Source organism: Cupriavidus basilensis OR16, assembly GCF_000243095.1.
GTDB lineage: Bacteria > Pseudomonadota > Gammaproteobacteria > Burkholderiales > Burkholderiaceae > Cupriavidus > Cupriavidus basilensis_D.
Map to the genome: position 1 here is coordinate 1 of NZ_AHJE01000048.1, position 115,343 is coordinate 115,343.

89 protein-coding genes, 1 tRNA gene and 19 pseudogenes (1 of these 109 running past the window's edge) are annotated in these 115,343 nt (G+C 65.4%); 60 read left to right on the forward strand and 49 right to left on the reverse strand.

What is annotated here, in order from left to right; all coding sequences use genetic code 11:
* Nucleotides 1-85: 85 nt before the first annotated feature.
* The 3 pseudogenes from OR16_RS18010 to otsB form a co-directional block, all read right to left on the reverse strand.
* Nucleotides 86-1,452: pseudogene (locus OR16_RS18010) on the reverse strand (alpha,alpha-trehalose-phosphate synthase (UDP-forming)).
* 34 nt (nt 1,453-1,486) lie between these two features.
* Nucleotides 1,487-3,243: pseudogene (locus OR16_RS18015) on the reverse strand (glycoside hydrolase family 15 protein).
* A 92-nt stretch (nt 3,244-3,335) separates the two neighbouring features.
* Nucleotides 3,336-3,907, reverse strand: a pseudogene (gene otsB / locus OR16_RS40475) (trehalose-phosphatase).
* Between the two features lie 252 nt (nt 3,908-4,159).
* Here otsB and ilvA point away from each other — a divergent pair.
* Together ilvA and queF are read left to right on the forward strand one after the other, a co-directional pair.
* The gene (gene ilvA / locus OR16_RS18025) at nt 4,160-5,686 is read left to right on the forward strand and encodes a threonine ammonia-lyase, biosynthetic (protein ID WP_006159377.1); all 1,527 of its coding nucleotides are present in this window, start codon (nt 4,160-4,162) and stop codon (nt 5,684-5,686) included.
* Between the two features lie 15 nt (nt 5,687-5,701).
* On the forward strand, nt 5,702-6,535 hold the full coding sequence (gene queF / locus OR16_RS18030) for an NADPH-dependent 7-cyano-7-deazaguanine reductase QueF (protein WP_006159378.1): 834 nt from the start codon (nt 5,702-5,704) through the stop codon (nt 6,533-6,535).
* Between the two features lie 78 nt (nt 6,536-6,613).
* On the opposite strand, the pseudogene OR16_RS47735 reads toward queF, so the two are convergent.
* Nucleotides 6,614-7,968, reverse strand: a pseudogene (locus tag OR16_RS47735) (carbohydrate porin).
* A 208-nt stretch (nt 7,969-8,176) separates the two neighbouring features.
* On the opposite strand from OR16_RS47735, the gene OR16_RS18040 reads away from it, so the two are divergent.
* The 5 genes and pseudogenes from OR16_RS18040 (at nt 8,177) to OR16_RS18060 (ending at nt 13,614) form a co-directional block, all read left to right on the forward strand.
* The gene (locus OR16_RS18040) at nt 8,177-8,881 is read left to right on the forward strand and encodes a TetR/AcrR family transcriptional regulator (RefSeq protein ID WP_043420253.1); all 705 of its coding nucleotides are present in this window, start codon (nt 8,177-8,179) and stop codon (nt 8,879-8,881) included.
* A gap of 27 nt (nt 8,882-8,908) precedes the next feature.
* Nucleotides 8,909-9,908 (forward strand): annotated as a pseudogene (locus OR16_RS18045) (HlyD family secretion protein).
* Nucleotides 9,905-10,918 carry an ABC transporter ATP-binding protein gene (locus tag OR16_RS18050; RefSeq protein WP_006159381.1) on the forward strand — a complete coding sequence of 338 codons (1,014 nt, stop codon included), beginning with the start codon at nt 9,905-9,907 and terminating at the stop codon, nt 10,916-10,918. The pseudogene OR16_RS18045 and the gene OR16_RS18050 overlap by 4 nt, the downstream one beginning before the upstream one ends.
* On the forward strand, nt 10,915-12,093 hold the full coding sequence (locus OR16_RS18055) for an ABC transporter permease (RefSeq protein ID WP_006159382.1): 1,179 nt from the start codon (nt 10,915-10,917) through the stop codon (nt 12,091-12,093). Before OR16_RS18050 ends, OR16_RS18055 begins: the two co-directional genes overlap by 4 nt.
* A 10-nt stretch (nt 12,094-12,103) precedes the next feature.
* Nucleotides 12,104-13,614: pseudogene (locus OR16_RS18060) on the forward strand (efflux transporter outer membrane subunit).
* Nucleotides 13,615-13,663: 49 nt separating this feature from the next.
* Here OR16_RS18060 and OR16_RS18065 read toward each other — a convergent pair.
* From OR16_RS18065 to OR16_RS18115, 12 genes and pseudogenes are all read right to left on the reverse strand, one after another.
* Nucleotides 13,664-14,857 (reverse strand): pyridoxal phosphate-dependent aminotransferase, encoded by a 1,194-nt coding sequence (locus OR16_RS18065; protein ID WP_006159383.1) that lies wholly within the window; start codon nt 14,855-14,857, stop codon nt 13,664-13,666.
* A gap of 51 nt (nt 14,858-14,908) precedes the next feature.
* Nucleotides 14,909-15,226 (reverse strand): hypothetical protein, encoded by a 318-nt coding sequence (locus OR16_RS18070; RefSeq protein ID WP_006159384.1) that lies wholly within the window; start codon nt 15,224-15,226, stop codon nt 14,909-14,911.
* 175 nt (nt 15,227-15,401) lie between these two features.
* Nucleotides 15,402-21,304: pseudogene (gene uvrA, locus OR16_RS18075) on the reverse strand (excinuclease ABC subunit UvrA).
* Between the two features lie 445 nt (nt 21,305-21,749).
* Nucleotides 21,750-22,382 (reverse strand): response regulator transcription factor, encoded by a 633-nt coding sequence (locus OR16_RS18080; RefSeq protein WP_237717110.1) that lies wholly within the window; start codon nt 22,380-22,382, stop codon nt 21,750-21,752.
* A 14-nt stretch (nt 22,383-22,396) separates the two neighbouring features.
* A complete protein-coding gene (locus OR16_RS18085; RefSeq protein ID WP_158001371.1) occupies nt 22,397-23,365 on the reverse strand; it encodes a fimbrial protein in 969 nt (322 codons plus the stop codon).
* Nucleotides 23,366-23,672: 307 nt separating this feature from the next.
* Nucleotides 23,673-26,678 carry a GLUG motif-containing protein gene (locus OR16_RS18090; RefSeq protein ID WP_006159387.1) on the reverse strand — a complete coding sequence of 1,002 codons (3,006 nt, stop codon included), beginning with the start codon at nt 26,676-26,678 and terminating at the stop codon, nt 23,673-23,675.
* A gap of 66 nt (nt 26,679-26,744) precedes the next feature.
* Complete coding sequence (locus OR16_RS18095; RefSeq protein WP_237717111.1) at nt 26,745-28,442, reverse strand: ShlB/FhaC/HecB family hemolysin secretion/activation protein; 1,698 nt, start codon at nt 28,440-28,442, stop codon at nt 26,745-26,747.
* 40 nt (nt 28,443-28,482) lie between these two features.
* Nucleotides 28,483-28,932, reverse strand: a complete 450-nt coding sequence (locus OR16_RS18100; RefSeq protein WP_043420255.1) for a fimbrial biogenesis chaperone — start codon at nt 28,930-28,932, stop codon at nt 28,483-28,485.
* A gap of 129 nt (nt 28,933-29,061) precedes the next feature.
* A complete protein-coding gene (locus OR16_RS47315; RefSeq protein WP_272942856.1) occupies nt 29,062-29,811 on the reverse strand; it encodes a fimbria/pilus outer membrane usher protein in 750 nt (249 codons plus the stop codon).
* 95 nt (nt 29,812-29,906) lie between these two features.
* Nucleotides 29,907-31,895: pseudogene (locus OR16_RS18105) on the reverse strand (fimbria/pilus outer membrane usher protein); the annotation flags it as partial.
* Between the two features lie 59 nt (nt 31,896-31,954).
* A complete protein-coding gene (locus OR16_RS18110; RefSeq protein ID WP_006159390.1) occupies nt 31,955-32,740 on the reverse strand; it encodes a fimbrial biogenesis chaperone in 786 nt (261 codons plus the stop codon).
* Between the two features lie 12 nt (nt 32,741-32,752).
* Nucleotides 32,753-33,337: a fimbrial protein gene (locus OR16_RS18115; protein ID WP_006159391.1), complete on the reverse strand. Its 585-nt coding sequence runs from the start codon at nt 33,335-33,337 to the stop codon at nt 32,753-32,755.
* A 452-nt stretch (nt 33,338-33,789) separates the two neighbouring features.
* Between OR16_RS18115 and OR16_RS18120 the strand changes: the two genes are divergently transcribed.
* Nucleotides 33,790-34,014: a hypothetical protein gene (locus tag OR16_RS18120; protein ID WP_006159392.1), complete on the forward strand. Its 225-nt coding sequence runs from the start codon at nt 33,790-33,792 to the stop codon at nt 34,012-34,014.
* A 51-nt stretch (nt 34,015-34,065) separates the two neighbouring features.
* On the opposite strand, the gene OR16_RS18125 is transcribed toward OR16_RS18120, so the two are convergent.
* The gene (locus OR16_RS18125) at nt 34,066-35,415 is read right to left on the reverse strand and encodes a cytochrome-c peroxidase (RefSeq protein WP_006159393.1); all 1,350 of its coding nucleotides are present in this window, start codon (nt 35,413-35,415) and stop codon (nt 34,066-34,068) included.
* 227 nt (nt 35,416-35,642) lie between these two features.
* Between OR16_RS18125 and acpA the strand changes: the two genes are divergently transcribed.
* On the forward strand, nt 35,643-37,739 hold the full coding sequence (gene acpA / locus OR16_RS18130) for an acid phosphatase (RefSeq protein ID WP_043420260.1): 2,097 nt from the start codon (nt 35,643-35,645) through the stop codon (nt 37,737-37,739).
* Nucleotides 37,740-37,912: 173 nt separating this feature from the next.
* Here the strand turns inward: acpA and OR16_RS18135 are convergent, their stop codons facing one another.
* Complete coding sequence (locus tag OR16_RS18135) at nt 37,913-38,665, reverse strand: GntR family transcriptional regulator (protein WP_006159395.1); 753 nt, start codon at nt 38,663-38,665, stop codon at nt 37,913-37,915.
* 160 nt (nt 38,666-38,825) lie between these two features.
* Between OR16_RS18135 and OR16_RS18140 the strand changes: the two genes are divergently transcribed.
* From OR16_RS18140 to OR16_RS18160, 5 genes and pseudogenes are all read left to right on the forward strand, one after another.
* A complete protein-coding gene (locus OR16_RS18140; RefSeq protein WP_006159396.1) occupies nt 38,826-39,107 on the forward strand; it encodes a UxaA family hydrolase in 282 nt (93 codons plus the stop codon).
* 47 nt (nt 39,108-39,154) lie between these two features.
* The gene (locus tag OR16_RS18145; RefSeq protein WP_006159397.1) at nt 39,155-40,330 is read left to right on the forward strand and encodes a UxaA family hydrolase; all 1,176 of its coding nucleotides are present in this window, start codon (nt 39,155-39,157) and stop codon (nt 40,328-40,330) included.
* Nucleotides 40,330-41,297, forward strand: a pseudogene (locus OR16_RS18150) (hydroxyacid dehydrogenase). The gene OR16_RS18145 and the pseudogene OR16_RS18150 overlap by 1 nt, the downstream one beginning before the upstream one ends.
* Nucleotides 41,294-42,298: an Ldh family oxidoreductase gene (locus OR16_RS18155; RefSeq protein WP_006159398.1), complete on the forward strand. Its 1,005-nt coding sequence runs from the start codon at nt 41,294-41,296 to the stop codon at nt 42,296-42,298. The pseudogene OR16_RS18150 and the gene OR16_RS18155 overlap by 4 nt, the downstream one beginning before the upstream one ends.
* A gap of 56 nt (nt 42,299-42,354) precedes the next feature.
* Nucleotides 42,355-43,338, forward strand: coding sequence for a Bug family tripartite tricarboxylate transporter substrate binding protein (locus OR16_RS18160; RefSeq protein WP_006159399.1), 984 nt, complete (start codon nt 42,355-42,357; stop codon nt 43,336-43,338).
* A 49-nt stretch (nt 43,339-43,387) separates the two neighbouring features.
* On the opposite strand, the gene OR16_RS18165 is transcribed toward OR16_RS18160, so the two are convergent.
* Nucleotides 43,388-44,305, reverse strand: a complete 918-nt coding sequence (locus OR16_RS18165) for a LysR family transcriptional regulator (RefSeq protein ID WP_006159400.1) — start codon at nt 44,303-44,305, stop codon at nt 43,388-43,390.
* A gap of 183 nt (nt 44,306-44,488) precedes the next feature.
* On the opposite strand from OR16_RS18165, the gene OR16_RS18170 reads away from it, so the two are divergent.
* The 9 genes from OR16_RS18170 to OR16_RS18210 all read left to right on the forward strand — a co-directional run bounded on the left by OR16_RS18170 (nt 44,489) and on the right by OR16_RS18210 (nt 52,868).
* Nucleotides 44,489-45,202, forward strand: coding sequence for a succinate dehydrogenase/fumarate reductase iron-sulfur subunit (locus tag OR16_RS18170; RefSeq protein WP_006159401.1), 714 nt, complete (start codon nt 44,489-44,491; stop codon nt 45,200-45,202).
* Nucleotides 45,199-45,552 carry a fumarate reductase gene (locus tag OR16_RS18175; RefSeq protein WP_006159402.1) on the forward strand — a complete coding sequence of 118 codons (354 nt, stop codon included), beginning with the start codon at nt 45,199-45,201 and terminating at the stop codon, nt 45,550-45,552. The genes OR16_RS18170 and OR16_RS18175 overlap by 4 nt, the downstream gene beginning before the upstream one ends.
* On the forward strand, nt 45,549-45,902 hold the full coding sequence (sdhC, locus tag OR16_RS18180; protein WP_192816436.1) for a succinate dehydrogenase, cytochrome b556 subunit: 354 nt from the start codon (nt 45,549-45,551) through the stop codon (nt 45,900-45,902). Before OR16_RS18175 ends, sdhC begins: the two co-directional genes overlap by 4 nt.
* Before the next feature lie 65 nt (nt 45,903-45,967).
* Complete coding sequence (locus OR16_RS18185; protein ID WP_006159404.1) at nt 45,968-46,963, forward strand: Bug family tripartite tricarboxylate transporter substrate binding protein; 996 nt, start codon at nt 45,968-45,970, stop codon at nt 46,961-46,963.
* A 41-nt stretch (nt 46,964-47,004) separates the two neighbouring features.
* On the forward strand, nt 47,005-47,880 hold the full coding sequence (locus tag OR16_RS18190; RefSeq protein WP_006159405.1) for a fumarate hydratase: 876 nt from the start codon (nt 47,005-47,007) through the stop codon (nt 47,878-47,880).
* A gap of 2 nt (nt 47,881-47,882) precedes the next feature.
* Complete coding sequence (locus tag OR16_RS18195) at nt 47,883-48,497, forward strand: fumarate hydratase C-terminal domain-containing protein (protein ID WP_006159406.1); 615 nt, start codon at nt 47,883-47,885, stop codon at nt 48,495-48,497.
* On the forward strand, nt 48,494-50,221 hold the full coding sequence (locus OR16_RS18200) for an L-aspartate oxidase (protein ID WP_006159407.1): 1,728 nt from the start codon (nt 48,494-48,496) through the stop codon (nt 50,219-50,221). The genes OR16_RS18195 and OR16_RS18200 overlap by 4 nt, the downstream gene beginning before the upstream one ends.
* Nucleotides 50,222-50,247: 26 nt before the next feature.
* Entirely contained in the window at nt 50,248-51,234 is a 987-nt protein-coding gene (locus OR16_RS18205) for a Bug family tripartite tricarboxylate transporter substrate binding protein (protein ID WP_006159408.1), read from the forward strand.
* Nucleotides 51,235-51,242: 8 nt separating this feature from the next.
* Nucleotides 51,243-52,868, forward strand: coding sequence for a thiamine pyrophosphate-binding protein (locus OR16_RS18210; RefSeq protein ID WP_006159409.1), 1,626 nt, complete (start codon nt 51,243-51,245; stop codon nt 52,866-52,868).
* Between the two features lie 20 nt (nt 52,869-52,888).
* Here OR16_RS18210 and OR16_RS18215 read toward each other — a convergent pair whose 3' ends face one another.
* The 3 genes from OR16_RS18215 to OR16_RS18225 all read right to left on the reverse strand — a co-directional run bounded on the left by OR16_RS18215 (nt 52,889) and on the right by OR16_RS18225 (nt 55,978).
* Nucleotides 52,889-53,659 (reverse strand): sulfite exporter TauE/SafE family protein, encoded by a 771-nt coding sequence (locus OR16_RS18215; RefSeq protein WP_006159410.1) that lies wholly within the window; start codon nt 53,657-53,659, stop codon nt 52,889-52,891.
* Nucleotides 53,660-53,842: 183 nt separating this feature from the next.
* The gene (locus OR16_RS18220; protein ID WP_063709598.1) at nt 53,843-55,540 is read right to left on the reverse strand and encodes an adenylate/guanylate cyclase domain-containing protein; all 1,698 of its coding nucleotides are present in this window, start codon (nt 55,538-55,540) and stop codon (nt 53,843-53,845) included.
* A 210-nt stretch (nt 55,541-55,750) separates the two neighbouring features.
* Complete coding sequence (locus tag OR16_RS18225; RefSeq protein WP_006159412.1) at nt 55,751-55,978, reverse strand: hypothetical protein; 228 nt, start codon at nt 55,976-55,978, stop codon at nt 55,751-55,753.
* Between the two features lie 339 nt (nt 55,979-56,317).
* Between OR16_RS18225 and OR16_RS18230 the strand changes: the two genes are divergently transcribed.
* Nucleotides 56,318-56,662, forward strand: coding sequence for a DUF4148 domain-containing protein (locus OR16_RS18230; protein WP_050983015.1), 345 nt, complete (start codon nt 56,318-56,320; stop codon nt 56,660-56,662).
* A gap of 297 nt (nt 56,663-56,959) precedes the next feature.
* Here the strand turns inward: OR16_RS18230 and OR16_RS18235 are convergent, their stop codons facing one another.
* Complete coding sequence (locus tag OR16_RS18235; RefSeq protein ID WP_006159414.1) at nt 56,960-57,697, reverse strand: hypothetical protein; 738 nt, start codon at nt 57,695-57,697, stop codon at nt 56,960-56,962.
* A gap of 384 nt (nt 57,698-58,081) precedes the next feature.
* Between OR16_RS18235 and OR16_RS18240 the strand changes: the two genes are divergently transcribed.
* The 5 genes from OR16_RS18240 to OR16_RS18260 all read left to right on the forward strand — a co-directional run bounded on the left by OR16_RS18240 (nt 58,082) and on the right by OR16_RS18260 (nt 61,965).
* Entirely contained in the window at nt 58,082-58,621 is a 540-nt protein-coding gene (locus tag OR16_RS18240; RefSeq protein WP_006159415.1) for a sigma-70 family RNA polymerase sigma factor, read from the forward strand.
* Nucleotides 58,621-59,406, forward strand: a complete 786-nt coding sequence (locus OR16_RS18245; protein ID WP_006159416.1) for an anti-sigma factor family protein — start codon at nt 58,621-58,623, stop codon at nt 59,404-59,406. The genes OR16_RS18240 and OR16_RS18245 overlap by 1 nt, the downstream gene beginning before the upstream one ends.
* 139 nt (nt 59,407-59,545) lie before the next feature.
* A complete protein-coding gene (locus OR16_RS18250; RefSeq protein ID WP_006159417.1) occupies nt 59,546-60,490 on the forward strand; it encodes a metallophosphoesterase family protein in 945 nt (314 codons plus the stop codon).
* A 36-nt stretch (nt 60,491-60,526) separates the two neighbouring features.
* On the forward strand, nt 60,527-60,874 hold the full coding sequence (locus tag OR16_RS18255) for a cupredoxin domain-containing protein (RefSeq protein ID WP_043420265.1): 348 nt from the start codon (nt 60,527-60,529) through the stop codon (nt 60,872-60,874).
* Nucleotides 60,875-61,143: 269 nt separating this feature from the next.
* Nucleotides 61,144-61,965, forward strand: coding sequence for an acetolactate synthase large subunit (locus tag OR16_RS18260; protein ID WP_272942857.1), 822 nt, complete (start codon nt 61,144-61,146; stop codon nt 61,963-61,965).
* A gap of 248 nt (nt 61,966-62,213) precedes the next feature.
* On the opposite strand, the gene OR16_RS18265 is transcribed toward OR16_RS18260, so the two are convergent.
* Both OR16_RS18265 and OR16_RS18270 read right to left on the reverse strand, forming a co-directional pair.
* Nucleotides 62,214-62,795 carry a single-stranded DNA-binding protein gene (locus OR16_RS18265; RefSeq protein WP_006159421.1) on the reverse strand — a complete coding sequence of 194 codons (582 nt, stop codon included), beginning with the start codon at nt 62,793-62,795 and terminating at the stop codon, nt 62,214-62,216.
* Nucleotides 62,796-62,985: 190 nt separating this feature from the next.
* Nucleotides 62,986-63,851 (reverse strand): annotated as a pseudogene (locus OR16_RS18270) (MFS transporter).
* A 372-nt stretch (nt 63,852-64,223) separates the two neighbouring features.
* On the opposite strand from OR16_RS18270, the pseudogene uvrA (OR16_RS18275) reads away from it, so the two are divergent.
* From uvrA (OR16_RS18275) to OR16_RS18285, 3 genes and pseudogenes are all read left to right on the forward strand, one after another.
* Nucleotides 64,224-67,104 (forward strand): annotated as a pseudogene (uvrA, locus tag OR16_RS18275) (excinuclease ABC subunit UvrA).
* Nucleotides 67,105-67,109: 5 nt separating this feature from the next.
* A complete protein-coding gene (locus OR16_RS18280; protein WP_043420267.1) occupies nt 67,110-67,457 on the forward strand; it encodes a hypothetical protein in 348 nt (115 codons plus the stop codon).
* Between the two features lie 111 nt (nt 67,458-67,568).
* Nucleotides 67,569-68,054 carry an adenosine-specific kinase gene (locus OR16_RS18285; RefSeq protein WP_006159423.1) on the forward strand — a complete coding sequence of 162 codons (486 nt, stop codon included), beginning with the start codon at nt 67,569-67,571 and terminating at the stop codon, nt 68,052-68,054.
* 6 nt (nt 68,055-68,060) lie between these two features.
* Here the strand turns inward: OR16_RS18285 and OR16_RS18290 are convergent, their stop codons facing one another.
* Together OR16_RS18290 and OR16_RS18295 are read right to left on the reverse strand one after the other, a co-directional pair.
* On the reverse strand, nt 68,061-69,746 hold the full coding sequence (locus OR16_RS18290) for a Na/Pi cotransporter family protein (protein WP_043420270.1): 1,686 nt from the start codon (nt 69,744-69,746) through the stop codon (nt 68,061-68,063).
* Between the two features lie 315 nt (nt 69,747-70,061).
* Nucleotides 70,062-70,634 (reverse strand): adenine phosphoribosyltransferase, encoded by a 573-nt coding sequence (locus OR16_RS18295; RefSeq protein WP_006159425.1) that lies wholly within the window; start codon nt 70,632-70,634, stop codon nt 70,062-70,064.
* Between the two features lie 161 nt (nt 70,635-70,795).
* Here OR16_RS18295 and OR16_RS18300 point away from each other — a divergent pair, with 161 nt between their 5' ends.
* On the forward strand, nt 70,796-71,374 hold the full coding sequence (locus OR16_RS18300) for a DJ-1/PfpI family protein (RefSeq protein WP_006159426.1): 579 nt from the start codon (nt 70,796-70,798) through the stop codon (nt 71,372-71,374).
* A gap of 68 nt (nt 71,375-71,442) precedes the next feature.
* On the forward strand, nt 71,443-71,823 hold the full coding sequence (locus OR16_RS18305; RefSeq protein ID WP_006159427.1) for a ribbon-helix-helix domain-containing protein: 381 nt from the start codon (nt 71,443-71,445) through the stop codon (nt 71,821-71,823).
* Between the two features lie 30 nt (nt 71,824-71,853).
* Here OR16_RS18305 and OR16_RS18310 read toward each other — a convergent pair.
* A pseudogene (locus OR16_RS18310) lies at nt 71,854-73,774 on the reverse strand (cation:proton antiporter).
* A gap of 149 nt (nt 73,775-73,923) precedes the next feature.
* Here OR16_RS18310 and OR16_RS18315 point away from each other — a divergent pair.
* The 11 genes from OR16_RS18315 to OR16_RS18365 all read left to right on the forward strand — a co-directional run bounded on the left by OR16_RS18315 (nt 73,924) and on the right by OR16_RS18365 (nt 83,144).
* Nucleotides 73,924-74,907, forward strand: a complete 984-nt coding sequence (locus tag OR16_RS18315) for a KpsF/GutQ family sugar-phosphate isomerase (protein WP_006159430.1) — start codon at nt 73,924-73,926, stop codon at nt 74,905-74,907.
* 15 nt (nt 74,908-74,922) lie between these two features.
* Nucleotides 74,923-75,549, forward strand: a complete 627-nt coding sequence (gene lptC, locus OR16_RS18320; RefSeq protein ID WP_043420296.1) for an LPS export ABC transporter periplasmic protein LptC — start codon at nt 74,923-74,925, stop codon at nt 75,547-75,549.
* Between the two features lie 54 nt (nt 75,550-75,603).
* Nucleotides 75,604-76,248, forward strand: coding sequence for a lipopolysaccharide transport periplasmic protein LptA (lptA, locus tag OR16_RS18325; protein ID WP_006159432.1), 645 nt, complete (start codon nt 75,604-75,606; stop codon nt 76,246-76,248).
* 46 nt (nt 76,249-76,294) lie between these two features.
* Complete coding sequence (gene lptB, locus OR16_RS18330) at nt 76,295-76,984, forward strand: LPS export ABC transporter ATP-binding protein (RefSeq protein ID WP_006159433.1); 690 nt, start codon at nt 76,295-76,297, stop codon at nt 76,982-76,984.
* Between the two features lie 136 nt (nt 76,985-77,120).
* On the forward strand, nt 77,121-78,596 hold the full coding sequence (locus OR16_RS18335) for an RNA polymerase factor sigma-54 (protein WP_006159434.1): 1,476 nt from the start codon (nt 77,121-77,123) through the stop codon (nt 78,594-78,596).
* Between the two features lie 49 nt (nt 78,597-78,645).
* Entirely contained in the window at nt 78,646-78,996 is a 351-nt protein-coding gene (gene hpf, locus OR16_RS18340) for a ribosome hibernation-promoting factor, HPF/YfiA family (protein ID WP_006159435.1), read from the forward strand.
* Between the two features lie 380 nt (nt 78,997-79,376).
* The gene (gene ptsN, locus OR16_RS18345) at nt 79,377-79,832 is read left to right on the forward strand and encodes a PTS IIA-like nitrogen regulatory protein PtsN (RefSeq protein WP_006159436.1); all 456 of its coding nucleotides are present in this window, start codon (nt 79,377-79,379) and stop codon (nt 79,830-79,832) included.
* Nucleotides 79,833-79,867: 35 nt separating this feature from the next.
* Complete coding sequence (gene hprK / locus OR16_RS18350; RefSeq protein WP_006159437.1) at nt 79,868-80,839, forward strand: HPr(Ser) kinase/phosphatase; 972 nt, start codon at nt 79,868-79,870, stop codon at nt 80,837-80,839.
* 177 nt (nt 80,840-81,016) lie between these two features.
* On the forward strand, nt 81,017-81,364 hold the full coding sequence (locus tag OR16_RS18355) for a PsiF family protein (RefSeq protein ID WP_006159438.1): 348 nt from the start codon (nt 81,017-81,019) through the stop codon (nt 81,362-81,364).
* Between the two features lie 117 nt (nt 81,365-81,481).
* Nucleotides 81,482-82,399 carry an RNase adapter RapZ gene (rapZ, locus tag OR16_RS18360; RefSeq protein ID WP_006159439.1) on the forward strand — a complete coding sequence of 306 codons (918 nt, stop codon included), beginning with the start codon at nt 81,482-81,484 and terminating at the stop codon, nt 82,397-82,399.
* A 67-nt stretch (nt 82,400-82,466) separates the two neighbouring features.
* Nucleotides 82,467-83,144 carry an LON peptidase substrate-binding domain-containing protein gene (locus OR16_RS18365; RefSeq protein ID WP_006159440.1) on the forward strand — a complete coding sequence of 226 codons (678 nt, stop codon included), beginning with the start codon at nt 82,467-82,469 and terminating at the stop codon, nt 83,142-83,144.
* Between the two features lie 35 nt (nt 83,145-83,179).
* Here the strand turns inward: OR16_RS18365 and OR16_RS18370 are convergent, their stop codons facing one another.
* From OR16_RS18370 to mutM, 3 genes and pseudogenes are all read right to left on the reverse strand, one after another.
* Complete coding sequence (locus OR16_RS18370) at nt 83,180-84,211, reverse strand: A/G-specific adenine glycosylase (protein ID WP_043420273.1); 1,032 nt, start codon at nt 84,209-84,211, stop codon at nt 83,180-83,182.
* Nucleotides 84,212-84,325: 114 nt separating this feature from the next.
* A pseudogene (locus OR16_RS18375) lies at nt 84,326-86,262 on the reverse strand (dynamin family protein).
* Between the two features lie 276 nt (nt 86,263-86,538).
* Nucleotides 86,539-87,420 carry a bifunctional DNA-formamidopyrimidine glycosylase/DNA-(apurinic or apyrimidinic site) lyase gene (gene mutM, locus OR16_RS18380; protein ID WP_006159442.1) on the reverse strand — a complete coding sequence of 294 codons (882 nt, stop codon included), beginning with the start codon at nt 87,418-87,420 and terminating at the stop codon, nt 86,539-86,541.
* 141 nt (nt 87,421-87,561) lie between these two features.
* On the opposite strand from mutM, the pseudogene OR16_RS18385 reads away from it, so the two are divergent.
* From OR16_RS18385 to pth, 7 genes and pseudogenes are all read left to right on the forward strand, one after another.
* Nucleotides 87,562-89,240 (forward strand): annotated as a pseudogene (locus tag OR16_RS18385) (tetratricopeptide repeat protein).
* Nucleotides 89,241-89,349: 109 nt separating this feature from the next.
* Nucleotides 89,350-89,970 (forward strand): lipoprotein insertase outer membrane protein LolB, encoded by a 621-nt coding sequence (gene lolB, locus OR16_RS18390; protein WP_006159443.1) that lies wholly within the window; start codon nt 89,350-89,352, stop codon nt 89,968-89,970.
* The gene (ispE, locus tag OR16_RS18395) at nt 89,967-90,845 is read left to right on the forward strand and encodes a 4-(cytidine 5'-diphospho)-2-C-methyl-D-erythritol kinase (RefSeq protein ID WP_006159444.1); all 879 of its coding nucleotides are present in this window, start codon (nt 89,967-89,969) and stop codon (nt 90,843-90,845) included. The genes lolB and ispE overlap by 4 nt, the downstream gene beginning before the upstream one ends.
* Nucleotides 90,846-90,905: 60 nt before the next feature.
* Nucleotides 90,906-90,982: transfer RNA gene (locus OR16_RS18400), tRNA-Gln, on the forward strand.
* A 103-nt stretch (nt 90,983-91,085) separates the two neighbouring features.
* Nucleotides 91,086-92,039: a ribose-phosphate pyrophosphokinase gene (locus tag OR16_RS18405; protein ID WP_006159445.1), complete on the forward strand. Its 954-nt coding sequence runs from the start codon at nt 91,086-91,088 to the stop codon at nt 92,037-92,039.
* A 120-nt stretch (nt 92,040-92,159) separates the two neighbouring features.
* A complete protein-coding gene (locus OR16_RS18410) occupies nt 92,160-92,756 on the forward strand; it encodes a 50S ribosomal protein L25/general stress protein Ctc (protein WP_006159446.1) in 597 nt (198 codons plus the stop codon).
* A 159-nt stretch (nt 92,757-92,915) separates the two neighbouring features.
* Nucleotides 92,916-93,505, forward strand: a pseudogene (gene pth / locus OR16_RS18415) (aminoacyl-tRNA hydrolase).
* 144 nt (nt 93,506-93,649) lie between these two features.
* Here the strand turns inward: pth and OR16_RS18420 are convergent.
* From OR16_RS18420 to OR16_RS18440, 5 genes are all read right to left on the reverse strand, one after another.
* Nucleotides 93,650-93,910: a YfhL family 4Fe-4S dicluster ferredoxin gene (locus OR16_RS18420; protein ID WP_006159447.1), complete on the reverse strand. Its 261-nt coding sequence runs from the start codon at nt 93,908-93,910 to the stop codon at nt 93,650-93,652.
* Between the two features lie 69 nt (nt 93,911-93,979).
* On the reverse strand, nt 93,980-94,468 hold the full coding sequence (coaD, locus tag OR16_RS18425; protein ID WP_006159448.1) for a pantetheine-phosphate adenylyltransferase: 489 nt from the start codon (nt 94,466-94,468) through the stop codon (nt 93,980-93,982).
* A gap of 216 nt (nt 94,469-94,684) precedes the next feature.
* Nucleotides 94,685-95,314 (reverse strand): 16S rRNA (guanine(966)-N(2))-methyltransferase RsmD, encoded by a 630-nt coding sequence (gene rsmD / locus OR16_RS18430; RefSeq protein WP_192816437.1) that lies wholly within the window; start codon nt 95,312-95,314, stop codon nt 94,685-94,687.
* Between the two features lie 78 nt (nt 95,315-95,392).
* Nucleotides 95,393-96,772 carry a M16 family metallopeptidase gene (locus OR16_RS18435; protein ID WP_043420275.1) on the reverse strand — a complete coding sequence of 460 codons (1,380 nt, stop codon included), beginning with the start codon at nt 96,770-96,772 and terminating at the stop codon, nt 95,393-95,395.
* A 24-nt stretch (nt 96,773-96,796) separates the two neighbouring features.
* Nucleotides 96,797-98,320, reverse strand: a complete 1,524-nt coding sequence (locus OR16_RS18440; RefSeq protein WP_043420277.1) for a M16 family metallopeptidase — start codon at nt 98,318-98,320, stop codon at nt 96,797-96,799.
* A 60-nt stretch (nt 98,321-98,380) separates the two neighbouring features.
* Between OR16_RS18440 and ftsY the strand changes: the two genes are divergently transcribed.
* Nucleotides 98,381-99,472: a signal recognition particle-docking protein FtsY gene (ftsY, locus tag OR16_RS18445; RefSeq protein ID WP_006159452.1), complete on the forward strand. Its 1,092-nt coding sequence runs from the start codon at nt 98,381-98,383 to the stop codon at nt 99,470-99,472.
* A 126-nt stretch (nt 99,473-99,598) separates the two neighbouring features.
* Here the strand turns inward: ftsY and OR16_RS18450 are convergent.
* A pseudogene (locus OR16_RS18450) lies at nt 99,599-100,073 on the reverse strand (glutathione S-transferase C-terminal domain-containing protein).
* On the reverse strand, nt 99,955-100,650 hold the full coding sequence (locus OR16_RS18455; protein WP_006159453.1) for a fumarylacetoacetate hydrolase family protein: 696 nt from the start codon (nt 100,648-100,650) through the stop codon (nt 99,955-99,957). Before OR16_RS18455 ends, OR16_RS18450 begins: the two are co-directional and overlap by 119 nt.
* Before the next feature lie 208 nt (nt 100,651-100,858).
* On the opposite strand from OR16_RS18455, the gene OR16_RS18460 reads away from it, so the two are divergent.
* The 5 genes and pseudogenes from OR16_RS18460 to ybiB all read left to right on the forward strand — a co-directional run bounded on the left by OR16_RS18460 (nt 100,859) and on the right by ybiB (nt 105,396).
* Nucleotides 100,859-101,512 (forward strand): ANTAR domain-containing response regulator, encoded by a 654-nt coding sequence (locus tag OR16_RS18460; protein ID WP_043420279.1) that lies wholly within the window; start codon nt 100,859-100,861, stop codon nt 101,510-101,512.
* A 380-nt stretch (nt 101,513-101,892) separates the two neighbouring features.
* A complete protein-coding gene (locus OR16_RS18465; protein WP_006159455.1) occupies nt 101,893-103,209 on the forward strand; it encodes a CmpA/NrtA family ABC transporter substrate-binding protein in 1,317 nt (438 codons plus the stop codon).
* Nucleotides 103,116-103,385, forward strand: a pseudogene (locus OR16_RS18470) (ABC transporter permease); the annotation flags it as partial. The gene OR16_RS18465 and the pseudogene OR16_RS18470, both read left to right, overlap by 94 nt.
* Nucleotides 103,386-103,467: 82 nt before the next feature.
* Entirely contained in the window at nt 103,468-104,271 is an 804-nt protein-coding gene (locus tag OR16_RS18475) for an ABC transporter ATP-binding protein (protein WP_006159457.1), read from the forward strand.
* A 105-nt stretch (nt 104,272-104,376) separates the two neighbouring features.
* Nucleotides 104,377-105,396, forward strand: coding sequence for a DNA-binding protein YbiB (gene ybiB / locus OR16_RS18480; RefSeq protein ID WP_006159458.1), 1,020 nt, complete (start codon nt 104,377-104,379; stop codon nt 105,394-105,396).
* A 27-nt stretch (nt 105,397-105,423) separates the two neighbouring features.
* Here ybiB and OR16_RS18485 read toward each other — a convergent pair.
* Nucleotides 105,424-106,181, reverse strand: a pseudogene (locus tag OR16_RS18485) (pirin family protein).
* Nucleotides 106,182-106,571: 390 nt separating this feature from the next.
* Here OR16_RS18485 and rpoH point away from each other — a divergent pair.
* Entirely contained in the window at nt 106,572-107,468 is an 897-nt protein-coding gene (gene rpoH / locus OR16_RS18490) for an RNA polymerase sigma factor RpoH (protein WP_006159460.1), read from the forward strand.
* Nucleotides 107,469-107,570: 102 nt separating this feature from the next.
* On the opposite strand, the gene OR16_RS18495 is transcribed toward rpoH, so the two are convergent.
* The 5 genes and pseudogenes from OR16_RS18495 to OR16_RS18515 form a co-directional block, all read right to left on the reverse strand.
* Nucleotides 107,571-108,197: an SCO family protein gene (locus OR16_RS18495; protein ID WP_006159461.1), complete on the reverse strand. Its 627-nt coding sequence runs from the start codon at nt 108,195-108,197 to the stop codon at nt 107,571-107,573.
* Nucleotides 108,198-108,352: 155 nt separating this feature from the next.
* On the reverse strand, nt 108,353-109,288 hold the full coding sequence (locus OR16_RS18500; RefSeq protein WP_043343375.1) for a heme o synthase: 936 nt from the start codon (nt 109,286-109,288) through the stop codon (nt 108,353-108,355).
* Nucleotides 109,285-110,388, reverse strand: a complete 1,104-nt coding sequence (locus OR16_RS18505; protein ID WP_006159463.1) for a COX15/CtaA family protein — start codon at nt 110,386-110,388, stop codon at nt 109,285-109,287. The genes OR16_RS18500 and OR16_RS18505 overlap by 4 nt, the downstream gene beginning before the upstream one ends.
* Before the next feature lie 7 nt (nt 110,389-110,395).
* Entirely contained in the window at nt 110,396-111,052 is a 657-nt protein-coding gene (locus tag OR16_RS18510; protein WP_006159464.1) for an SCO family protein, read from the reverse strand.
* A 107-nt stretch (nt 111,053-111,159) separates the two neighbouring features.
* A pseudogene (locus OR16_RS18515) lies at nt 111,160-111,952 on the reverse strand (SURF1 family protein).
* A gap of 36 nt (nt 111,953-111,988) precedes the next feature.
* Here OR16_RS18515 and OR16_RS18520 point away from each other — a divergent pair.
* Complete coding sequence (locus tag OR16_RS18520) at nt 111,989-112,198, forward strand: twin transmembrane helix small protein (RefSeq protein ID WP_006159466.1); 210 nt, start codon at nt 111,989-111,991, stop codon at nt 112,196-112,198.
* A 78-nt stretch (nt 112,199-112,276) separates the two neighbouring features.
* Here the strand turns inward: OR16_RS18520 and OR16_RS18525 are convergent, their stop codons facing one another.
* From OR16_RS18525 to ctaD, 5 genes are all read right to left on the reverse strand, one after another.
* Nucleotides 112,277-113,137, reverse strand: a complete 861-nt coding sequence (locus OR16_RS18525) for a cytochrome c oxidase subunit 3 (RefSeq protein ID WP_006159467.1) — start codon at nt 113,135-113,137, stop codon at nt 112,277-112,279.
* A 136-nt stretch (nt 113,138-113,273) separates the two neighbouring features.
* Nucleotides 113,274-113,486, reverse strand: a complete 213-nt coding sequence (locus tag OR16_RS18530) for a DUF2970 domain-containing protein (protein ID WP_006159468.1) — start codon at nt 113,484-113,486, stop codon at nt 113,274-113,276.
* 34 nt (nt 113,487-113,520) lie between these two features.
* Entirely contained in the window at nt 113,521-114,135 is a 615-nt protein-coding gene (locus OR16_RS18535) for a cytochrome c oxidase assembly protein (RefSeq protein WP_006159469.1), read from the reverse strand.
* Between the two features lie 17 nt (nt 114,136-114,152).
* A complete protein-coding gene (locus OR16_RS44105) occupies nt 114,153-114,284 on the reverse strand; it encodes a cytochrome oxidase small assembly protein (protein WP_006159470.1) in 132 nt (43 codons plus the stop codon).
* A 96-nt stretch (nt 114,285-114,380) separates the two neighbouring features.
* Nucleotides 114,381-115,343 carry the 3' portion of a cytochrome c oxidase subunit I gene (gene ctaD / locus OR16_RS18540; RefSeq protein WP_006159471.1) on the reverse strand. The gene runs 642 nt beyond the window's last position, so the window shows 963 of its 1,605 coding nt (coding positions 643-1,605); its start codon lies off the right edge, out of view; the stop codon is at nt 114,381-114,383.

Consider the following 115,343-nt stretch of genomic DNA (forward strand, 5'->3'; position numbering starts at 1 on the left):
GGGATGTCGTATGGCTCTTGGGTGCAAAAACCAACACCGCAGCAAACACCCCCTACCCCCCCTACCCCCCTTACCCCCCTCCCCCTTACCCCCCATCCGTCTCAGCCAACGTCCTCAAATACTCCCGCCTCCACCAATGCACATCCTGCGCCCGAATCCTCTCCAGCAACTTCTGGTGCCGAGACTGCCGCTCAGCCAGCGGCATATGCAAGGCCTGCTGAATCGCCTGCGCAGTGGCATTGATATCGTAGGGATTCACCAACAGCGCCTCGCGCAACTGCTCGGCGGCGCCAGCAAACCGCGATAGCACCAGCACCCCCGGGTCATCCGGATCCTGCGCGGCAACAAACTCCTTCGCTACCAGGTTCATCCCATCGCGCAACGGCGTCACCAGCGCCACACGGCAGGCACGGCAAAGGCCCGGCAGGCGGCGCCGCGCGGTGGTGCGATGGATGTAGCGCACCGGCATCCAGTCAAGCTCGCCATACTCCCCGTTGATCGCCCCGGACAACCCTTCGAGCTCGCGCCGCAGATCCGCATAGGCGTCCACCGTTTCGCGCGATGGCGCGGCGATCTGGATCAGCGTGGCGCTGCGGCGGTTCTCGGGATACTGCGCCATCAGCGTGCGGACCGCCTTGAACGCGTAGACTCGATGCCAAGCAGGAGACGGCGGCTCGAGTACTGGCCGCGCATCATCTCGTACGTCTCGCGCGATTCCTCGCACTGGCCCAGCGCGGCAAACTCGTCGACGTCGATGCCGATCGGAAATGCCTGCGCGCGCACGGTGCGGTGAAAGGCGCGGAAGCGATACTCGCCCATGGGTTCGGCCTGCGCTTCGCTCTGCACGTAGCGGGAGAAATGCTCGAGGTCGAGCTGGCTCTGGAAGCCGACCAGGTCATAGGCGAACAGCGCCCGCATCAGCCATTCGTGCTGCGGGATGGCGGCCAGGATCAGCGGTGGAGGCAGCGGGATATGCAGGAAGAATCCCATGCGCTGGCCGCAGCCCATGGCGCGCAGTTCCGAGGCCAGCGGGATCAGGTGGTAGTCGTGGATCCAGAGCACATCGTCCGGGCGCAGCAGCGGCGCGAGCTTGCGCGCAAAGAGCTGGTTGACGCGGCGATAGATGTTGAGATAGCCGGAGTCGAAATCCGCCAGGTCGATGCGATAGTGGAACACCGGCCAGAGCACGCCATTGCTGTAGCCCTGGTAGTAGGCGTCGTGGTCCTCGCGGCACAGATCGACCGTGGCCAGCGTGACATTGCCGGCTTGCTGGATATGCAGCTCGCCCTCGCCCGGCGTGCCGCCCTGCGCGGCTTCCACGATCTTGCCGCTCCAGCCGAACCACATGCCGCCGGTCGCCTTGAGCGCTTCGCCCAGTGCCACGGCGAGACCGCCCGCGGCAACGTTGCGCGGATCGGCGACGCGGTTGGATACCGCTACTAGTCTGCCCATACATTCCTTTGCGAAAGGCCTGCCCCGCGCGCCCTCAAATCACGGAATCCCACGGTGCGGACAGGCGCACGGCGCCATTGATCAGGCCCACCATCGAGTAGGTCTGCGGAAAATTGCCCCACATCTCGCCGGTCACGGGGTGCGTGTCCTCGGACAGCAAGCCGAGCGGGTTGCGCGCCGCCAGCATGGCCTCGAAAATTTCGCGCGCTTGCTCGGTGCGCCCGACGCGGGCCAGTGCGTCGATGCGCCAGAAGGTGCAGATATTGAATGCCGTCTCGGGCTTGCCGAAATCGTCGGGCGCCTCGTAGCGGCGCATGTACGGCCCGTCGCACAGCGAGGCTTCCATGGCCTTGAGCGTGGACATGAAGCGCTCGTCGCGCGGCGCGATAAAGCCGACTTCGGCCATCAGCAGCACGCTGGCATCGAGCTCGCGCCCGCGAAGCTTTCGGCGAACGCCTGGCGCTCCTCGCTCCAGGACTCGCGCACGATGCGCTCCTTCATGCCGTCGGCATGCTGGCGCCAGTAATCCGCCCGGTCCGGCAACTGCAACGCGTCGCCGATCTTGGCGAGGCGGTCGCATGCCGCCCAGCTCATCAGTGCCGACGAGGTGTGCACCCGCGCTCGCGTGCGCAACTCCCACATGCCGGCATCGGGCGTGCCGAACACGCGCACTGCCTGTTCGCCAACGGTTTCCAGCACGTGGTATTCCGCCGCCCCGCCTCGGTGCAGCAGGCGATGGTCATGGAAGGCTTGGGCCGCGCCCAGCACCACGTTGCCGTAGACATCATGCTGGAAGTGCTCCTGCGCCTGGTTGCCCACGCGCACCGGGCCCATGCCGCGGTAGCCGGACAGGTGATCGAGCACGCTCTCAGGCAACTCGAGCTCAAGCCCGATGCCGTACAAAGGCTGGATATGGCCATGCTTGGATTGCATCACCACGTTGGACAGCCAGCGCAGGTAGTCCTCCATGGTGCCAACCTCGGACAAGCTGTTGAGCGCGCGGATCACGAAGAACGCGTCGCGCAGCCAGCAAAAGCGGTAATCCCAGTTGCGCCCGCTGCCGGGCGCCTCGGGAATGCTGGTGGTCATGGCCGCGACGATGGCGCCCGTCTCTTCATACAGCGACAGCTTGAGCGTGATGGCGGCGCGGATCACCGCGTCCTGCCACTCGCGCGGCACCGCGAGGCGGCGGCTCCACATTTTCCAGTAAGCCGTGGTTTCCTGTTCGAAGCCGCGTGCGATTTCCTCCACGCCGCCCTGCAGGGTTTCGTCAGGCCCGAGGATGAAATTGAGATCGCGCGTGAGCAGGAAAGGCGTCTGTGACAGCACATAGGTCAGCGGCGCGTCGGTGGTCATGCGCAGCGTGGTGCCGTCGCCGATATAGCGCACGTGGCTGCTGCCGCGCGTGATCTCGGGCTTGATGCGCCCCCAGTCAAAACGCGGCGCCACCGTCACGCGCACGCGCGGCGCGCCTTGTATCGGGCGAATCCGGCGGATCAGGGTGGTGGGCCGGAAGTAACGCCCGAGCCGGAAGAACCGCGGCGCGAAATCGGTGATCTCAAGGCAGTTGCCGTGCTGGTCGGTCAGCCGGGTGCGCAGCACGGCCGTATTGGGCTCGTACCATTGATGCGCTTCCTGGAAGTCCTCGATCTCGATGGCAAAGTGGCCGGCGTTCTCGCCCGGATCGAGCAAGGCATTGAAGACCGGGTCGCCGTCAAAGCGCGGCAGGCAGCACCACACGATGCGCCCGCGCCCGTCGACCAGCGCCGAGATCGCGCAGTTGCCGATCATGCCCAGCGATAGCGAAGGGTCGGCGTGGCGGCCGGCACCTCCGGCGCGCGCCGGAATATCCTCGTTGGATGGGTTGCTCACGCGAATCCCCCTCAGAACGTCGTTGTGGATGCAGCTCCGGATGCCTGCGTGCCCTGCGCGGCGGCCATGATTTCAAGCGCCCTGGCGGAGCGATGCAGCCAGCAGCGCAGCGCGGCCGGGCCGGTCACGCTGACGCCGGGCACGCCGCTGGCGAGCTCGGCCGCGAAGTTGCGCACCATGCCTTCGAGGTGGGGAACGGCGCGGTAGTGCACCGCCACCGCGACTGACTTGCGCTCAAGCTGCAAGCCGGGATGCGCACCGACCAGGACTTCCAGCGCGGGAGCAGCAGCGGCACGCCGGGGTCGGGCTGGCGCAGCCGATGGCCGCCCGCGTCACGCAGCTCCGCGCCATGCACGCCAGCGCAAGGCAATTGCAGCGGCTGCAGGAAATGATCCAGCTCGGCGATCGGCCGGCCGGACACCAGGGCTAGCGCGCCGCCCAGGTGCCGATGCAGGGCGCGCAGCGTCCCCACCAGTTCCGGTTCGACCTGCACGAGGTCAGGACGCGGCGCAAGGTCGGCCAGCGTACCGTCGAAATCCAGGAACAGTGCGGTGTTCGGTTCGATTAGAGGTAGGGAAGGCATTGCGTTACACCGTATCACGAGTGTTCCGGCAGCGTCCACCGGGCTTCGTCCTACAAGGTGCGCAAACACCCCTGCGGCGCGCCAAGCGCGATACCTGCGCCGCTGCGGTGCCCCGGCGAGAGCCATTGCCAAGTGCCCCCAGGTGAACTTGCCGGCTCTTGGCACTGGCTCGCGCCGGGGTGCAGGCATCGCCGCACCCCGCCATCCATTATCATTACCGGTTTCCGCCAATCCTCGCCACGGCAGTCCACGATGACCCGCAAACCCGATTACCTGAGAAAGATCCTGACCGCCAAGGTGTACGACGTGGCCCAGGAGACCGATCTCACCTACGCAAACCTGCTCTCCGCGCGCACCGGCAACAAGGTGTGGTTCAAGCGCGAGGACACCCAGCCGGTGTTCTCGTTCAAGCTGCGCGGCGCGTACAACAAGATGGCCTCGCTGTCGCCGGAGGAGCTCAAGCGCGGCGTGATCGCCGCCTCGGCCGGCAATCACGCGCAGGGCGTGGCGTTGTCGGCGGCGCGGCTCAAGTGCAAGGCGCTGATCGCGATGCCGGTCACCACCCCGCAGGTGAAGATCGACGCGGTGCGCGAGCGCGGCGGCGAGTGGGTGGAAATCGTGCTGCACGGCGACTCCTACAGCGATGCCTACAACCATGCCGCGGTGCTGGAGAAGAAGCACAAGCTGACCTTCATCCACCCCTTCGACGACCCCGAAGTCATCGCCGGCCAGGGCACCATCGCCATGGAAATCCTGCGCCAGCACCCGGGCCCGCTGCATGCGGTGTTCGTGGCGATCGGCGGCGGCGGCCTGATCTCCGGCATCGCGTCGTACATCAAGGCCGTGCGCCCGGAGATCAAGGTGATCGGCGTGCAGACCGTGGACTCCGACGCGATGAAGCGATCGGTGGACGCAGGCAAGCGCGTGGAACTCAAGGAAGTGGGCCTGTTCTCGGACGGCACCGCCGTGAAACTGGTCGGCAAGGAAACCTTCCGCATCACGCGCGAACTGGTCGACGAGATCATCCTGGTGGACACCGACGCCATCTGCGCCGGGCTCAAGGACGTGTTCCAGGACACCCGCAGCATCCTGGAGCCGGCCGGCGCGATGGCCGTGGCCGGCCTCAAGCTCTATGCCGAGCGCGAGAAGCTCAAGGGCCAGCACCTGGTGGCCATCGCGTGCGGCGCCAACATGAACTTCGACCGCCTGCGCTTTGTCGCCGAGCGCGCCGAGGTGGGCGAGGCGCGCGAGGCGATCTTCGCGGTCAGCATCCCCGAGGAGCGCGGCAGCTTCAAGCGCTTTTGCGAGCAGCTCGGCACGCGCAACGTGACCGAGTTCAACTACCGCATCGCCGACAACAGCATGGCGCACATCTTCGTCGGCGTGCAGATCGCGAGCCGCGCGGACAACGAGAAGATCGCCGCCGGTTTCCGCCGCCATGGCTTCGATACGCTGGACCTGTCCAATGATGAGCTGGCCAAGCAGCATATCCGCTACATGGTGGGTGGCCATTCGGCGCTGGCGCATGACGAGCTGCTGTACCGCTTCGAGTTTCCCGAGCGCCCTGGCGCGCTGATGCGCTTCCTGTCGAGCATGAGCCCGAACTGGAACATCAGCCTGTTCCACTACCGCAACCAGGGCGGCGACACCTCCAACATCCTGGTCGGCATCCAGGTGCCCAAGAACGAGAAACGGGCCTTCCGCGCCTTCCTCGCCACGCTGGGCTATACACACTGGGAAGAGACCGAAAACCCCGTGTACAAGCTGTTCCTGTCCTGATCACCCGAGGCAACCATGAGCCTTCCCGAACATTCGCCGCTAGGCAAACCCTCGGCCTACAAGACCGAGTACGATCCGACGTTGCTGTTTCCGATCCCGCGCCAGCCCAAGCGCACGGAGATCGGCCTGGCGGAAGGCCGCGCGCTGCCGTTTTTTGGCGTGGACATCTGGAACGCGTACGAGCTGTCGTGGCTGAACATGAAGGGCAAGCCGCAGGTGGCGCTGGCCAGCTTCATCATTCCGGCCGACACGCCCAACATCGTCGAGTCCAAGTCGTTCAAGCTCTACCTGAATGCGTTCAACCAGAGCAAGATCGCCTCGCCAGAAGCGTTGCAGCAGTTGCTGCACCACGACCTGTCCGAGGCCACCGGCGGCACGGTGCAGGTGCGCCTGGTGACCGAGGCCGATCTCGGCACGCAGAAGATGGCCGAGCTGGACGGCGTGCAGCTGGACCGGCTCGACATCGAGACCGACATCTACGAGCCGGCGCCGCACTTGCTGCATGCCGCCCAGGACGAATCGCCGGTGGAAGAAACGCTGGTCTCGCACCTGCTCAAGTCCAACTGCCTGGTGACCGGCCAGCCGGACTGGGGCAGTGTGCAGATCCGCTACGTGGGCGCGCCGATCAACCAGGAAGGGCTGCTCAAGTACCTGATCTCGTTCCGCAACCACAACGAATTCCATGAGCAATGCGTGGAGCGGATCTTCACCGACGTGATGCGCCAGTGCAAGCCGGTGAAGCTGGCGGTCTATGCCCGCTACACGCGGCGCGGCGGGCTGGATATCAATCCGTTCCGCACCAACTTCAACACCCCGTGGCCGGATAACCGGCGCAACGCACGGCAGTGAGCCACGCGAACGCGTGATGCCAATAAAAACCCCGGCGCGCATGCCGGGGTTTTTACTTGCGCCGTGATCCCGGCCTGCTCAAAATTCCGCGTGGAAGCGTACGCCGTAGAACTTCGCCGGGCCGCGATCGCGGTTGTAGCCTGGATTGCGGATGTACTGGAAGTCCGGGCTGATGCTCAGGTACTTGACCGGCTGGAAGCTGTAGAACACTTCCACGATCTGCTCGGGCCCATACCTGAGCGCGCCGTCGCCGAGGAAGGCGCCCTGCCCGCCCGCGGCCAGGTAGGCCTGGTGGCGCGAACCAAGCATATTCACCGACATCGCCAGGCCCACCACGTCGCGCGGCCGGCCCCAGGCATTGCCGTTGAGCACGCCGCCGGCGTATTGGCGCGCGCGAACACGCCGAGCGATTCGTTGACCCGCTGCATCAGCGACAAGCCGGCGCCAATCTTGGCGTGCTCCTCGCGCACATTGGCCACGTCCGGCGTGGCGCCGGTGGCGGCGCCGAGCTGCAGCGCATCGCTGAACGCGCCCATGCGCGCCTTGTTGCGCCAGAGCAGCAGGCGCGCCACGCCGGGCTGGCCGGCCAGGTTGTAGCGCTTCTCGAACTCGAGGATGTCGCCATAGTGCTCGAACATCCGCGTATCGAGCTCCAGCCCGTTGGATTCCACCGGCTGCAGGAAGTGGCCAAGGCGCACCGACCACATATCGCCGATGTACTCGAGCGCCGCGCCCCAGTTGTAGCCGCGCGCATCGGCCGGGTAGTCGAAGGAGCCGTGTGCCATGAACGACCAGTTCATGAACTGGGTACGCGGGTCGGAGCCGAACTCGTTCTGGTCGAACACATCCAGCACGCCGAAATTGCCGGCGGTCAGCACCACGCGGCGCTTGTCCACGCTGCCGGCCAGCTGGTTGAAATCCGCGTCCACCTGTTCGCTGCCGCCGCCCAGCCCCCAGGTCTGGCGGACAAACGCGCGCGCCCGGTAGAACACCGGATTGGTGCTCGAGACCTTGGCCAGTTCACCGTTGCTCGGCCCGCCCAGGCCGTGCAGTTCGGAGAACGGCACGCCCTGGGTCACCTCCGGGTTGAAGTGAAACTCCGCGCCGCGCCACAGGCGCACCCCAAGATCGAGCGTGGTGCTGAACGAGTAGCTCTTGGCGCGGTCCGCCGTCAGGCTGTTGGCGCCTGAGTAGGCCGCGCCGAAGGACGGCTTGCGCTGCCAGATATAGGTGGTCTGGCCGTGAAAGGCGTAGTCCTCGGGGGCATCGGCCTGCGCTGGCGCGCCGCTGCCGGCCCCGGCCTGTTCCTGCGCCAGCGCGGGCATGGCCGCCAAACCGGCAAGGCCGGCCAGCGACATAGCCACACCCGCCAGGCGAGAGGCAAAAGACGGGCGTGGCCGCGCTGGGGCGGCGGGGAAGCGACAAAGCAGCATGAAGAATCCGGGGAACAGCAGCAGGCGCACTAAGGGTCAAGTCCGGCTGCTAGGCGGACGAAGCATAGCCAAGGGTTTATGACATGTCTACCTTGCATTGCTGCGGCGCAACATTACACGCGGGCTAGCGACCGTCACTTTACGTTGTAACCAGCCTTGAATTAATTAATTCACAAATTAATATTATCTGGAGAACGAGGAGTCCTCCATGCCGCCAGCCGCTGACCATCCGCCCCCCGGCCGCCGTCCGGGCCGGCCTGCCGCCGGGGATGGGGGTAGTGCGGGCCAGCGCGAGCAATTGCTGGACGCCGCCACCGAGCTGTTCGCCCAGCGCGGCGTTGCCGCCACGCCGATCAAGACCATCGCCACCCACGCTGGCGTCACGCCGGCGCTCGTGCACTACTACTTCCGCGATCGCGACCAATTGCTTGACGCGGTGGTCGACGAGCGCCTGCAGCCGTTGGTGGAACAGGTGTTCGCGCCGGCCTCGGCCGACGGCGCGGACCCGGCCGCCATGCTGGTTGGCGTGGCCGGGCGACTGATTCGCACCGCCGCCGCCACGCCCTGGTTCCCCGGTCTATGGATCCGCGAGATCGTCGGCGCCGACGGCCAGCTGCACCAGCGTGTGCTGCACCGGATCGCGCTGCAACGGGCCGGACTGGTGATCGCCCCGCTGGCAGCCGCGCGCGCGCGCGGCGAGATCAACCCCGGGCTGGAACCCGCGCTGCTGATGGTGTCGCTGATTGGCCTGACGCTGCTGCCGCTGGCCACCGCCCATATCTGGCGCCGGCTGCCCGGCGCCGGCGCGATCGACAGCGAGGCGCTGGTGCGCCACGTGAGCGCGCTGCTGGCGCACGGCCTGGGCGTACCGCCGGAATTGCAGCCGGTGCCCGCCGCGCCGCCGTCTGCCTGAACCCTGCCTGCCCGCCACGGAGCCCGCATGCCTCGCCACTCTCAGCCTGATTCAATCCGCCCTGTCCTGAACCTGAGTACGGGCTGGCCGTCGGCCGTCCTGATCGGCGCGGCGCTGCTATCCGCGTGCGGCGAGCAAGCGCCCCGCTCCTGGCAAGGCTATGTGGAAGGTGAATTTGTCAGCGTGGCCTCGCCTTTTTGCCGGCCGGCTGGACCAGATCTCCGTCCAGCGCGGCCAGCAGGTGGCAAGCGGCGCGCCGCTGTTCGCACTGGAGGCCGACGATGAGCGCGCCGCCCGCCAGCAGGCGGCGGAACAGGTGCGTGCTGCCGAGTCCCAGCTGGCCGACCTGCAGACCGGCAAGCGCGTGCCGGAAGTCGACGTGAGCCGCGCCCAGCTGGCGCAGGCGCAAGCCGCCTCGGTGCGCAGCGCCGCGCAACACAAGCGCGACGAAGCCCAGTACGCCATCGGCGGGATCGCGCTGGCGCAACTGGAAGAGAGCCGCGCCACCGCCGCCTCCGACGCCGCCCGTGTGCGCGAACTGCAGCGCGATATCGACGTGGCCCGGCTGCCGGGACGCACCGCGCAGCGGGCCGCCCAGCAAGCCCAGGTGGCCGCCGCGCGCGCCGCGCTGGCGCAGGCCGAGTGGAAGCTGTCACGCAAGACCGTGGGCGCGACACAGGCCGGTCTCGTCTACGACACGCCCTTCCGCCTTGGCGACTGGGTCCCGGCCGGCAGCCCGGTGGTGCGGCTGCTGCCGCCGGGCAACGTCAAGGTGCGTTTCTACGTCCCGGAGAGCGAGCTCGGCACCTTCAAGAACGGCGAGTCCATGCGCGTGCGCTGCGACGGCTGCGCCGTGCCCATCGCGGCCGCGGTCACCTACATCTCCAGCCAGGCCGAGTACACGCCGCCGGTGATCTACAGCAATGAAACGCGCCGCAAGCTGGTGTTCCTGGTGGAAGCCCGGCCTGCGCCGGCCGATGCGCCGAAGCTCCATCCGGGCCAGCCGGTCGAGGTGGCAAGGCCATGAGCGCGACCATCGCCCTCCACGACGGCGCGCCTGGCAATGCCAGCGCCCTGGCCATCGACGTGCACGGCATCAACAAGCACTACGGTGACAAGCACGTCGTCAACAACCTGACGATGCAAGTCGCGCGCGGTGAGATCTTCGGTTTCCTCGGCCCCAACGGCAGCGGCAAGACCACCTCCATCCGCATGATGTGCGGGCTGCTGACGCCGGACTCCGGCACCGGCACCTGCCTGGGCTACGACATCCTGCGCGAGACCGCCGAGATCAAGCGGCGTGTGGGCTATATGACGCAGAAGTTCTCCTACTGGGACGATCTATCCATCCGCGAGAACCTGGATTTCGTGGCGCGCGTGTACGGCATGCCGCACCGGCGCGAGGTGGTGGACCGGGCGCTCGAAGACCTGGGCCTGGCGAGCCGCGCGCAGCAACTGGCCGGCGCGCTCTCGGGCGGCTGGAAGCAGCGCCTGGCGCTGGCCGCCTGCCTGCTGCACGAGCCCGAACTGTTGCTGCTTGATGAGCCCACTGCCGGGGTCGACCCGAAGGCGCGCCGCGATTTCTGGGAGCAACTGCACCAGCTAGCCGCGCGCGGCATCTCGGTGCTGGTCAGCACGCACTACATGGATGAAGCGGAGCGTTGCCACAAGCTCGCCTATATCGCCTACGGCAAACTGCTGGCGCAAGGCACGGCAAGCGAAGTGGTGGCCAGCCAGAAGCTTGCCACCTGGAGCGTGCAGGGCGAGCAGCTCTCCGCGTTATCGGATCAGCTCAAGGGCGCGCCGGGCGTGGAGCAGACCGTGGTGTTCGGCAGCGCCCTGCACGTCACCGGGCACGATGCGCCCGCGCTGGAAGCCACGCTGCGCCGCATTGCCGGCCCGCCGTACCGGATCGAGCCGATCGAGACCAGCCTGGAAGACGTCTTCATCCACATGATGAGTGGCGCCGAGGACAATATGCGCGCTGGCGAGCAAAAGCAAAAACACCGGAAGGACGGCAAGGAGGCCCGGGCATGACTGGCAATGCGGGCGAACCGGCCAAGGCCGCCAACGGCGCACGCTTGCCGCTTTCACTGCAGCGCTGGTGGAGCATCGTGCTCAAGGAGTTCCTGCAACTGCGCCGGGACCGTGTCACGTTTGGCATGATCGTCGGCCTGCCCATCGTGCAGCTGATGCTGTTCGGCTTTGCCATCAACACCGATCCGCGCCAGCTCACCACCGTGGTCATCGCCGCGGACCAGAGCGAGTTCACCCGCTCGTTCGTGGCCGGCATGCAGGCGACCACCTACTTCAACGTGGTCGGCACCCTGCCCGACGAAGCCGCCGGGCGCGAGGCGCTGATGAAGGGGCAGGCGCAGTTCGTGCTGAGCATCCCGCCCGACTTCACCAGCCGGCTGCTGCGCGGCGAACGCCCGGCGCTGCTGGTCGAGGCCGATGCCACCGACCCATCCGCCACCGGCTCGGCCATCGCAGCGCTGGCGCAGCTGCCGTTCTCGGTCGCGGACAAGGACTTGCAGGGGGCACTGGCTCATCTGGCGGGCGGCAAGCCGCCGTTCGATGTGCAGGTGCAGCGTCTCTACAATCCGGAGGGGCTCACGCAGTACAACATCATTCCCGGGCTGATGGGGGTGATCCTGACCATGACGATGGTCATGATGACGGGGCTGGCGATGACGCGCGAGCGCGAGCGCGGCACCATGGAAAACCTGCTTGCCACGCCGGTCAGGCCGCTGGAGGTGATCAGCGGCAAGATCGTCCCCTACATCTTCATCGGCCTGATCCAGGCCACCATCATCCTGCTGGCCGCGCGCTGGGTCTTCGCCGTGCCCTTTGTCGGCTCGGTGGTGGCGGTCTACCTGGCGGCGCTGCTGTTCATCGCTGCCAACCTGACCGTGGGCATCACGCTGTCGTCGCTTGCGCAAAACCAGTTGCAGGCGGTGCAGCTGACGTTCTTCTACTTCCTGCCGAACCTGCTGCTGTCCGGCTTCATGTTTCCCTTCCAGGGCATGCCGCGCTGGGCGCAGGCGATCGGCAACGTGCTGCCGATGACCTACTTCAACCGCCTGATACGCGGCATCCTGCTCAAAGGCAACAGCTGGACCGAGCTATGGCCGAACGTGTGGCCGATGGCGCTGTTCACGGTAATCGTCATGACCATTGCAGTGCGCTTCTATCGCCGCACGCTGGATTGAGGAGCCTGCCATGCAAGCCTCGCCACACGGCAAATCCACCTCCCGCACGGTCCTCCCCGTACTGGCGGCAGCCATGCTTTCGGCCTGCGCGGTGGGCCCGGACTTCACGGCGCCGGCCGCGCCCGCCGCATCGTCCTATACCGCCGGAACGCAGCCAACGCGCACCAGCGCCGCCAACGCACCGCACGGCCAGGCGCAAATGCTGGAGAGCGGCGCCGACGTGCCGGCGCAATGGTGGGCGCTGTTCCGCAGCCCGGCGCTGGACCGCACCATCCGCGCGGCGCTGGATGCGAGCCGACGCTGGCACAGGCACGGGCCCGCATCGAGCAGGCGCGCCAGGAGCTGGTGGCCACCACCGGCGCGCGCCTCACCACCGGCGCGCGCCTGCTGCCGCGCCTGGACGCCAAGCTGAACACCACGCGCGAGCAAGTCGATTTCAACTCGCTCGGCATCACCGCCTTCCCGAGCCCGGGGCCGTTCACGCTGTATGGCGCCAGCGTGGAAATCTCCTACACGCTCGACTTGTTCGGCGGCCAGCGCCGCGAACTGGAAGGCCTGCGCGCGGCGGTGGACTACCAACGTTTCGAGCTGGAAGCCGCGCGCCTGACGCTGGCCGGCAACGTGGCTACGGCCGCCATCCGCGAGGCTGGCTTGCGCGCGCAGATTGCCGACACCGAGGCCATCGTGGCGGCGCAGCAGCGCCAGCTCGCCATCACTGAGCAACGCTTGCGCGCCGGCGGCGTGGCGCAGGTGGACGCGCGGCGCCAGCGCAATGAACTGGCGCAGAGCCAGGCCTTGCTGCCGGGCCTGGCGCAGCAGCTTGCGGCCACGCGGCATCAGCTTGCCGTGTATCTGGGACAGGCGCCGGCGAGCGCCGAACTGCCCGAGTTCCGGCTGGAAGATCTCACCTTGCCCGCCACGCTTCCGGTAAGCCTGCCTTCCGCCATGGCAAGACGGCGCCCGGATATCCGCGCGGCTGAGGCGCTGCTGCACCAGGCGTCGGCCAATATCGGCATGGCCACCGCGCAGCTCTATCCGCAGCTCACGCTGTCCGGCAGCGTCGGCACGCAAGCGCTCTCCGCGCGCGATCTGTTTGGCAGCCTCAACGTGTGGTCGCTGGCCGCGGGGCTGGTGCAGCCGGTGTTCCGGGGCGGCGAGCTGGTGGCGCGCAAGCGCGCGGCGCAAGCGGCCTATGAGCAATCGCTCGCGGCCTATCAGCAGACGGTGCTGCAGGGCCTGCGTGAAGTCGCGGATTCGCTGCGCGCGCTGGAGGCCGATGCCAACACCTTGCAGGCGCGCGCCGACAGTACGAAGCAGGCCGCCGATACGCTGTCGATCGTGTCAGGCCAGTATCGTCTCGGCGGCGTCAGCCAGCTTGCGGTGCTCGATGCCGAGCGGCAGTACCGGCAGGCTGCGCTCTCGCTGTCGCAGGCTACCGCCAGCCGCTTTACCGATTCCGCGGCGCTGCTGCAGGCGCTGGGGGGCGGCTGGTGGCAGGCCGAGGCGGCCGCTGCGCAATGAACCAGTGAACCAATGAACGCTGGGCGCGCAAGGGCGCACGGCGCGGCGCTCAGCGCCCCAGAAAACCACGCAACCGCCGCACGCCTTCATCCAGCCTCGCCGGATCACACGCATAACACCACCGCACAAAGCCCTCCCCCTCATCCCCGAACGCGCTCCCGGGCGCCAGCCCGAGCCGTGCCTCGCGCACCAGCTGCTTGCACAACGCCAGGCTGTCGCTGGCGCCGGCCAGCCGGAAGAACACATACATGGCGCCCTCTGGCGCATGCACATCCACGCCCGGTACCGCGGCCAACGCACCAACCAGGTGATCGCGCGCCGCGCGCAGCCTGCCGACCAGTTCACGGGTAAAGGCCTCGCCCTCTCGCACCGCCACAATGCCTGCTTCCTGCACGAAGGACGGCGCGCACGACGTGTTGTACTCAACCAGCTTGCCCAGGTCGTCCGTGAGCGCCGCGGGCAGCACCATCCAGCCCAGCCGCCAGCCGGTCATCAGCCAGGCCTTGGAAAACGAGTTGACACAGATCACCCGCTCGTCGCGGCTGGCGATATCCAGGAACGACGGCGCGATGGCGCCATCGCCTTCACCGTAATACAGCCGCTCGTACACTTCATCGGCAATGATCCAGATGCCAAGGCGCCGGCAGTGCGCGAGCACCGCTTGCTGGTCCGCGCGCGACATCACCCAGCCGGTAGGGTTGTTCGGCGAGTTGATCATCAGCAAGCGCGTATCCGGCGTCAGCGCGGCCAGCAGCTTGTCGAGATCCAGCGTCCAGCCGTGCGCGCCGTAATCGAGCGAGACGGTTTCCACCTCGGCGCCCAGGATTTTGGGGATTTCCACCAGGTTGGGCCACAGCGGCGTGACGGCAACGGCGCGGTCGCCGGGCCCGGCCACCAGTTGGGCGGCCAGCATCAGCGCGTTGACGCCGGCGCTGGTCACCACCACGTTGTCCGCAGCGGTGGCGCCATGCAGCGCACTGACGTAGTCGGCCAGCGCGCTGCGCAGCGGGGCGATGCCAAGGTTGTGCGTGTAGAAGGTGGCGCCGCCGGCCAGCGCCCGGCTGGCGGCGTCGCGGATGAAGACAGGCGTGACCTGGTCGGACTCGCCGAACCAGAAGGGCAGTACGTCGGGCAGGCCGATGCCGGCATTGGCCACCTCGCGGATGCGCGATGCGCGCAGGTGATGGACGGTGGCGCGGGCTGCGGCCGGGACGGACGCTATGCCGGACGGACTGGTGGACATCTGAGCTCCTTGCGGTTGTAAGGGTCGGCGCGCCGGGGCAACCTGCGGCGGCTACCGCCCGGGATCGTCCTGCTGCTGCCAGCCGGGTTTCATCCGCAGGCCGAAGCTGCTGCGTGGCTGCACATCGCGCTCGGGGCGCAGAGCGTATTGGTCGTGGTTGACCTGCGCCCCCGTGCCAGCTTGCTCGGCATCCCGGGATGCTGGCGTCGGCGCAGGGCCGGCGCGCGTGCCGGCCTTGGCGGGTGCGCGCACGCCATTGGCATCCGATGCGGCGGCGGACGCCGCCAGCACGGTGGGGCTGGCCAAGGCGAGCCATAGCGCCGCCAGGCTGGTGAAGATGGAGATCGAGAAAAGAGGTTTTGCTATCACGCTGTCATGCGGCGGCTACGCATGGCCCGCCCGGCCGCCACCTCTGCGGCGCACGGCTGGACCGGCGGCGGCCACCAGTGGCTGAATCCGTTATTGTGTCAGCTACCGGGGCCGCCGGGTGAAAACGGCCTGCAGCCTCGCTTTGCGGGAGGGTGGCGAGGCTGCCGCGCCGGCTTTACTGCGCCGCCGCCAGCCGGCGCTTGCCGTCGCTGCCGTCCTCCGTGGCGGCCGTGCCAGTGGCCTTGCCGCGCGCCAGCACCGGCGCCAGCGCCGCGCCGGTGTGGCTGGCCCGCACCCGAACCAGCCCCTCGGGGCAGCCCCTCGGGGTCGTTGCGGCAACGATGCCGCCGCCCGCCACGCCGCCTTCCGGGCCCAGGTCGAGGATCCAGTCGGCCTCGGCGATCACGTCGAGATCGTGCTCGATCACCACCACGCTATGGCCGCCATCCGCCAGCCGGTGCAGCACGCGTATCAGCTTGGCCACGTCGGCCATGTGCAGGCCCACCGTAGGCTCATCCAGCACGTACAGCGTGTGCGGCGCCTGCTGCCCACGGCGGGTGATGTCGTCCCGCACCTTGGACAGCTCGGTCACCAGCTTGATGCGTTGCGCCTCGCCCCCGGACAGCGTGGGCGACGGCTGGCCCAGCGTCAGGTAGCCCAGGCCCACGTCCTTCATCAGTTGCAACGGGTGCGCGATATTGGACATGGCGGAGAAGAACGCCACCGCCTCGTCGATCTCCATCGTCAGCACGTCGCCGATATTCTTGCCGCGCCAGGTGACCGCCAGCGTTTCCGGGTTGAAGCGCTGGCCATGGCAGACATCGCAATGCACCTTCACGTCCGGCAGGAAGCTCATGCCGATGGTGCGCACACCCTGGCCCTCGCAGGCCGGGCAGCGCCCGTCGCCGGTGTTGAAGGAAAAGCGCGAGGCGGAATAGCCGCGCGCCTTGGCCTCCAGCGTCTGCGCGAACAGCTTGCGGATGGTGTCCCACACGCCGATATACGTGGCCGGGCAGGAGCGCGGCGTCTTGCCGATCGGGGTCTGGTCGACCTCGAGCACGCGGTCGATGCTCTCATAGCCGGTGATGGACTCGCAGCCCTGCCAGTTGTGCGTGACCTCCAGCTTGCGGCGCGGCTCGGCGCGTGCCGTGGCCTGCGAGCGCGCGGGCGCCTCGCTGCCGGCCGCCTTGCGCGCGCGCCGTGTGGCCGGCGACGACATCACCGAGCGGCCCACCGCGTCGAGCAGGTTGGCCATCAGCACATCGCGCGCCAGCGTGGACTTGCCGGAGCCGCTGACGCCCGTGATGGCGACCAGCCGCGCCAGCGGAATGCTGGCGGTGACGTTGCGCAGGTTGTGCAGCTTGGCGCCATGCACGGTCAGCCAGCGCTCGGGCACGGCCTCGCCGTCCTTGCCCGCCGGCGTCACCGCGCGGCGCGGCTGCAGCGGATGCAGGATCGGCCGGGCCAGGAACTGGCCTGTCAGCGAGTCCGGGCTGGCCGACAGCGCGGCCACACCGCCCTGCGCCACCAGCGTGCCGCCGCGCTTGCCGGCGCCGGGGCCGATGTCGATGATGTGGTCGGCGCGGCGGATGGTGTCTTCGTCGTGCTCCACCACCACCAGCGTGTTGCCCTTCTCGCCGAGCTTGCGCAGCGCGTCGAGCAGGATCTGGTTGTCGCGCGGATGCAAGCCGATGGTGGGCTCGTCGAGCACGTAGCACACGCCCTGCAGGTTGCTGCCAAGCTGCGCCGCCAGGCGGATGCGCTGCGCCTCGCCGCCAGACAGGCTGGGCGCGGCGCGGTCCAGGCTGAGGTAGCCCAGGCCGACCTCTTCCAGGAACTGCAGGCGGCTGCGGATCTCGCTCACCACATCGCGCGCGATCTCGGCTTCGCGCCCGGCCAGGTGCAGGCCCTGCACCCAGCGGTGCGTATCGGAGACCGTCCATTGCGCCACTTCCACGATGGGGTGCGCGTCGAACGTCACCGCGCGCGCCACCGGGTTCAGCCGCGTGCCGCCACAATCCGCGCACGGCGTATCGGCCACGTCATCGGGCTCTTGCTGCTCGGAGGGCAGCGTCTGCTCGCGCCCGCGATTGTCGTCGGCCATCACGGTGTCGTCGTAGACGGCGCGCTGCTCCCGCGTGAGGGTCAGGCCGGTGCCGACGCAACTGGTGCACCAGCCGTGCTTGCTGTTGTAGGAGAACAGGCGCGGGTCCAGTTCCGGATAGCTGGTGCTGCACACCGGGCAGGCGCGCTTGGTCGAGAACACAGTGGTGCTGCCGACGCGGGCGGTGCCGCCGTTGCCCATCGCGTGCTGCAGGCCATCGAGCGGCGCCAGCAGGTGCATCACGCCCTTGCCGGCTTCCAGCGCCTGGCCCAGCATTGCGCGCAGCGCGGCTTCGTTGTCCGCGGACACGATGATGTCGCCGACCGGCAGCTCGATGGTGTGCTCGCGGAAACGGTCCAGGCGCGGCCACGGGTCCACCGGCAGGAATTCACCATCCACGCGCAGATGCGTATTGCCGCGCGCCTTGGCCCATTTGGCCAGGTCGGTATAGACCCCCTTGCGGTTGACCACCAGCGGCGCCAGCAGGCCAACATGCTGGCCCTTGTAGTCGCGCAGCAACTGCGCGGCGATGGACTCGGGGCTTTGCGAGGTGACCGGGGTGCCATCGTGGATGCAATGCTGGATGCCCAGCTTCACATACATCAGCCGCAGGAAGTGCCAGACCTCGGAGGTGGTCGCCACCGTGCTCTTGCGGCCGCCGCGCGACAGGCGCTGCTCGATGGCCACGGTGGGCGGAATACCGTACACCGCATCCACCTCCGGCCGCCCGGCGGGCTGCACGATGGAGCGCGCATAGGCGTTGAGCGATTCGAGGTAGCGGCGCTGCCCTTCATGGAACAGGATGTCGAAGGCGAGCGTGGATTTGCCCGAGCCCGACACGCCAGTGACCACATTGAATTTGCCGTGCGGGATATCGACGTTGAGCGCCTTGAGGTTGTGCTCGTGCGCGTTGACGATGCGCACCACGTCCTCGCCCTCGATGGCGCGGCGCGCGCGCGCCGCGCGCAAGGCGGCCTGCAGCGGCACGCCAGCATCTTCGGCCACGAAGGCATGGCCCACGGCGCGGTCGTACTGCAGCAGCGCCTTGCCGGTATGCGAGTCCGCGCAGCGCTTGACGTCTTCCGGCGTGCCCACGCACAGCACTTCACCGCCGGCGTCGCCGCCCTCGGGGCCGAGGTCGATGATCCAGTCGGCTGCGCGCACCACGTCGAGGTTGTGCTCGATCACGATCAGCGAATGCCCACCGTCCAGCAGCTTGCCGAAGGCGCGCATCAGCTTGGCGATGTCATCGAAGTGCAAGCCGGTGGTGGGCTCGTCGAACATGAACAGCTTGCACTCGTATGGCATCGGCTTGACGCGCACATTGCTGGCCTGCGCGGTCTCGGCCAGGTAGCCGGCCAGCTTCAGGCGCTGCGCCTCGCCGCCCGACAGGGTCGGCACCGGCTGGCCCAGCTTCACATATTCCAGGCCCACGTCGACGATCGGCTGCAGCACGCGCAGCACCGCCGCATCGCCGGCAAAGTACGCCACGGCCTCGCTGACGGTGAGTTCCAGCACATCGGCCACGCTGAACGCGCGCGGCGGCTGGCCCGGCAATGCGCGCTCGATCTTCACTTCGAGGATTTCGGCGCGGTAGCGCCGGCCATCGCAATCCGGGCAGCGCAGGTAGACGTCGGAGAGGAACTGCATCTCGACGTGCTCGAAGCCCGAGCCGCCGCAGGTGGGGCAGCGCCCATCGCCGGAGTTGAAGCTGAACATGCCCGCGGTATAGCTGCGCTGCAGCGCCATCGGCGCCTTGGCGAACAGCTTGCGGATCTCGTCGAAGGCACCGACATAGCTGGCCGGGTTGGAGCGCGCGGTCTTGCCGATGGGCGACTGGTCGACAAACACCACATCGGCCACCTGTTGCGCGCCGGTGAGGCTGCGAAAAGTACCGGGCGCATCCGTGGACTTGCCGAACTGGCGCGCCATGGCGGGATACAGCACGTCCTGCAGCAAGGTGGATTTACCCGAGCCGGAGACACCGGTCACGCACACCAGGCGCTGCAGCGGAATTTCCACGGTGACATCGCGCAGGTTGTGTTCGGTGGCACCCTCCAGCACGATGCGTGGCGTGGCGGCGTCGACCGCGCGCGGCTGCCAGCGGGAGAGATCGGTCACCTGGCGATGGCCGGCGAGATACTCGCCGGTGAGCGTGCCCGAACCGCGGATATCGGCTGGCGTGCCGTCGAAGATGATGTTGCCGCCGCGCTCGCCCGGGCCGGGCCCATGTCGATGAGCCGGTCGGCCGCCAGCATCACCGAAGGATCGTGCTCCACCACCACCAGCGTGTTGCCGGCATCGCGCAGCCGATGCATGGCCTCGACGATGCGGTTCAGGTCACGCGGGTGCAGGCCGATGCTGGGCTCATCCAGCACGAACAGCGTCTTGACCAGCGAAGTGCCAAGCGCCGTGGTCAGGTTGATGCGCTGCACCTCGCCGCCGGACAGCGTGCGGCTCTGGCGGTCCAGCGTGAGGTAGCCAAGACCCACATCGCACAGGTATTTCAGGCGCGTGCGCACTTCGGCCAGCAATAGCTTGAGCGCGTCGTCGAGCATCAGGCTCGGCAGCGTGAGCTCGTCGAAGAACTTGCGGATGCGCTCGATCGGCATCAGCATCAGGTCGTGCACGGTCAGGCCGGGCAGCGCCTCGAGCTGCGTGCGGTCCCAGTCCACGCCGCGCGGCAGGAAGCGCTTTTCGGGCGCGCACACGGCATCGGCACCGGGCTTGCTGCCCAGGCGCCACTGCAGCGCCTCGGTCTTCAGCCGCGCGCCGCCGCAGGTCTCGCACGGCGTATAGCTGCGGTACTTCGACAACAGCACGCGGATATGCATCTTGTACGCCTTCGACTCCAGGTAGTCGAAGAAGCGCTTGACGCCGTACCAGTGCGTATTCCACTTGCCGTTCCAGTCCGGCGAGCCGTCGATGACCCAGGCGCGCTCGGCCGGGGTGAGGCTCGACCAGGCCACGTCGCGCGGGATGCCCGCCTTGGCGGCGTAGCGCATCAGGTCGTCCTGGCATTCCTTCCAGGCCGGCGTCTGCATCGGCTTGATGGCGCCGCCGCGCAGCGTCTTGCGCTCATCCGGGATCACCAGGCCGAGGTCGACACCGATCACGCGGCCGAAGCCGCGGCAGGTCTCGCAGGCGCCGTAGGCGGAGTTGAAGGAAAACAGCGCGGGCTGTGGATCGGCGTAGCGGATATCGCTTTCCGGGCTGTGCAGGCCGGTGGAGAAGCGCCACACCTGCGGCTGCGCGCCGTCGTCCGCCGCATTGAGGACATAGACGTTGACCCGGCCGGCGCCGCGCTTGAGCGAGGCCTCGATGGCTTCCAGCGCCCGCACCTTCTCCGTATTGCCCAGGCGGAAGCGATCGGCCACCACGTCCAGCACCTTGCGCGGCCCGGTGGGCGACGCCACCACGCGCTGCGCCTGCACCCGCGTGTAGCCGCTGACCGACAGCCATTGCTCGATCTCGGCCTCGGTGGTGGCTTCGGGCAGCTCCACCGGGAAGGTGACGACCAGGCGTGGATCGCCGTTCGCGGCACGTGCCTGCAGCTCCGCGTAGATGGTCTCCGGCGAGTCGTGCCGCACGGGCTGCGCGGTCTGCCGGTCGAACAGTTCGGCAGCGCGCGCGTACAGCAGCTTCAGGTGATCGTTGAGCTCCGTCATGGTGCCGACCGTGGAGCGCGAGCTGCGCACCGGGTTGGTCTGGTCGATGGCGATGGCCGGCGGCACGCCGTCCACCCGGTCCACCTGCGGCCGGTCCATGCGGTCCAGGAACTGGCGCGCGTAGGCGCTGAAGGTCTCGACATAGCGCCGCTGCCCTTCGGCGTAGAGCGTATCGAACACCAGGCTCGACTTGCCCGAGCCCGACGGCCCGGTCACCACGGTCATTTCGCCAGTGTGCAGGTCGAGGTCGAGATTCTTGAGATTGTGCTGACGGGCTCCGCGGATACGGATGACACCGGATGACATGGGATGCGTCCTTTTGATGCGGGTGGCTGGCGGAATACTTGCGAGCGGGGTGCGACATGCGGGCGGCGCGAGGCCGGGCGCAGATGCCAGCCAGACAATCCCGTCGCGCCTACTTGGCGCTGCGCCGGGTACTGCCTCCAGCACCGCGCGCCTCAAAGGCATGGCGAAAAGCCGCCGCAAATCGCGGCATGGGTACGGTCAGGCCGCTATCGTATCCTGAAGCGCGGCGGCGTGCCGCGCGGCGACGTGTGGCGCCAGCATCTCCTGACAGTACGGTGTCAGGAGGAAATGGGGACACATGACGGAAATCATAGCCCCCGTGCGGCTCGCAAGGCCGCCGCGGGGCGCGATTTCAGAAGGTGCCGAAGCGGCGCGAGCCGTGCGCTTCCTGCTCGGCCAGCCTGGAAATGGAGAACGCGTGCGAAGCGATGTCAGGGTGGCGGCTTCATCCCGATTGATCGTGCCAACTCCCCGCGTACTTGAACAACTCGACATCACGCTTGAAGCCCAGTTTTCTCATTGCGCTGAGCTTCTGCGTGCTGATCGTTTGCACGCTCCGGTTCCACTTCCGGGCGATCTCGGTAATCGTCAAGCCGGAACCGAGCAGGCGTACGATTTCAGCCTCACGCGGGCTAAGCACCTTGCCCATGCCTCCGGCAGTCAGTATCGGGCCCAACAGGATGTCCTTGATCGAAGGGGATATATAGACCTGCCGCTGGTAGGCGGCATTGACCGCCTGGGAGATGTGCTCGAGCGGATCGGATTTGCTCAGCACGCAGTTGAACCCGGACTGCACCAGTGCTCCTATCAGCTTCGAGTTCTCCAGCATGGTGCAGATCACGAAGCGCAGGGCGGGGCGTTCGATACCGTCACCATATTTGCCGTCTGGCATGACGTAGTCGGATACCAGTACATCGCATGGGAAACGATCGAGCTCCACAACTAGCTCTGTCGAATTCTCCACCCGCGCGAGCAGTTCGAAGCTTCCTGTTTTCATCAGAGTACATTCGATCCCCAGCAGCATCGCGGGGTGATCATCTGCGACGACCACGCGAATACGTGGTGGTTTCGACATCATGGATCTCCTAGGTTTCACATCTGCCCTGAGTGCCATGCAAGGGCGGCATCGTGCGTTGACTGACCGCGCCCTGCCCCCCCGGTTGACGCGTAGACTTCGGTCTGGCCTTTGAGCATGATGATGCCTAATCCTCGCGCACCACCTGGAGCGAGATTCAACACCGTCGGGTCCGCCTGGCTCGCGACCGACTTGTATTTGTCGGTGAAGGTAATTTCAGGCTTGGCCGCGGCGGCACACTGGCTCAAACTTATGGCGAATGACCTTGCCGGAGAAGTTGAGTTCACTGAAGGAAAATCCTGGACGCCATATTTTCCAAGGGGTACACGAACAGTTTTGTATGCCTCTACCAGGCATTTGTTGGGGATGGGCACAACGCCGCCGCCGCCCCCCAGATTGAGCGCCTCCATCCCCGACAGTGCGAGCCGCTTCCGGCAGATTCCAGTAGGCGTCGTGGGTAGGCTCCCCACATTGATCCTGTCGTTGCCTAGCGATGAAATCAGGCCCTTGAGCATATCAATCGCATAGATCTGCAGCGTGGCGCTCCCCGCAACGCGAGTTACCGTTTGCTCGCCGCTTGGCAGTTGGTTGGGCGGAACGGCCAGTACCAGTTCCTGAATGAAGTTCATGGCGGTTGAGTCGATCGCTGGATCGGTCACCCGACGATCCAGTGCAACGGGACTCTCGCTCAGCGGCACTGCACGTGCCGCACCGTCCCTGGCATCGAGTATCACCCGGTAGCGGATCCCCTCCACATCCGTCGGGACAGCAGCGGGGTCCATTGTCCAGGGATAGCCAACACCTAGCCAACTCGCGGCAAGGATCAGTTCATGGGGAACAAGGCTAGGAGCAGGACGCACGCCGTACTTGACCGTTATCGGAGTGGAGCTGCGGAAAAGAACCGCGCCGGGGAGCGTTGCGCTGGTCAACGGCTCGACGGGCTGCCAGCCGGCCCCCGCTGCGCCATCCATGATCTGGCAGTTCATGGCCATTTCGTCTCTAGCCCATGTTGCTGAGCTACTACCCGCCCCCAACAGCGCCGCAATTGCCGACACCATGAGCGCGCGATGCCGCCGTCTGATATGTAATGACAGAGAGTGAATCGAGCTCACCATGCCGTTCTCCTAAGGGGTGTGATGCCGCCTACAGGCTTGTTCGGGAGGCCGCATGCAGGGCTGTGCCTGAAACGCAGGCACGGGGTCCGGCACCGCCGGACCCCGTGCACAGGCAACTGGCCGGGAGCACAAGGGCTGTGCAGACCCTGCCGCCCCCGGCCAGCGCTGGATAACGCGTTTAGCGAACCGCTCCGTAGTTCGCACCGACCGCCTGAACCAGGGCGGCTTCACCCATGGCAATGTTGCCGTTCATCGCGCCGTAGTTGGTCCCGACCAGGCCGCCGTAGGTTTGGGCATAGTAAACATTGGGCAAATAGGCGATCTTGCCGTTCGCGGTCGAGTTGCTCAGGGTTCCCATGTTGAGGCCTACCAGGCCACCCAGGCTTGCGTAGCTATCGCCACTGACCTGCCCAGCCGCCGACACATGCGCGATCTGCCCGTGGTTCTCACCCGCCAGGCCACCAACGCGGCTGCGGCTCCCCCCCCGCACGTTGCCCGTGCTCTCGCTCGCCATCACGCTGCCATAGTTGTTGCCCACCAATCCACCCGCGCTGCTGCCGTGGGCGCCAGTGACAGCGCCACTCGCGCGGCCGCCGGATACCGAGCCGGCATTGAATCCGACCAGCCCGCCGGCGACGCTATCGTTGCCGCCGGTGACGTTACCTCCAGCCACCCCGTGCATGACGCTGCCCTCGTACAGGTTGCTGCCGATCAAGCCGCCAACATGGCTTTTGGCACCACCGATAACATGCCCCGTAGCCTCACCTGTATCCACGCGGCTAAAGCTGTTGGAGCCAACCAGACCGCCGATGCTCGCGGCAGAGTAGTCGCTGACGCTCCCGGTGGCCTTCACCTCCGTCAGGCTACCGCCGCCCCTGTTCGATCCAACCAAACCTCCGATCGCCGCGCTGCCGTAGCCCGAGACGATGCTGCTGGATTCCGACTCGCTGACGGTACCGTTGACATTGAGGCCGACCAACCCGCCGACGAGATTGGCGTTTCTACCCTGTACGCGACCGCTTGAAGAGGCTCGCGTGATATCTCCATCGGCGTTGTAGCCGACCAGTCCACCAATATTGACGTTAGCCGCGCTTGTGCTCGTGGAGCCCTCGCTCCTGGCATCGGCAATCATGCCGCCGCGATTGGATCCGACCAGCCCTCCGACGCCGCCAGGCTCGTTGCCACCCATGCCGCCGTAGACATCGGCACGCGATACGCTGTGGCTGATGTCGGCAGATCCGGATACATTCTCACCGACCAGCCCGCCGACGGACACGGAGCTGTTTGAACCCCGCACAGTGCCGTGGGAGGATGAACCGTCGACGCGCCCCAGGTTTCTGCCGACCAGTCCGCCTATGACGTTCGGCTGCGACGAGGATGCGGTGACATTGACCCTGTTCGTGCTGACATTGCGTATGGTGCCGCTGTTGACGCCCACCAATGCGCCGATGGCCCCGGGAGGGGCTCGATAACCGTTGTCATAGATGTTCATGTTGGTCAGCTTCAAGTTGCTGATGCTGCCAGCCGAAGCGGCAAACAACCCCACGTTCGCGCCCTGGCCCGCGACTGTTGCGCCGTTGAGAGCGTTGCCCAGGCCGTCGAACGTGCCGGTGAAAACACCGGCGGGACCGCCAATGGCTTGCAGGCGTGCATAGTTAATGCTGTTGCCCAGGACGTACAGGCCATGGAGGTTCGAATCGATAGCTTGCAGTTGCGCCGCATTCTGGATCACGTTGTAGAAGTCGCCGTTCGAACTGAAGCTGACGCCGGCGCCCGTGAGGGTGACGGAGCCCTTCTCGCCGACAGTATGCCCCGCACCGGAATCTATCGCCAGGCTGCTGGCAGCGCCGCTGATGGTCACCTTGTCGTTGATCCGCACTTCATTGGCTGCACCCAGTGTCAGCCCCGCCTTGAGGCCGGTGGCGGTGATTGGCCCGTTCACATCCAGGTCCGCGGCGGACGACAGCGCCAACCGGTTGCCGGAGGTCCAGGCGACTGGCCCGTCGAGGGACACATCTCCCGCTGTGCTCTTCAGTTCGATGTTGGTCGTCGCCAGGTTCCGCGTAACGGTATCCGTATGGATCGTGCCGCCAGTCGTTGCAGCCGTCTTGCTGATGGAGACGTTGGAAGCGCTCACCTTCCAGGTGCCATTCACGCCGTTGTTGGCGCGCGTGTCGACCTGGGTCGCCAGATTCACTTCCACATTGGCACCCTTGACATCCACCACGCCTGCGTTGCCCGGCACGGCCAGCGCGGTGGCGGTAAGCCTGCCGCCCACGAGCGTCTTGCCTTCGGTGCCGCCGTCCAGCGTGATCGTTCCCGCGTTCCAGCGCAGGCTGTTGGCCTCAATCACGCCCTGGTTGTTCACCACCGTGCGCAGCATCGCATCGCTCGCCCTGGCGGTCATCAGCACCTGCCCGCCATCGGCCTTGAGCAGCCCGCCGTTGCGCGCCAACGCATTGGCCGTTGCGCCGGTCACCTCCAGATTGAGCAGGTTGCTGCCATCGAAGTTCACTGTGAACGTGTCGCCCGCCGCCAGCGCGACGCGCCCCATCTTCGCCTGGATGACACCATCATTGTGTACCTGCGCCCCAAGCAGCGCGATGCTGCCCCCGTCTGCCGCCGTGATGGTGCCACGGTTCATCACCGTCCTGTCACCCTGTCCCGAGAAACGATAGTCGCCCGCAATGAATTGCTTGTCGCTGAGGTCCTTGGTCGAGGCCACCAGCCCCCCGACATTGACCTGCGCCGACTTGCCGAACAGTACCCCGTTGGGGTTGACCAGGAAGACCCTGCCATTCGCGTCGATCTTTCCGTTGATCTCGCTGACCTTTGTGCCGATCACGCGGTTAAGGGCAATCGAGCCGCTGGTGGGCTGGTTGAAGGTGATGCGCTGGCCCGGGTCTGAACTGAAATCATTCCAGTTGACAATCAGCTTGTCGGAATGCTGATTGATGGACATCTGCCCCGCGGGAAGATTGGCCTGGATGTCGCCAGATCCAGAGACGATGTTCCCTCCCGTCGGCAAGGCAAAGGCGGGAGAAAGGCCACCACCCAGGCCCAGCAGCACGACGGCGGCCGCCAGCCGGCCGCCACCGGACTTGCCCCGGCGACGGGCTCCCTCGGGCGCCACGTTCCAGCGCTCTTGCGCTGCGTTCCAGATCAATGCATAGCATCTATTCATGATTTCTCCTATCGGTGATGAAAAGGCCTGCAACACCTCGGCAGGCACACGCTTCCGGCAAGCTGGCTAGAAGTACTGTGTCGCGTGCAACCAGATTCGCGGGTCCCGCTTTGGGACGTCGTTGACCTCGCGCGCGCCCAATGGCCACGCTGCGGTCACGCTCATTTGCTGGTTCCTATCGGTCCAGTTTGCCCCCACGCCCGAAGCGCCGAGCCGGACCTTGTTGCTCCCCGAAACCCACGGGTGCTTGTTCGCACTGATGACCCCATTGTCGATAAACGCGCTGATCGTCCAATGCGGAGCCAGTGCATAGCGCAGCTCGGCACTGGCCACCCAGCCCTGGTCGCCGCTGCCGGCACCGAGCGCGTACGCACGTACGCCGTAGGGACCGCCCAGGCCAAGTTTTTCCGAACTGTCGAGGTTGCCCGATGCCCATTGCGCATTCGCTTGGGCAAGGAGTTGAAGGCGCCCGGGCAAGCGCTGCAAGCGTCCACCGCTGAAGTTGAACTTGCTGAAGCGACCCGAGGTACGCGCCGTACGCGCGTCCAGCATTCCGTCGAACGCATTGCCAAAGCGCAGCTGCCCGCTGCCATAGCCCAGGTAGAAGTAGCTTCGGCCGCCCCCAAGAAAATCGTCATCGCGGCTGCCATCGAGCGATAGCGTCCACAGTTCGACCCGTTTCCCCGCACTCACCTTGTAGAGATCGATGTCGTCACGCAAGCGCTTGTCCTCATACTGGAACTGGGCGTTCAGGTTGAACGTGCGACTGCGTATCAGCGGCTGGGTCGCGAAAACGCTGCGCACGCTGGCTGTGCCGTGCGCCTCAAGCACCTCGAAGTCCTTTCCCAGGTGATAGCTCATGGAGGAGTAGCCAACGCCCAGCTGGGTGGATTGGGTGCCGACCCGCACCTGGTAGGCCGCTCTGTAGTAGTGCTGGCGCCCATTGCTGCCCAGTAGCCGCAGGTCCAGCCGATCCCCCAGACGCAATGGGCTGTTGACATTGACGTTGCCCGTCAGCCTGTACTCACCGGTGTAGAAACTGCCATAGTTGTCGGCCTCGACGCTGCCATTGAGCAACGGTGCGGATTCGGTCTCGACCACTAGCGCGGTCGATCCGGACTGCTCGCCGGGACGAAGCGTACCCTTCGCGGTTATGCCCGGCACATCGCTGATCAACAACAAGGTGCGCTCGAGATCCGGACCGTAAATCGGCTCGCCCGGCTTCAGGTTGCGCAATGGCTGCTGGAGGACGCCATCACGTGTGCGAGACCGGTTCTCCAGGATGATGCGATCGTATCGGCCCTCCTGCACGCTGATGTGCACGCGCCCGTCTTCAATCTCCTGTGGCGGTAGGAAGGCGCGCGCGAGCACGTAGCCATGCGTGCGGTAGTAGTCCGTCACGCGTTCAGCGGCGGCACGCAGCTCCGCCAGCGTGAGTGGCTTGCCCTTCAGGTCGTCCAGCAACCGCAGCAACTCCCCTTCCGGAAAGACTTCGTTTCCGTCGATGTAGAAGGCGCTCACCGCGAGTCGCGCGGCGTGCGCATCGGCAGGCGGCGCGGACTGCGGCTGGCGCTGCGGCAGATCCAGCTCCGGTGCCGCCGCTGGCGGCTGGGCTGGTCGAATCGACTCGATGTCGCGGATGGACCGTCCGGCATTGGGCACCTGCGTTGGGGCGGCCATCACCGACAGCGGGAACACCAGCATGGTCAGGCAGGCAGTGACCGTACGGATCGCTGATGCAAGTGCAATGGCGTTGGGGCGCACGTGTGCGCCGGGGCAGAACTTCGAATCACGCATCTCGTACCTACGGTTGTATGCGGGAAGTGCCGCTGATCGCTTCGCCGTTGTCGCCAACCGCCGTGTAGTGGACCATCGTGCCATCGGCCAGGTCGCTGGCTTGCGCAGGCAGCGGCATGCGCGCGTGCCCGAACGGCGCTACCGTCACGCTGTCCTGAGCGAGCGCATGATTGGGAAGGCGCAGGTCCACGGCGGTCAGGGTGATGAAGTAAGGCGTGCCGTTGCTAGCCTCGAGGAAGCCCCCTGGAACGTCCGCTGTGCCGCGCCTCACGCGCCAGGCCAGTTGCGCGACGGCCTGCCTGGCGTTGCCCGCCAGCGTCGAGGGACGAAACAGCACCTTCATGCGCAAGCGATACGTGAGCTTGAGCAAGTCGCCGCCATCCGGTGGTTTGGGCGGAACCTCGAGAAAGTTGATCCAGAAGAGGCTTTCCCGGTCGGCCGCCAGCATCGCCGACATTGCCCACGCGGATAGTGAGCGATGTATTTCCAGCGGGGTAGATGAATCGCGTACCCGCTATGGACAGTGCCGCCTGCGCGCCGGTGGGAGCCAGCATGAGCAACAGCGCGAGCAATACCGGACGTGCGATCACCATGCCGTTTGCCCCAAGGAGAGGTTCGGCGCCGCGGCGCTCGGCGTCAGTGGTCGGCAGGGGTGCTTCAGTACAAGGAAACTCTTGCGAGCATGCTCCGGCCCGGAGGGCAGCGAATAGTCAATCAGGCATTGCTGGCCCGGCTTTGCGCCCCACTCGACGCGGATCACGCCTCTCTCTTCTTCCGTCCGGATCAACAGGCGACTGCCCTGGCCAACCGCGCCGATGGGGGCTCCTGTCTTTACGTCGATCACGGTGGCAGCGAACGGAAGAGGATCGCCGTTACTCATGCTGCTGTCGATCAGGATTGGCAGCGCCTTGCGTGTGGGATATTCAAGCCAGACCACGGCGCCCGCGCGCGGCGCGACGCTGCGGGAACTGTACTGCAACTCCACATCATCCGGCATGCCCACGGGGTCGATATCGACGTTGTTAAGCTGGTACGGCGTGAGGCTGGTCACAAGCGCATAGCCACGCCCGTCGACGCTGGCCGATGCATAGCCGACTTGCGCGCCTGGTGCGTTTGGCACGTGGATCACTCCGACGGTCTCGCCCAAGGTCTGACCCAGTGTCACCCCACCTTCGTGCAGCACCATGCCGCCCGACGCGCTGAGCGAACCCTGCCGGAACCCTGGCCCCTGGGACACGCTGGCGCTAACTGCCGCCCGAGGCAGCATGTAGCTAAGGCTGGCGCTCTTGGAGATGATGCGGCTCTCACCGTCGCGCGACAGCGAAGCGGAGTACATGCCGCTGTTACGGGCGCCGAAGGCTCCGGATACGCCTCCGTGTTTACCTGCGTCCCGGCCTGCCCATCGCGAGTGGCGAACATATTGACAACGGGCGCGCCACGGGTTTCCGCCCCCAGTGGAATACTCAGGCTGACGCTGATCACCGTGCTTCGGCCAGCATTGCCACTCCCTCCCCAGGCATCGCCATACTGGGTGTGCACCCGCTGGGCGTTGACGCTGTAGGAAATGCCCCGCCACCGGTTTCCATAACCCAATGAAAAGCTCAACGTGCCGCCGGATCGATTCCAGTACTGGAGCGAGGAACCCGTAAGGTATAGGTTGCCGCCGTCGCGGCCGAGTTGCTGGCTGATGTTGGCGTCCAGCCGGCTGCGTAAGGGGGAGAACGACTCGGCCAAACCGCCTTGCCCGGCACGATCGCGGATCGAAACGGCGTCGCTCAGGCCAAGGTAGCCCCTGGTGGAGTAGCGATAGGCAAGTACGGAAAAATTGGTACCCTGTTCGGGCAAGTTCTTGCTATAGGAAAGGCGGTAACTCGATCCCCGCTGGATATTCCCTTGGGGCATCCGTGTGCGAGCCACGGTGGCGTCGGCAGCGAAGCCGCCCACGACCGTATTGATTGCGGTTCCCACGAGGCCGGATAGATAGTCACCAGTCAGCGAAACGCCGCCATAAGCAGTGATATCGTTGCTAATCCCGCGCTGAAGGACGCCCTGCAGCACATACTGCCCATGGCGGACGCCGGGGCCGTCCAGCTGGCCTGCCGCCAGGCTGTAACGCGTGGTACCCGGCCGCAGGAGCCGCACGGTGGTGGCGAATGGCACGGTGAACGTGTGCACCTGCCCGTTGGACTCCGTCACGCTGACATGCAGGTCACCCCCGTAGCTTGCCGCCTGCAGATCATCAATGGCAAATGCCCCTGGCGCGACGGTCGTCTCGTAGATCAGGTAGCCGCGCTGGTGGACGGAGACCTTGGCATTGGAGTTCGCCACGCCGCGCACCACCGGGGAGTAATAGCGATAGGCGTCAGGCAGCATCCGGCCGTCGCTGGAGAGTTGTGCGCCACGGAAAGAAACGGAATCGAAGAACTCCCCGCCGGTTGAGCTTTCCCCAACCAACAACTGCGACATCAAACTCGGTATATCGGTCTGAACGTAGGTATTGCCGCGCTGATACTCAGCCCCGGCGCTGGGCGACCAGGTGGCCGTTCCGTTATGCCGAAGCCTGATGCGGCCGACGTTCACGCCCATCCTCAAGCCGGCGTAGCCATTGGTATGGCTCCGGCCCTCGTTCTGGCTGCTGAACAGGTTGGCGTTGTAGTTGATCAGGCCGGCAGCGATACCGCTGTCCCAATTGGCAGGATCGACGTAGGACTTCGAGGAGCCAGCGCGCAAGAAATATTTGGGCACCGAGATAAACATCTTTTGCTCCGCGACGTCGACCTTGACCTCCGCGCCAGGGACATAGTGCTTTAGCGGCTCGCAGACGAAACCCTCCGGCATCGGATTCGAGCCCTTGTTGTCCTGTCCGCGCGCGCTCTTGTCCAGATCGATCCCGATGCGCACGAGCAAGCTGCGCTCAAAGCAGGGCACCGCGTCGGCATCGGCATCATCTGCCGGCGCGCGGAATTCGATCTCCTCGATGCCACGCCACTGGCCATTCACCAGAAGGTCGAACCTGTACTTGCCCGGTAGCGGCAAATTTCCACGCTCGAACCGACTGAGATCGATGGTCATGCCCGCGCCGCCCTGGATCATCATTTCGGCATCGAAGATGAGCGGCCCGCTTTGGGCCCGCGTGGATTTTCCGGCGCCGGCTGCGGGATTGGCGGACGCACCGGCAGACTTCGACTCGGCTGGAACAAGGCCATCCTGGCGCGCATTCTCTGCGTGTGCCCCGTCCACAACCGACCTGGCGGACGCCGGGTTCGACACGATTGATGACCCGACCAGACCCGCAAAAAGCGTTCCGATCAGAGGGTGGGTTGTTGCGCCGATTCGCGCCCAAAGATAGCCGCCAGCCAGGGAAGACGGCAGAAACTGGCCCGTATTCCGCTTATCGCGGGCAAAATTCGCCCACCGCATGATGAAGCCCCCAAAGATACTATCGGAATAAATGAATGGCCGCGAAGTGAATCGGGCATTTACTTGGCCAGCACTTTTTCAATCACCCTTCGACCACCGTAGTCATTTATGATCTCGTAGCGAACCGCCGCTGGTTTTTTCTTTTCGAGAATGCCACCAGCCACAGCGAATGTCTCGCGGCCAAACGGCGCCACCATGCCATTTCCGGCAGAGATAAACTTACCGTCCACCTTGATTTCAACATCACCAAACGAAACGTAATAAGGTGTGGGATTAATGACCTCGAGCAGGTTATTCGCCCCACCCCCGGTCGCATTGCCCGCATCAATGGAAGAAACATCTTGCCTTGACGCTATTTCCCACGTGAGCTTGTCTGGCGCCGAGTCGGCGTCACCGCCCAGATTTTTAGGCCGGAAGAATATTTTGATGCGCGTCCGATAGGAGAGCTGCAATACGTTCTCCTCATCTTTCGGGCGGGCCGGCACTTCAACGACGTTCAACCAGAATACGGATTCCCGGTCGGTCGGTAGCGGCTCCTGCATATAGACGATACGCAGGACTGCGCCATTATCGGGATCGACTCGGCCAACGGCCGGAGAAACTGTAAAGGGAACCTTCACCTGCTCGGGCGTTAGTTCCAGCCGGCCGTCATCGATCCAGCTCTGCATGAGCACGGGCAATGAGCCTGTGTTCCTGATCTGCACCGAGGCTTCGCGCGCCGCGGCGGGATAGATTACCCGCGTCCCCTGAATGATGAGGCCGGCCCATGCCGGGCCGGCGGACAACGCCAAGGCCATGGCGCCGGCGAAGAAAACAGAACGAGCGCTACGCATCGCCGACACCATGCCTGCGCCGACTTACTGGTAGGCCAGGATGTAGCGGATGTAGGAAACACCGGCGCCAGCCTTAACGGTCGCCTTGGTTTGGATGTAGCGAGCGCGGTAGAACAGTTGGGCGGTATTACCCGCGATGGTCGCCTGCTGCGGCGCACTTTCGGCCTGGCCGAGCTGGATCTTCGCCTTATTGTCTACGTCACCATCAGTACCGGTGCCCTTATAGTTGTTGGAGACTTCGATCTGCACACCATCGGCAGCCGAGGAACCAATCAGGACGAGATTGCCGGTCGATTGATCGATGTTGCCATTACCATTCGGGTCGAAGGCGATGGAGACCTTCTTGCCGTTGGCGCATTGCGGACCGGAGAGATTCAGCGCAAATTCCGCATAATCGCTGCCCTTGTTCACGGCGGTGAACTTGCTCAAGGGAATTCCGCTACCCAGATTGACATAGGTCACGTTGTTTTCGCCGGGTGCGTTGCCATTGATAAGGCAAGTGGCATCGCTGATGCTGCCCTCAAACTGGATCTTGCCGTCAGCGGCTTGCGAGACTGCGGGCAGGCACGACGCCAGCGCGAGCAGGGATGCAATAGCAGTGCGCTTCATTTTATGGTCCTTTTCCTTTTCATATAAATTGGAAGCCTTTGACACGATGCCGATGCACGGTCAGTGTCTCGGGCACTCTGGCAATCCTTTACCGCCCCATATCGAAGAGCCCGCGCCGTAGGTAGCGTGGCTAAGAAGGAGGCCGGGTTTCGCTGTCACCTGCGAACGAATACTGTAGCCGTCCTCCCCCGTAATTTATTTAGTAAAACTACGAAAATATTATAGTAAAACATCGAAAATCAAATATACCGCCAATAAAATCCAGGGACGAAGGATAGCGGCAACCACAAAAAGCGATTGAAAATCTGCTCACGCACGAAGAATCAAAGACCTATATTCATCGACCAACCGAATAGCGCGACGACGATCAATTCGATCGAAATATATAAATCCAGAATTACCGGATACCGTGCCTGGCAGGCGTGTTGTGAGCCGCCTTGAAGAAGCGGAAGATGATGGTCGTCGCGCAGGCATGGAACAGCCGGCCCGGGAGCCAGCAGATCAACCGGCTCGAAGGCGAGCCGTCGACCCGTCTGCGGCAAAAGGGACGGCGAGCGGGGTCCATCTCGAAGACAAGGACCAGGTTGGTCCTGGATACCTGGATACCTGGAACCGGCCCGTTCTTCCGCCGCCTCGGGATTCAGGCAACGCCGGGCATCGTGCTCATCAATGAATAGGCACTGACAGCACACGGACAGCCGCTTGGGCCAGGATTCCCGCCAGGATCCTCAATGGGTTGCAGGAATGCGGTAGCCGTCGTTGAGGGTCTTCAGGAAGGCGATGACGTCGCGGATCTCCGCCTCGGACAGGGCTGGCTTGCTGCCGGGCACGCCGCCGAACGGGGGTTCCATGTTGACGTTGCCACGATACCGCGCTGGCAGGTCGTCGAACTTGTCGATGCTGCCTTCGGCCTTGCGCGGATACCACTTGCCGGGATTGCTGTCCCGCTGCACGTAGAAGCGCAGCACCTCTTCGAGCGAATGAAAGGCGCCGTTGTGGAAGAAGGTCTTGCGTTGCGCCACGTTGCGCAGCCCAGGGGTGCGGAACAGGCCACAGTACTCGGGCCGGTCCTTCAGGTCGGTGCGATCCGGCCCACACAGGCCCATGTCGAAGAAAGCCGGATCGGCATTGACCGCCAGCTTGCGGTTGCGCGGCACGCCCAGGGCGATGAAGCCGAAGTCGCTGAAGGCGGGAAACACGCCGTCGGCGCTGATCGCGCTCGGGTGGCAGGCCGCGCAGTTGCCCTTGGCGGGGTCGTTGAACAGGCGCAGGCCGCGCGCTTCCTGCTCGCTCAGCTTGACCCTGCGCCGCAGGAACGCATCGTACTTGCTGCTGTAGGGATAGAACTCGGATGGGGTTTCCTGGAACACCTCCAACACCATCAGCGCGGCCTGGAAGGCCACCGCGTCACGCTCCAGGATATCGGCGCCGAATACCTCGCGAAAGGTCTGCGCGTGCTTGCCGGCGCGTAGCCGGGCGGCCACGGCGGCGGCATCCGCGTTGGCCATCTCATGGGCCGACAGCAACGGGATGCCAGCCTGCTCGTGGGTGGAGGAAGCCCGCCCGTCCCAGTTGTGGCCGCCGGTGGGGCCCTGGTCTTCGCTGTCGTTGCCGTCGTTCTCGTGGAAATGTTCGGAGAACGGCGGCACGTTCTGCACATAGCGCAGCGACGGCGCCGCGCGCGCGCCGGTGCGCAGCATGTCGCGCCCGCCCAGCTGCACCGAGAGATCGTTGGCCGGACCGTAGGCGTGTTCCGGGCTGTGGCAGCTTGCGCACGAGAGCCGGCCGGACGCCGACAACGCGGGATCGAAGAACAGCGCCTTGCCAAGCGCGGCCATGGCCGGCACCTTGGGGCGGCGCGTCGCCATCATGGTATAGAACGCATCGGCGTAGGCAGGGCGCGCGGGCGCCGCGGCCTGGCTGGCAGCCGGCGCGGAGGCGGGGACCGGGGCAGCAGCCGCTTGCTGGCCGGACTTGCCGCAGCCCGCCAAGGTCAGCGCGAATGCCAGCAGCAAAGCGCCGGAGACAAAGCGCGGGATTGGGGAAGGAACTGGCGGCAGGACGGAGCGCAGCGGCATCTGTGCGGCGGAGTGAATTGGCGCGGGCGGGATGGGTGCGGCAGCCCACGCACAGGAGATTCGGGAACGGGCAGCCACGCTAGCACGCGTGCATGACAGCGGCGTGTCAGTGCGGCCGGATGTCTTTTTCCCGTCCCCCGCGCCATCATCAATCTGACATGGAGCAGCGCGAAAATCGTGTGGCTGTCCCAAAAAAACCGCCTTACACAAAACAAACAGGAAAATCCATGCGCCGAGCCTTCAGACTCTATCCTCTTGCAGCGGTGGCCGCCGCTGCCGTGGCCGCCTGCGGCGGCAGCGACGGGAGCACGCCCGCAGCCGTCACCACCTCGGGCGTGGTGACCGGCAGCTATTTCGAGCATGCCAAGGTCTGCATCGATGCCAACAACAATGGCAAGTGCGAGAGCACCGAGACCAGCACCTACACCGACAAGGGCGGCGCCTTTACGCTTACCGGCCAGGGTGCGATCGCCGCCGAGATCGGCAGCGATGCCTTCCGCAACGATGACACCGGCGGCCACGCGGCCGTGACCCGCCCGCTGGTGTTCCGCGCACCGGCCGGCGCCAACGGCGTGCTCAGCGCCATCACCACCGAACTGGTCGCGCTCATGGAGTCCAACGGCGGCGACCTCACCGCGGCCAAGGCACGCCTGGCCGCCCGTATCGGCGTGACGGCGGACAAGCTGCTGGCCGACCACAACAAGGAAACCGACAAGGCCATCAAGGCGACCTTGCAGGCGGAGATCGACCAGACCATTGACCTGATCGCGGACTCGGTCGCCGGCGGCGGCGACATCGCCCGGGCCCTGCGCGACGGCGTCGCCAAGCGCGTCGCCCTCGACAACATCAAGACCGTGGTGGTGATCTACGCCGAGAACCGCGGCTTCGACAATCTCTACGGGCTGTTCCCGGGCGCCAACGGCGTGCCCGGCGTGAACCCCACCTCGACCGGCACCGTCGAGCCGCAGAAGGACTTCGACGGCTCCGTGCTGCCGGTGCTGCCGCCGACCTGGGGCGGGCTCTGGGCCAACAAGCCGTTCCAGATCGACACGCCGCTCGCGTCCGGCGGTATCAACGGCAGCAACGTGGAGATTTCGCAGTCCGTCATCACGCGCGACCTGGTGCATCGTTTCTATAACGACCAGATGCAGATCAACGGCGGCAAGAACGACAAGTACGCCGCGTTCTCGGACGCCGGCGGCCTGACGATGGGCTATTACGACGGCAGCAAGATGGCGATGTGGCAACTCGCCAACCAGTACGTGCTGGCCGACAACTTCTACATGGGTGCCTTTGGCGGCTCGTTCCTGAATCACCAATACCTGATCTGCGCCTGCGCGCCGCAGTACCCGAACGCCGACGCGGCCACGTCGCCGGCCAAGAACTCGATCTCGGCGATCGATCTCGACGCCAATGGCAACTTCGTCCGCCTGACCCCCGGCACCGGCAATCCCGCCTCGGTCCTCACCGGCAAGGCCGTGTACCAGAACGACAGCACGCTGACGCCCGCGGATAAGAGCGGCATGTTCTACGCCGTCAACACCATGCAGCCGGACTACCAGCCGAGCGGCAACAAGCCCGCCGCCACCGATACCACGAGCCTCTACGCCGACCCCACCAAGGCGACCACGCTGCCGCCGCAGACCCAGACCACCATCGGCGACCTGCTGAACGCGCGCGGCGTGAGCTGGGCCTGGTACGCCGGTGCCTGGGCCAAGGCCACGCAGGACCCGACCGCCATCTACAACAACACGGTGCCCAACTTCCAGCCGCACCACCAGCCGTTCAACTACTACGCCAACTTCGACCCGGTCAACCAGGCCGCCAACCGCAGCGCGCACCTGAAGGACTTCGACAGCCAGTTCCTGCAGGACGCCGCCGCCGGCAACCTGCCCGCGGTCGCCTTCTACAAGCCGCAGGGCAACCTGAACCAGCACCCCGGCTATGCCAACGTGAGCGACGGCGACACCCATATCGCCAGCGTGATCGCGCAGCTGCAGAAGAGCCCGCAGTGGAAGAACATGCTGATCCTCGTCACCTACGACGAGAACGGCGGCTTCTACGACCACGCGCAAGTGCCCACCGGCGACCGCTGGGGCCCTGGCACGCGCATCCCGGCGATCCTGGTGTCGCCGTATGTGAAGAAGGGCTTTGTCGACCACACGCAATACGACACGGCCTCGGCGCTGCGCTTCATCACCCGCCGCTTTGTCCTGCCGACCCTGCCGGGCCTGCAGCAACGCGATGCCGCCCTGCTTGCGAACAAGGGCAAGGCCATGGGTGATTTGACCAACGCGCTGGACTTCACGGCCATGCCGCACTGAGCGCGGAAGAAGACCTGGGGCCTTGGCCGAAGCCGGTGGATAGGCCCAGGCCGTCTGCGATGGCAAAGGCTGTCGCTCCCTCTCCCACCCACAAGCAGGAGAGGGAGCAAAACGCCTTTGAAGGTGACTCCGAGGTTAAACAGTTACAGCCATACCGCGCGGCGTACCGCCGATCAGCTCTCTTCCTTCGGCATCTGCGACACGATGAACTCGTGCTCCGCCGTGTTCAACGTCGACACCCGCCACTCCACCGGCTGCCGGTGGTAGGAAAACGCCACGCGGTGAATGCGCATCAGCGGCGCGCCCGGCTCCACGCCGAGCAATGCCTGCTCCCGCTCCGTAGCCAGCACCGAGCGCAACCGCTCCTCGGTCTGGATCACGTTGACGCCAAACGCTTCCTGGTAGAAGTTGTACAAGGTATTGGGCCGGCCGCGTAACTGCGCCTCAGTGAGCCCGGCAAACAGCCGCTCCGGCAGCACGATGTCGTCGATCATCACCGGCCGCTCATCCAGCGACAGCACGTTGGTCAGCGCAAACGCGCGCGCGCCGGCCTCCAGCCCAAGCAGCGTGCACACGCTCTTGTCGGCCTTGATCTTGCGGAACGACTCCAGCTCCACGGTCGGGTAGCGGCGATGGCCGTCGAGGTGGGCCACCTTGAAGAAGCGGAAGAAATGATCGTCGCGCCGGTGCGTGGCCACGAAGGTGCCCCGCCCCTGGTGCCGGATCAGCAGGTTTTCCGCCACCAGTTCGTCGATGGCCTTGCGCAGCGTGCCGATCGACACGCCGAAGCGTTCGACCAATTTCTTCTCCGACGGTATCGCCTCGCCGGGTTTCCATTCGCCATCGGCCAGCGCCTGCAATGCATGCCGTTTCACGTCCTTGTAGAGGACGCCGCCGGGCGGAGGGATATCTCGTAGGTTGCTCATGGCTTGGTGCTTTCTCTGGATAGTTGGAATGTACCAGAGATTAACTCATACAACTCATACATATGACATAGTTGACATGAAGGAATTCAGAACCTATCCTTTGTTCCATCGGTTGCCGCTCGCCGCATGCTGCGCCGTAACAAAAACCCAAGGAGGAGCAATGATTCACGTAGTGCTGCACGATGCAAAAGACACGGTCGCCGTAGCGGTGGTCGAGGGGATCGAGGCCGGGACCGAGCTGAACGCCTGGATCATGGACGAGGACAAGGTCATCACGGTGGTAGCCAAGCAGCCCATTCCGATTGGCCACAAGGTCGCGCTGCGCGACATGGAAGTGGGCCAGACCGTCTTCAAGTACGGCATCGACATCGGCAAGGTGGTTGCGCCCATCACGGCCGGCGACCACGCCCACGTCCACAACATCAAGACCAAACGCTGGTAAGCCGCGCCGCGCCCCGTCCCCCAACACCACATACCGAGAAAACATCCATGTCCGTCATCGACAACCAGACCACCTTCCGGGGCTATCGCCGCGACAACGGCCGCGTCGGCGTGCGCAACCACGTCATCATCCTGCCGCTGGACGACCTCTCCAACGCCGCTGCCGAAGCCGTTGCCGTCGCCATCAAGGGCACCATGGCGATTCCGCACCCGTACGGCCGCCTGCAGTTCGGCCCCGACCTCGACCTGCACTTCCGCACCCTGATCGGCGCGGGCAGCAACCCCAACGTGGCGGCCGTGGTGGTGATCGGCATCGAGGATGGCTGGACCAAGAAGGTGGTGGACGGCATTGCCAAGACCGGCAAGCCGGTGGTGGGCTTTGGCATTGAAGGCCACGGCGACCACGACACCATCATGCGCGCCTCCAAGGCCGCCAAGGAATTCGTGCAGTACGCCACCGGCCTGCACCGCGTGGAATGCCCGATCAGCGACCTGTGGATCTCGACAAAGTGCGGCGAATCCGATACTACCTCCGGCTGCGGCGCCAACCCGACCGTGGGCAACGCTTTCGACAAGCTGCATCCGCTGGGCACCACGCTGGTATTCGGCGAGACCTCGGAGCTCACCGGCGGCGAACATATCGTGGCCGCGCGCTGCGCCAACGACAAGGTGCGCCAGGACTTCATGAAGATGTTCAACCGCTACCAGGGCATGATCGACCGCTGGAAGACCACCGACCTGTCCGAATCGCAGCCGACCAAGGGCAATATCGCCGGCGGCCTGACCACGATCGAAGAGAAAGCGCTCGGCAATATCCAGAAGATCGGCAAGAAATGCACCGTGGACGGCGTGCTGGACAAGGCCGAAGAGCCGACCGGCCCCGGCCTGTGGTTCATGGACTCGTCCTCGGCCGCGGCGGAAATGGTCACGCTATGCGCGGCGTCGGGCTATGTCGTGCACTTGTTCCCGACCGGGCAGGGCAACGTCATTGGCAACCCGATCGTGCCGGTCATCAAGCTGTGCGCCAATCCGCGCACCGTGCGCCTGATGAGCGAGCATATGGACGTGGACTGCTCGGGCCTGCTGCAGCGCGAGCAGACGCTGGACCAGACCGGCGACAAGCTGCTCGAATGCATGATGGCCACCATCAACGGCCGCTGGACCGCCGCGGAAGCGCTGGGCCACCGCGAGTTCGTGCTCACGCGCATCCACGAGTCCGCCTGATGAAACAGGTCTGCATCAGCGAGTTCATGGACGCCGATGCCGTGGCGGCGCTGGACGCTTGCGTGCGGCTGCGCTACGAACCGGCCTGGGTCGACCAGCGCGGGACCCTGCTTGGCGCGCTGGCGCAAACCGATGCGCTGATCGTGCGCAACCGCACCCGGGTCGATGCCGAACTGCTCGACGCAGCGCCCGCGCTGCGGGTGGTCGGCCGGCTTGGGGTGGGACTGGACGGGTGGTCGGCCGGCTTGGGGTGGGACTGGACAATATCGACGTCAAGTCCTGCGAGGCGCGCGGCATCCGCGTGATTCCGGCCACCGGCGCCAACGCGCGCTCGGTGGCCGAGTACGTGGTCACGATGGCGCTGATGCTGTTGCGCGGCGCCTATCTGAGCCATGCCGGCATGGTGGCCGGAAAGTGGCCGCGCGCGCGCCTGTCGGAGGGGCATGAGGCACTAGGCAAGACGCTCGGCCTGATTGGCTTTGGCGATATCGGGCGGCTGACCGCGCGGCTTGCGCAGGCGCTGGGCATGCAGGTAACAGCGCACGATCCGGCACTGCCTGACAATCATCCGGTGTGGCGCGAAACCGGCGTGACGCCGATGACGCTGGAGGCACTGCTGGCCGGCGCGGATGCCGTGAGCCTGCATGTGCCGCTGGTGCCGGCTACGCGCCATCTCATCAACGCGGAGCGCCTGCGCGGCATGAAGCGCGGCGCGGTCCTCGTCAACACCGCGCGTGGCGGCGTGGTCGACGAGGCTGCGCTGGCGGCGGCGCTGCGCGAGGGAGCGCTGGCGGGCGCGGCGCTCGATGTCTTCGAAGCCGAACCGCTGGGGGCCGGCGGTATCCTGGCGGACGCGCCGAACCTGGTGCTGACGCCGCATATCGCCGGCGTCAGTTTCGAGGCCAACGCGCGCGTTTCCATGATGATTGCAGACGCAGTCAAAAACGCACTGGGAGTGCATGCATGACCGCCTACCGGGCAGACGAACTGGAACAACTTGCCGCGAGCGCCCTGCGCAGCGCGGGCGCGAGTGCGGCGCAGGCAGGCCCCACCGCCCGCGCGCTGGTGCAGGCCGACCTCGCCGGGCTGCCGTCGCACGGCGTCTCGCGCGTGCCCATGTATGTGGCGCACCTGCGCCACCAGCGCGTGAACGGGAACGCCCAGCCCACGGTGGCGCGACAGACGCCCGGCACCACGCTGATCGACGCGCAATCCGGCTTCGCCTTTCCCGCCTGTGCGCAAGCGGTCTCGGCCGCCATCGACAGCGCGCGCGAATGCGGCATTGGCGCCGGCGTGGTGACTAACAGCCATCACTTCGGGGCAGCGGCGCTGCATCTGGACCCAGTGGCGCAAGCCGGCATGATCGGCATCGCCATGGGTAATTCGCCGGCGGCCATGCCGGCCTGGGGCGGCCGCACGCCGCTGTTCGGCACCAATCCGATCGCTGCCGTGTTTCCTCGCAAGGATGCCGACCCGCTGGTCATCGACCTGTCGCTCTCGGAAGTGGCGCGCGGCAAGATCATGGTCGCCGCCAAGCAAGGCAAGCCGATCCCGCTGGGCTGGGCGCTCGATGCCGAAGGCAAGCCCACCACCGATGCGCAGGCCGCGCTGCGCGGCTCGATGCTGCCCGCGGGCGGCGTCAAGGGCGCGATGCTCGCCTTGCTGGTGGAGACGCTGATCGTGTCGCTGGCCGGCGCCCACTTTGGCGCGGAAGCCGATTCCTTCTTCGAAGACGCCGGCAACCAGCCACGTATCGGCCAGCTGTTCCTGGCGTTCAATCTGCGCGGCTTCGCAGGCGATGCCGCATACCACGCCCGCCTCGAGGCCCTGATCGCCGCCATGCTTTCGGACAGCGGCACCCGCCTGCCCGGCGCACGACGTATCGACGCGCAGGCCAAAGCCCGGGAGCACGGCATCGAGATCCCCGAAGCACTGGAAAAGGAGTTGCGCACGCTAGCTCAAGCCTGACCGCACCGCATCCACGGCGCCCGCCAGAAGGCGCCGGTCCCACCAAAGGAGACACCATGCACTGCACCTTCCTCCGGCGCATCGCCGGCCCGTCGCTGCTGTTGCTCACGCTGCTCGCCGGACCGGCCGCAGCCAGCAGTACACCTGCAGCCTTCCCGGCCAAGCCGGTCCGCTATGTCGTTCCGTTTGCCGCCGGAGGCCTCACCGATATCTCGGCACGGCAGGTTGGCCAGTACCTGGCCGAGGAATGGAAGCAGCCGGTAGTGGTGGAGAACAAGCCCGGCGGCAATGCGAATATCGGTGCGGAGCAGGTGGCCCGTGCCGGCGCGGACGGCTACACGTGGCTGGCGGTGACGCTGGCGCACTCGTCCAACGTGACACTGTTTCCCCGCCTGCCATTCAATATGCAGAAGGATCTGGTGCCGGTGGCGCGCATCGCCTCGTCACCGATGATGGTGGTAGTGCCGGCCAGTTCGCCGATCAAGTCGCTGAAGGATCTGGCGGAAGCGGCGCGCAAGGGCCGCCTGACCGCCGGGTCCAGCGGCAACGGCACGCCGCCGCACCTGGCGCTGGCGCTGTTCGAGCGGATCACCAAGACCACCATCACCCACGTGCCCTACAAGGGCGGCACGCCGTCCATGACCGACCTGATCGGCGGCCAGATCGATGTGGTGTTCTCCAACTTCCCTGAATCGCTGCAGAACGTCAAAGGTGGCAAGCTGCGCGCCTTGGCGGTGACGACGCGCGAGCGCCATCCGCTGATGCCGGATGTGCCGACGGTGGCCGAAGCCGGCTTTCCCGATCTCATCGTGGAGAACTGGACGGGCCTGATGATGCCCGCCGGCACGCCGCAAGCCGTGATCGACAAGGTCGGCAACTCGGTGACCAGCATGCTGGAGGTGAAGGGCGTGCGCGAGCGCATCATCGCCAGCGGCTTCACGCCGGCACCGATGGCAAGCGCCGCGTTCACTACCTACTTCAATGGCGAAGTGGCGCGCTGGGCCAAGCTGATCAAGGAACAGGACATCCACGCCGACTGAGAGAGGCGGCGCTGCCGCCTTGGTCCCTCGGTCGTCAAGGGGCTGCACGCTAATCGCGTGCGGCCTCCGGCTGCCTGCCGCCGCGAATCGCACCGCTTTGCCGGAAGTATCCCTTGATGACATCCGTAAATGCCAGGCGCGCATGCGTCGAGCGTTCGAGCAAGCCCACCCGGCGCCGCACGTCGACACCGTCGAGCGGCACCAGGCGCAACAGGCTATCGCCCTCCCAGGTGACGTTGGCCAGTTGCGGCACGATCGATATGCCGAACCCCTGCCGCACCAGTTCGATGATCGCCTCGTTCGAATTCAGCTGCATGCTCTCGTTCACGGTCACGCCGCACTGGTCCAGCACCTGCTGCACCAGGTTGCCGGTCCAGGTGCCCGGCTCGAAGCGGATGAACGGCGCTTCGGCCAGCATCTCGCGGCTATCGTCGGGCAGGAAGAAGTGCGGATGGCGCGGCACGATCAGCACCATCGGCTCGGTATATAGCTCGGTCCACACCAGGTTGCGCGGCAGCGGGCGCGGCGAGCGCGTGACCACCGCGGCATCCAGTTCGCCGTGTTCCACCTTGAGCGCGAAATCGGCCGAGAGGCCGGCGAATAGCCGCACGTCCAGGCGCGGATGCTCCTGCTTGATCGCCCACAAGGCATCGGCGAACGCGCCCATCAGCACCGACACCAGAGCACCGATCGCCACCGTTCCGCAGAGACCATCCTCCTGTCCGGAAGCCAGTGCTTCATATCGCTGCACCAGCGCTTCGAGTTCCGGCACCAGCGCGCGGCCGGCGGGATTGAGAATCGCCGCGCGCGCATTGCGGTCGAACAGCTGGCAGTTCAGGTCTTCCTCCAGCGCACGGATCTGTAATCCGACCGCGGCGGGCGTCAGGCCGATCTGCTTGCCCGCCGCCGCGAACGTCCCGCACCGGGCCACGGCCAGAAAGGTCTTGAGGGTGCGGATGGAAGACATTGCGGCTCCGGGATGGCGGTGCGGGGAAAACGGCGGTGCAGAGAAAGAATTCCTTTATCTGGACAAGAGAATTACTAGCTTTTTGCTCGCCGTGCAATCCGGAACAATACGAGCGGACCGCCCGCATCGACAAGCGCCGCGGACAGCTCGGCGGCGCACCAAAACCCTCCCCCAATCGACCCCATGACTACTCTCAACGTTCGTGTTTGGCGCGGCAATGAAGACGGCGAATTCGTCTCCTACCAGGTGCCGCGCAACGCCAGCCAGACGGTACTCGACGTGGTGACCTACATCCAGCGCCACCTCGAACCGGACCTCGGCTACCGCTTCGCCTGCCGCGTCGGCATGTGCGGCTCATGCGCCATGACCGTCAACGGCAAGGCGCGCTGGAGTTGCCGCACGCACGTCGCCAAGGTCGTGCAGGGCGACGCGCTGGAAATCGCCCCGCTGTCGAACCTGCCTGTCATCAAGGACCTCGCCACCGACATGACGGCCTTCTTCGACAAATGGGCCGCCGCCAAGGGGCAGTTCAAGGGCGCTGCCACGCGCCACGATGCATTCGCCAGCGTCGAGCCCGCCTCCCCCGCGCGCAAGGCCGCGGATGCCGGTATCGAGTGCATCGGCTGCGGCGTCTGCTACGCCTCTTGCGATGTGGTCGGCTGGCGCCCCGATTATCTCGGCCCGGCCGCGATAAACCGCGCGTGGACGCTGGTCAACGATGTGCGCGACGTGATGGGCACCGAGCGCCTGCGCGCCGTTGCCGGCGACGCCGGCTGCCACAGCTGCCATACGCAGGGCTCCTGCACCGAGCGTTGCCCCAAGCAGCTGGCGCCGACGGCGGGCATCGCCGGACTCAAGCGCATTGTCGCCAAGGCCGCCATCAAGGGGGAGCTATGAACAAAGCCATTTCGGTCGGCACCCAGGCCAGGCTGTGGTACTGGCAGCGCATCAGCGCCATGGTCCTGGCGCTGTGCGTGGTGGGACATCTCATCGTCATCATGGTCGCCGTGCGCGGCGGACTCTCCGGCGCCGAGGTGCTGGCACGCACGCGTGGCAACTGGGCCTTCGGTGTCTTCTACGCCTGCTTCGTGCTGGCCTGCACGGTGCATGTGCCGATCGGCCTGATGCGGGTAGCAGAGGAATGGCTGGCATGGCGTGCGCGCAGCGCGGTGACTGCGGCATGGCTGTTTGCCGCCGTGCTGGGATTGGCCGGACTGCGCGCCGTCTACGCGGTGGTGATGCCATGAAGAGAAACGACATGCGCGCGCGCAACCATGCCGCCTATTGGGCCTTCCTGATCCACAGGCTTTCCGGCCTCGCGCTGGCGCTGTTCCTGCCAGTGCACTTCTGGGCGCTCGGCCATGCCATCCGGGGCGAGGCAGCGCTCGACGGCTTCCTGAAACTCACCGACAACCCGCTGTTCAAGACAGGTGAGTGGGGGCTGGTGATCCTGCTCTCGCTGCACATGATGGGCGGCGTGCGGCTCTTGCTGATCGAGTTCCGGCCGTGGACGGGCCTGCGCAAGGACTGGGTCGCGTTCAGTCTCGGTGCCGGACTGTGCACCGGGCTGGCCTTCATGCTCTCGCTGTTTTCGTAGGCTCGCAACGATGAGCGCCGCCGGCTGAAGCGGCGCCATTCCCACAACACCAAAGGAGACCACCCATGACGCTTTCCCCGAAGTCTTTGAGCCGCCGGCGCTGCCTTGCGCTCTGCCTTGGCGCAGCCGCGGTGCTTGCGGCCGGCAGCGCGCAGGCGGATGCATGGCCGACTCGCCCGGTCACGATGATCGTGCCGTTCGCCGCGGGCGGCAGCACGGATGTGCTCGGCCGCGTGATCGGGCAGAAGCTGAGCGAGATGTGGAAGCAGACCGTGGTGGTCGAGAACCGTCTGGGCGCGGGCGGTGCCGTGGGCGCGCAGGTCACCGCGAAGGCGGCGGCCGACGGCTATACGATGATGCTGGCCTCGGGCAGCATGTTCACCGTCAACCCGTTCATCTACCAGCGGCTGCCCTACAGCGCCAAGGACTTCACCTTTATCACCAACGTGGCCAGCGGCCCGATGCTGGTGGTCGTCAACCCCGGTGTGCCGGCCAAGAACCTGAAGGAACTGATCAGCCTGGCGAAGTCCCAGCCGGGCAAGCTCAACTTCGGCTCCGCGGGCACCGGCAGCCAGGTGCACATGGCGGGCGAGGCCTTCGCCGATGCCGCCGGCATCGACATCGCGCACGTGCCTTACAAGGGCGAATCGCTGGCCTACAACGACCTGATGGCGGGCCAGCTGCAGCTGATGGTGGGCAACATCGCGGCGGCCTCGCAGTTCGTGAAGGGCGGCAAGCTACGCGCGCTCGCGGTCACCGGCACCGAGCGCTCGCCCATGCTGCCCGACGTGCCAACCGTGGCTGAGGCCGGCCTCACGGGCATGGAGAGCGTGACCGGCTGGTTCGGCTTCGTGATGCCGGCTGGCACGCCACCGGCGATCGTCAGCAAGGTGCAACAGGACACGGTCAAGGTGCTGGCGGATCCCGATACCCAGGCACGGCTGCTAGCACAGGGCATGAAGCCGGTCGGCAACACGCCGCAGCAACTGAGCGCGGCCATCGCCACGGAATCGCAGCGATGGGAAAAGATCGTCAAGAACCGCAACCTGACGGCCAACTGAGCGCCAGCCAGACACATCCAAGCCGAGCATCGAGGACAGGCATGAACATTGATCTCTCCCTACTGGAAGACGCGGCCAGGGAACTGTATATCCGCGCGCTGAAGATACTACCGCCCGACGTCAAGGACGGCATCGCGCAACTGCAGGAGAACGAAACCTCCGCCACCGCGCGCAGCGTCCTGGCCACCATGAGCAAGAACATCCGCATCGCGGAGGAGACCGACAACCTGCTGTGCCAGGACACCGGCGTGCCGATCTACAACATGACGATCGGCACCGGCATCGCGGTCGACGGGCATGCGTTCAAGCAGGCCATCCGGCGCGGCTGCGAGCGCGCCACGCGCGAGCACCCGCTGCGTTCTTCCGTGGTGCATCCGCTGACCCGCAAGAACAACCACAGCTCCTGCGGCATCGAGGTGCCGGTGATCCATATCGACTTCGACGACACGCCGGGGCGCATGACGCTGGAGATGGTGCCCAAGGGCAGCGGCTCGGAGAACAACTCCTTTCTCAAGATGGCGATCCCCGCCGAAGGCATGGATGCCGTCAAGACCTTCGTCATCGACAGCGTGATCGCCGCCGGCGGCAAGACCTGCCCGCCGACCATCGTCGGCGTGGGCCTGGGCGGCACATCGGACCTGTGCGTGGCGTTGGCCAAGCGCGCTGCAACTCGCGCGCTCGGCACGCGATGCACGGACCCGGATGGCGCCGCGCTCGAAGCGGAACTGTCGCGGGCCGTGAACCAGCTCGGTGTCGGCCCGCAGGGCCTGGGCGGCGATGCGACCGCCTTCGCGGTGCATATCGAGCTGGCCTCAACGCATATCACGATGAACCCCATTGCCGTCAACATGCAGTGCCATTCCGCGCGGCGCGCTTGTGCCACCTTCACCGCTGACGGCATCAGCTACGGATTCTGACCATGGCGCACTTCGAGCTCTCCACGCCCGTGACGGAGGCACAGATCCGTCAACTGCGCGTCAACGACACGGTGACCTTGCAGCGTACGCTGTTCGGCATCCGCGACGCCACCCAGATCCATATGTTCGACCGCGGCCGCACGACGCGCCTGGATCTCCGCGGCCACGCGGTCATCCATACCGCGCCCAATGTACGCAGGGTGCCGGCCAGCCCCGAGCATCCCGCCGGCTACCAGCCGATCTGCATCGGCACCACCACCTCCGACCGCATGGAGCGCTTCACCCGGCCGCTGATGACGCGCAACGGCGTACGCATGATCGTCGGCAAGGGCGGCATGCGCGAAAGCTCGCTCGATGCATTCCGCGAGTTGGGCGGCGTGTACCTGGCAATCATCGGCGGCACGGCGGCGCTGGAGACCACGTGGATAGAACAGATCGAGGATGTCGATCTCGACGACCTCAATCCCGAATCGCTGTGGCGCTTTCGCATCCGCGATTTCGGCCCGCTGCTGGTGGCCATGGACAGCCACGGCAACAGTCTCTACACCGCCGTCAAACAGAACACCGCCGACCAGCGCGCCGCCGTGCTGGCCAGCCTGGGAGTGGCAAAGCCATGAAGACCATCAAGCGACTGCAGACCGACGTGCTGATCCTCGGCTCCGGCGGCGCGGGCCTGTTCGCCGCGCTGCACGCGCACCAGCAAGCGCCGGAGTTGTCGATCACCGTGGCCGTGAAGGGCTTGCTGGGCAAATGCGGCTGCACGCGCATGGTCCAGGGCGGCTACAACGTGGCGCTGGCGCAGGGCGACTCCGTCGAGCGCCACTTCATGGACACCGTGGAAGGCAGCAAGTGGCTGTCCGACCAGGACCTGGCGTGGACGCTGGTCACCAAGGCCGTCGAGCGCATCCACGAACTCGAGAACGAACTGGGTTGCTTCTTCGACCGCAACCCGGACGGCACGGTCCATCAGAAGGCATTCGCCGGGCAGACCTTCGACCGCACCGTGCACAAGGGCGACCTGACCGGCATCGAGATCATCAACCGCCTGGCCGAGCAGGTCTGGAGCCGCGGCATCAACCGGCTGGAAGAACACCGTGCCGTCGAGCTGATCAAGACGACAGACGGCAAGTCGCTATCCGGCGTGCTGATGATCGACATGCGCAGCGGCGAATTCGTGTTCGTGCAGGCCAAGGCCGTGCTGCTGGCCACGGGCGGCGGGCCGACCATGTACAAGTTCCACACGCCCTCGGGCGACAAGAGCTGCGACGGCCTGGCGATGGCGCTGCGCGCCGGCCTGCCCCTGCGCGATATGGAGATGGTGCAGTTCCACCCCACCGGACTGCTGGCGGGCAAGGACACGCGCATGACCGGCACCGTGCTGGAAGAAGGCTTGCGCGGCGCCGGCGGCCACCTGCTCAATGGCGACAAGGAACGCTTCATGCACAACTACGATCCGCGCGGCGAACGCGCCACGCGCGACATCGTGTCGCGCGGCATCTATGCCGAGATGCGCGCGGGCCGGACTTCACCCAACGGCGGCGTGTATATCCAAATGGGGCACCTCGGGCCCGACAAGGTGCGCAAGCAGTTCAAGGGCATGGTCGAGCGCTGCGGCGACTGCGGCTTCGACCTCGCCGGCGATCTCGTCGAGGTAGTGCCCACCGCGCACTACATGATGGGCGGCGTGCAGTTCCGCCCCGACTGCAGCACGGAGCTGCACGGCCTGTTTGCCGCCGGCGAAGACACCGGCGGCGTGCATGGCGCGAACCGCCTGGGTGGCAACGGCGTCGCCAACTCAACCGTGTTCGGCGGCATCGCCGGCGACAGCATGGCTGCCTGGACGCGGCGCAACAACACGCTGCGCGCGCCCGACGAAGCCGCGATCGCAGCCGCTATCGGCGCCATGGAAGCGCCATTCGGCAAGCCCGCTGGCAGCCTGGAGCCGATCCGCGAGGCGCTGTTCGACTGCATGTGGGATGACGTCGGCATCATGCGCACGCGCGACGGCTTGCTGCGGGCTCGTCAACGCCTCGCGGAACTGGAACAGGCGCTCAAGGCAACCGGCGTCGCCGACGGCCATCGCGCGTTCAACGTCACGTGGCACGACTGGATGAACCTAGGCAGCCTGATCGGCGTAAGCCAGGTCATCGTGGAAGCCGCCCTGTCCCGCGAGGATTCGCGCGGTGCGCATTTCCGCGAGGATTTCCCGGCCACCGGCGACCTGCCCGGGTCCAGCTTCACCGTGGTGCGCCAGCGCGACGGCATGCTGCAGCTGACCCGCTCTCCCGTGCAATTTACCCGCGTGGCTCCGGGGCAGACGATCCTGGAGGAGGCGGCCTGATGTAGTGCGTAGTTGGAGGAGACTCAATGAACAAGAAGAAGACACTGCGCGCGGCGGCGCTCGCCGCCATGCTGCTCTGCGTTGGCAGCCTTGCATCGGCCGAAAGCGCCCCTGCGCGGCCGATTACCGTTGTGGTGCCTTACAGCGCGGGCGGAGATGCGGACCTCTCGGCGCGCAACCTCTCCGCCGGGGTAAGGAACGTGAACGGCGAAACCCTGGTGGTCGTCAACAAGGCCGGGGCCGGCGGCGCCATTGGCTCGCAGTTCGTGCGCGACGCGAAGCCGAACGGGCAGACGCTGCTGCTCGGCCGCGTCGGCGCGCAGGCGATCCTGCCGGCGCTGCAGCCCGACCTGGGCTACAAGTGGAATGACTTCACGCTGCTCGGGCTGCTGGAGTTGAACCCTGTGGTCTGCGTGGTCAGGACGGCAGCCGCCTACAAGACGCTGGACGACCTGCTCGCCGCCATCCGCAGGCAGCCCGGCAAGCTGAACTACAGCACCTCCGGCCCCGGCACAGTGCTGAACCTGACCACCCAGGCCTTGTTGCAATCGGCGCGGCTCGACAAACTGGCCGTGGTACAGGTCGCCTACAAGGGCGGCGGAGAAGCTACCGCGGCGGTACTCTCCAGCGAGGTCGATTTCACCTGCAATAACCTGACCGCATTGATCGGTAACATCAAGGGCGGGAAACTGCGCGCGCTGGTGACCACCTCGCCGCAGCGCCTGCCGGACCTGCCCGACGTGCCGACCGCAAGCGAGACCGGCCATCCCCGGCTAGAAGCGCTCAACGGCTGGAGCGCGCTGTATGGCCCACCTGGCATGGACCCGAGCCTGGTGGAAAAATGGGCGACGGTGCTGCCGAAGGTCGCGAGCGATCCGCAGTGGAAGACCGGGGTCCTGACCATTGCCTCGATCCCCATGGTCATGTCGCCATCCGAGACGCACAAGTTTGTCGAAGCCCAGGTGACGATGTACGAGCAACTGGGCAAGTCCCTCAACATCCAGCTCAAATAGGAACTCCAATGGCGAAGTCCCATCGCGGCGCCGATGCGCTGGCAGGCACGCTGGCCAAGGCCGGCGTCAGGCGCATATTCACCTTGTCGGGCAATCACATCATGCCGGTTTTCGATGCCTGCCTGGACGCGGAAATCGCATTGATCCACACGCGGCATGAAGCCGCCACCGTGCACATGGCCGATGCGTGGTCGCGTCTCACGGGAGAAGTCGGCGTGGCGATGGTCACCGGCGGGCCCGGTCACGCCAACGCGATATCCGCGCTCTACACCGCGCAAATGTCGGAGGCGCCGCTGGTGCTGCTGTCGGGCCATGCGCCGAACAGCCAGCGCGGCTTGGGGGCCTTCCAGGAAATGCGGCAAGCCGAAATGGCCGCACCAGTCACCAAGGCGTCGTGGGCCAGCGCCAGCGCTGACACCGTTGCTGCCGATATCGCGCTGGCCATGCGCATCGCGCAATCCGGGCGGCCCGGCCCGGTGCACTTGAGCCTGCCCACCGATGCATTGGAGAATGCCGTGACCCGCGCTGGCGAGCCTGCCTCGATCGCTACGCCTCAGGAAGCGCCTGTGTTCGATGCGCGGACCGCGTCCGAGGTGCTGGCGGCACTGGCAGCGGCAAGGCGCCCGCTGATCCTTGCCGGCCCCACCTGGCTCACCGCAAGCGGGCGCAGCCGCACCGCGGAGCTGGAAGCGCGCACCGGCATTCCCGTCGTCGGCATGGAAAGCCCACGTGGCAATAACGATCCGAGCCTTGGCGCATTCGGGCAGATGCTGGCGCAGGCCGACTGCATCTTGCTGCTGGGCAAGCGCCTCGACTTCACGCTGAAGTTCGGACGGCCCCCTTCCTTCGCGGCCGACTGCAACTTCCTGCAGATCGATGCGGACGATGCCGAGCTGGAACGCAGCCGCCGTGCGGCTGGCGCCCGCTTGCTGCTCGCGCGGCGCGCGGATGTCGGCAGCGCCATCGCGCAGCTGATCGCCTGCGCGGCCGGCCGGGAGCAGCATTACGCATGGCTTGAAGATGTGAAGGCTGCCATCCGCTATCGTCCCGAAGCATGGAAGACCGCATCGTCGCGGGGCGCGCTGCACCCGGTCCAGGTCTGTAGCCCCCTGCAGCCGATCCTGGACAGTCATCCGGAGGCGGTGCTGGTCTCCGACGGTGGCGAATTCGGGCAGTGGGCGCAAGCCTGCCTGCAAGCGCCGCACCGCGTCATCAACGGGCCGGCGGGCGCCATCGGCAGCGCCCTGCCAATGGCGCTGGCGGCGCGCGTGGCCAAGCCGGACGCGCCGGTCGTCGCCATGATGGGCGACGGCACCACGGGCTTTCATATCGCCGAGTTCGACACGGCAGTCCGCTACGGCCTGCCCTTCGTCGCCGTGGTCGGCAACGACGCGCGCTGGAACGCGGAGTACCAGATCCAGCTCAACAGCTACGGCAAGGACAGGCTGGTGGGATGCGAACTGCTGCCCACGCGATACGACCAGGTCTGCGCGGCATTCGGCGGACACGGTGAATTCGTGCAGGCGCCGGAGCAGTTGTTGCCTGCCGTGCAGCGCGCCATTGCATCGGGCCGGCCGGCCTGCGTCAATGTGCAAATGGAAGGGGTGCCCGCGCCGGTCGTGGCACGCAAGTGAAAAGCGCGGCGCGCCAGGCCCTATCCCAGCGCGCTGCGATAAACCAGGCCGAAGCCGGCAGCGATCAGGATGGCCCATACGACGCGGATGACCTTGGCCGGCGCGATACGCCGGTGCAGCCAGCCGCCCATGAAGTAGCCGGCGATGGCGCACGGCATCAGCATCGCCGCCAGCGTGAAGATCGCGGCATTGGCATAGAGTCCCGCTACCGCGAAAAGGATCAGCCGGCCGAACGCCGTCAGCACGATCAGCGTGCTGGTAGTGGCCCGCAACTGCGCGGCGTCGCGCAACCGTCCTGCCAGGTAGATTGTGTACAGCGGGCCGCCGGTACCGAACATCGCGGTCAGCATGCCCCCTACTACGCCGAATGGCACCGACAGCCGCGGATCCAGCTCGCTGAAGCCGCGCTTGAACAGCAGGTTCCACGCGGGATACAGCAGCACGAACAAACCGAGCAACAGCAGCAGCGGACGCTCGGGCGCGAACATCAGCAGCGCCAGGCCCGAGATCATGCCCACCAGCACGCTCGGCATCAGCCTGCGCAACTCGCCCACATGCACTTGGCTACGGCTGCGCATGCCCAGCAGGGTTCCCGCGACAAGATCGAAGAACAGGATCATCGGCACCGCGGTGCGCAGCGGAACGATCTGCGTGAGCAGCGGCATCGCCATGATGGAAGAGCCGAAGCCGGTGAGCCCGAAGATCGTATAGGCCCACAGCACGATCGGCACCAGGCAGGCGAGTTCCAGGGGAGTCAGCTGGGTCTGCGACAGGAGGGATTCGATCAGCAAAATAGGCGGGCAAGGAGCGATGCGGGGGCAGTCCCATGATAGGAGGCAACTCCTTGCCGAGTCAACCAGCTCATCTATATGATTTGACGAGAACGGCTACAGCCACGAGATGGCTATCGCCCCTGCCGCTCGCAGATCAGCGCTTGACATCGGCGGTCGGTGAGCGTGGCGCAGAGCGCGCAGTCAGGCCCGAGGCATCTGCGCCGCCTTGGACAGCACGCGGACGGGCACCGGGTCATCGTGGCCTCGCAAGCGCGCGGCAAGCTGCGGCAGGCCTGCGGCCGAAACGCCGGCATGCTGGAAGACCTGTTCCGAGACGATCGCCTCGCAAGCGATTTCTTTTGTCAACTGCTCAAGTCTCGAGGCCACGTTCAACGGGTCGCCAATCGCCGTGAACGTGACATGCTCGCGGAAACCAATCTCGCCCATGACGGCCCGGCCGCAATGCAATCCAATGCCAAAGCGGATTGGCGTCTGCAACTGCTGCTTGAGCACGGCGTTGAGTTCGTCAATATTGGCTGCGACCAGCGGCACTGCGCTGAGCGCCTGACGACAGGCCACGGCGGGCTCGCTGTGCAAGCCAAAGATCGCGAGCACCGCGTCCCCCAGGAACTGGTTTGGCAGACCGCCCGCCTGGACCACCGCGGCGCAGACCGCACTCAGGAAGCGACTGACCATGAAGATGCTGTCGAACGGTAGTTGTGCCGCCGCGAGCTTTGTGGAATCCCGCATATCCACGAACATGAACGCCGCGAAGCGCTCTTGCGGCATGACGTCCCGCTGGCGCCGCTGCAGGAAGGCCGTGGAGGCGGCAGGAGGCACCAGTGGCCACACGGAGAGCGCATGGGTCGGCCGCAACTGGCAGGCGAGGCGCACTGTCCGCGAATCCGCTCCCAGCCGCTCCAGAACGCGCCGCTCCGCCTCGGCCGGCGCGGGCAGCGGCACGGCGCTTAGCACGCGCACCCGGCACAACGTACAGCGGGCGCGGCCACCGCAGGTGCTGGCATGGGGAACGCCGGCCATGCGGCTAGCCTCCAGCACCGAAAACCCGAGCGGCGCGAGTACCTTTCGCCCGTCCGGATACATGATGCAGAGCCGCCCGACCCGGCGCTCCCGCACCGTGCGCACCAGCCGCGCTGCGAGCACCAGCAGCAGCGCACCCCCATCGAAGAGCAAGAAATCGTTGCGCAGTCCGGCCAGCCAGAGATTCTGCAAATCGGTTCCGATGATCGCCGGGCGGGTCGCCGCGGCGCGCCAGACGGGATCCTGCGCGAGCGCGATCACTTCGCGCCCGCCTTGCAAGAAGCCTAGCAGCGCAAGCACCGGAAGCAGCACGGCAACGCTCAGCAGCACGCTCCGCCACGCACCAAACCATGGTTTCAAGCGCAACCAGTACCAGATGCCGTAACAGCCATGCAGCCAGGCAACCACCAGGAGCATCAGTTGCACACGGCCAAAGAACGGCGAAGCGATCCAGAACGAGTACAGCAACTGCGCGTAACCCTTGTTCAGGCCAAACTCGGCAAAGGCAATCCGCGTATTCGCAACATGGTTGGCTAGCAGTGGCGGTATGCACAAGCCGAGGACGAGCTGCGCCACCTCGCCCGGCGTCCAATGCAACGAGCGCCGTTCGTACAGCGCCCACAGACCCAGGAAGAAATGCGTCACCAGCGCGCTGTACAGCACGGCCGTTCCAAGCGATCCCTGCCAGATGAACTTCTGCACAAGCAGGCCGCGCTCCAGCCAGGCGAGCGAGATATTCCCCAGCGAGTGATTCAGGAGGTGCGTACCCACGTAGGTAAACAGCACCAGCCCGGTGGTCAGGCGAACCGACCGCACACCCGCCGGCCGCAACCTTTGAAGATAGGGAAAGTGTGACATGCGCTACCCTCCACGCATCCCGATGCGTCAGCGCTTGCCACCAAGCGCTGACACTGCCGAGCGCACGCTAGGTTAGCATCACTGCCAATGGGCAGGGCACGCGCCTGAGGGCCTTGGCAATTCCCGGGCTCTGGCGCGATACGGGCGGGCCGCAGCCCCGCCCTTTCTCTTTTTATTTTCATTTATGCCGCCTGCGGTACTGGCAGCGTCTTAGCCGTGCGCGCCGTCGGTGAACGGATCGCGCCGATCCGTGATTTTCGCGCCGTCGGAATAAACGTCGAACCTGCCTGCTTTCGCGCCATCCGTGTAGGGATCGCGCGGCCCGTTGATATGGGTTTTACTGTCTGAGGTTGCGGCATCGGTGGGGATGTTGGATGCATGGGCCAGGGCTGCGAACGAAGCCAATGCCGCGACAGCGGCCGAAATCAGGATTTTCATGACGATCTCCAAATACAGTAGGGATAGCTTCCAAAGCGCATCGCCGTGAAGGCTACGCCTGGGCACGCAACTCGCTTCCGGTTTCCGGGATATTGATCAATCCCGAGAACTGGTTCGCCGTGCATTTGTAGAACCGCGCGGCCACCCGTTTTATTCCCGCTCAAGCTGTTGACGCGGCCGCCGGGCAAGGGAGATTCCAGTGCCCTGGCATGCTTTTTTTCTGCCAAAGAAATCGGGGAATAAGGAGACCGGCTCCGCGGTTAACCCATGCAGAGCGTCATGCCGCGCAGTCGAGTCGATCGCGGGCTTCTCTCGCTCGAAGAACCAAGGAGTATCGACATGAAATCGCATTCGCTGAATCGGCTTTTCGTCCTGCCCATGCGCGGCTCACTCATCGTGAGCGCTGCGTTGATGGCAACCTCGGCTTGTGTATACGCACAAACGTCGCCCGAACCCGGCACGCATCCAGTCACTCGCGCAGAAGTGCGGCATGAACTCGAGGAATTGGAGTCGGTCGGTTACAACCCTTCCCAAGGCGACAATGGTGACTACCCCGCCGACATTCAAGCGGCGGAACAAAGGCTGGAAGCCAAACATCAAGCGCAGAGGAATGCGCTAGTGAGTGGAAGCCAGGCAGCACAGACCGGTGAAGACCAGACCGCACGGACGAAGCCCATGCCTTGATCGCGCGCGCAGGTCGCACACGGTTTCTCGAAAGAGGATACGGCTGGCAGGGCAATTGAACGGCTTTTTTTCGTACCAATCCAGAGCGGATGGGATCAACGGCTTTTTTTCGTACCAATCCAGAGCGGATGGGATCATGAATCGCGACCAGTTCAAATTTTGGAATGCCGTTGGCATCATTGCCATCGGCCTTCTCTTTTACTACCTCTTGATCAACTAATGTCCGCTGCGGCCAATTTTAGGGTGGAAATAGCACCTGTCTTTCGGCTGTATGCGCGTTATCTTTAACGCTGTAAATCAGGCATTGAGCGATGCTTTTTGCGACCTTCGACGCGCAAGCCGATTGCGCAACTGGCCGGCCACGAACGCGCTGGTGATCAGCAGCAGGTAGAGGATGACGAGATTGTGACGCCACGCATCGAGAGCGATCTGATGCGCGGCCAGTTTCGGATCGGGCGCCGGGAGGACAGCTCGGCTCGCCATGACGGCCCGGGTCATCCGGACAAGGCCGGCCGCCGATGCCAGTGGCAGGAGCACGAGCAAAGCGAGCAGTGCAGGCTTCGCGCGGCGCACCATCGCGTGATGGCGCAGGCGGATCCACAGCCCCAGGCAACCGTGTACCCAGCCCGGAGCGAGCAATGCAACCTGCAAGCCTTGCGTGCCGCTCGTGATCAGCAGGATAACGACTCGCTCATAGTTCGGTTCGAAGCCATAGAGAGAGGTGGCGAGCCGGGTCGCGACCGCATGGCGGATAAGTAGCAAAGGCAGGCTGAGTCCCGCCCAAAGGCGGATCCATTCGGTGGCCGGCAGCGTCCAGTGGTGGCGCCCGTAGACTGTGCGCAGCGCCAGCGCAAAATGCAGGGAGGCCGACCCGTACAGCAGGATCGTTCCGGGCACGCTATGCCAGAGCCGCAGAGCCAGCACGAGACCGCGCCCGGCAAGATCCAGCGACCAGATCCCGAGCGCATGATTGGCCAGGTGGAGAAAGAGGTAGATCAGCAGCACAACGCCCGATCCGAGCTGCAAGCGGCGCATGGTTTGTTGCACTTTCGCCCCCTTTGATACGCAATGTGGAGAGAACTTCTTGCACAGCGGCTGCCGAGCCGCAATTCCGGCAATCGGACGCAGCCCGCCTTCTTGAACTGCAATGAGTAGACGCCGTTGCGTCGCCGGATATTCCCGCTCATGCACGCAGTCATCCGCTGGCGACGCGCGGGCGGATCGCCGGTGGTGCGGGTGCGGCTGCCCGGGAAGAGGATGGACATAAGCGGCGCACAGATCACGCGAGCGGCGCTTGCCATGCCAAATCGACATGGGATCCGATTCAGGCGACGATTCCGGGAATAAAAATGGCAAGCCGGCAGTCCTGTTGTTAACGCACTGCCGGTCACGGATTGCGGTTACAGCGGAAACTTCACAATGGCCGATCCAGACACCGCGCAGCGCTTCGAGATGCTTGTATTGCCGCATATGAACTCGGCCTTCAATGTTGCGCGATGGCTGACGCATAACGACCAGGATGCCCAGGACGTGGTGCAGGAGGCATACCTGCGCGCGTTCCGGTTTTTTGGCGGATTCCGCGGAGAGGATGCCCGTGCATGGCTATTGAGCATTGTGCGCAACACCTTCTACACCTGGCATCAGCAAAACCGGGGGCATGCCGCGGAAACCATGATGTTCGAGGAAGACATGCATAGCCTTGAGACCAGTGCCGCTGACCATGACGACAGTCCTGAAGCGATGCTCATACGCAGCCAGAGCCAGAAGCGGGTGCACAAGGCGTTGCAGGGCTTGCGGCTGGAGTACCGGGAGGTTGTCGTGCTGCGGGAGCTGGAAGACTTGTCGTACAAGGAAATCGCCACCATCGTGGGCATCCCGATCGGCACGGTGATGTCTCGCCTGGGCCGAGGCCGCCAGCACCTCGCGGCGTTGCTCGCCCCGACGGATCAGGAGGCGTGATGGATCACCAACAAGCGTTCGAATTACTGCCGGGCTATCTCGACCAGGAGTTGAGCCTGTCTGAAGCGCTCGAATTCGAGCGCCATCTTGCTGACTGCAGGCAGTGCCAGCAGGTCTATGCACAACACCGCCAGGTGAGTGCGCAGCTGCGGCAGGCGGATTTGCGTGTAGAGGCGCCGCAGGAACTGGTGAAACGCATCAAGGCAGCGCTGCCGGTGCGCCGCCCGCTCTGGCAGCGGCTGGGTGAGCGATTCGGTCGGTGGAGCGGCGGTGGGTCGCTGCCCTGGGCGCCAGCTGGCGCGATGTTGATGAGTGTGGTTGCGCTGACCTGGAGCGTAGGGCTGTACCTCTCGGTGCCATCGAGCGAGACGCGCCTGACCCAGGAACTGGTGGATAACCATATTCGCTCGTTGCAGGTCAATCACCTCTCCGATGTGATTTCAACCGACCGGCATACGGTCAAGCCATGGTTTGACGGCAAGGTGGACTTTGCGCCGCCTGTGGTCGATCTTGTGCAGCAGGGGTATCCGCTGGTCGGCGGGCGGCTGGATTACCTGAACGGGCGGCCGGTCGCCGTGATGATCTATCGCTACAAGCTGCATCCGATCAATCTTTATGTGTGGCCGGGCAACGACGCGGGCACCACGCCTCGCATATACGCGCAGCAGGGCTATCACCTCGCCCACTGGAGTGCCGCAGGCATGAATTACTGGGCGATCACCGATGCCGGCGAAGCTGAACTGAACGGCTTCGTCACGGACCTGCGCGCGCATCCCGCTTCCTAGCCTGCGCGGCGCGGTGCCCACGGTGGAATAAAACAGTGGAATAAAACGGATGGCCCGGCGGTCTTCTCCGTGAACCCAATCGGGAGGCCCGCCGGATGGTCCGGCGACCTGCCTCTCGAACCTGTCTCGTGAGGGCAATATGTCGTCAAATCATCCATCCAATCCGTCGCGCCGCGGCGCGTTGAAGTGTCTCGCTTTCGGTGGCGCGGGCACCGTCTTTGTCCTGGCCGGCGGCGTTCTCGCGCCGGTGGAACTGGCCCTTGCCGCCGCAGGGAAGGGGCAGACGGTTGCCGCCGGCATCCCGCTTTTCCTGCAGATCAGCGACACGCATATTGGCTTCAACAAGGAAGCCAACCCCGACGTCGCGGGGACGCTCAAGCAGACCATTGACTTCGTCAATGCCATGCCGGTCAAGCCAGCGCTGACGATCCACACGGGCGACATTACGCATCTTTCCAAGGCGGAAGAGTTCGACCACGCGGCCCAATTGATGTCGGGGCTGAATATCACCGAGTTGCATACCGTACCCGGCGAGCATGATGTGACCGATGGGCCTGGGACGGAATACTTCAAGCGTTTCGGTCAGGCCTCCGGCAACAAGGGCTACTACAGCTTCGACCACAGCGGCGTCCACTTTATCGGCCTGGTCAACGTGATGCATTTCAAGCCGAACGGCTTGGGGGGCTTGGGCGACGACCAGCTCGCCTGGCTGAAAGCCGATCTGAGCGGCCGCTCGTCCAGCACGCCGATCGTCGTCTTCGCGCACATGCCGATGTGGACGATCTATCAACCGTGGGGATGGGGCACCGGCGATGCCGGCGAGGCGATGGGCTACCTGAAGCGCTTCGGTTCGGTCACTGTCTTGAACGGGCATATCCACCAGATCGTCTCGAAGGTGGAAGGCAATATCACCTTCCACACAGCGCGCTCGACCGCCTATCCGCAACCGACGGCCGGCGATGGGCCCGGGCCCATGCCGCTGACGGTACCGGGCGATCAGCTTCCCAGGATGCTCGGCGTGACCAGCATCAAGATCATGCGCCACCCGCTCCAGGCGACGCTTGCCGACACGACGCTCGCCTGACTTGCCAGACACGGCTCACCCACCAGGACCCAAATCATGCTAACGACAATACTTCGCCGCGCCCTCGTCGTCCCCCTCGCGCTCGGGATGCTCATGGCGGCATCGGTTTCCGGGTTCTCCGTCGCGCAAGCGCAGGAGAACAATGTCGTCGTTGTGAAGAATTTCATGTTCTCGCCGATGTCGCTCACGATCAAAGCCGGCTCGACCGTGACCTGGAAAAATCTCGACGGCGAACCGCACACGATTGTCAACGATGCCGGCCTGTTCCGCTCCAGCGCGCTCGATCAGAACGACACCTACAAATTCAAGTTCGACAAACCGGGGGTTTACAAGATCTTCTGCGGTATCCACCCGAATATGATGGCGACAATCACCGTCCAGTAGGTACTCGCTCCAGGAGCTAGCGCCGCCGGCAGTCAGGAAACCGGTCGGAACCCAGGGTTACAGGACGGGGCAGTCGCGAAGTTGACCGCGGCCCCCGGCCGCGCGCCACGCTGACCATCTCACTTGCCGGCATCGCGCTCCAGCGCGGCGGGAAGCTCAGCCTTCAAGAGCTCCATCCACGCCCGCGTCTTCGCTTCGAGGAATTTTCTCGATGGCATCAGGAGATAGACGCCAATTTCCGGTGAGCGCCACTCTACGGTGCGGAAAATCTGTTGCGCTCACTGGTTGCAAGCGGCGTGGACGTCTGCTTTGGCAATCCCGGCACGTCGGAGATGCATTTCGTCGCAGCGCTGGATTCGGTTGAAGGAATGCGACCGGTCCTCGGCCTGTTCGAAGGTGTCGTAACCGGCGCAGCCGACGGCTACGGGAGAATGGCGGGCAAGCCCGCCTGTACCCTGCTGCATCTGGGCCCCGGGCTGGCCAACGGCCTGGCCAACCTGCATAACGCCCGGCGGGCATCGAGCCCCGTCGTGACCATCGTTGGCGGCCATGCAACGTCACATTCCCGGTACGAATCGCCGCTGACTTCCGATATCAAGGGCTTCGCCCGGCCGGTGTCGCACTGGACTCACTCGTCGACCAGCGCGTTGACGGTCGGTGCCGACGCGGCGCGCGCGGTACAAGCGTCAATGGAGGCGCCGGAGCAGATTGCGACGCTGATCCTGCCTGCGGACACAGCGTGGGGCAAGGCCGATACCGTGGCGGCACCTTTGCCTGTGCCGGTACCTGCGCGCGTCGGCGACGGCACGATCGAGCACATCGCAGCACTCGTCCAGCACGGCGTGAAGACCGCCATCTTGCTGAGAGGCAATGCCTTGCGCGAAGAAGGCCTGCGGGCCGCAGGACGAATCGCGGCAAAGACCGGCGCACGACTGCTTTGCGACACGTTCGCTCCCCGCTTGCAGCGCGGTGCCGAGCGCGTGCCGGTTGAACGCCTGCCTTACTTTGCCGAGCAGGTCGGCCGGCAACCGCGCGATGCTCAAGCCTTCCATGACAGACCTGAAGACTCTGGAACCGTCGAAGTAAGTTAGGCGGGCAAGACGTTCGCCACGCTCCAGGCGAACCTCGCGAACTGAGAAGGCATTCACTCCATCCCCCATCTTGTGGCGAAGGGCATTCTTTACTGCCCACCAAGATCCGGCAGCGATGGAGAGCGAACAAAAAAAGGCCCTGCAAAAAAAAAAGGCCCTGCAAATTCCCGCCTAACCTATTGATTAGACAAAAATTTCAGGGCCTTTCATTTCGGGGTCTTTCCTTACAGGTTTAGGCTAAGTTCCGGTCAGAACGGAATATCGTCGTCCATGTCTTCAAAGCCATTCGACGGAGCCTGCTGCTGGCGGCGGGCACCGCCACCACCTTGCTGGCCACCGGCAGCCTGGCCGCCACCACTGCGCGCACCGCCGCCGTAGCCGCTACCACCGCCACCACCGCCCGACGATTCGCCGCCAGCGCCATAGCAATCGCCGCCACCGCCACCGCCACCGCCCATATCGTCGCCACCGCCACCACCACCGCCGCCCATGCCTTGGCGCGAGCCCAGCATCTGCATTTGCTCAGCCACGATTTCGGTGCTGTATTTTTCCGCGCCGGACTGGTCGGTCCACTTGCGGGTGCGGATGCGGCCTTCGATATAGACCTGCGAGCCCTTGCGCAGGTACTGGCCGGCGATCTCGGCCAGCTTGCCGAAGAAGGCGATGCGGTGCCACTCGGTGGCTTCCTTCATCTCGCCGCTGGTCTTGTCCTTGTAGCGATCGGTGGTCGCCAGGCGGATGTTGCTCACGGCGTCGCCGCTGGGCAGGTAGCGGGTTTCCGGATCCGCGCCCAGGTTGCCGACGAGGATGACTTTGTTGATCGATGCCATGTGAATGTTCTCCCAGGGCCACGCCCTCTGCTGCAAGCGGCGTGGCGATGCCTTGACTGATGCGTAAACGAATAACGCGCCCCCGGCCAAGAAGTCGGGCGCGCGGTCATGCTAGTGCCTAACTACGGCAAAAAGCTATACGAAGTGATGCGGGCAGCCCTTGAGGACCAATGACCGCGGGCTGCCAGCTTCAGGCAGCGACGGCCGGGGCACTGCTTTTCCGGGCCGGCGGCGACTTCATGTTCCAGGCGATTATAAGCCAGAGCAGGAGCACCACGGCGCAGCCGATGAAGACCGCGCTGCGGCCTTCGTGCTTGAGCAGCCAGCCGCCCACCGCGCCACCCAGGAACAGGCCCATCGCCTGCGTCGTGTTGTAGATGCCAAGCGCAGCCCCGCGCGCGGCGGCGGCGTAACGCGACACCAGCGAGGGCTGCATGGCTTCCAGCACGTTGAAGGCCACGAAGAACAGCAGCAGCACGCCCACGATGCCCCACAGGCCGTGCACGGCGGCAAACAGCAGCTGCACCGCGGTCATGAGACCGACCGCGCCGAGCGGATGCTGCCGCCCACCATGGCCATGGCCTTGGTGCGATGCTGCTCGCGGGTCAGGTCGGCGATGCAGGCGGTGATGGCGGCGGAGATCGCGCCCATGCCCTGCAGCGAGCGGCCGACGATAATGCCGGACAGCGTGTCGGAGTTCGCCGCCACCAGCCCGCCTGCGACGAACAGCAGCAGGCCAGCCACCATCACCGGCTTGCGCCCGATGCGGTCGGACAGCCAGCCGAGCGGAATGTGCAGGAAGGCTTGCATCAGGCCGTAGATGCCCATGGCCAGGCCAACGCGCTGGGCGTCGTGCCCGTCGGGCAGGCCATGCGCGTATTCGGCGAACACAGGCAGGATCAGGAACAAGCCCAGCATGCGCAGCGCAAAAATACTGGCGAGCGAGATGCTGGCCCGCACTTCCATGCCGGTCATGCGGTCGCGCCCGGCAGCGGGCTGAGCCTTGGAATCGTCGGCCTTGGCCGCATCTTGGGAGGAGCTATGGATCGACGACATTGCGATCGTGGGGAATTTCTATGACGGATTGCCGGGTCGTGCACCGCGCACGCACCGCATCACCCCAATGCTGACGGGGCGGCGACAACTTCTATCCATGGCCGGAGCGGAAGTTGCAGCGCTTCTGCCACCGTTGCTGCAGGGCGCAGTCAATTGGCCCAAGCAACCCCCGGAAACCGAAGTTCGGTATATTAACAGGTTTGCTCCGCTGCGCTTTCGGGTCCGGATCGGACACCGCGAGCCCCGGCGCGGGCTGGCAAAGCCTGGCCTGAAGCCGGCTGCAGCCCTGCTGGCATGCTTTTTTCTTGAAATTCCGTGAGACCCGGCCTGTCGACCCGACCGGCGGCCCTGCCTGGCGAAGACAATCGGTATATGGAAGAAATTAGAATCCGTGGTGCCCGTACCCACAACCTGAAGAACATCAATCTCGATCTGCCGCGCAACAAGCTGATCGTGATTACCGGGCTGTCCGGGTCGGGCAAGTCCTCGCTCGCCTTCGACACCCTGTACGCGGAAGGCCAGCGCCGCTACGTGGAGTCGCTGTCGGCCTACGCGCGCCAGTTCCTGCAACTGATGGAAAAACCGGACGTCGACCTGATCGAAGGGCTATCGCCCGCGATCGCCATCGAACAGAAGGCAACCAGCCACAACCCGCGCTCGACGGTTGGCACCGTCACCGAGATCCATGACTACCTGCGGCTGCTGTTCGCGCGCGCCGGCACGCCTTACTGCCCCGACCACAACCTGGCACTGCAGGCGCAAAGCGTCTCGCAGATGGTCGACGCCGCGCTGGCGCTGCCGGAAGACACCAAGCTGATGATCCTGGCGCCGGTGGTGGCCAACCGCAAGGGCGAACACTCCGACCTGTTCGACACCATGCAGGCGCAGGGTTTCGTGCGCTTTCGCATCCGCTCGGGCGGCGGCACCACGCATGAGGCGCCGGCGGTGGTCTACGAGGTGGACGCGCTGCCCAAGCTGAAGAAGACCGAGAAGCATTCCATCGAGGTGGTGGTGGATCGCGTCAAGGTGCGCCCGGACATCAAGCAACGGCTGGCGGAATCGTTCGAGACCGCGCTGCGCCTGGCCGACGGCCGCGCCATCGCGCTGGAGATCGACTCCAACCAGGAGCACGGGTTCAGCTCCAAGTTTGCCTGCCCGATCTGCTCGTACTCGCTGCAGGAGCTGGAGCCGCGGCTGTTCTCGTTCAACAACCCGATGGGTGCCTGCCCGAGCTGCGACGGCCTGGGCCAGATCACCTTCTTCGACCCCAAGCGGGTGGTGGCCTTCCCCAACCTGTCGCTGGCCTCGGGCGCCATCAAGGGCTGGGACCGCCGCAACCAGTTTTACTTCCAGATGCTGCAGAGCCTGGCGGCCTACTACGACTTCGAGCTCGATACGGCTTTCGAGGACCTGCCGGCCGAGGTGCAGGAAGTCGTGCTGCACGGCTCGGGCGACGTGGAGATCCCGTTCACCTACATGAACGAGCGCGGCCGCACCACGGTGCGCGAGCATGCCTTCGAGGGCATCATCCCCAACCTGGAGCGCCGCTACCGCGAGACCGACTCCATCGCGGTGCGCGAGGAGCTCGCCAAGTACCAGAACAACCAGGCCTGCCCCGCCTGCCACGGCACCCGCCTGCGCACCGAGGCGCGCCACGTCAAGCTGGGCGAGAACGACCAGGCGCGCGCCATCTTCGAGATCAACGGCTGGCCGCTGCGCGACGCGCTCACCTATTTCCTCACGTTGGACATGCACGGCGCCAAGCGCGAGATCGCCGACAAGATCGTCAAGGAAATCAGCGCGCGCCTGAACTTCCTCAACAACGTGGGGCTGGATTACCTGTCGCTCGAGCGCAGCGCCGACACGCTGTCGGGCGGCGAGGCGCAGCGCATCCGGCTGGCATCGCAGATCGGCTCCGGCCTGACGGGCGTGATGTACGTGCTGGACGAACCTTCCATCGGCCTGCACCAGCGCGACAATGACCGCCTGATCGGCACGCTCAAGCACCTGCGCGACATCGGCAACTCCGTGCTGGTGGTGGAGCACGATGAAGACATGATCCGTGCCTGCGACTACGTGGTCGACATCGGCCCGGGCGCCGGCGTGCACGGTGGCATGATCGTGGCGGAAGGCACGCCGCAGCAGATCGAGCAGTCGGCCAATTCGCTCACCGGGCAGTACATGTCCGGCGCGCGCCGCATCGAGGTGCCGAAAGAGCGCGCCGCGCCCGACCAGGAAAAGCTGCTGCGCATCATCAACGCCACCGGCAACAACCTGCGCAACGTCAGCGCCGAGATCCCGGTGGGCCTGCTCACCTGCGTGACCGGCGTGTCCGGCTCGGGCAAGTCGACGCTGATCAACGACACCCTCTACCACGCGGTGGCGCGCCACCTGTACGGCTCCACGGCGGAGCCGGCCGCGCATGACCGCATCGACGGGCTGGAGCATTTCGACAAGGTCATCAACGTCGACCAGAGCCCGATCGGCCGCACTCCGCGCTCCAATCCCGCCACGTACACCGGCCTGTTCACGCCGATCCGCGAGCTGTTCGCGGGCGTGCCCTCGGCCAAGGAGCGTGGCTACGATCCGGGCCGCTTCTCGTTCAACGTCAAGGGCGGGCGCTGCGAGGCCTGCCAGGGCGATGGCGTGATCAAGGTCGAGATGCACTTCCTGCCGGACGTGTACGTGCCATGCGACGTCTGCCACGGCAAGCGCTACAACCGCGAAACGCTGGAGGTGCTCTACAAGGGCAAGAACATCCACGAAGTGCTCGACATGACGGTGGAGCACGCGCACGAGTTCTTCCTGGCGGTGCCAGTCGTGCGGCGCAAGCTCAAGACGCTGCTGGACGTGGGCCTTGGCTACATCCGGCTGGGGCAGTCCGCCACCACGCTCTCGGGCGGCGAGGCGCAGCGCGTCAAGCTGTCGCTGGAGCTGTCCAAGCGCGACACCGGCCGCACGCTCTACATCCTGGACGAGCCCACCACGGGCCTGCACTTCCACGATATCGAACTGCTGCTCAAGGTCATCCACAAGCTGCGCGACCAGGGCAATACCGTGGTGATCATCGAGCACAACCTGGACGTGATCAAGACCGCAGACTGGCTGCTCGACATGGGCCCGGAGGGCGGTGCGGGCGGAGGGCGGTGCGGGCGGTGGCCAGGTGATCGCCAAGGGCACGCCCGAAACGGTGGCCGCAAGCCGCGCGAGCTTCACCGGCAAGTACCTGGCGCCGCTGCTCGAGCGCCGCTGACCACGATGCGCACGCCTGCCCGCCTCATCCTGTGCGCCTGGCAATGCGCACTGCTGCTCGGCAGCGCAGCCGTTGCCGGCCCGGCTGCGGCGCAGGCCACCGTCACGCCGGTCGACCTGGCCGCGCCGGCAGCGCGCGCGATCGATGAACCTGCCGCGCCGGCGGCATCCGCCCCGCCCGCGCTGGCCGCCCGGGAGGCCAGCGCCGCCAGCGCGACCCAGGTACCAGCCAAGGCGAGTGGCGCCGTGTCCGGCAATCTGGCGCTGACGCTGGGCGGCGCGGCCGTGCTTGTGGCCATCGCCGCGATGCTGCAGCGCGCGCGCCGCAGACGCCGCCCGCCTGGCTCAAAGTAGGCGCGCGCGGCGCCTTGCATTCGACCTTGCCCGGCCTACCATAGACTGCGAAAGGCCGCGCCTCTTGAAGCCCTTCCCGGGGCTGGCACCGGCCAACGCAGGAGCACGGCCATGGAGCTCACCGTAGTGCCGATCGCCAAGCCCGAGGCGACCAACTTCATTTTCGGGCAATCCCACTTTATCAAGACCGTGGACGACATCCACGAGGCGCTGGCCAGCGCGGTGCCCGGCATCCGCTTTGGGCTGGCGTTCTGCGAGGCCTCGGGCAAGCGCCTGGTACGCTGGTCCGGCACGGACGAGGCGATGATCGACCTGGCCTGCCAGAACGCGCTGGCAATCGGCGCCGGCCACAGCTTCCTGCTGTTCCTTGGCGACGGCTTTTATCCGGTCAATGTGCTCGCGACCGTGCGCGCGGTGCCGGAAGTATGCCGGATCTATTGCGCCACGGCGAACCCGACCGAGGTGGTGGTGGCGCAGACCGCGCAGGGGCGCGCGGTGCTTGGCGTGGTGGATGGCGCGTCGCCGCTCGGGCTGGAAACCGAGGCCGACATTGCCTGGCGGCGAAACCTGCTGCGGGAGATCGGCTACAAGCTGTAGCCGTCCTTAATGCGCCTGCGCTGACGGCACCGCCCTGGCCGGGGGCTCGCCATCGTCTTCCTTCATGCGGCTGCGGTTAAGCACGCCAGCGTCTTCCAGCACCGGGTAGGCGGTGGCGCAGAACAAAGAGTTCAGGCGCTTGAGATCGCTGATCACATCGAGGTGCAGCGAACTGGTCTCGATGCTCTCGGTGGTCTGCACGGCGATGCGTTGCAGGTGGGTGCGCGCGTACTGGCGCTCCATCTCGCGGAAGGTCGCCTTCTCCGCCATCAGTTGCTGCGCGCTTTTCAGGTCGCCGGAGAGGAACACCGACAGCCCGAGCCGCAGGTTGGCCACCACGCGCGCGTGCATCTGCGAGATTTCCTGCATGCCCGCTTCCGAGAAGGCCAGGTTATGGGCGATCTTTTTCTCGCGCGCGTCCTGCAGGATGCGCTCGATGATGTCGCCGGCGTGCTCGAGATTGATGGTAAGCGAGATGATTTCCGTCCAGCGCCGGCCGTCGCGCTCATCCAGCGCCTCCAGGCTGATCCGGGTCAGGTAAAGCTTGATCGCGGTGTAGAGATCATCCACCTCGTCGTCGATGCGGCAGGTGGCGGTGGCGAGCTTGGCATCGTTGGTGCGCAGCACGCGCAGCATGTTGTCCAGCATCTGCTCGATGCGGTCGCCAATGCGCAGCACCTCGCGCGCGGCATTGGACAGCGCCAGCGCCGGCGTGGGCAGCGCGGCGGGATCGAGGTGGCGCGGGGTGACCTGGCTGTCGCCGGTATTGCGCCCGGGCAGCACCGCCTCGCACAGGCGCGCCAGCGGACCGGTGGCACCCAGCAGCAGCAGCGCCAGCGCGACATTGAAGAGCAGGTGGAAATTCACGACCAGCCGCTGCGGATCGGCATCGACCAGCGCCAGCAGGCGCTCGGCCTGTCCCAGCAAGGGCAACGCGATCACGCAGCCAAGCAGGCGCGAGAGCAGGTTGCCCAGGGTGACGCGCTTGCCGGGCTGGTTGTTGCCCGAGGTGGTCAGCAGCGCGGAGATGCCCGAGCCCAGGTTGGCGCCCAGCACCAGCGCCATCGCCACATGCAGCGACACCACCCCGGCCGAAGCCAGCGCGCCGCAGAACAGCACCACCGCCAGGCTGGAATAGCACAGGATGGTCAGGAAGGCGCCAATCAACATGTCCAGCGTGGGGTCGCCGGTGAGCGTGCCGAACAGCACCTTGACGCCGGCCGCCTCCACCACCGGACGGGTGGCAACGGAGATCAACTCCAGCGCCAGCGTGATCAGCCCCAGGCCAATCAGCACGCGGCCCACATGGCCAGGCTTGTTGCCCTTCCAGGACAGATGCAGGATCACGCCAACGAAGATCAGCAGCGGCGAGAGCCAGGACAGGTCCAGCGAGAACACCTGCACCATGACGGCGGTGCCGACGTTGGCGCCCAGCATGATGGCCAGTGCCGGGGCCACGGCAATCAGGCCTTGGCTGACGAAGGAGCTGACGATGACGGCGGTCGCGTTGCTGCTCTGGACCAGGCCGGTCACGCCGAGGCCGGCGGCAAAGGCCGTGAACCGGTTGGAAATGCTGGACGAGAGCACGTGGCGCAGGTTGGCGCCGTACACGCGCAGGATGCCGACCTTGACGATGTTGGTGCCCCACACGAGCAGCGCCACGCCGGAAAGCAAATGAAGTAGTACGCCCATGCTGCGCCCTTATGCCCTGATGTGACCGGTGCCTCCATGACAAAAAGCAAGCGTTCGCCCGGCCATCGTATCGTTGTCAATGGGGCATTATGCGCTTGCCGGCATGCGCGGGCAACGCTATGTCCACGCTGCGGGATTGGCCGCAAACCCAATGCGCAAGCCGCTCGCGCCGGACGCAGCGAGTGCCGCGGGGCGAGGCCGGGCGGCCAATGCCGGGCGCGCCGTAATTGGCATATTATTACAATTAGAGGCGTTTTGTTGCATATGTGGTGACGGCATGGCGATGCCGCCACGGAGATCGGCCGTCAGTGCCCGTCAATGCCCGTCAAAGCGGCAAACCGTGAACAGCGGCAGGCCGCTGTCCAGCAGGTGGCGCGAGCCGCCGAGCTCGGGCAGGTCGACGATGGCCGCGCCTTCCACCACGGTGGCGCCCAGGCGCTCAAGCAGTTTGCGGCCAGCCATCATGGTGCCGCCGGTGGCGATCAGGTCGTCCACCAGCAACACGCGCTCACCTGGCTTGCAGGCATCGGCGTGGATCTCCACCGTGGCGCTGCCGTACTCCAGCTCATATTCCTCGGCCACGGTCTGGAACGGCAGCTTGCCCTTCTTGCGGATCGGCACGAAGCCCAGGTTCAGCTCGTAAGCCAGGATGGCGCCGAGGATGAAGCCGCGCGCGTCGATGCCGGCCACCACGTCGAGCTTGGCATCCATATAGCGATGCACAAAGACGTCGATCAGCACGCGCAGGGACTTGGGATCCTGCAGCAACGGCGTGATGTCGCGAAACATCACGCCGGGCTGCGGCCAGTCCGGCACGGTGCGGATGCGTTCGCGCAGGTAGTGGGAAACGTCGCCAAGGGCGGACGACTGGATAGTGGTGTTGGACATGGGGACTCGTTCGGACAGCCCGCCAAATTGGCAGGCTGGATGCGGTAATGGGTTACCACCCGGGCTGCCGCAAACGGCAACACAATGGGCAACGCCTGGACGGCTCGCACGCGTTGCGGCGCGGCTCGCCCGGGACAACCGTAACCATACAGGAGACAGCGATGGCGAAAAAGATCTTGATGCTGGTCGGCGACTACGCCGAAGACTATGAAACCATGGTGCCCTTCCAGGCACTCCAGATGGTGGGCCACACGGTCCATGCGGTGTGTCCGGACAAGGCGGCCGGCGCCAGCTGTCCCACCGCCATCCATGATTTCGAAGGCGACCAGACCTATAGCGAAAAGCGTGGCCACAACTTCGCACTGAACGCGAGCTTCGCCGACGTGGATCCGGCGGCCTACGACGGGCTGGTCATCCCGGGCGGGCGCGCCCCCGAATACCTGCGCCTGAACGAGCGGGTGCTGGAGATCGTGCGGCACTTTGCCAGCACCAACAAGCCGATCGCGGCGGTCTGCCACGGCGCCCAGCTGCTGGCCGCGGCCGGCGTGCTGGAAGGCCGGACCTGCTCGGCCTATCCGGCCTGCGCGCCGGAAGTACGCCTGGCGGGCGGCAAATATGCCGACATTCCAGTCGACCAGGCCTACACCGACGGCAACCTGGTAAGCGCCCCGGCCTGGCCCGCGCACCCTGCATGGCTGGCGCAGTTCCTTGCCGTCCTGGGCACCAGGATCGTACATTAGAGGCTACCGAACGCGGCCCGCGAGCCTATCGAGGCCTATCGCGGGCCGTTCCGCACGGGAGTCCTTCTATGTGTGAAATCTTTATCCGCGCCACCCCGCAGTCGTACCAGGGCCAGTCGCGCTCGCTCCGGCTGCATGGCGTGGCCACCAGCATCCGGCTGGAGAGCCTGTTCTGGGAAGTGCTCGAAACGCTGGCGCGCCGCGACGGCATGAGCGTGGGCCAGCTCATCACCCGCCTGCACGACGAACTGGTGGCATACCGGGGCGAGGCGGCAAACTTCACGTCGTTCCTGCGCGTGTGCTGCCTGCGCTACCTGATGCTGCAAGCCGAAGGCCGCATTCCCGCCGATCCGCGTATCCCGATCGGCTCACTCGACCCACGCTCCGTTCTGGAAGGCCTGCCGCCATCGTGGGCGGAAGAAGCGCGCCTCAGCCGCGCTGCGGCTTAAACCCGAAACCGCCGGGCCCTCGGCGCGAGTTCAGCCGGCCAGCATGCGCGCCTCGGCCGCTTCGAGCGCCTCCGGCTGCCCGCGCAGCACCACGATGTCGCCCGGCTCCAGCACCGTATCGGGCTCCGGATCGAACGCGCGGATGCCGCGCCGGCGCACCGCCGTCACTTCCACCCCGATGCGATCCAGCCCCAGCGCGCCCAGGCGCCGCCCCACCGACGTGGCCTGCGGGCCAAGCGAGATGGAGTGCAGCCGCACCGACTCGCGCTCCACCATGTCTTCCTCGTCGTCGCGGCCGTGGAAGTAGCCGCGCAGCAGGCTGTAGCGCGCATCGCGTGCCTCCTGCACCCCGCGCACCACGCGCCGCATCGGCACGCCCAGCAGCACCAGCGCATGCGAGGCCAGCATCAGGCTGCCCTCGATGCTCTCTGGCACCACCTCGGTGGCACCAGCCTTTTGCAGGATGTCGAGTTCCGAGTCGTCCATGGTGCGCACGATCACGGGCAGCGCCGGCTCCAGTTCCTGCACATGGTGCAGCACCTTCAGCGCCGACGGCGTGTTGTTGTAAGTGATGATCAAGGCGGCCGCCCGATGCAGGCCCGCTGCGATCAGCGCTTCGCGCCGGCCCGCATCGCCGTACACCACGGTATCGCCCGCGCCGGCGGCTTCACGCACGCGGTCCGGGTCGAGGTCGAGCGCCACATAGGTAATGCCCTCGCGCTCCAGCATGTGCGCCAGGTTCTGGCCGCTGCGGCCAAACCCGCAGATGATGGCGTGCTTCTCGGTCTGCAGGCTCTGCCTCTGCACCGCGATGCGCGTCATGTTGAGCGACTGCATCAGCCATTCGTTGGCGGTAAAGCGCAGCACGATGGCGTCGCTGTACTGGATCAGGAACGGCGCCGCCAGCATCGACAGCAGCATCGAGGCCAGGATGACCTGGATCAGCACCGGATCGACCAGGTTCAGGCCGTCGATCTGGTTGAGCAGCACGAAGCCAAACTCGCCGGCCTGCGCCAGGCCCAGGCCGGTACGGATCGCCACTCCCGGGCGCGAACCGAACAAGCGGGCCAGGCCGGAGATCAGCACCAGCTTGAAGACAATGGGCACCACCAGCAGCGCCAGCACCAGCCACAGGTGATCGAGCACCACATGGATATTGAGCAGCATGCCGATGGTGACGAAGAACAGCCCCAGCAGCACGTCGCGGAAGGGCTTGATGTCCTCCTCCACCTGATGGCGATAGGGCGTCTCGGAGATCAGCATGCCGGCCATGAAGGCGCCCAGCGCCATCGACAGGCCAAGGCGCTCGGTCAGCGCCGCCATGCCCAGCGTGACCAGCAGCAGGTTGAGCATGAACAGCTCTTGCGAGCGGCGCGACCACGATCTTCACCGTCGCCAGGCCCAGCGCCATCATCAGGTCTGCGGGATCGCGCGAGAGCGCCGGGATCACGATCAGCAGCGGCACCACGGCCAGGTCCTGGAACAGCAGGATGCTGATGATGTTGCGCCCATGCTCGCTTTCCAGCTCCAGCCGCTCCGACAGCATCTTGGAGACGATGGCGGTGGACGACATGGCCAGCGCGCCGCCCAGCGCCACCGAGGCCTGCCAGGACAGCGGGAACAGCCAGTTGAAGGCCCAGCTCGCCGGTATCACCGCCAGCAGCGACAACACCACCTGCGAGCCGCCCAGGCCGAACACCTGCCGTTTCATTGCCTTGAGCTTGCCCAGGCTGAATTCCAGGCCGATCGAGAACATCAAGAAGACCACGCCGAACTCGGCCAGGTATTTGGTTTGCGCGGTATCGCTGGCCAGGCCGAGCGCGTGCGGCCCGATCAGGATGCCCACGACCAGGTACCCCAGCATGGGCGGCAACTGCAGCATGCGAAACGCGACCACGCCGAACACGGCGGCGGCCAGCAGGACAAGGGTAAGGTCCAGCGGAGAGTGCATCGGCAGGGTCAGGGTACGCCGCGCCGGGCACCGGACCGGCCCGGTGCGGGCGGCCCTGCCGGCGGATTACGGCAAGCACGAAGCCGCCCCGGCCCCCGATTCCAGGAACAGCCCAAGCGCCATCGCATTCGTTGGTATACTTCGTCGCCATGATAGCTAATTTCAATGCGGATCGAGCACTTAGGCTCGCTCGCGAGACCCTCCAGATCGAAGCCGACGCCGTCGCTGCCCTCGCAGGCCGCCTGGACGACGAATTTGCGCAGGCCGTGCAACTGACGCTCAATTGCAGCGGGCGCGTCGTCGTGTCCGGCATCGGCAAGTCCGGCCACATTGGCCGCAAGGTCGCGGCCACGCTGGCCTCGACCGGCACGCCCGCATTCTTCGTGCATCCGGCCGAGGCCAGCCATGGCGACCTGGGCATGGTCACGCGCGACGACGTACTGATCGCCTTTTCCAACTCCGGAGAGACGGCCGAGCTGCTTTCGATCGTCCCGATCGTCAAGCGCATCGGCGCCAAGCTCATCTCCGTGACCGGGAACCCCGCCTCCACGCTGGCCAAGCTGGCCGACGCGCATCTGAATGCCGGCGTCGAGAAAGAAGCCTGCCCGCTCAACCTGGCCCCGACCGCCAGCACCACCGCCGCGCTGGCGATGGGTGACGCGCTCGCGGTGGCGGTGCTGGATGCCCGCGGCTTTGGCGAGGAAGACTTCGCCCGCTCGCATCCGGGCGGCGCGCTCGGGCGCAAGCTGCTGACCCACGTGCGCGACGTCATGCGCAGCGGCAACGCGGTGCCCAAGGTGCGCGAAAGCACGCCGCTGGCACAGGCACTGATGGAAATTACCCGCAAGGGCATGGCCATGACCGCCGTGGTCGACCCGGACGACCGGCTGATCGGCGTCTTCACCGATGGCGACCTGCGCCGCCTGCTCGAAACCCCGCGCGACTGGAAGACCGTACCCATCAGCGAGGTCATGCACCGCACGCCGCATGCCGTCGGGCCAGACCAGCTGGCGGTGGAAGCCGTGCAGGTGATGGAGGCGAACCGCGTCAACCAGATACTGGTGGTCGACGCAGAGCGGCGCCTGGTCGGCGCGCTCCATATCCACGACCTGACCCGCGCCAAGGTCATCTGAGGCCAGCCCATGCCCATGCGGGAAATCCTGTCCTCCCTGAGCCGGCTTGCCATGCGAGCCCTGCCCCTGCTGCTGATGGCGCTGGTGGCGGGCAGCACCTTCTGGCTGGTGCAGGTCAACTCGCCGAAAGAAGAGTCCACCGGGCCGGTGGGCAAGAAGCATGAGCCGGATTACTACATGATCCGCTTTTCCGCCACGGAGCTTGCCGAGGACGGCAACACCAAGCTGCGCTTCACCGGCGACAAGATGATCCACTTCGAGGACGACCAGACCTACGAAGTGACGCGCCCGGCCATGCGCTCCTACGAAATCGACCGCCCGCCCGTGACGGGCCACTCCGATCGCGGCACGATGAACGCGGAAGGTTCCGTCATCGACCTGTTCGGCAATGCCTTCATCGTGCGCGCCCAGGGCCCCGACGCCGCCAAGGACCCGCAGATGACGGCCGCCTCGGCGTATTTCCAGGTGCTGGTCAACGATGACATCGTCAAGACCGACAAGGCCGTCAAGCTGACCCGCGGCCCGTCGGTGATGACCGCCAACGGCCTGATCTTTAACAATGTCACTCGCGAAGTACAATTGCTGGGTAACGTACGCGGCACCATCATTACGGGACCGCCGCCGGCGAGTCCCGCGAAGTAGCCCTGAAGCCGCCCGCGGGCGCCAGCTGTCCGCGTCAACCGCCATCACGCCAACATGAATTCATTCCTGACGACTTCGTCCTGTCTGCGCCGCAGCACGGCCGCCTTGCTGACGCTGGCAGCCGTCCTAGGCCTCACGCTGGCCGCGCCGGCCAGCGCCGAGAAGGCCGACCGTGAAAAGCCGCTGGTCCTGGAGGCCGACAACGCCAGCTACGACGACGTCAAGCAGGTTTATGTCCTGACCGGCAACGTGGTGCTGACCAAGGGCACCATGGTGCTGAAGTCCGACGCGGCTGAAGTCCGTACCGATCCCGAGGGCTACCAGTACGCGATCGCGACCTCCAAGGGCGGCAAGCAGGCCTATATCCGCCAGAAGCGCGACAACGTCGACGAGTACATCGACGGCTGGGGCGACCGCATCGAATATGACGGCAAGCAGGAGTTATCCAAGCTGATCGGGCGCGCCCGCATGGCTCGCCTGGCTGGCGCCAAGCTGGTTGATGAAATCCGCGGCGCGGTGATCACCTATGACAGCCGCAACGAGTTCTACACCGCCAACGGCGGCGCCGAGAACGCGACCGCGGGCAGCCCGTCCGGCCGCGTGCGCGCCGTGCTGTCGCCGCGCCAGGAGCAGCCCGCCAGCGCAACGGCAGCCAACCCGCTGCCGCTCAAGCCGGCACCTGCCCCCGTCAACCCCTGACCTGACGCCGCCGCGTCCCTGATCCACGGATTCTGACCTCACCTTCATGACCGCTACCCAAACCGCACCGTCCCAGCCCGCCACCCTGAAGGACAGCAGCACGCTGGTCGTGCGCCACCTGAAGAAGCGCTACGGCTCGCGCACCGTGGTCAAGGACGTGTCCCTCGACGTGAAGAGCACTCGACGACAAGCACATCAGCGGCCTGGCCATCCGAAGAACCCCCCCCCCATGGGCCTGTCCTACCTGCCGCAGGAAGCCTCGGTGTTCCGCAAGCTCAATGTGCAGGAGAACATCCGCGCGGTGCTGGAGCTGCAGCTCAACGATGGCAAACCCCTGGGCAAGGCCGAGATCGAGCGCCGGCTGGACACCCTGCTGGATGACCTGCAGATTGCCCACCTGCGCGACAACCCTGCGCTGTCGCTGTCCGGCGGCGAGCGCCGCCGCGTGGAAATCGCCCGCGCGCTGGCCTCCGCGCCGCGCTTCATCCTGCTGGACGAGCCCTTCGCCGGCGTCGACCCGATCGCGGTAGGCGAAATCCAGCGCATCGTCAGCTTCCTCAAGGCGCGCAATATCGGCGTGCTGATCACCGACCACAACGTGCGCGAGACGCTGGGCATCTGCGACCACGCCTACATCATCAGCGAGGGCGCGGTGCTGGCGTCCGGCCAGCCAGAAGACATCATCGCCAACGAGTCGGTGCGCAAGGTCTACCTGGGCGAGAACTTCCGCATGTAAGGGCGCGCGCGGCGCCTGCCGCGCACTGGTCCCGGGCGGCTTCGGTGTCGCCTCCGATCCTTCAAACGATCACAGCGACATCAGCGATAGCAATTTCCGTTCCACCATTGCGGAAGTTGGGCATAAAATAGGTCGCATGAAACCGTCGCTACAGCTCCGCCTCTCGCAGCATCTCGCGCTTACACCGCAACTTCAGCAATCGATCCGGCTGCTGCAACTGTCCACGCTCGAGCTGCAGCAGGAAGTGGAACAGGCGCTGACCGAGAACCCGTTGCTCGAGCGCGAGAACGACTGGCTCGACAGCCCGTTGCGCGTGTCTTCGGACGGCTCGGTAAACCTGCAGAGCGCGCCCGCGCCAGCACCCGCCGATGGCCAGGGCACCAGCGAGAACCGCCCCGATGGCGCCCCCGAAGCCGAGGACAACTATTCCGACAGCAATGAGGATTACGGCAGCGACTGGAGCCTCGACGACTTCGCACGCCGCCCGCAAGGCGAAGACGACGAAAAGACCCCGATGCAGCTGCGCGATGCCGAGCCCACGCTGCGTGAACACCTCATGGAGCAGCTCGCGCCGCTCAAGATCTCCCTGCGCGACAAGGGGCTGGCCATCTTCCTGGTCGAATCCCTGGACGATGACGGCTACCTGAGCACCACGCTCGAGGAAATCTGCAGCGAACTGCCGGAGGAGCTCGAATTCGAGGTCGACGAGATCCAGGCCGTGCTCACGCTGCTGCAGAGCTTCGATCCGCCGGGAGTCGGGGCACGCAATGCCGCCGAATGCCTGGCACTGCAACTGCGCAGGCTCAAGCATCCGCAACGCGAACTGGCGCTGACCATCGTTACCAATCACCTTGAGCTGCTGGCGGTGCGCGATTACACGCGTCTCAAAAAGGCGCTGCAAGTGGACGAACCGGAACTCAAGGCGGCGCACGAACTGATCCGCTCGCTCGCGCCCTATCCCGGCCATGCCTACAGCCGCCCGGAAGCCGACTTCGTGGTGCCCGATGTTTTTGTCCGGAAGTTGAGCGGCGGATGGATCGCCCATCTCAACCCGGATGTGATGCCGCGGCTACGCATCAACGACATGTACGCGCAGATTTTGCGCGGTGCAAAAGGCGATGCCGGCGCGGCCGGATTGCAGCAAAAACTGCAAGAAGCACGCTGGTTGATCAAGAATATCCAGCAACGGTTCGATACGATATTGCGCGTCGCACAAGCTATTGTCGAACGTCAAAAGAACTTCTTCACCCACGGTGAAATTGCGATGCGCCCCTTGGTTTTGCGGGAGATTGCCGATACACTGGGTTTACACGAGTCCACCATCTCTCGGGTGACTACCAATAAATACATGGCAACGCCGATGGGGACTTTCGAGCTGAAGTATTTCTTCGGCAGTCACGTATCCACAGAAACCGGCGGCGCGGCCTCATCAACGGCAATCCGTGCGTTGATCAAGCAATTGATAGGAGCCGAAGACGCTAGGAACCCCTTGTCCGACAGCCGGATTGCCGAATTGCTCGGCGAGCAAGGCTTTGTGGTAGCACGGCGTACCGTTGCCAAATACCGCGAAGCGCTCAAGATTCCCGCGGTCAATCTCCGTAAGACTTTGTAGCCGAGCTGCATCGCCTGCCTGATGCAGCTCTTTCAGAAGGAGAAACGCTATGAACTTCAAGATCAGTGGACACCACTTGGACATCACGCCCCCTCTGCGTGAGTACGTGGAAACGAAACTGGAGCGTATCGTCAGGCATTTCGATCAAGTCATTGGCGTAAGTGTGCTGCTCTCTGTCGACAATACAAAAGAAAAGGACCGGCGGCAGTACGCGGAAATCAATCTACATCTCAAGGGCAAGGACATCTTTGTCGAAGCGCATCATGAAGACCTATATGCCGCTATCGACGCACTGGTCGACAAGCTCGACCGGCAGGTGATTCGCCACAAGGATCGCGTGCAGAGCCACGACCGCGAGGCGGTCAAGTACCAGATGGCCGCATCGCAGATGCAGCAATGACCGTGCCTGGCGGCCCACATACCGGGCCGTCGGTGTCAGTCCATTGAGAACGGAATCAAGCCGCGCCCAAAGCGCGGCTTTTTCGTTCCGGCCTCCCCGTTCGGGCCGCGCAGGGGATTCCGCAACGCATATGTACCGGTGTATGCTGTGCAATACATGGTTGATTGGCCTGGCCATTACCGTGCATGCGGCACCGCTTCAGCGCATCGGCTATTGCAATGCACAAAGCGGCAGCGGGCCTGCTCTATAATGGCCAGACGTCCGACACCGGCATGGGGACACCCGGTGGAAACATCGGGCCTTGGTTTTTATCTTCTTTCCGCCCGGCGGGACGCCTCCTGGCCCCGGGCCTGCTTACTAGAAAACCCTGCGCATTCCACATGAATCGTTTGGCTAAATTGCTGCCACCCGGCAACATCAACCTCGACGTCAGCGTCACCAGCAAGAAGCGCGTGTTCGAACAGGCCGGGCTCCTCTTCGAGAACAACCATGGCGTAGCGCGCGCGACAGTGACCGACAACCTGTTCGCCCGCGAGTCGCTGGGATCCACCGGCCTTGGCGCTGGCGTGGCGATCCCGCACGGCCGCATCAAGGGACTGAAGCAGCCGCTGGCCGCCTTCATGCGCCTGGCCGAGCCGATCCCCTTCGAGTCGCCCGACGGCAAGCCGGTAGCGTTGCTGATCTTCCTGCTGGTGCCTGAGCAGGCCACCCAGCAGCATCTGGAAATACTCTCCGAGATCGCCCAGCTGCTGTCCGACCGCGAGATGCGCGAGGGACTGGCTACCCTGCCCACCCCCGACGACGTACACCAGTTGCTAACGCAATGGCACCCCTGATCCGCCACTGAAAGCCCGTCCCTGAAAGCACCCGAATGGAACTCACTGGCGTCACCTCGCAGTCGATCTTCGACGACAACGCAGCCGATATCAAGCTCTCCTGGGTAGCAGGACTGGAGGGCGCGGACCGGGCCTTCGATGTCGAGTTTGCACGTGAAGCCACGTCCGCGGCGGATCTCGTGGGCCACTTGAACCTGATCCACCCCAACCGGATCCAGGTGCTGGGCAAGCCCGAAATCACGTATTACCAGCGCCTCGACGACGAGATGCGCAAGCGCCAGATGGGCGAGCTGATCCTGCTGGAACCGCCGTTCCTGGTGATCGCCGACGGCATGGAGCCGCCACCCGACCTGGAACTGCGCTGCACGCGCTCGTCCACCCCGCTGTTCACCACGCCGGTGTCTTCCGCCGCGGTGATCGATCACCTGCGCCTCTATCTGTCGCGCATTTCCGCGCCGCGCGTGACCATGCACGGCGTGTTCCTCGACATCCTCGGCATGGGCGTGCTGGTGATGGGCGAATCCGGCCTGGGCAAGAGCGAGCTTGGCCTGGAACTGATCTCGCGCGGCCATGGGCTGGTGGCTGACGATGCCGTCGATTTCGTGCGCCTCGGGCCGGACTTCATCGAAGGCCGGTGCCCGCCGCTGCTGCAGAACCTGCTGGAAGTGCGCGGCCTGGGCCTGCTCGATATCAAGACCATCTTTGGCGAGACCGCGGTGCGGCGCAAGATGAAGCTGAAGCTGGTGGTACAGCTGGTTCGCCGCAACGACGGCGAATTCGAGCGGCTGCCGCTGGATTCCCAGTATCTCGATGTGCTCGGCCTGCCCATCCACATGGTCAAGATCCAGGTCGCGGCCGGCCGAAATCTCGCTGTGCTGGTCGAGGCCGCCGTGCGCAACACCATCCTGCGCCTGCGCGGCATCGACACGCTGCGTGACTTCATGGACCGCCAGCGCGCCGCGATGCAGGCCGATGTCGCCTCGCGGGGCCAGGGCCGGCTACTCTAGGTTTGGCAGCCCCCGCGGAAGGGGCTGTTTTCAATTGCTTACATCCGGCAGCGCTTCGATGGTCAACGCGATTGGGGCATAGGCCGTTTTGTGCTGTAATGGGCATTGGGCCCAGCCCCGAGTTGCCGAGCCGACAGGCCAGCAGCCATGAAGTTTTCCACAGCCAGGAGAGCAAGCATGAAAAAATTGATCGCGATGTGCGCGCTGGTAGCCCCGCTTTTTGCCACCGGCGCCTTCGCCCAGACAGCACCCGCCGCGGCACCCACGGCAGCGGCACCGGCTGCAGCAGCGGCACCGGCTGCGCCGAGCACCCAGCAGGACAAGATGAAGGCGTGCAACACGCAGGCCACCGGCAAGAAGGGCGACGAGCGCAAGGCCTTCATGAGCACTTGCCTGTCCAACAAGCCCGCGGCCGCGCCCGCCAAGAACAGCCAGCAGGAAAAAATGAAGGCGTGCAACACGCAGGCCGCTGGCAAGAAGGGCGACGAGCGCAAGTCCTTCATGAGCACTTGCTTGTCGAAGTAAGCTCCCCGCGTCATCTGCGGCGCGCAAGCACAAAAAAGGCGAGCCTTCCGGTTCGCCTTTTTTATGGCGATCCGCCGTCATGACGGCGTCATGGCCTGATGTTATGCTTGTGGTGCTATGCGCATCATACTTATCACCGGGATCTCCGGCTCCGGCAAATCCGTTGCCCTGAACGTACTGGAAGACGCAGGCTATTACTGCGTCGACAACCTGCCGGCGCAGTTTATCCCGGAGCTGGCCCAGTACCTCGCGGCCCAGGGCTACACCCATCTGGGCGTCGCCACCGATATCCGTAGCCGCGAATCCCTGGACGAACTGCCCGCCACGCTGCGCGACCTTGCCTCCGAGCACCAGGTCCGGGTGGTCTTCCTGACCGCCAATACCGACGCGCTGGTGCAGCGCTATTCCGAGACGAGGCGGCGCCATCCGCTGTCGATGCGTGCGGCCATGGCTGGCCTGTCGGCAAATACCAAGGACGAGAATCCCGCTGACAATGCCGCCGAGGCCGCATTCAACGACACCTCGCTGATCGAGGCCATCGAGATGGAGCGCGAGCTCCTGAGCCCGCTGGCGGAGGCTGCGCACCGCATCGACACCAGCAACGTACGCACCAATACCTTGCGCGCATGGATCAAGGAATTCGTGCGCGGCGATGACCTCAAGCTCACATTGCTGTTCGAGTCGTTCGGCTTCAAGCACGGCGTGCCCAGTGACGCCGACCTGGTGTTCGACGTGCGCTCGCTGCCCAACCCCTACTACGACCTGGCCCTGCGCCCGCTGACCGGCCGCGACGAACCCGTGATCAATTTCCTGCAGAGCCAGCCGATGGTGCTGGCCATGGCCGAGGACATCCGTGCCTATGTGGAAAAGTGGCTGCCAAGCTTCATTGCCGACAATCGCAGTTACCTGACCGTCGCGATCGGGTGCACGGGTGGCCAGCATCGCTCGGTCTTCATCGCGGAAAGACTTGCCAACTATTTTCGCGCCCATGGTAATGTGCTGGTGAGACACCGCGAGCTCGCACCGGGCGGCTGAACGCCGCACCGCCCAGGCTTTGCGGTCAGGCTCGGCAATCCTCGTCCGAAACCTTTGCTGGCTCAGCATGTCCTCACCCGCCACGCCCGGCTCGCCCGCATCTTCCACCGCCTCGCACAGCTCCTCGGCGGCGCCTACGCTGGATAGCCTGCCGCTGTTTCCGCTGCACACCGTGCTCTTTCCCGATGGGCTGTTGCCACTGCGCGTGTTCGAGGCGCGCTACGTGGACATGGTGCGCGCCTGCATGCGCGACCGCACGCCCTTCGGCGTCTGCCTGATCGCCAGCGGCAACGAGGTCGCGCGCCCGAACGAGCCCACCCTCCCCGAGCCGGTCGGCTGCCTGGCCGACATCGTCGACTGCAATATGGAGCAACTGGGCGTGCTGCTGATCAGCGCGCGCGGCCGCCAGCGTTTCCGGCTGCTGGGCCACAGCGTGAGCCCGGATGGCCTGCTGGTTGGCCAGGCGGAGTTGCTGCCGCCCGACATCATCGACTGCAAGCTCGAACTGCTGGGCGAATGCCTGGCCGTGTTGCGGCGTATCGTTGCCTCGCTCCATGCGGAGCATCCGGGCAAGCTGCCGTTCACCGAACCGTTCCTGTGGGATGACCCCAGCTGGGTTGCCAACCGGCTATGCGAATTGCTGCCGGTGCCGCTCAAGGCCAAGCAGATGCTGATGGCGCTGCCGGACGCCGGGATGCGGATCGAGATCGTGCACAGATACATGCACCAGCACCACATCCTATAAGCCTCCCTATAAGCCCTCGCACGCTGCGGAGACCTTTAAAACAGTCCGCCTTGCGCCTGCGCTTCCAGCAGCTTGCGCACGGGCGCAGGCGTGCCCACCGCATCCAGGTCGTCCAGCGAGAGCCAGCGCAGCGCGGGGCCGTTGGCGGTGTCGCGTACGGCAATGCCGGTGACGTCCACGCGAATGGCGCGGATCAGCAGGCGGAAGTGGGTAAAGACGTGGGTCAGCTCGCCAACCAGGTTGGCGGCGCTGGGATTGCCGAATTCGCGAGCGCGTTCGAGGGCTGCGTCTTCTGCCAGCTCCGCATCGAAGGGCACGGTATCGACGGGCATTTCGGGCAGGCTCCACAGCCCGCCCCAGATGCCGCTGTCAGGACGCAAGGCGAGCAGGACTTCGCGGCCACGCCGTACCATCAGCATCACGGTGCTGCGCTCGGGAATGGCGGCGCGCGGCTTCGGCGTGGGCAGCACGCCGGTCAGAGCGTCGCGGCGCGCCACGCAGTCGCTCGCCAGCGGGCATGACGCGGCGGCGGCGAGGCAGGCTGGCTTGCCGCGCGAGCAGATGGTGGCGCCGAGGTCCATCACGCCCTGGGTGTAGGACACCATATCCTCGGCTTGCGCCGGCCCCTTGGCGGGCAGGACCGCATCGGCAAGCTGCCACATGCGGTTCTCCACCGCCTTGACGCCGGGATGGCCATGGATGCCAAAGAACCTGGCAAAGACGCGCTTGACGTTGCCGTCCAGGATCGGCGAGCGCACGCCGGCGCTGAACGCGGCCACGGCTGCCGCGGTGGAGCGGCCGATGCCGGGCAGCGTCACCAGCACCTCGGGGTCGGTCGGGAACACGCCGCCATGCTCGCTCATCACGGCCTTGGCGCAGCGGTTCTGCTGCAGCATGATCTCGGACAGCCAGATGCGGTATGGGTCGCGGGTGTTCTGCCACGGCAGGTCATGGCGCCCATGCACGCGCTGCCAGGCCACCACGCGCGCGGCGAAATCGGCGGGCACCACCGTGGCGGGAAGATCAGCGGAAAGAGGAGCGGAAGGAGCGGCAGGCTTGCGGGGCATCGGGTACGTGACGGGTAAGGCGGGACAGCGCCGGGAGCGGCGGCGCGTCATGATACCGCCTCGCAGCCGCCAGCATCCCGGACGGCTATATCGTCCGCACCCGCCGGGGCGGCTTCAGGCCGCGAACGCCCTCAGTTGCCCGTCGTCGGCGTCAGGCTGCAGGATCCGCCTGGAGAAGGATTCGATGCGCCCGCTGCGATCGTCCAGCCCGTTGAGCACTTCCTCGAGTTGCGCGATGCGGCTCTCAAGCGTGTCGGTGGCCTCATGGATGCGCTCGATCGAATCGACCCGGCGGCGCAACTGCTTCTGGTGCTCGCGCACCTGTGCCTCCAGCGGCGTCATCACCGACTTGAGCCAGATCTCGATATCGCGGTTCAGATCACGGAAGGTTTCCAGCACGCGGGTCGCAATGGTGGAAAACGCGCTCTGCACCAGTTGCGGACGCGAGCGCGTGAGCATGTTCATCGCGCCGAAGTGCGTGTGGGCCAGTGCCAGCGTCTGCTGCAATTCGCTGACGTAGCGCGCGGTGACGAACTGGATCGGTGCGGGCAGCGTAAAGCCATGCTCGGCATTGAAGCGGCGGTACATGCTATCGGTGAGCTGGTGGAGCTGGACGATCTTCTGGTCCGCCTCGCTGACCAGTTCACCCAGCCGCGCGAACAAGGCATCCATGTCCTCGCGCATGCCGCGCGAGAAGAAACGCTCCTTCATCTGCTCGCGGCGCTCGCGCATGGTGCGGCGCACGTCGCGCAACTGCAGGCTCTTGATGATGTCGGCGCTATGGCGCCCGAACACCAGCCGCAGCGCCTGGAACTTGGCGATGCTCTGCTCGAACTCTTCCTTTTCGGACTGCACGCGCATCAGCATGTGCTTGACCATCGCGTGGTTCTTGCCACGCAGCCCGCGCAGCTCGAACAACTGCTCGACGATGCTGCGGCGGCGGCTCTGCAGCAGTTGCTGCGCGCCACGCGCCATTTCCTCCACCGAACGCTGTACCTGGTCGGCGACGATCTCGCGCCGTTGCGGGATCAGTTGATCCGACAGGACGTGTTCGAATTGCGGCAGGCCGCTGCGCGCCAGCAACTCGTCATCGTGCGTGACCTTTGCCACAAGGCCCTTCTGCGCCGACACCGGATAGACGCGCGACTCGTCGATCCCCAGCACCTGGGCGCTGGTGGTGACCTGGCGCGTGATCTCGGCAGCGGTCTCGGCCGGCGACTTGAGCGGGTCCCACAGGCCGTCGATCTTGTTCAGCACCGCCAGGCAGCCCTTGCGGTGGCCTGCGCTCACATGGCTGCGCCACAGGTCGAGGTCGCTCTTGGTCACGCCGGCGTCGGCCCGAACACCACGACATGCGCATCGGGAATCAGGCGCAGCGTCAGCTCGGGCTCGGTGCCGATGGCGTTGAGGCCCGGCGTGTCGAGGATGACCAGGCCCTGGCGCAGCAGCGGATGCGGGAAATTGATGACGGCGTGGCGCCAGCGGGAGATCTCGACCATGCCGTCGGCATCGAGTGCGTAGGCGGCATCGGGATCGTTCTCGTTGTACAGGCCGAGCGACTCGGCCGTCTCGCGCGTGACGTGGTTGGTCTCGACCACGTGCCGGAACGCGTCCAGCATGCCGTCAGGCGACGAGGGATCGAGCGGCACGGTATGCCAGTGCGCATCGACGTCAAGGAAATCGGCGGTGGACGCTTCCTGCAAGCGCGTCTCGATCGGCAGCAGCCGGATGCACGGTGCCTCGGCTTCGTCGTAGCGCAACTCGGTCGGGCACATCGTGGTGCGCCCGGCGGAAGACGGCAGGATGCGACGGCCGTAGTCAGCAAAGAATATCGCGTTGATCAGCTCGCTCTTGCCCCGCGAGAACTCCGCGATGAACGCCACCTTGAGCCGGTCGCTCTTGAGCACGCCCTGGATGCGCTGCACGCGTTCGTCGGCCTGGGCATCATAGAGATCGTGCTGCTGCAGCCAGGAGCGGAATTCGGCCAGGGAGTTGAGTACCCCGGTTCTCCAGGCGCCGTATTGTTCGAATTGAAGGGCGAGGGTTGTCATTGGCACTGGGATCGGCTTGGCGAAAAGCCCCCGCGACGGCGCTGCAGGCCAGGGATCTTGATGTCCGATGGCCGACACCCGGGCGGTGACATGATGTCTTTGTAACACTTTTTTACGTGTCTTCAAGATACAGGTTTACGGCGGACTTTTGTGAAATTCGAGTCGCCTGCGGCCCTCCCTGTTGCGCCAGGCCATCGGGTTGGCGCAACACTGGCGAGAAGATAGGCAATCGTCACTCTCGCGGCGTGCGGCACATGGCGACATGCGCCGCCGGACTCAGCGTTGGCAGGTCGGGCAATAGAAGGTCGAGCGCTGCCCCTGGACGATCTGCCGGATGGTGGTGCCGCAGACCCGGCATGGATGGCCGGCGCGGTCGTACACAGCGCAATCCAGCTGGAAATAGCCACTGCTGCCATCGCTGCCGACGAAGTCGCGCAAGGTGCTGCCGCCGCGCTCGATCGCGCGGGCCAGTGTGTCGCGTACCGCCGCCGCCAAGCGCTCGCAACGCGCCAGGGACAGGCGCCCGGCCGGCGTGGTGGGGCGGATGCCGGCGGCAAACAGGCTTTCCGACGCATAAATATTGCCCACGCCCACCACGATGTCGCCGGCAAGAAGCACGGTCTTGATGGCCGCGCTGCGCCCGCGTCCCAACCGATGGAGCCAGGCCCCGTCGAAACGCGGGTCGAAGGGCTCGACGCCAAGCTTGCTCAGCAGCGGGTGGGTCGGCAATTGCGACTCTTCGAGCTGGCTCCACAGCACCGCGCCAAAGCGCCGCGGATCACGAAAGCGCAGCACCAGGCTGGTCCCGGTGCCGGACGGCGCATCACCCGGGCCGTCCGGATCGCCCAGGACCAGGTCAACGTGATCGTGCGTGCCCGGCGGCGGCGCCTGCGGCAGCACCCGCAACGTGCCGGTCATGCCAAGGTGGATCAGCAGCCATCCGGGATCCTCCCCGTCCGGGCGCAGGCACTCCAGCAGCAGGTACTTGCCGCGCCGCTCGATGCGCGCGATCACCCGCCCAGCCAGCCGCGACTCCAGGTCCGGCTCGACCGGCCAGCGCAGGCCGCGATGGCGCACCACCACATCTACGATGCGCCGGCCAACCACATGCGGCAGCAAGCCGCGCCGGGTCACTTCGACCTCCGGCAACTCAGGCATCGAACCTCTCCCTTTTGTACCACTCAAACCGCCAGAGCCCCCAGCCGTGCTGGTGCCATGCGGACAAGCAAAGCATTGTAGCGGCAGGCTACAATGCCTTTACCTTCCCCATCGCCTTTGAGTGCTGGAGCACCCACCCACATGTCGGACCGCCTGGACCGTACCCCGATGACCACCGCTCAACTTCTTTCTCCCCGGCGGCCGCTGCGTCACAGGCTCGCAGCCACGGCAGCGGCCGCGTTGGCGGCCTGCGCTCTGGCGCCGCTCTCCAGCCATGCCGCTCCCGCGCAGGGCAAGCCCGCGATGAAGATCGCCGCGGAGGCCACCACGCCAATCCGCTCGAACCCGCTGCCGGCGAAGATGCCCCTGCCGACGGTGTCGCTGACCGCGGACATCCTCTACCGGGTGCTGGCCGCGGAAATCTCCGCCCAGCGCGGCGTGGTCGGCCCCGCTTACCAGACGTACCTGGAGCTGGCCCGCAACACGCGCGACCCGCGCTTTGCCCAGCGCGCCACCGAGATCGCGTTCAATGCCCGCAGCGCCCAGCAAGCGCTTGATGCCGCGCGGCTGTGGACCGAGCTTGCGCCCACCTCGGCCGGTGCGCGGCAGGTGCTGTCGACCCTGCTGGTCCTGAGCGGCCGATGGGACGAAGCCGAGCCCCTGCTGGCCCTGCAGCTCAATGGCGTGCCGCCGAGCCACCGGCCGGAGGCCATCCTGCAGATGCAGCAGCAGCTCTCGCGCACCAGCGATCCTGCAGGCGCTGCCGCCCTGCTGCAGCGCCTGGTGGCCAACGACCTGAAATCGGCCGAGACCCACCTTGCCCTAGCGCGCGCCAAGGAAACCGCCAACGACATTCCCGGCGCCCTGGCCGAGCTCGACGAGGCCCAGAAGATCCGCCCCGACTTCGAAGCCGCCGCGCTGATGGCTGCCGAACTGCGCGCCGACAGCACGCCGGACCAGGCCATTGCTGGGCTGAAGGCGTTCGTCAGCAGGGCCCCGGCCTCGGTCAACGGGCACATCACGCTGGCCCGCCTCTACCTGCAGCAGAACGACCTGCAAACCGCGCGCGCGGAGTTCGAGACGCTGCGCAAGATCGCGCCGAAGGATCCGCGCGTGCCGCTCGCCCTCGGCCTCACCAGCCTGCAGTCCAAGCGCTATGACGAAGCCGAGCTATACCTGAAAGAGTACCTGCAGCTCGCCGAGCAAGTCCCGGCGGCCAGCCCGGATATCGCCTACCAGTACCTGGCGCAGATCGCCGAGGAAAAGAAGGACTACCCGGCGGCCGTGGCCTGGCTGGACCGCATCGACGACGCCCGGCTCGCGCCGGCGGCAGCCGTCAAGCGCGCGCAGTTGCTGGGCCGCATGGGCAAGCTCGATGACGCCCAGGCGATATTCAACGACATGCTGGCCGATGCCGAGGATATTGCCGAGCCCGACCAGCGCGCGCAGCGCATGACCGCGATCCGCCAGGCAGAAGTTGGCATGCTGATCGACGCCAAGTCCTACGACCGCGCCCGCAAGGTGCTGGAGGAACGCGCCGCGGCGGAGCCGGACAATTCGGACTGGGTCTATGAGCTCGCCATGCTCGACGAGCGCGAGAAGCGTTATGACAGCATGGAAACGCTGCTGCGCCGCGTGATCGCCATGCAGCCGGCGAGGCCGAAATCGGCGCCCACCTCGGCGAGGTGCTGTGGCAACTCGGCCAGCAGGACGAGGCCCGCAAGACCTGGACCGAAGCCGCCAAGATCGAGCCGGATAACGTCACCCTGATCGACACCCTGCGCCGCTATAACGTCCCGCTCTCCGCGCTGTCCAAGTAAGCACCCTGCCACCTGCAGCAGTCAGATCGCCCGCAATCATCCGCCGCCCGGCCCTCGCGCCGGGCCGGCAGCCCGGCGCCCGGCGGCGCCGGCGCGCACGCCAAACGCCATGCCCACATCCCGACGCCTTGCCCTGCTCTGCCTGAGCGCCCCCTTATGGCTCGCCGCCTGCGCCAGCATCACGCCCACGCGGCAGTTCGACGCCGGCGAGACCGCGCAGGCACGCGACCTCAGCGGCCGCTTCGCCGCCAACTATGTGCGCTACGGCCGCGATGAAGGTGTGCAGGGCAGCTTCCAATGGCATGAGCAAGGCCGCAATGTGCGGCTGGACCTGATCTCGCCGCTGGGCCAGACGCTGGCCGTGGTCACCTCCACGCCCTCGGGCGCCACGCTCGACCTGCCCAACCAGGCACCGCGCAACGCGCCCGAGGTCGACACCTTGCTGGAAGAGGCGCTCGGCTTTTCGCTGCCGGTGGCCGGCCTGCGCGACTGGCTGTACGCCCGCCCCGCGCCCGGCAGCCCGGCGCGCACCACGCGCGACGACAGCGGACGGCTGGCAACCCTGGCGCAGAACGGCTGGACCGTGCGCTACGTGGCGTGGCAGGAAGCCCCTGCCGCAACCACATCCGCGCCTGCCGCGGCGCGCCCACGCCGCATCGACCTGGCGCGCGACGGCGCAGCCAACCCGCTCTCGGTGCGCCTGGTGATCGACCCGGAGCAAGCACAATGAGCACCGCCCGCACCCTGCCGCCGCCGGAGCTGCGCGACTGCCCGGCGCCCGCCAAGCTGAATCTTTTCCTGCATGTGACGGGACGCCGCGCGGACGGCTACCACACGCTGCAAACCGTATTTCAACTGGTGGACTGGAGCGATACGCTGGACTTCCGCCGCCGCGACGATGGCCGCATCGAACGCCTCACCGACGTGCCGGGCGTACCCGTGGAGAGCGACCTGATCGTGCGGGCCGCGCGGGCGTTGCAGCAAGCGAGCGGCACCGGCTTCGGCGCGGACATCGCCATTGCCAAGCGGCTGCCGATGGGCGGCGGCATTGGCGGCGGATCTTCGGACGCAGCGACCACGCTGCTAGCGCTGAACCATCTGTGGGGCCTGGGCCTGGGACGCGACGAGCTCAAGCGCATCGGCCTGGCGCTGGGCGCCGACGTGCCGTTCTTCGTGCATGGGGAAAACGCCTTCGCGCAAGGTGTTGGCGAGGAGCTGACGACGGTAGAATTGCCCGAGAGTTGGTTTGTTGTCATCCATCCGCGCCAGCATGTTCCGACCGTAGCAATTTTTTCGGACAAGCGCTTGACAAGGGATACGCCGATCAGCATAATAGCGGACTTCACTGGATGCACAAACAAGTTCGGTTTCGGTCGCAACGACCTGGAAGCGATAGCAACAGTGAAGTTCGGCGAAGTTGCCCGAGCCCTTGAATGGTTGAGACAGTACAGTCCACATGCAAGGATGACCGGTTCCGGAGCCTGCGTGTTTGCGCGATTTAACGACGCACAAACTGCGCAGCAGGTACTAGACCGGTTGCCTCCCGAATGGGATGGCAGGTGTGCGAAGAGTTTATCGCAACACCCACTCGCAACGCTCGCATAAAAGTTTTTTCGTTCGGCGTCGCAGGCAGTTGAATGTGACGATGGACGTACCCGGTTGTGTAGGGGAGTCGCCAAGTTGGTCAAGGCACCGGATTTTGATTCCGGCATTCGAAGGTTCGAATCCTTCTTCCCCTGCCATTACATCCTACAGTGTCCTAACGGACCTGCACGAAAAGCTGCCGGCACTAGCCGGCAGCAATCGTTCCCCCTCCAGCAGCAAGAAGCAAGACAGGTGCACCGAATGAGCAGCGAAGGCTTGATGGTTTTTACCGGCAACGCCAACCCCAAACTCGCGGAGGCTGTCGTGCAGCACCTCGGCATCCCGCTCGGGAAAGCCCAGGTCGGCCGGTTCTCCGACGGCGAAGTCCAAGTTGAAATCCAGGAAAATGTTCGCGGCAAGCACGTCATCGTGCTGCAGTCCACCTGCGCGCCGACCAACGATAACCTGATGGAACTGATGGTGATGGTCGATGCGCTCAAGCGCGCCTCGGCACGCAGCATCACCGCCGCCATGCCGTACTTCGGCTATGCCCGCCAGGACCGCCGCCCGCGTTCGGCGCGCGTCGCGATCTCGGCCAAGGTGGTAGCCAACATGCTGGAAGTCGCCGGCGTCGAGCGGGTCCTGACCATGGACCTCCACGCCGACCAGATCCAGGGCTTCTTCGATATCCCGGTTGATAACATCTACGCCTCCCCGGTCCTGCTGGGCGACCTGCGCGAGAAGAACTACGGCAATCTGCTGGTGGTCTCTCCCGACGTCGGCGGCGTGGTGCGCGCCCGTGCGCTGGCCAAGCAGCTGAACTGCGACCTGGCCATCATCGACAAGCGTCGTCCCAAGGCCAATGTGGCCGAAGTGATGAACATCATCGGTGAAGTCGACGGCCGCAACTGCGTGATCATGGATGACATGATCGACACCGGCGGCACCCTGTGCAAGGCGGCCCAGGTGCTCAAGGAACGCGGCGCGCTGAAGGTGTTCGCCTACTGTACCCATCCGGTCCTGTCCGGCGGCGCGGCTACCCGCATCGCTGACTCCGAGCTGGATGAAGTGGTGGTGTGCGACACCATTCCGCTGCGCGACGATGCCATCCAGTCCGGCAAGATTCGCCAGCTGTCGACCGCATCGCTGCTGGCAGAGACCTTTACCCGGATCGTCAAGGGCGACTCGATCATGTCGCTGTTTGCCGATTCCTGATAGAATTCAAGGCTTTACCGCGTTTGCGGCTGCTTTTCAGGGGAAGACCCCGATTACGGCACGCGGCGCGATTCATCGGGCTGTCTGGTCGCGGACAGCCCTCTTACATTTGGAGTCATCATGAAAGTAGTAGCCTTCGAGCGCAGCGTACAGGGAACGGGTGCGAGCCGCCGCCTGCGCAACGCCGGCAAGACCCCCGGCATCATCTATGGCGGCGCAGCCGAGCCCAAGATGATCGAACTCGATCACAACGCACTGTTCCACGCGCTGAAGAAAGAAGCATTCCACTCGTCGATTCTCGACATCGAAGTGGAAGGCAAGGCTGAAAAGGCCCTGCTGCGCGCTTTCCAGATGCACCCGTTCAAGCCGCTGGTCCTGCACGTTGACTTCCAACGCGTGTCGGCCACCGACAAGATCCACGTCAAGGTGCCGCTGCACTTCATGAACCAGGAAAACGCCCCGGGCGTGAAGCTGGGCCATGGCATCGTCAACCACATCATGAACGAACTGGAAGTGTCGTGCCTGCCGGCCGACCTGCCTGAGTTCATCGAAGTGGACCTGGGCAATGCAGAACTGGGCCAGACCCTGCACCTGTCCGACGTGAAGCTGCCGAAGGGCGTGAGCGCCATCACCCACGGTGACGAAAACCCCGCTATCGCCAGCATCTCGCTGCCGGCCGGCGGCGTTGCGGCAGCCGAAGAAGCGCCTGCAGCCTGAGTACCCTGAGCGCGGCCCTCGGGCCGTGCAACAGGACGGCTCTCGCAGCCGCAAGAAAAAACCGCCGGCGCGTCCGGCGGTTTTTTTTCGTCCCGAGGTTCGCGTATGCTTGGCTTCTGGCAGCACTTTCGCGCCCCTCTCAACCAAGTAGTGCAACGCATGATCAAACTCATCGTCGGCCTCGGCAACCCCGGGGCGGAATACGAAGCCACACGCCACAATGCCGGCTTCTGGCTGGTCGACCAGCTGGCCCGCATGGGCGGTGCCACCCTGCGCGTGGAAGGCCGCTTCCACGGACTGGCAGCGCGCGCCAGGCTATGGGACCAGGAGATCTGGCTGCTCAAGCCATCGACTTTCATGAACCGCTCCGGGCTGTCCGTGGTGTCGCTCGCGCGCTTCTACAAGATCCTGCCGGACGAGGGGTGGCCCACGACGAGATGGACCTGCCGTCGGGCACGGTCAAGCTCAAGCGGGGCGGTGGCGCGGGCGGCCACAATGGTCTCAAGGACATTTCAGCGCACCTGACCACCCAGGACTACTGGCGCCTGCGCCTTGGCGTCGGCCATCCGCGCAACTCGGCGGGAGGCGGTGGCGAGCGCGATGACGTGATCAATTTTGTGCTGAAGCCACCGCGCCGCGAGGAGCAGCAGGCTATCGACGAGGCCATCGACCGCAGCATCGCGCCGCTGGGATTGCTGGCGAAGGGCGAGTCCGAGCGCGCGATGATGGAACTGCACACGGGACGCTAAGACAGCCGCACACCAATAAAAAAACCCCGCCACCTTTCAGTGCCGGGGTTTTTCATTGCCACATTGCCACATTGCCGGTTTGCCGGTTTGCCGGTTTGCCGGTTTGCCGTATTACCACCCTGAAACTGAGCCCGGGCAATAGCTTCAGGCCACCCGCTTCGCGGCGGTCAGCAGCCGGTAACGATCCATCAGGACCTCGCGGGTCTCGATCCGGTTGGGATCGTGGGGGATGCAAGCCACAGGGCAAACCTGCTGGCATTGCGGCTCGTCGAAGTGCCCGACGCATTCGGTACATTTGTTGGGGTCGATCTCATAGATCTCGGGCCCCATCGAAATGGCTTCGTTTGGGCACTCCGGCTCACAAACGTCGCAATTGATGCAGTCGTCGGTGATCAATAGTGCCATGGTGCTTCCTTTGAATCCAACATGCCCCGCGCCCGACTGGCCGCGGCAGACATGTTGCAAGACTCTATTTTATTCCGTTTTGCTGGCGATCTTCTCGGCGAGCCAGCGTTCGACCGAGGGGAACACAAATTTGCTGACATCGCCGCCAAGCACAGCGATCTCGCGCACGAACGTGCCGGAGATGAACTGGTACTGGTCGGATGGCGTCAGGAACATGGTTTCCACGTCCGGCAGCAGGTAGCGGTTCATGCCCGCCATCTGGAACTCGTACTCGAAGTCGGAGACGGCACGCAAACCCCGCACGATCACGCGTGCGTTGTTCTTGCGGACAAAATCCTTGAGCAGGCCGGAGAAACCTTCGACGCGCACATTGGGATAGTGGCCCAGGACTTCACGGGCAATGCCGATGCGCTCTTCCAGCGAAAAGAACGGGCGCTTGTTGGGGCTATGCGCCACGCCGACCACGAGCTCATCGAAGATATTGGATGCTCTGCGCACCAGATCCTCGTGGCCCCGGGTCATTGGATCGAAAGTGCCGGGGTAGACCGCGACGACCATGCTTCCTCCTTGTTCTGCCCGCTGCCGGTCCTGGATGGACCGATCGACCCCGCCCACTATGGTGAGGGCTGGAGCCAAGGCTGCGTGACGAGCGTTGGCGACAGCGGCGTAGTGTAACTCTAAACGCGGCACTTGCAAGCCACCACATTGCGGTTTCGCCGCGCTGCCGCATGTTGCGTGCGATGGCCGGTCACAACGCTCGCGGCCATCCCTTGTTCAATGGTTCCTGTGCTGCAGCAAATGGAAGTGCACTGCGCCGGCCCGCGCATGGCGCACGATCTCCAGCGCGGCAGGTACCGGCGCGTCCGGACCGGTCAGCGCGCGATCCGTTTCCACATACACCGCGCCGCCCGGACGTGACAGCCGCGCCGCATGCTCCAGCGCGGGGCCAAGCCAGTCTTCGGCAAAGGGCGGATCGAGGAAGACCACGTCGAAGCTGGAGGCAGGCATCTGCGCCGCCGTAGCGAATGCATCACCTTGCACGACGCGAATCTGCTGGGCGTCGAGCCGGTACTGGTTGTCGCGCAACTGCTTGGCCACACGCGGGTTGGCTTCCACCATGGTGACCTGCTGCGCACCGCGGGAGGCGGCCTCGAAACCGAGTGCGCCAGAGCCAGCAAATAGATCAAGGCAAGCCAGCCCGGACATGTCCTGCCCGAGCCAGTTGAACAGGGTTTCCCGCACACGGTCAGGGGTGGGACGCAGGCCTTCGGCATCCAGCACGGGCAGCGGCGTGCGCTTCCACTTACCGCCAATGATACGGACCTGGGCAGGAGACTGCCGCGGCGAGGGGGACGGGGGTCGCCCGCTAGCGGCGGGCGAGGGAGATCGGGTGCGCGAATTCATGCCGTGATTGTAGAGCCTGCGGGGCGCAAGCGCGCAAGCACCGGAGATCAGCCCCCGGTGCCCGTGCCTGCCACGCCGTTATTCCGGTCCACCCACGATGACGGTCGCCATGGCGTCCGGGAACACGTGGCGCTGGAAGGCTTCCCGGACCTGGGTACGGGTGACCTTGCCGATCTGCGCGGTCCAGGTGTCGAGGTAGTCCAGCGGCAGGCCGTACCAGCCGATATTGGCCACATTGGTCAGCAGCTTGCGGTTGCTATCGATGCGCAGCGGGAAGCCATTGACGAGGTTGTCCTTGGCGGCCTTCAGCTCGGTGTCGGTAGGGCCTTCGGCCACGTATTGCGCCAGCACCTTGCGCACCAGCGCCAGCGCTTCGTTGGTCTGCGCCTTCTTGGTCTGCAGGCCGATGCCGAAGGGCCCTGCCTGCTTGGCCGGCGCGAAGTAGCTGTCGACACCGTAGGTCAAGCCGCGCTTCTCCCGCACCTCGTCGGTCAGGCGCGAGCTGAAACCGCCGCCGCCGAGCACATAGTTGCCCACCAGCAGCGCGAAGTAATCGGGGTCGCCGCGCGCAATGGCGGGCTGGCCGATCGCCACGGTGGCCTGCTGCGCCGGATGTGGCACACGCTGCTCGCTGGCCGGGATCTTGGGCTGCACGGGCGGCATCGTTGGCGGCGTGGCGCCTGCTGGCAGGCCGCGCGTCAGTTGCTCGGCAATGGTCTCGGCCTGCTTGCGGTCGATGGCGCCGATCAGCGTCACGACAGCGCGCGACGCCGCGAAATTATCCCGCCAGAAGCGCGCGATATCCGCCCGCGTGATCGACTCGACGCTGGCCTCGGTCGGCGACACACCATACGGATGCGCCGGATAGATCGCGCGTGACACCATCTTGTCGGCGATCACGCCGGGCTTGGTGTCAGCCTCGCGGATGGCGGTGATCAGGCGCTGCTTCTCGCGCGCTACCACGGCGTCCGGATAGGCCGGCGCCTTGATCAGCTGCCCGGCCAGCGCGAGCGACTGGCTGAGTTCCGGCTCCGAGGTCAGCGAGCGCAGGCCGATGCCGCCGCGATCGCTGCTGGCCGCACCGCCGAAGTCGGCGCCGGTGTCGGCAAACGCGTCGGCCACCTGCGCTTCATTGCGGGCCGGCTGGCCGTCCTGCGCGGCAGCGCCCTTGTCGAGCAAGGCCGACGCGAGCGTGGCCAGGCCGGCCTTGCCGGCTGGGTCGTAGCGGCTGCCGGCGTCGAAGTCCATATTGACGTCGAGCATGGGGATGGACGGGCTGCGCACGAAATACACGCGGGCGCCGGTGGAGGTGGTCCACTGCTCGATCGGGATCGCAGCCAGCGCGGCCTGCGAGGAAAGCGCGGCCTGCGAGGAAATCAGCGCAAGCGCACCGCAAGCCGCGCCTGCCAGGCGACGCAACAAGCGTGGCGACGGGATCGTCGGGGCAAAGAGAGGCATCTTGGGTCCTGTCCTCTAGAGAGCTCAGCGGAGCGAGTCGGCGGCGGCCGGAGCCTTCGCCTTGTTCGGGTCGATCGGCTGCGGCAGCAGGGTCGCCACGGTCAGGTTATCGTCGTTGAAGTACTTGCCCGCCACGGCCTGCACCTGCTCCGGCGTGACAGCCTTGATCTTGTCGAGCATGCGGTCAAGCTGGCGCCAGGATAGGCCGGCGATCTCGGCCACGCCGATCTCCATGCCTTGCCCGAACACAGAGTCGCGCTTGTAGATCTGCGCCGCCACCACCTGCGTCTTGACGCGCTTGAGCTCTTCGGGCGAAACGCCTTCGCGCGCAATGCGGGCGATCTCGTCGCGCAGCGCGCGCTCGATCTCCTCGGTGGTGTGGCCGGTGGCCGGCGTGCCGTCGAGCACCATCAGGGACTCGCCGCGGTTGATGCTGTCGTAGCCCACGTTGACGTCGTCGGCGATGCGGCGCTCGCGCACCAGGTCGCGCGTCAGGCGCGCGTTGTCGTAGCCGTTGAGCACGGCCGACAGGACTTCCAGCGCGTAGGGATCGACATCCTTCTCGACGTCGCGCAAGCGCGGCACCTTGTATGCCATCACCACGTAGGGGTTTTCGGCCGGGGCCTTGACCCAGATCCGCTTGATGCCCTTCTGGGCCGGCTCTTGCTGGTCCTTGCGCAGCGGCAGCGGGCGGGCCTTGAGCTTGCCGTAGGTGCGCTCTGCTAGCGCCTTTACCTCGGCCGCCTTGACGTCGCCCGTCACCACCAGCAGCGCGTTGTCGGGCACGTACCAGTTCTTGTACCAGGCCTGCACGTCTTCCACGCGCATGTTGACCAGGTCGTCCGGCCAGCCGATCACGGGATGCCGGTAGGGCGCGGCGGTGTAGACGGTAGCCAGCAACTGCTCGTAGACGGTGCCGCGCGCGGAGTCGTCCGTGCGCAGGCGCCGCTCTTCGGTCACGACCTTCATTTCCCGGTCGAACTCATCCTTCTTGATGATGAGATTGGCCATACGGTCGGCTTCAAGCTCCATCATCTTCGGCAGGTACTGCTTGCTGATCTGCTGGTAGTAGAGCGTGAAGTCGCGGTTGGTCATGGCGTTCTCACGCCCGCCCAACGCCGCTATCTGCTTGGAAAACTCCCCCGGGCCGACCTTTGGTGTACCCTTGAACATCATGTGTTCAAGCATGTGCGCCACGCCCGTGGTGCCGCTGACCTCGTCAATGCCACCCACGCGATACCAGATCTGGTGGGCCACGGTGGGCGCGCGATGGTCTTCCTTCACGATGACCCGCATGCCGTTGGACAGTTTGAACTCGGTGGTATCGGCCTGCGCCTCGGCACTTCGCGCGGCGGCTGCCTGGCCGGCCGGCAACGGCGGCGCCACGGCGGTCTGCGCGTAGGCTGCGCCGAACCAGGGCATGGCGACCAACATAAGGGTGGGAATAAGGCGCCGGGAGAAAGCGGCCGGGCGAACAGCGCCGGCGCCGGCAAGAAGCGAAGCGGTACGGGCGGCGCCCGACCTGGACCTGACAGCACAATGGTTCATGCGACCCCGTCTGCTAGAATTTTGGCGATTGATTCTACCGGGGTATTGACCCCTTTCCCAATGTTTAGTTTCTGGAAGAAGCGCAAGGCCGAACCGGCCAGTGCGCCGCCCGAGGTGCAAAGCCCGGTGCCCGCCGCCACACCGGCCGCGGCGCCCGCCAGCGCGCCAGCCCCCATTCCAGCGGCCGGGCCTGCCCCGGCCGCTGTCGTTCCCGTCGCGCCAATCGCCATCCAGCCCGTCTCGGCCCCGGCCGAGGAACTGGTCCTGACCCCGCCGCCGGCCGCGACGGCCGAGACCAAGCGCGGCTGGATGCAACGCCTGCGCACCGGCCTGTCCAAGACCAGCCGCAACCTCGGCACGTTGTTTGTTGGCGTCAAGGTTGACGAGGACCTGTTCGAGGACCTTGAAACGGCCCTGATCATGGCGGATGCCGGCGTCGAGGCCACCGAGCACCTGCTGGGCGCGCTGCGCCGCCGCGTCAAGAACGAGCGCATCGATACCTCCGAAGGCGTCAAGGCCGCGCTGCGCGAACTGCTGACCGACCTGCTGCGCCCACTGGAGAAGACCATGTCGCTGGGCCGCGAGCAGCCGCTGGTGATGATGATCTCGGGCGTCAACGGCGCCGGCAAGACCACCAGCATCGGCAAGCTGTGCAAGCACTTCCAGAGCTATGATCAGTCCGTGCTGCTGGCCGCGGGCGACACCTTCCGCGCCGCGGCGCGCGAGCAGCTGACCATCTGGGGCGAGCGCAACAACGTTACCGTGGTCTCGCAGGAAAGCGGCGACCCAGCCGCGGTGATCTTCGACGCGGTCAACGCGGCGCGCGCGCGTGGCATCGATATCGTGATGGCCGGCCGCCTGCCCACGCAGCTGCACCTGATGGAGGAGTTGAAAAAGGTCAAGCGCGTCATTGCCAAGGCGATGCCGAACAACACCGGCCAGAACGCGCTGTCCCAGGTCAAGGCGTTCGACGATGCGCTGGGCCTGACCGGGCTGATCGTGACCAAGCTCGACGGCACCGCCAAGGGCGGCATCCTGGCCGCGATCGCGCGCCAGCGCCCGGTGCCGGTCTATTTCATCGGCGTGGGCGAGACGGTCGAAGACCTGCAGCCCTTCAAGGCCGAAGAATTCGCCGACGCACTGCTTGGTTGAGCGGTTGAGCAGTTGAGCAGTTGAGCAGTTGAGCAGTTGAGCGGCATACCCGGATCGCCAGAAAAAAAATCCCCGCAATCGCTTGCGGGATTTTTTTTTGCGGCCTGCCGAAGCCAGCGTGGCAGCCTATTCGGCGTCCGGCTGCGCCTTGGGCTCGGCCTGCTGGAACGCGGGCAGCGCCATGCAGGAATCGAATACCTTGGCGATGGCCGGGTAGCGCGCCACGTCGATATTGAAGCGCTGCGCGTTGAACACCTGCGGCACCAGGCAGATATCGGCCAGGGTCGGCGTATCGCCGAAGCAGAAGCGCCCTGCCTTGCCCGAGCGCACGAGGTTGGTATTGACCGACTCGAAACCCAGCTCGACCCAGTGGCGATACCACGCGTCCTTGGCCTCCTCCGCCACGCCCAGCGTGTGCTTGATGTACTTCAGCACGCGCAGGTTGTTCAGCGGATGGATCGGACTGGATCAATACGTGATCGTCATCCAGCAGCGTCGGCACCAGGGCATCGGGGTTCAGCGCCCGGTAGGCCGGCAGCAGCTGCTGGCCGCCTTCGCGCAACAGATGCACCGGCATGTACTCGTAAGGCAGGCCCTTCAGCTGCAGGGCAATGCGCACCCACCATCTCAGGCACCGACCAGATCAGGTCAGACAGGTCGCCGCGCTGCTTCTCCACGCCGTTGACGGACAATGTGACCGCGCCCTTCTCCGGATGGCCGATGGCGGACACCGGCACGATCGGGCCGATCGGGGCGGACTTGTCGAAGGCCTTGCCGGTCTCCCAGGGGCGGCCGGTCTTCTTCGATTCGTTCTGCAGGTCGCGGCGCGTCATGTCGAGCCCGAGCGCATAGCCAAACACGTGGCTGGCGGCATCCGCCTCGGCGATGTCCTTGCCGCCCTTGCCGATGGCAACGACCAGTTCCACTTCATAGTGGCAGTTGCTGGTGCCCTGCGGATAGGGGAAGGCGCCTTCGGTGCCGTCGGCGACATAGCTCACGGCGTCGGCAGGCTTGCAGAAGAAGAACGGCGGCTCGCGGTCGGGATCCGAACCCATTTCACGGGCATGGGCGGCGTAGTTACGGCCCACGCAGTAGACCCGGCGTACCGGGAACTGAGCGCTGCTGCCACGCACGGGCACGCCATTGGGCGCCGGCGGGGCAAATACGAATTCGGTCATCCATCTCTCCAGGCTTATGCTGTTTTTCAGGCTACGCGCCAGCATGCTGGCATCGCCAGTAGACGCCCTGCCGCGCAGCAGGGCAATAGCATACACCGGCGGTTCGGGCCGCGTACGCCATCGGCCATTGAATCCGGGAAACCCCGCAATACAATGAAAAGCATCCCGGCGCGAATCTTGCATGGCAAGAGACATTCCAAGTGACGCCATGAACAGACGCCCTCCAGCCCCTTCCAGCCCGACGAGTCCCGCCAGCCCCGCGCCGGCCGCGGCGGGTTCACGCGCGCTGCGCATTTTGCTGGTGCGCGATCCGCACGACGAGGACCCGCTCAATATCGAGACGATCCGTGCCGGGCTTGTGTCGGCGGGCTTCACCGACATCCAGACGGTGGATGCCGACCTGCGGCTGCCCGACGCCATTGCCGCGCGGCAGCCGGACCTGATCATCATCGCTTCCGAGTCCGCGGCGCGCGATACGGTCGAGCACGTGTGCGTGTCGACCCAGCATGCGCCGCGCCCCATCGTGCTCTTCACCGACAACGACGACGCCCAGCGCATCAAGGCCGCGCTGACCGCGGGGATCACCGCCTACATCGTCGACGGCCTGCGCGCCGAGCGCGTGAAGACCGTGCTGGACGTGGCGTATGCGCGCTTTGAACTTGACCAGGAGCTGCGCGCCGAGCTCGATGCCACGCGCCTGCAACTGGCCGAGCGCAAGGAAGTGGAGCGTGCCAAGGGCCTGCTGATGAAAGAGCGCGGCATGACCGAGGACGAGGCCTACAAGCGGCTGCGCAGCATGGCCATGGAGCGCGGCATCAAGCTGGTCGAGGCGGCGCGGCGCGTCATCGATGTGATGAGTTAAGCCCGGAAGCAGCCCCGGAGTAGCCCCCAAAGCGGCCCCTTTGGCACTGGGATGCGCCCCGCACGCGCTTGGTGCAATGCACAAGGATGGCGCGACCGGATCAGCTTCCACGCACCGGCACCGCACGGCCGCGGCTTGCGCGCGCCCGCTTCGGGCCCCTTCCCCTCCGCTCCAGCCCTGCAACCCCGACAACCGGCTGTCCAGCTCTTGGCACGCGGCTTGCGTAACCAACGCATCGGCCAACGACGGCCGATCACATACCGATGTGCGCCGCCAACGACGGCCGCGCTGCATCACGGGACAACGGCGTCCTGACCTGCCCCCCGCATTTCTGGCGAAAGCGGAGCAGTTCAGGACGCTTTTTATTTGGAGCCGTGTCAATGCCCTCTCGCCTGAAGATTGCCAAGTCGCTGCACGCAGCAGTTGCCACCGACGCCAGCACCACGGGAGCCGATGCGGTACCCGCCAGCAGCGGACGGCGCCGGGCGCTGGCCACCATCGCCGGGGCCAGCGTGATCACGCTGGTCGATCCGCTCGTGCGCGCCGGGGCCTGGGCAGCCGGCTCGGACGCGCCGGAAAAAGCGGAGGTGCGGATCGGCTTCATCCCGCTGACGGACTGCGCCTCGGTGGTGATGGCCGGCACGCTCGGTTTCGACAAGAAGTACGGCATCAAGATCACGCCCACCAAGGAAGCCTCCTGGGCCGGCGTGCGCGACAAGCTCGTCAATGGCGAGCTCGACGCGGCGCACGTGCTGTACGGCCTGATCTACGGCGTGCAGCTGGGCATCGGCGGCCCCAAGAAGGACATGGCCGTGCTGATGAACCTGAACCACAACGGCCAGGCCATCACGCTGTCGTCCAAGCTGGCCGAGAAAGGCGTCAAGGACGGCGCCAGCCTGAAGGCGCTGATGATGAAGGAAAAGCGCGAGTACACCTTCGCCCAGACCTTCCCCACCGGCACCCATGCGATGTGGCTGTACTACTGGCTGGCCGCCAACGGTATCAACCCGATGCAGGACGCCAAGGCCATCACCGTGCCGCCGCCGCAGATGGTGGCCAACATGCGCGTGGGCAACATGGACGGCTTCTGCGTGGGCGAGCCCTGGGGCGCGCGCGCCATCGCCGACAAGATCGGCTTTACCGCGGAGACCACGCAGGCGATCTGGAAGGACCACCCGGAAAAGACCCTGGGCACCACGGCTGAGTTCGTGCAGAAGTACCCAAATACCGCACGCGCGATGGTGGCCGCCGTGCTCGACGCCTCGAAGTACATCGACGCATCGGCCTCCAACCGCCGCAAGACCGCCGAGACCATTGCCGCCAAGTCCTACGTCAACACCGACATGGATATCATCCTGGACCGCATGCTGGGCCGCTATAGCAACGGCCTGGGCAAGACCTGGGACGACCCGGACTCGATGAAGTTCTACCAGGACGGCAGCGCCAACTACCCCTTCCTCTCCGACGGCATGTGGTTCCTCACGCAGCAAAAGCGCTGGGGCTTGCTCAAGGAGCATCCGGACTACCTGGAAGTGGCGAAGAAGGTCAACCGCATCGACATCTACAAGCAGGGCGCCGCCGCCGCGCAGGTGCCGCTGCCCAAGAGCGGAAGGTGTTCACCCGCGTGCTGCTGCCGGCCGTGCTGCCGTACATGCTCACCGGCGTGCGGCTGTCGATCGGCACCGCGTGGCTGGTGATCGTGGCCGCTGAAATGCTCACTGGCGGCACCGGCATCGGCTTCTGGCTGTGGGACGAGTGGAACAACCTGAAGGTGGAACACATCGTCATCGCGATCTTCATCATCGGCGTGGTCGGGCTGCTGCTCGAATACGCGCTGCTCAGCCTGGCCAAGCGCTTCAGCTACGGCAACTGATACGCTGAGATCGTTACGACGTTACGACGTTTTGAGACGCTAAAACGGCTACCGCGCCCTGGCGCCGCCCAAGGAGAACCTCATGGAAAAGTTCGTCCGTATCGAGCATGTCGGGCAGACCTTCAAGACCAAGAAAGGCCCGTTCGTGGCCCTGCGCGATGTCAACCTGACCATCGCCAGCGGCGAGTTCATTACGCTGATCGGCCACTCTGGCTGCGGCAAGTCCACCTTGCTCAACCTGTTGGCCGGGCTGGACCGGCCCAGCGCCGGCGCGCTGATCTGCGCCGAGCGCGAGATCGCCGGCCCCGGCCCGGATCGGGCGGTGGTGTTCCAGAACCATTCGCTGCTGCCCTGGCTGACCTGTTTCGAGAACGTCTATCTTGGCGTGGAGCGCGTGTTCGGCGGCAGCGAGAGCAAGGCGCGGCTGAAGGCCCGCACGCACGACACGCTGGCCATGGTTGGACTGACCCACGCCGAAGCCAAGTATCCGCAGGAAATCTCGGGCGGCATGAAGCAGCGCGTGGGCATCGCCCGGGCGCTGGCCATGGAGCCCAAGGTGCTGCTGATGGACGAGCCCTTCGGCGCGCTGGATGCGCTCACCCGCGCGCACCTGCAGGACGAGCTGATCAAGATCGTGGCGAAGACCCGCAGCACGGTGGTGATGGTGACCCACGACGTCGATGAGGCGGTGCTGCTGGCCGACCGCATCGTCATGATGACCAACGGCCCCGCAGCCACCATCGGCGAAGTGCTGAAGGTGGACCTGCCCCGGCCGCGCGAGCGCATGGCGCTGGCCGAGGATAAGGACTACCACGCATGCCGCACGGCGGTGCTGGACTTCCTGTACCGCAAGCAGCGCAATCCAGCGCTGAAGGAAGCCGCCTGAGCGGGTGGGATGACGGGCCGGCGCGCCCCCGCTCAGGCGGCAGTCATGGGCATGGCCAGCCCGCTCCGCTATCATGGACTTCAAACCACACAGCCCCAACCCGCCATGACCACCACGCCCACCTCCCCGGCCGCCCCCGCCGCCCCTGCTTTCGCTGCCGCGAAGTACATCAAGGAAATCGGCCGGGGCGTCAATGGTGCCCGCGCCCTGCCGCGCGAGGACGCCCAGGCGCTGTTCGACGCCATGCTGGCGGGCCGCGTGGCCGATATCGAGTTGGGCGCGGTACTGATGGCCTATCGCATCAAGGGCGAGGCCCCGCATGAACTGGCCGGCATGCTCGATGCAGCGCACGCGCATTGCCTGCCGCTGGCCGGCCCGGCGGAAGGCATCGTGGTGTCCATCCCCAGCTACAACGGCGCGCGCAAGCAGCCCAACCTGGTGCCGCTGCTGGCGCTGCTGCTGGCGCGCGAGGGCATTCCGGTGCTGGTGCACGGCTCCCGCCAGTTCAACGGGCGCGTCACCAGCATTTCGCTGTTCGAGGCGCTGGGCATCGCACCTTGTGGCTCCGTGGCGCAGGCCGAAACGCAGTTGCGCAGCAAGGACGGCCAGCCCGGCCCGCTGGCCGTGCTGCCGATCGACGTGCTATCGCCGGCGCTGGCCCGGATGCTGGACAGGCGCATGCAGATCGGCTTGCGCAATTCCGCGCATACGGTGGTCAAGATGCTGCAGCCGGTGGGTGCGCATTCCCCGGCCGAGGCGCTGCGGCTGTATAGCTACACCCACCCCGAGTACCGCGAAACCCTGACCGATTACTTCTCGCGCGAGCCCGCCAATGTGCTGCTTGCGCGTGGCACCGAAGGCGAGGTGGTGGCGGACGCGCGGCGCAACGGACGCATCGACTGGCTGCACGACGGGCATCAACGCACGTTAGTCGACCCGACATCGGGCTCCATCGTTGAAGTGCCGGAATTGCCGCCCGGCAGCGATGTGGACCAGACCGCGGCCTGGATCCGCCTCGTGCTGGACGGCAAGGCGCCTGTGCCTGCGCCGATTGCCGTACAGATCGACGCCATCCGCGACTGCCTGCAGCAAGGCACGCGCGTGGCTTGGGCCAGCCCGGTCTGAGCGTGGCCCGGCAGCAAGCAGGCGCCCTTAGCGCTTGCGCTGTGGCAGCGGAATGCGGTCGCTCTCGTCCGGCACGCGTGGGAACTGGTCATCCTCCCAGCGCTGGGCAGCCGTTTCGATCGCTTCCTTCGTGCTGGCCACGAAACAGGCAACACTTCGCCATCCAGCGCGATGCTGCCATCGACCGGGTAGATGCCGCGTTCGGCATGCTCCGCAGGTATCTCGAGGCTGGCACCCGCCTCGAGCTCGATCGCCACGTAGAGCGTACGGCTAAACACCTTCACCGGCGCCTCAGCGCCAAACGCATCGCCCGCGATCACCGTCATCCGTACCCCGGGGCGCTCCAGCTTGGGCAACGTCGCGGCGGGATGGTGATGGAAGGATGGCTCGACGTTCTCGTGCTCCTTGGGCAGCGCCACCCAGGTCTGGATCCCGTGCAGGCGCGGCCCGGCATCGCGGGCAGCCTGGGGCGAGCGCTCCGAGTGTGCAATGCCGCTGCCAGCCGTCATCCAGTTCACGTCGCCCGGCCTGATGACCTGCTTGCTGCCCAGGCTGTCGTGGTGAAGGATCTCGCCCTCGAACAGGTAGGTGACCGTGGCCAGGCCGATGTGGGGATGCGGACGCACATCGGCGCCTTCACCCGGCAGCATGGCCACCGGTCCCATATGGTCGAAGAAGATGAACGGGCCGACTGTCTGGGTGGCTGCGGCGGGCAGCAGGCGGCTCACGGCAAAGTCGCCGAGGTCCCGTGTATGCGGCTTGAGCAAGTGTTCGATTGCAGACATGAATATTCCTCGGTTCGGTCGATGCTGGCAGCCAGCGCAAATGAGAAGAGTGTAGCTGCTAGCGAAACACAGCATCTCATTTGGCGATAGAACCGGTAGGGGTGCGTGCCCTCTAATCCTTGTCGGATCACTCGCGCCCCCGTGTGAGATAGTGGCATCGCCACATCCGGCAAGATGTCGGATTAAAACACTATGTAGAAGCACCACTCGATTATCAGGAACTATCAACCCTATTGCCACTCCAACTTAGCAGTCCCCCGGCTTGAGTGCTAATATGTGTTGCAATGCAGTGCGAGACCCCAAAAAGGGGCCACGCACGCGGGCAACCCACCCGCCGGATGCGAAAGGAGCAATCGAGTGAACGCGGTCCTATCTGCTGACCAAACCCAAATGACCAACCGTCTGCCCACGGTGCCGCAAGGCGCCGGTACATTTGCGCTGACCTTTCCCGGAACGCTGGGAAATATCGACAGCTATATCCAGGCTGTCCACCGTATTCCCCTGCTCACCCCCGAGGAAGAGCAGCGGCTCGCGCGCGAGCTGCGCGAGCACGACTCCGTGGACGCCGCGCGCCGCATGGTGCTGTCGCACCTGCGCCTGGTGGTGTCGATCGCCCGCCAGTATCTCGGCTACGGCCTGCCCCACGCGGACCTGATCCAGGAAGGCAATATCGGCCTGATGAAGGCCGTGAAGCGTTTCGACCCGGACCAGGGCGTGCGCCTGGTGTCGTATGCGATGCACTGGATCAAGGCTGAGATCCACGAATACGTGCTGAAGAACTGGCGCATGGTCAAGGTGGCGACCACCAAGGCCCAGCGCAAGCTGTTCTTCAACCTGCGCAGCCACAAGCAGGGTGCCCACACCTTCACGCCGGAACAGATCGACGCGGTTGCGCGCGAGCTGAACGTCAAGCCGGAAGAAGTGATGGAGATGGAAACCCGCCTGTCGGGCGGCGACCTGGCACTCGAAGGGCAGATCGACGATGGCGAGGAGGATTTCGCGCCCATCGCCTACCTGGCCGACAACCACAACGAGCCCACCCGCGTGATCGAGGCCCAGCGCCACGACCGCCTGCAGGTGCAAGGCCTGGAAGAAGCGCTGTCCAAGCTCGACGACCGTAGCCGCCGCATCATCGAAGCGCGCTGGCTGCAGGTCAACGACGACGGCTCGGGTGGCTCCACGCTGCATGAACTGGCTGACGAATTCGGCGTTTCCGCCGAACGCATCCGCCAGATCGAAACCGCGGCGATGAAGAAGATGAAGGGTGCGCTGCAGGCCTTTGCCTGAAGCTATGCGCTATAAAGCGCGCCAGAAATGAACAGGGCCGGTCTCGCGACCGGCCCTGTTTTGTTTTGTCCGCCGGCTGTGCACCGGCATCTCAACGCGAAATCAGGACAACAGCTGCTTGAGGTCGTGCACGATCGGCTCCGGCCCCTGCCCATGGCGGATGAACAGCCGCAGCTTGCCGCTCGGATCGAACACATAGCTGCCCGCCGAGTGGTCCATGGTGTAGTTGTTCGGCGAAGTGCCCGGCACTTTGGCGTAGAACACCTTGAAGTCCTTGGCGACCTTCTGCAGCGCGGCATCGTCGGCCGGGCGCATGCCCAGGAAGCGCGGATCAAAGGCCGGCACGTATTGCGCCAGCAGCGCCTGGGTATCGCGCTCCGGGTCGACCGTGACAAACAGCACCTGCACCTTGTCGGCATCCGGCCCCAATTGCTCCATCACCGCCTTGAGCTCGGCCATGGTGGTCGGGCAGACATCCGGGCAATGCGTATAGCCGAAGAACATCACCACCGCCTTGCCCTTGAAGTCGCCGATCGAGCGCACCTTGCCGTTGTGGTCGGTGAGGACGAAGTCCTTGCCGAATTCACTGCCGCCGGTGATGTCGACATTCTTGAAGGACGCCTTCTGCTGGCCGCATGCCGCCAGCAGCAGCGCGCACAGGGCCAGCAGGCAAAACCGGCGGAAGGTCGCGAAGGTGGGGAGGAGGCCTGAAGGAAAGTGGTTTGGCATGCGAGTTCGGGTGTTGTTGGCCGGCCGGCGCCACCCAGCGATCCAGCGATCCAGGATGAGCCAGGCGCGGCAAGGTCACATTGGCAGATGAGTCGCAGTATCGCCGATCGGGGCGGCCATGCGCGCACGCCGCGACAAGATGTCGCAAGGCCCGTTCAGGCCTGCGGCAAGAACTTGAAATAGTGATCGACCAGCAGCGCGGCGAACAGCAGCGACAGGTACAGGATCGAGAAGCGGAAGGTGCGTTGGGCCAATGCGTCCGAGTAGTTGCGATACATCTTCCACGAGTAGGCGAGGAAACCGCCACCCAGGATCAGCGCGGCCGCCAGGTAGATGTAACCGCACATGCCGTAGACAAACGGCAGCAGCGTCGCCGCGATCATGATCAGCGTGTACAGCAGGATGTGCAGCAGCGTGAAACGCTCGCCATGGGTCACCGGCAGCATCGGCAGGCCCGACTTGGCGTAGTCGGCGCGGCGATACAGGGCCAGGGCCCAGAAGTGCGGTGGAGTCCACGTGAAGATGATCAGCACCAGAAACCAGGCTTCCGCCGGCAGGTCGCCCGCGACCGCGGCCCAGCCAAGCGCCGGCGGCATCGCGCCGGACAGGCCGCCGATCACGATGTTCTGCGGCGTGGCCGGCTTGAGCAGGATGGTGTACACAACGGCGTAGCCGACGAAGGTGGCCACGGTCAGCCACATGGTCAGGTCGTTGGTGTAGACGTGCAGCAGCCACATCCCCGCCCCGCCCAGCACCGCGGAAAACACCAGCGTCTGGATGGTGGTGATCTCGCCGGTGGCCGACGGGCGCCACGCGGTGCGGCGCATCAGCGCATCGACCTTCTGCTCGACCAGGCAGTTAATGGCGAACGCGGCGCCTGCCAGCAGCCAGATGCCGGCGGCGCCCCCGATCAGCACGGGCCACGGGACCATGCCGGGGGTGGCCAGGAACATGCCGATGATGGCGCAGAAGACGGCAAGCTGCGTCACCCGCGGCTTGGTCAGGGCGGCGTATTGGCGGACCAGGTGGCGAACCCGTCCGAGGGGATGTGTGTGGGTAGCGGTAACCACTGGGGAGTTCTTGTCTTTCATGTGGCGCGCGCGGCGGCCGGCACGTCGGTAGCAATGTCAGCGGACCGGGCCGCGAGCCCTATATTGTAATTGAGGCGAACCAGGAGCAGCAGCAAGACCGCCGCCCCACCGTTATGCGCCACCGCGGCGCCCAGCGGCCAGTCGAACACGATGTTCGACAGGCCGGTGGCCAGTTGCAGCGCGAGGAAGCCCAGCAGCCAGCCGGCGCTGCGCGCAAGGCCGCCAAGGCGGCGCGCCCGCAGCCCGAACCAGGCCAGGAAGGCCAGCACGACGAAGGCGAAGCCGCGATGCACCCAATGGATCGCCACCAGGGCGGAGTGCGGGATGTAATCGCCATCGGCGGTCATGCCGAGCTGGCGCCACAGCGTGAAGCCATGGTGGAAGTCCATGTCCGGCACGAGTTGGCCGTTGCACAGCGGGAAGTCGGTGCAAGCCAGTACCGCATAGTTAGTGCTCACCCAGCCGCCAAGGAATATCTGCAGTACCAGCAAGGCCAGCGCGAAGCGCGCCGGCCAGCGCAGCCCGGCCGCCTGCGGCGCCACCCGCAACGGTGGATCGTTGCGCGAGCCCAGCCAGATCAACGCTGCCAGCAGGCTCATGCCGAGCATCAGGTGCGTGACCACGATGATGGGCTGCAGCTTGAGCGTGACCGTAAAGGCCCCGAACGCGCCCTGCACGCACACCAGCAGCAGCACCCCGGTGGCGAACCAGGGCGACTGCCTGAGTTCGCGCCGCTTGACCCAGGCCAGCACCATCAGCGTGATGATCAGCACGCCGACCGCCATGGCGAAGTAGCGGTGCACCATCTCGATCCACGCCTTGGTGATGGTCACGGGCCCGCTGGGCAAGGCGGTCTCGGCGGCACGGATAGGCTCCTGCGCCGCGTGCGGGTTGGAGTGGCCATAGCAGCCCGGCCAGTCGGGGCAGCCCAGGCCGGAATCCGTCAGCCGCGTGAAGCTGCCGAACATGATCAGGTCCAGCGTCAGGAAGGCGGTGATCCAGACCAGCTTGCGGTACTTGTTGCGGTCCCCTTTGACCAGCACGTAGCTCAGGGGGAACAGCGCGATCAGGACGCCGATGATGGCGAGTTGGAGCAGCATGCGCGCCTTACCCGATGTGGGAGTACTTGAGCAGCTTCTTCAGGTCGGAACTCATCTTCTTGGGGTCCGGCTCCTTGGGGAAGCGCATCATCAGGTTGCCCAGCGGGTCGATCAGGAACAGGCTGTCCTCGATCCGGGCACTCGGCTCCGCCGGCAGCCATTTCTGCATGGCCTCGCGGTTGGCGCGCAGGAAGCGCACGCCGGCATAGGGCTCGTTGTAGGCGGCCGACAGTCGGGAATCGATCTGGCCTTCATCGCTGATCAGCCACACCGGCACGATGCGCTCGCGGTCCTGGCCCTGCCCCGCGCGGATCTGGCGGATGGTGAACAGCTTCTTGGCGCAGGCTTCGTCGCACGCCGCGCCATCCGCGGTCACCAGCAGCCACTTGCCCTTGAAACTATCCAGCGGCACGGACTCGGCGCGCTCGTTGCCGACCTGTATCGCGGGCATGGGGCGCTGCGGCTCGATCAGCGTGCCGTAGTTGGTGGAGCCGCCCGCCGGCTTGAATACGTAGTACGTCAGGTAGGAAGCGATCACAGGCGAAGCGCACACCAGCAGGAGCAGCAGCATCTGGATGCGGCCGCGACGGGTGCGGGCGTCGATGCGCGAGTCTTGCGGCGCGGCGCGGGCGGCCTGGGCCGAAGCGGGATCTGGTTGTTGCATAGCGTTTCGTCTGTCTGTCGTTAGGGGCGGCTGCGCTCATCTGACTGCAACGCGCCGCTGTGGTTCGCGGGTGGTGCAAGTGCCGCCTGCCAGGGCGGCCAGGTAACTCAGGCCGCCATGCGGGCGGCGCGCCGCCAGCTCAGCGCCACCAGCAGCACCAGGGTCAGCGCCGCCAGCCCGAACCACTGGAAGGCATAGCCATAGTGGCGATCGGCACCGATGTCCGCTGGCGCCCAGTCGCGCGCCAGCCCGTCGCCGTTGTCGTTGCGCTGCTCCAGCACAAAGGGCTGCAAGGGCACGCCGAGTTCCCTGGCGTAGGCGGCGAGGTCCACATTCTGGCGGATCTTCTGGCCGGCCTCGGCGTTGGCGCCCTGGCCCAGGCTGAAGACCCTGGGCACGGTCGCCAGCGCGGTACCGTCCACGTCCACCTCGCCTGCCGGGGTCGGGAACGGCGCGATATGCGTGCGATCCTGTCAGCCAGCCGCGCAGCACCAGCACCGCCGGGGTGGAAGGCTCGCCCCCGGCCACCCGCAACGCCGTGAGCACCATGAATCCGGCACGGCTATCGGTCCCGTTGCCGTGGGGGCGATTGTCCAGCAAAACCGTATGCGCCGCATCGAAGCGGCCACGCACGTGCACGCGCCGCTCCGCCACCACACCATCCACAAGGCCGAGCCCGATCTCCAGCGCCGGCTGGGACGCCAGTGCCTCGAGGCGCGCGGCCCGCGCCACTTTTTCATGGGCCCGGTTGAGCTGCCAGTTGCCTAGGGCGCAAGTACCGGCGATCACCACTAGGGCGGCGATGGTAGGCAGCGGGCTAAGTGCGCGCCAGAGCTTCACGAGTGATCTCCCTGGCTTCTCCCGAGGGCGTTGCCAGGCGCGCCGATGCGATAATGGCACTTTATTCCTAGCAGACCCCGCGCTTGCGGGCCCGCCATGCGCATCGTCATCCTCATCGCGTTCTTCCTCATCATCGGTAGCCTGGCCTCCGCCCTGTTCTTCATGATGCGCGACCGCGGCAGGACGCCAAACATGATGCGTTCGCTGATGTTCCGGGTCGGCTTCTCGGTGGCCCTGTTCGTCTTCATCCTGTTTTCGCACTGGATGGGATGGATACAGAGCACGGGCATCCGCATGGCGCCCTGAAGCCGTGGCGCTTCCGGCGCCCCTTGGTTGCGTCAGGTTCAAACCACAAAAAAACGGCGGGCACTGCAACCGGGTGTCTTACAGCCAGTACACCACGATGTAGAGGAACAGCCACACCACGTCGACGAAGTGCCAGTACCAGGCGGCGCCTTCGAATGCGAAGTGATGGTCGGGCGTCAGTTGGCCCTTGAGCACGCGCACCAGCACCACTGTCAGCATGATCGCGCCGAGCGTCACGTGGAAACCGTGGAAGCCGGTCAGCAGGAAGAAGGTGGAACCGTAGATGCCCGAGGTCAGCTTGAGGTTCAGCTCCGAATACGCGTGGTGGTATTCGTACACCTGGAAGCACATGAAGACCGCGCCCAGCAGAATGGTCAGCACCAGGCCCTGGATCAACTGGCTGCGCTTGTTGGCCAGCAGCGCATGGTGCGCCCAGGTCAGCGTCACGCCGGACATCAGCAGCAAGGCGGTGTTGATCGTGGGGATCGGCCACGGACCCATGGTCTGGAAGCTCTCCACGACACCGGCCGGTCCGAGGTTCGGCCAAACGGCGGCGAAGTCGGGCCACAGGATCTTGTTGTTCAGGTCGCCCAGCCATGGCATGGCGATGTTGCGGGCGTAAAACAGCGCACCGAAGAACGCCGCGAAGAACATCACTTCGGAGAAGATGAACCAGCCCATCGACCAGCGGAAGGACAGGTCGATGTTCTTGCCGTACTTGCCCGTCTCGGATTCGTTGATCGCCTCGCCGAACCAGCTCTTGAGCACGAACAGGAACCACAACAGGCCCAGGCCGCAGAGGTACGGCCCCCAGGTCTGCCCGTTTACCCAGCCAGCAGCACCCCCAGCCGTCAGCAGCAAGCCAAAGCTAGCCGTGATCGGATGGCGCGAGGGGCCCGGTACGAAGTAGTACGGAGCGTTTGCGCGGTTCGCACTCATTCTTTTTTCTCCAGCTCAGAGTCTCTGATTCAGTAATCGTTATCCGCACATCCGGCCCTGACGAGGCCAGCGGCATGCTTTTGCCCTGCTTTTTTTACTTGTTCCTACCCTGCCCTGTACTGTGCGCTCCGCAGCTTCACCCTACCACCACACGCACCACGGTGATCAGCACCCCGATCAGGATGGCTACCCCGATCAGGCCGGCGATGATCACATGGACCGGGTTGAGCTGTGCCATGTCGCGCTCATGCTCGCTGCCCTTGCGCAGGCCGATAAACGACCAGAACACCGCGCGCAGCGTCTGCACAAATGACAGCTTACGCTTGACCGCGTCCTTCATCTCATCCACGGCTTTTCCCCTGCAACCTGCCTGGCCTGCAAACTCAAATGCCCTTGCCCGCGCCAGCTGGCTGCGCGTCGAGCGGACCTTGCGGCGCTTGCGCCACCGGTGTCCCGATCTCGAAGAAGGTATAGGACAGCGTAATGTTCTTCACGTCTTTCGGCAGGTCCGGATCGATCACGAACACAACCGGCATCTCGCGTGCTTCCTTCGCCTTCAGCGTCTGCTCCTTGAAGCAGAAGCACTCGATCTTCTTGAAATACTGCGTGGCCAGCTTGGGCAGGTAGCTCGGAATGGCCTGCGCCGAGATATCGCGTGCCTGGCCGTTGGCCACTTCATAGACGATGGTGGTCATTTCGCCCGGGTGCACTTCCATGCTGCTCTTGACCGGACGGAAGGCAAAAGGCCCGCGCGCGTTGGAGTCGAACTCGACCGTGATCGTGCGGGTCTTGTCCACCTGCGTGTTCTTGACCTGGCCACCATATAGGTCGCGCGTGGTCACCACATTCAGGCCGGTGATCTCGCAGATCTTCTTGTACAGCGGCACCAGCGCATAGCCAAACGAGAACATCAACGCCACCACCACCAACAGCCGCAGCATCATCCCGCGGTTGAACTTCTTGTCGGTGGCTTGGTTCGACTGCTGGTTCGCGCTCATCTCAATACCCTGCAGCTTCAGCCGAGAAAGATCATCTTGGCGAAGAAACCCAAAAAGAAAACCATCACGATCGAGAAAAGGATCAGGCCGAGACGACGATTGGAGGCCTTGCGGTCTGCCTGCGATGGACTTTTGTTTGGATCCTGCATAACACCTTGTTGCTTGCGTGACACGGAAGGGCGGGCCCTGCCCATCCTTCCGTGTCCATTGCGGCTTGCCTGACTGCGGCTTACTTGACTTGCGGCTTACTTGACTTGCGGCGGCACTTCAAAGGTGTGGAACGGGGCCGGCGACGGCACGGTCCATTCCAGGCCCTCGGCGCCATCCCAAGGCTTGTCCCCGGCTGCCTTGCCGCCACGGTAGGACGGGAGCACCACGAAGAAGAAGAAATACACCTGCATCAGGCCAAAGCCCAGTGCGCCGATCGATGCGATCGCGTTGAAATCCGCGAACTGGGTCGGGTAGTCGGCATAGCGGCGCGGCATGCCTGCCAGACCCAGGAAGTGCATCGGGAAGAAGGTGACGTTGAAGAAAATCATCGAGCCCCAGAAGTGGATCTGGCCGCGGGTTTCGTTGTACATGAAACCGCTCCACTTCGGACCCCAGTAGTAGAAGCCCGAGAACATCGCGAACAGCGAGCCGGCCACCAGCACGTAGTGGAAGTGGGCCACGATGAAGTAGGTGTCCTGCAACTGGATATCGATCGGGGCCACGGCCGGCATCAGGCCGGTGAAGCCGCCGATGGTAAACACGAAGATGAAGCCGATCGCGAACAGCATCGGGGTCTCGAAGGTCATCGAGCCGCGCCACATGGTAGCGATCCAGTTGAAGATCTTCACGGCCGTCGGCACCGCGATCAGCATGGTGGCGTACATGAAGAACAGCTGGCCGGTCACGGGCATACCGGTCGTGAACATGTGGTGAGCCCACACGATGAACGACAGGATGGCGATCGAGGCGGTCGCGTAGACCATCGAGCTATAGCCGAACAGGCGCTTGCGGGCGAAGGTCGGCACGACGTGCGAGACGATCCCGAACGCCGGCAAGATCATGATGTAGACCTCGGGGTGGCCGAAGAACCAGAAGATGTGCTGGTACATCACCGGGTCGCCGCCGCCGGCAGCCGAGAAGAAGCTCGTGCCGAAGTGACGGTCGGTCAGCACCATGGTGATGGCACCAGCCAGCACCGGCATCACGGCGATCAGCAG

Bases quoted from the DNA above. Each gene is read 5' to 3' on its own strand.
- ilvA (WP_006159377.1), top strand. From the start codon at position 4,160: ATGACCCGCAAACCCGATTACCTGAGAAAGATCCTGACCGCCAAGGTG.
- queF (WP_006159378.1), top strand. From the start codon at position 5,702: ATGAGCCTTCCCGAACATTCGCCGCTAGGCAAACCCTCGGCCTACAAG.
- OR16_RS18040 (WP_043420253.1), top strand. From the start codon at position 8,177: ATGCCGCCAGCCGCTGACCATCCGCCCCCCGGCCGCCGTCCGGGCCGG.
- OR16_RS18050 (WP_006159381.1), top strand. From the start codon at position 9,905: ATGAGCGCGACCATCGCCCTCCACGACGGCGCGCCTGGCAATGCCAGC.
- OR16_RS18055 (WP_006159382.1), top strand. From the start codon at position 10,915: ATGACTGGCAATGCGGGCGAACCGGCCAAGGCCGCCAACGGCGCACGC.
- OR16_RS18065 (WP_006159383.1), bottom strand. From the start codon at position 14,857: ATGTCCACCAGTCCGTCCGGCATAGCGTCCGTCCCGGCCGCAGCCCGC.
- OR16_RS18080 (WP_237717110.1), bottom strand. From the start codon at position 22,382: ATGATGTCGAAACCACCACGTATTCGCGTGGTCGTCGCAGATGATCAC.
- OR16_RS18085 (WP_158001371.1), bottom strand. From the start codon at position 23,365: ATGAACTGCCAGATCATGGATGGCGCAGCGGGGGCCGGCTGGCAGCCC.
- OR16_RS18090 (WP_006159387.1), bottom strand. From the start codon at position 26,678: ATGAATAGATGCTATGCATTGATCTGGAACGCAGCGCAAGAGCGCTGG.
- OR16_RS18100 (WP_043420255.1), bottom strand. From the start codon at position 28,932: ATGTCGGCGATGCTGGCGGCCGACCGGGAAAGCCTCTTCTGGATCAAC.
- OR16_RS47315 (WP_272942856.1), bottom strand. From the start codon at position 29,811: ATGTACTCCGCTTCGCTGTCGCGCGACGGTGAGAGCCGCATCATCTCC.
- OR16_RS18110 (WP_006159390.1), bottom strand. From the start codon at position 32,740: ATGGTGTCGGCGATGCGTAGCGCTCGTTCTGTTTTCTTCGCCGGCGCC.
- OR16_RS18115 (WP_006159391.1), bottom strand. From the start codon at position 33,337: ATGAAGCGCACTGCTATTGCATCCCTGCTCGCGCTGGCGTCGTGCCTG.
- OR16_RS18120 (WP_006159392.1), top strand. From the start codon at position 33,790: ATGATGGTCGTCGCGCAGGCATGGAACAGCCGGCCCGGGAGCCAGCAG.
- OR16_RS18125 (WP_006159393.1), bottom strand. From the start codon at position 35,415: ATGCCGCTGCGCTCCGTCCTGCCGCCAGTTCCTTCCCCAATCCCGCGC.
- acpA (WP_043420260.1), top strand. From the start codon at position 35,643: ATGCGCCGAGCCTTCAGACTCTATCCTCTTGCAGCGGTGGCCGCCGCT.
- OR16_RS18135 (WP_006159395.1), bottom strand. From the start codon at position 38,665: ATGAGCAACCTACGAGATATCCCTCCGCCCGGCGGCGTCCTCTACAAG.
- OR16_RS18140 (WP_006159396.1), top strand. From the start codon at position 38,826: ATGATTCACGTAGTGCTGCACGATGCAAAAGACACGGTCGCCGTAGCG.
- OR16_RS18145 (WP_006159397.1), top strand. From the start codon at position 39,155: ATGTCCGTCATCGACAACCAGACCACCTTCCGGGGCTATCGCCGCGAC.
- OR16_RS18155 (WP_006159398.1), top strand. From the start codon at position 41,294: ATGACCGCCTACCGGGCAGACGAACTGGAACAACTTGCCGCGAGCGCC.
- OR16_RS18160 (WP_006159399.1), top strand. From the start codon at position 42,355: ATGCACTGCACCTTCCTCCGGCGCATCGCCGGCCCGTCGCTGCTGTTG.
- OR16_RS18165 (WP_006159400.1), bottom strand. From the start codon at position 44,305: ATGTCTTCCATCCGCACCCTCAAGACCTTTCTGGCCGTGGCCCGGTGC.
- OR16_RS18170 (WP_006159401.1), top strand. From the start codon at position 44,489: ATGACTACTCTCAACGTTCGTGTTTGGCGCGGCAATGAAGACGGCGAA.
- OR16_RS18175 (WP_006159402.1), top strand. From the start codon at position 45,199: ATGAACAAAGCCATTTCGGTCGGCACCCAGGCCAGGCTGTGGTACTGG.
- sdhC (WP_192816436.1), top strand. From the start codon at position 45,549: ATGAAGAGAAACGACATGCGCGCGCGCAACCATGCCGCCTATTGGGCC.
- OR16_RS18185 (WP_006159404.1), top strand. From the start codon at position 45,968: ATGACGCTTTCCCCGAAGTCTTTGAGCCGCCGGCGCTGCCTTGCGCTC.
- OR16_RS18190 (WP_006159405.1), top strand. From the start codon at position 47,005: ATGAACATTGATCTCTCCCTACTGGAAGACGCGGCCAGGGAACTGTAT.
- OR16_RS18195 (WP_006159406.1), top strand. From the start codon at position 47,883: ATGGCGCACTTCGAGCTCTCCACGCCCGTGACGGAGGCACAGATCCGT.
- OR16_RS18200 (WP_006159407.1), top strand. From the start codon at position 48,494: ATGAAGACCATCAAGCGACTGCAGACCGACGTGCTGATCCTCGGCTCC.
- OR16_RS18205 (WP_006159408.1), top strand. From the start codon at position 50,248: ATGAACAAGAAGAAGACACTGCGCGCGGCGGCGCTCGCCGCCATGCTG.
- OR16_RS18210 (WP_006159409.1), top strand. From the start codon at position 51,243: ATGGCGAAGTCCCATCGCGGCGCCGATGCGCTGGCAGGCACGCTGGCC.
- OR16_RS18220 (WP_063709598.1), bottom strand. From the start codon at position 55,540: ATGTCACACTTTCCCTATCTTCAAAGGTTGCGGCCGGCGGGTGTGCGG.
- OR16_RS18225 (WP_006159412.1), bottom strand. From the start codon at position 55,978: ATGAAAATCCTGATTTCGGCCGCTGTCGCGGCATTGGCTTCGTTCGCA.
- OR16_RS18230 (WP_050983015.1), top strand. From the start codon at position 56,318: ATGAAATCGCATTCGCTGAATCGGCTTTTCGTCCTGCCCATGCGCGGC.
- OR16_RS18235 (WP_006159414.1), bottom strand. From the start codon at position 57,697: ATGCGCCGCTTGCAGCTCGGATCGGGCGTTGTGCTGCTGATCTACCTC.
- OR16_RS18240 (WP_006159415.1), top strand. From the start codon at position 58,082: ATGGCCGATCCAGACACCGCGCAGCGCTTCGAGATGCTTGTATTGCCG.
- OR16_RS18245 (WP_006159416.1), top strand. From the start codon at position 58,621: ATGGATCACCAACAAGCGTTCGAATTACTGCCGGGCTATCTCGACCAG.
- OR16_RS18250 (WP_006159417.1), top strand. From the start codon at position 59,546: ATGTCGTCAAATCATCCATCCAATCCGTCGCGCCGCGGCGCGTTGAAG.
- OR16_RS18255 (WP_043420265.1), top strand. From the start codon at position 60,527: ATGCTAACGACAATACTTCGCCGCGCCCTCGTCGTCCCCCTCGCGCTC.
- OR16_RS18265 (WP_006159421.1), bottom strand. From the start codon at position 62,795: ATGGCATCGATCAACAAAGTCATCCTCGTCGGCAACCTGGGCGCGGAT.
- OR16_RS18280 (WP_043420267.1), top strand. From the start codon at position 67,110: ATGCGCACGCCTGCCCGCCTCATCCTGTGCGCCTGGCAATGCGCACTG.
- OR16_RS18285 (WP_006159423.1), top strand. From the start codon at position 67,569: ATGGAGCTCACCGTAGTGCCGATCGCCAAGCCCGAGGCGACCAACTTC.
- OR16_RS18290 (WP_043420270.1), bottom strand. From the start codon at position 69,746: ATGGGCGTACTACTTCATTTGCTTTCCGGCGTGGCGCTGCTCGTGTGG.
- OR16_RS18295 (WP_006159425.1), bottom strand. From the start codon at position 70,634: ATGTCCAACACCACTATCCAGTCGTCCGCCCTTGGCGACGTTTCCCAC.
- OR16_RS18300 (WP_006159426.1), top strand. From the start codon at position 70,796: ATGGCGAAAAAGATCTTGATGCTGGTCGGCGACTACGCCGAAGACTAT.
- OR16_RS18305 (WP_006159427.1), top strand. From the start codon at position 71,443: ATGTGTGAAATCTTTATCCGCGCCACCCCGCAGTCGTACCAGGGCCAG.
- OR16_RS18315 (WP_006159430.1), top strand. From the start codon at position 73,924: ATGATAGCTAATTTCAATGCGGATCGAGCACTTAGGCTCGCTCGCGAG.
- lptC (WP_043420296.1), top strand. From the start codon at position 74,923: ATGCGGGAAATCCTGTCCTCCCTGAGCCGGCTTGCCATGCGAGCCCTG.
- lptA (WP_006159432.1), top strand. From the start codon at position 75,604: ATGAATTCATTCCTGACGACTTCGTCCTGTCTGCGCCGCAGCACGGCC.
- lptB (WP_006159433.1), top strand. From the start codon at position 76,295: ATGACCGCTACCCAAACCGCACCGTCCCAGCCCGCCACCCTGAAGGAC.
- OR16_RS18335 (WP_006159434.1), top strand. From the start codon at position 77,121: ATGAAACCGTCGCTACAGCTCCGCCTCTCGCAGCATCTCGCGCTTACA.
- hpf (WP_006159435.1), top strand. From the start codon at position 78,646: ATGAACTTCAAGATCAGTGGACACCACTTGGACATCACGCCCCCTCTG.
- ptsN (WP_006159436.1), top strand. From the start codon at position 79,377: ATGAATCGTTTGGCTAAATTGCTGCCACCCGGCAACATCAACCTCGAC.
- hprK (WP_006159437.1), top strand. From the start codon at position 79,868: ATGGAACTCACTGGCGTCACCTCGCAGTCGATCTTCGACGACAACGCA.
- OR16_RS18355 (WP_006159438.1), top strand. From the start codon at position 81,017: ATGAAAAAATTGATCGCGATGTGCGCGCTGGTAGCCCCGCTTTTTGCC.
- rapZ (WP_006159439.1), top strand. From the start codon at position 81,482: ATGCGCATCATACTTATCACCGGGATCTCCGGCTCCGGCAAATCCGTT.
- OR16_RS18365 (WP_006159440.1), top strand. From the start codon at position 82,467: ATGTCCTCACCCGCCACGCCCGGCTCGCCCGCATCTTCCACCGCCTCG.
- OR16_RS18370 (WP_043420273.1), bottom strand. From the start codon at position 84,211: ATGCCCCGCAAGCCTGCCGCTCCTTCCGCTCCTCTTTCCGCTGATCTT.
- mutM (WP_006159442.1), bottom strand. From the start codon at position 87,420: ATGCCTGAGTTGCCGGAGGTCGAAGTGACCCGGCGCGGCTTGCTGCCG.
- lolB (WP_006159443.1), top strand. From the start codon at position 89,350: ATGCCCACATCCCGACGCCTTGCCCTGCTCTGCCTGAGCGCCCCCTTA.
- ispE (WP_006159444.1), top strand. From the start codon at position 89,967: ATGAGCACCGCCCGCACCCTGCCGCCGCCGGAGCTGCGCGACTGCCCG.
- OR16_RS18405 (WP_006159445.1), top strand. From the start codon at position 91,086: ATGAGCAGCGAAGGCTTGATGGTTTTTACCGGCAACGCCAACCCCAAA.
- OR16_RS18410 (WP_006159446.1), top strand. From the start codon at position 92,160: ATGAAAGTAGTAGCCTTCGAGCGCAGCGTACAGGGAACGGGTGCGAGC.
- OR16_RS18420 (WP_006159447.1), bottom strand. From the start codon at position 93,910: ATGGCACTATTGATCACCGACGACTGCATCAATTGCGACGTTTGTGAG.
- coaD (WP_006159448.1), bottom strand. From the start codon at position 94,468: ATGGTCGTCGCGGTCTACCCCGGCACTTTCGATCCAATGACCCGGGGC.
- rsmD (WP_192816437.1), bottom strand. From the start codon at position 95,314: ATGAATTCGCGCACCCGATCTCCCTCGCCCGCCGCTAGCGGGCGACCC.
- OR16_RS18435 (WP_043420275.1), bottom strand. From the start codon at position 96,772: ATGCCTCTCTTTGCCCCGACGATCCCGTCGCCACGCTTGTTGCGTCGC.
- OR16_RS18440 (WP_043420277.1), bottom strand. From the start codon at position 98,320: ATGAACCATTGTGCTGTCAGGTCCAGGTCGGGCGCCGCCCGTACCGCT.
- ftsY (WP_006159452.1), top strand. From the start codon at position 98,381: ATGTTTAGTTTCTGGAAGAAGCGCAAGGCCGAACCGGCCAGTGCGCCG.
- OR16_RS18455 (WP_006159453.1), bottom strand. From the start codon at position 100,650: ATGACCGAATTCGTATTTGCCCCGCCGGCGCCCAATGGCGTGCCCGTG.
- OR16_RS18460 (WP_043420279.1), top strand. From the start codon at position 100,859: ATGAACAGACGCCCTCCAGCCCCTTCCAGCCCGACGAGTCCCGCCAGC.
- OR16_RS18465 (WP_006159455.1), top strand. From the start codon at position 101,893: ATGCCCTCTCGCCTGAAGATTGCCAAGTCGCTGCACGCAGCAGTTGCC.
- OR16_RS18475 (WP_006159457.1), top strand. From the start codon at position 103,468: ATGGAAAAGTTCGTCCGTATCGAGCATGTCGGGCAGACCTTCAAGACC.
- ybiB (WP_006159458.1), top strand. From the start codon at position 104,377: ATGACCACCACGCCCACCTCCCCGGCCGCCCCCGCCGCCCCTGCTTTC.
- rpoH (WP_006159460.1), top strand. From the start codon at position 106,572: ATGACCAACCGTCTGCCCACGGTGCCGCAAGGCGCCGGTACATTTGCG.
- OR16_RS18495 (WP_006159461.1), bottom strand. From the start codon at position 108,197: ATGCCAAACCACTTTCCTTCAGGCCTCCTCCCCACCTTCGCGACCTTC.
- OR16_RS18500 (WP_043343375.1), bottom strand. From the start codon at position 109,288: ATGAAAGACAAGAACTCCCCAGTGGTTACCGCTACCCACACACATCCC.
- OR16_RS18505 (WP_006159463.1), bottom strand. From the start codon at position 110,388: ATGCTGCTCCAACTCGCCATCATCGGCGTCCTGATCGCGCTGTTCCCC.
- OR16_RS18510 (WP_006159464.1), bottom strand. From the start codon at position 111,052: ATGCAACAACCAGATCCCGCTTCGGCCCAGGCCGCCCGCGCCGCGCCG.
- OR16_RS18520 (WP_006159466.1), top strand. From the start codon at position 111,989: ATGCGCATCGTCATCCTCATCGCGTTCTTCCTCATCATCGGTAGCCTG.
- OR16_RS18525 (WP_006159467.1), bottom strand. From the start codon at position 113,137: ATGAGTGCGAACCGCGCAAACGCTCCGTACTACTTCGTACCGGGCCCC.
- OR16_RS18535 (WP_006159469.1), bottom strand. From the start codon at position 114,135: ATGAGCGCGAACCAGCAGTCGAACCAAGCCACCGACAAGAAGTTCAAC.
- OR16_RS44105 (WP_006159470.1), bottom strand. From the start codon at position 114,284: ATGCAGGATCCAAACAAAAGTCCATCGCAGGCAGACCGCAAGGCCTCC.